This window comes from Pseudomonas sp. ERMR1:02 (genome assembly GCF_002277815.1).
Taxonomy (GTDB): domain Bacteria; phylum Pseudomonadota; class Gammaproteobacteria; order Pseudomonadales; family Pseudomonadaceae; genus Aquipseudomonas.
Window position 1 is genome coordinate 57672 of sequence record NZ_NKJI01000012.1, and the last position, 115343, is coordinate 173014.

Consider the following 115343-nt stretch of genomic DNA (forward strand, 5'->3'; position numbering starts at 1 on the left):
CAAGACCAAGGCAATCTGGCGCGGATTCTTCCAGCCGGTTTGGTGGCCACACATCGCAGCGGGCCTAAGAATGATCGCAACGATGCGCTGGCGATTCTGCGGGCTGGTCGCGATGAAAAGATCTGCGCAGTGCCGGTCAAAAGCGTTGCGGCGCTGGCAATGCAGGCGTTGCATCGCGCCCGCCAAGGCTATGTGCGTCGACGCACGGCGGTGAGTAATCAGATGCGCGGCCTGCTGCTCGAGCACGGCGTGGCCTTGGCGCAGGGCGATGTGGCGATCAGTCAGAAAATTCCGCGGGTACTGGAAGATGCCACCCAGCCGGTGCCGGGCCTGCTGCGTGAACTGATCGACGAACTGTTGGCCGAGTGGCGCCATTTGGGCGAACGCATCAGCGTGCTGACGGGGCGCCTGGAAGTGGCCGCCAACGCCGACATGACGGCGAAGCGACTGATGACTGTGCGCGGCATCGGCCCAGTCACTGCCACGGCACTGGTGGCCAAGGAAACCAAGCCTGAGCGATTTCCCAATGCCCGCAAGTTTGCCGCGTACTTTGGCATGGTGCCTGACCAGTACAGCAGCGGGCAAACGGTCCGGCTGGGGGACATGACCAAGCGAGGCGATGTGTATTTACGCAGCCTGATGATCCAGGGAGCCCATGCGGTGCTGCAACAACTACGACCTGATTCCCAGCAACCCGATGACCGCCGCTTGTTGCGCTGGATGAGCCGGCTGGGTCGTAAGGAGGCTGCGGTCAGGCTAGCCAACCGCAACCTGCGAATCGTCTGGGTGCTTCTCCAGAATGACCAGACTTATCGTCGCCAGGCTGGTGATGGCCAGCAAGCGACGATGAGCCACTGAGCGACAGAGTTCTGCCACCGAGGTACTAACTGTCCGGCCCTTTGCTGAAAAAAAATTGACCCCAGGTAAGACCGGCGTGGATTGATGCCTTAGCTCCTACTGGCCTTCGAGGCCTGACTGTAATCGGCATACCACGAGCTCTTCCAATTTTGGCCAGAAGCCGAAGACGGCTTCCTCGAATAGGCCTAATACATAGATGCAACGGGGCGGCGGTTTTTCAAAAGCGGGTAGACAGTGGGGCGAGTCCATACATAGGAGCTGGCTTGCCAGCGATGGATTTGAATTCACCGCGTTTTCCCGGTGAGCACGCGTCATCGTTTACGACCATCGCTGGCAAGCCAGCTCCTACAAAAGCCCGCGTTGCCTGAGAAGGTAGAGCGGGCTTTTTTGTTTCTGGTGTTTACACCTTCGCCGGAATGACTTCAAGGATTCGGATCGAATCCGGCGTCGGATAGTGCCAACGCACATCCAGATCCCAGAATTGCGCGCCATATTCCCGTTCGGGCGCCGGTGTCTGGTATGCCGGGCGTGGATCTTGCGCCAGACATTGCTCGATCAACTCGACCAAGGGTTCTGCAAGGCGTTGAGCGTGCCCGTGAGCCTGTTGCAGGGCGCTATCGGTCCACTGCACAGGAATCAGTTGCGGCGCGGCGCTGGCGATGCTGTTGGAGGCGTTATCGACGATATCGGCATAGGGCACGTAGGGTTTTATGTCGAGAATCGGCGTGCCGTCCAGCAGGTCAATGCCGGATATCCACAGGCGATCGGCCTCCACCTTGTCCAGTTTGACCACTGACTGGCCAATGCCGTTGGGGCGGTGGGTGGCGCGGGTGGCAAACACGCCCATGGACTTGTTGCCACCCAGGCGCGGTGGGCGGACTTTCAGTCGTGGCTTTTCTTCCAGGGCTTGATGAAACAGGAACAGCAACCAGACATGGCTGACCTGCTCCAGGCCCTGCACCGCATCGCCTTGATCGAAGGGCGCCACCAGTTCCAGTACACCGCGCGCGGCCGGAGCCAGTTGCGGTTGGCGCGGGATGGCGAACTTCTCCTTGAAACAGGAGCGTACGAAGCCGATGGGGGAGACGCTGTAGGTCATGGTTTGGGTCGAGGCGGGGAAGAGGCGGGCATGATAACCCGATCGACCTGTGTTCAGTGGTGCCTATGACGGCCCTTTCGCGAGCAAGCCCGCTCCCACATTTGATCTTCAGCGAACACAATCTTGTGTCCGACAAAGATTAAGTGTGGGAGCGGGCTTGCTCGCGAAGGCGTCACCGCCGATCTCAGAGGCTAAAGCCACCATCCAACGGAATGATATTCCCGGTCATGTACGCCACGGCCGTGCTCGCCAGACTGATCGCCAATGCCGCCATTTCCTCCTCGCGGCCCCAGCGCTTCATCGGAATCAATGCCGTATCCTGCGCCAACGCCTGCTCATCCTTGCCGATGTGCTGCGTCATCTTGCTCGGAAAGCGCCCGGGCGCGATCACATTGACGTTGATGTGCTGGCTCATCAGTTCCCGCGCCAGAATCCGCGAAAGCTGATGCAGCGCCGCTTTGCTTGGTCCGTAGGCGTGCTGGCAGGCTTCGGCGTCACGGGCGCAGACGTACACGGTGGCACCAGCCTCGACATAGGCCTTGGCGATCATTTTGCCGATACCACGGGTGCCGCCAGTCACTAGAGCGGTGCGGTCTCGCAGGGAAAAATAGGGATGCATGGCGAATCCTGAGAACTGAGGGTCTTTACACCCTAGTCGTCAGCCGCCGGAAGCGTAACCACTATTTTTGCGCGCAATGGGGGCTATGCAGCCTTGAACTGCTACCGCCCCTGTAGGAGCACAGCTTGCTGGCGATGGCGTTTTGAAGATCGCCTTCGCCAGCAAGCTGTGCTCCTACAGGGGCGGTGGCAGCTCAAGATTCGGGGGCGATTTACTGCGGGCGTACGCGCAGGGTCAGGCCCTTGAGGAAGTTGCGCAGCAACTGGTCGCCGCACGGGCGGTAGTTGGTGTGGCCAAACTTGCGGAACAGTGCGCTCAGCTCAGGCTTGGACACCGGGAACTCGGCGGCCTTGAGGATCGCGTGCATGTCGTCTTCTTTCAGTTCGAAGGCCACGCGCAGTTTTTTCAGGATGATGTTATTGGTCACCGGCACTTCGATGGGCATTGGCGGACGACTTTCGTCCTTGCCACGTTTGAAGGTCACCAGACCATCGAGGAAGTGCGCCATGACCTCGTCCGGGCAACGAACGAAGCCTTCCTCGTCTTCCTCTTTCTTGTCGAGGTACGTCAAAAGGTCTGCCAGGCTCACGTCCATGCCGCCGAGCTTGATGATCTCGATGACTTTCTTGTCGCTGATGTCGAGCATGTAGCGCACGCTGCGCAGTACGTCGTTATGAATCATGTGAGCAGTCCTGATATTCAGCAGTGGGCGCCGCACAACAGCGGCGCCGAAATATGTGGCGACGTGAAAAGTCTTAGAACTTCTCTTTGCCGGACAGGTAGCGCCATTGCCCCAGGGGCACTTTGCCGATGGACACGCCGCCGATACGAATGCGGCGGATGGCCACGACCTTAAGGCCGACGGCTTGGCAGAACAGGGCGATCACCCCCGGTTGCGGGTTCTTCATGGCGAAGCGCAGACGGTTTTCGTTCTGCCAGCTGGCCTTGACCGGTGGCAGTTCCTTGCCTTTGTAGGTCAGGCCGTGCTGCAAACGGTTGAGGCCATGCTCGACCATGTTGCCTTCGACCTCGACCACGTACTCCTGCTCGATCTTGCTGGCATCGGCGGTGAGCTTGCGCAAGATCTTCCAGTCCTGAGTGAATACCAGCAAACCGCTGGCATTGGCCTGCAGGTCGGTGCTGGCGGTCAGGCGCTGGAAGTGGCCCTTGAGTGGGCGTTTGCCGTAGCGGTGTTCTTCGCTCAGGGTCTCGGCGCTGAGGGTTGCCATGGCGCTGTCCGCGTCCATGCCGGCGGGCACGTTGAGCAGGATGGTCACCGGTTCCGGCGCGGTCGCCTTGGCGTCCTTGTCGAGTTCGACTTTCTGGGTGCCGACCTTGAACTGCGGCTCATCGATGACTTCGCCGTCGACGGTGACCCAGCCGCCCTCGATGAACAGCTCAGCCTCTCGACGGGAGCAGCCGACGAGTTCGATGAGGCGTTTGGAGAGTCGAATCGGGTCAGTCATGACAGGGCCGTAACGAAAAAAGGGGTGGGCATTGTACCTGCCTGGCGCCGGTTAATCCCGGAACCTTTTGCGCCGCGTGGCAATTCGTGTAGGAGCTGGCTTGCCAGCGAGCAGGCCTGAGAGTCTTGCAGCGATCAACCGGCCGCCTTCGCTGGCAAGCCAGCTCCTACAGTTATTCTGTGTTGTGTCAGCCATGTTGGGAATTTTGCCGGTTTTGACGCAGGCGCATATGCAGCAACGGATACGGCTGGCCCATACCATCGACTTCCGAGCGACCGATCACCTCGAACCCCTGTTTGAAGTAAAACCCCAGGGCTTGCGGGTTCTGTTCGTTGACGTCCAGCTCGTCGGCATTCAGGTGTTCCATGGCATAGCGCAACAACTGCTTGCCCAGGCCCTGGCCGCGATGCGCCGGGTCGATGAAGAGCATTTCGATTTTGCCCGCTGCGACGCCGGCGAACCCGGTGATGCGCTGGCGTGAGTCTTTTGTGCAGATCAGCATCACCGCGTCGAGATAGCGGGTCAGCACCAGGTTCTTCAGTAGTTCGATGTAGCTCTCTGGCAGAAAGTCATGGGTAGCGCGCACTGACGCTTCCCAGACACGTGTCAGTTCCTCGTAGTCGCTGAGTTTCGGTGTGTGGATGACCGAATGTTGGCGCATGGCCGGCTGCTCCCTATGTTAATCGCCGTCGCTCTCAAGTTTGCGAGTTCCTTCTCCCACAAAACGATAGCCGTAAAAAAGCCCGCATCTCGTCAAGAGAGCGGGGCTTTTCATGTTTTTTTTGTTTAGATCTGTTCGGCCCAGAGATCGTATTCGTCAGCGTCGGTCACTTTGCACCAGACCTTGTCGCCTGGCTTGAGGTTGCTGGCGTTGTCGATGAACACGTTGCCGTCGATTTCCGGGGCATCGAAGAAGCAACGGCCGACCGCGCCTTGCTCGTCGACTTCATCGACCAGCACTTCGATTTCGCGGCCGATGCGCATTTGCAGGCGCGCCGAGCTGATGGCCTGCTGGTGCGCCATGAAGCGCTCCCAACGGTCCTGCTTGACGTCATCGGGTACTACTTCCAGATCCAGATCATTGGCGGGTGCGCCTTCAACCGGCGAGTACTGGAAGCAGCCGACGCGGTCGAGCTGGGCTTCGGTCAGCCAGTTCAGCAGGTACTGGAAGTCTTCTTCGGTTTCGCCGGGGAAACCGACGATGAAGGTCGAACGAATGATCAGGTCCGGGCAGATCTCGCGCCAGTTCTTGATGCGCGCCAGGGTCTTGTCTTCGAACGCAGGGCGTTTCATCGACTTCAGCACTTTCGGGCTGGCGTGCTGGAACGGGATGTCCAGGTACGGCAGGATCTTGCCGGCGGCCATCAGCGGGATCAGCTCGTCGACGTGCGGGTATGGGTAAACGTAGTGCAGGCGCACCCAGACACCAAGGGTGCTCAGGGCCTCACAGAGTTCCGTCATGCGGGTTTTTACCGGCGCGCCGTTCCAGAAGCCTGTGCGGTATTTCACGTCGACACCGTAGGCGCTGGTGTCCTGGGAGATCACCAACAGCTCCTTGACGCCGGACTTGACCAGGCGCTGGGCCTCGTCGAGCACATCGCCCACCGGACGGCTGACCAGTTTGCCGCGCATCGACGGGATGATGCAGAAGCTGCAGCTGTGGTTGCAGCCTTCGGAAATCTTCAGGTAGGCGTAGTGGCGCGGGGTCAACTTGATCCCTTGCGGCGGCACCAGGTCAATCAGCGGGTTGTGATCCTGACGCGGCGGCACGACTTCGTGCACGGCGTTGACCACTTGCTCGTATTGCTGCGGGCCGGTAACGGCCAGTACGCTTGGGTGCACTTTGCGGATGTTGCCTTCTTCGACGCCCATGCAGCCGGTCACGATGACCTTGCCGTTTTCCTTGATGGCTTCGCCGATCACTTCCAGGGACTCGGCCTTGGCCGAATCGATGAAGCCGCAAGTGTTGACCACCACGACATCGGCGTCCTGATAAGTGGACACAACGTCATAGCCCTCCATACGCAGCTGGGTCAGGATTCGCTCGGAGTCGACCAGTGCTTTGGGGCAACCCAGGGATACGAAGCCAACCTTTGGATTGGCCGGCGCAGGAGTGGTGGACATGTCTAACCTCGGTATTTGTGACGCCTCCAGCCGACAACGGCAAGGCGACAGACGGACGCTTATTTGCGTCTCTGATCAAAAAGTGCGCAATTCTAGCGATGAGACGTTCACTTGACCAGCTTTATGCAGGGAAATACGACGAGTGCTGCGCTATGCTTCGCGCCGTTGGGCTTTACCAATTTTTTACAGTCAATAAAACGTCTGTAACAACAGGTAAAACAGCGCATGCTGCATCACAAAGCATAGTGCTTCGTTCGAAGAAGCCGGTCTGGGAATCAGGAGTGTTGGATGGGTCAGGCAAGTAGTCATGCGGCGGGCGCCGGGCATTCGACGGCAAAGCCGATCGGCATGCTGGTCGCGGCGGTCGGGGTGGTTTATGGCGATATCGGCACGAGCCCGTTGTACACCCTCAAAGAAGTGTTCTCCGGTGGCTATGGCGTGCCGGTGAACCATGACGGCGTGTTGGGGATTCTGGCGCTGATCTTCTGGTCACTGATCTGGGTCGTGTCGATCAAGTACATGATGTTCGTGCTGCGCGCCGACAACCAGGGCGAAGGCGGGATCATGGCTTTGACCGCGCTGGCCCGGCGGGCGGCGGCGGGTCATGCCAGGTTGCGCACCTTTCTGGTGGTTTGCGGGTTGATCGGGGCGGCGCTGTTCTATGGCGACAGCATGATCACCCCGGCGATTTCCGTGCTGTCGGCCATTGAAGGTCTGGGGCTGGCATTCGATGGCATCGACCATTGGGTGGTGCCGATATCTCTGGTGGTGCTGGTCGCCCTGTTTCTGATCCAGAGTCATGGTACCGCGCGTATCGGCATCCTGTTCGGACCGATCATGGTGACCTGGTTTCTGGTGCTCGGGGCGCTGGGCGTCTACGGCATCATGCAGCATCCGGAAGTGTTGCAAGCGGTGAATCCGGTTTGGGGCGTGCGCTTCTTCATCGTGCATCCGGGCATGGGCGTGGCGATCCTTGGCGCAGTGGTGCTGGCATTGACCGGTGCCGAAGCGCTGTATGCCGACATGGGGCACTTCGGCCGTAAGCCGATTGCCCGTGCGTGGTTCATCCTGGTGCTGCCGGCGCTGGTGCTGAACTACTTCGGCCAGGGCGCACTGTTGCTTGGTGACCCGAGGCAGCTCGCAACCCGTTTTATCTGCTGGCGCCAAACTGGGCTTTGATTCCGCTGGTCGGCCTGTCGACCATGGCCACGGTGATTGCTTCGCAAGCAGTGATTTCCGGGGCGTTCTCTTTGACCCGTCAGGCGATCCAGCTGGGTTACATCCCGCGCATGCACATCCGCCACACCTCCAGTGCCGAGCAGGGTCAGATCTACATTGGTGCAGTGAACTGGGCGTTGATGGTCGGCGTGATTTTGCTGGTGATCGGGTTCGAATCTTCAAATGCCCTGGCTTCGGCCTACGGCGTGGCGGTGACTGGCACGATGCTGATGACCACCATTCTTGTGGCGGCAGTGGTATTGCTGTTGTGGAAGTGGCCACCGATCCTGGCGGTGCCGCTGTTGTTTGGTTTCCTTTTGGTCGATGGTTTGTATTTCGCCGCCAACGTGCCGAAAATCGTGCAGGGCGGGGCATTTCCGGTAATCGCCGGTCTTGCATTATTTGTGCTGATGACCACCTGGAAGCGCGGCAAGCAATTGCTCGTGGATCGTTTGGACGAGGGTGGACTGCCGCTGCCGATTTTCATCAGCAGTATCGCTGTGCAACCGCCGCATCGAGTACAGGGCACGGCCGTGTTCCTGACCGCGCGACCGGACGCGGTGCCTCACGCGCTGTTGCATAACCTGCTGCATAACCAGGTGCTGCACGAGCAGGTAGTGCTGTTGACGGTTGTGTACGAAGACATCCCGCGGGTGCCGCCTAATCGGCGCTTCGAGGTCGATTCCTACGGCGAAGGTTTCTTCCGGGTGATCCTGCATTTCGGCTTCACCGACGAGCCGGACGTGCCGCAGGCGCTGAAACTGTGTCATCTCGATGAGCTGAATTTCAGCCCGATGCGCACCACGTACTTCCTCAGTCGCGAGACGGTCATCGCCTCCAAACTCGAAGGCATGTCCCGCTGGCGCGAGGCGCTGTTCGCCTTCATGTTGCAGAACGCCAACGGCAATCTGCGCTTCTTCAATCTGCCGCTGAACCGGGTGATTGAGTTGGGGACGCAGGTGGAGATGTAATTCTCGTCAAAAAGCCCCCGGTATCTTTTGGTAGCGGGGGCTTTTTATTGCCTGGCAATTGATCCCCATCCGATGAAGATCCCTGTGGGAGCGGGCTTGCCCGCGATGACGGCGGCAGATCCGACATTGATGTGGCAGACATACCGCTATCGCGGGCAAGCCCGCTCCCACAGGAATTTGCGGCGTGTGGATTACTTGAGTACAAATGAAAAAGCCCCGCAACCAAAAGGCTGCGGGGGCTTTTTTCGAGCGAGGCTCAAATCACTCTTGAGCGTCCGTCTCTTTGGCTTGACGCTTCTCGATCACATCCACCAACCGCTGGGCCAGTTTCGGGTAGTTCTCGTCGAAGTGGTGACCGCCAGGCAATTTGATGGCTTCGCCCACGGCGCTCTTGTCGGTGCAGCCGCTTTCGTCGACTTCTTCTTCGCCGTAGATGCACACCACTTTTGCGGCCGGCAGCTTGGCCATCTCCGGGCCGGTGGCGGCTTCCTTGCCGGCGTTGCCGAGCCAGCCTTCGACTTCGATTTCGAAGCTGCCGGTGCGGGCGAAGGCCAGCAGGATGATTGCGTCGACGCGTTGCTGTTCCGATTCGGCCAGGCGGTTGTAGATCGCCGGCAGGACGTCGGCGCCGAACGAGTAACCGGTCAGGATGAAGCGCTTGGTGCCCCATTTCTGCCGGTAGTGCTGCATCAGCTCAGCCAGGTCCAGTGCGCTTTGTTCAGGGCTCTTGTGCTGCCAGTAGTAGCGCAGGGTGTCGATACCGACCACCGGATAGCCGATCTTGGCCATTTCGCCCGCAACATCGCGATCCAGGTCGCGCCAGCCGCCATCACCGGACAGGAACAGCGTGACGGTGTCCTTGGCCTGGCCCGCTGGCACTTCGACCACCGGAATCTGCAGGCCGCCCGCGGCTTTGTCGCCACCGACAAGGATCTTGCGCAGTTCATTGTTCAGCACTTGCGGCAGGTTGATGTCGTAGTCGCTGATGCTGGTTTCGGCATTGGGTTGGTCGCGGACGAACCCGGCACTGGTGTCGTCCGGGTTATCGTTCCACGCCACCAGCCAGTGGCCGTGGGCGGCGCTTTTCGGCAGCAGGTGGGTGCAGCCGGGTTTTTCCAGGGCCAGGTCGACCGAAACGGCGTGGGACTTGTCATCTTTCTGCTCGGACAACCAGCGCCACGCCAGCACGGCGCCCGGGCCGATGCCGCTGACCAGGGTCGCCGGGCCTTTGAGTTCTCTCAGGCCCGATTGCAGGGCACGGCTTTGCAGCAGGCAGTCCTTGGGCAGGATCACCTGAACGATCTGCGCCGAACCGCTGCGACTCAGCGTCAGCAATTGCTTATCACTGAGTTTCTGGTCTTCGTTGACCGCCACCAGGACCTGGGCGCGTGGCGTGTTGCCGGGAATGACGCGGGTCATCGCGGCGCCGTCGGCCGGGGTCAGCTGTACGAGGGTCGGTTCCGGAGCCGGGCGTTTCAGGTACCAGTAGCCACCACCGAGAATCAGGGCCAGCACAACCAGCGTGCCTAGTACGTAGCGCAAGGAGCGTTGAATCATCAGCGTTTCACCAATCCAGTCAAGCCGCCCGCAATCAGGGCAGCAGTATCGGCCAGGGCAACCAGCGGATCGAGTCCGGCGGGCACGGCCATATAACGGGGTTCCCAGTCAGGCTGGAATTTGTCTTTGAAGCGGCGCAAGCCTTGGAAGTTGTAGAGCTGCTCACCACGGCGGAACACCATCGAGCCCAGGCGCTGGGTTAGTGGTGCGCCGCGACGGGGTTGCAACCCCGACAATGGCACCATGCCCAGGCTGAAGCGCGCGTACCCATGATTTTTATAATGTTGAATCAGGCCGACCATCATGAACTCCATGGTCAGCTTGGGGGCGTCCGGGTGCGCGCGCATCAGGTCGAGGCTGGCCAGATCATGGCTGTAGGTCTCGAGCAGGTTGGCGAATGCCACTGGACGCCCTTCGAAACGGATTACCGCAATGCGGAAATGCTTGAGGTAGTCATCACTGAAGCGGCCGAGGGAGAAGCCTTTCTCGCGCACATTCTTGCCGGTCAGCCAGGCGTCGGAAATCACCTTGAGCTCATCCATCGGCGCCTGGCCGGGCTCGAAGATCTCAAGCGACAAGCCATCGCGGGTACCACGGTTCCAGGTGTAGCGCAGGTCTTTCATCTCTTTGCCCTTGGCTTCGAGATCAAAGCGCATGAGATCGACCCGGGCTTCTTCACCCAGCTTGATCGCGGTCAGGCCGATGTCCATGTAGTACGGCAGATTCTCCGCGCGTACCTGATAGAACACGGGGCGGGCGTGATGGATGTCGCACAGGTCACGGAACTGCCAGATCATTTCCGCCCGTTGCTGGCCCGGACCGATCGGGTCATACAGCGCCACGAGACTGCGACCACGGCGGGCGTACATCAGGAACGCCTCATCGTTGGGGTGAAACAGCAGCGCCTTGTCACCGGTCAGGGCAAGGCCGCCATCCGGTTGCGCCGAAGCCATGAGGATCCTGCTCGCGCGCTCCAGTTCATCGGGTGTCGGCAGGTGGATCACCGGGCGCGCGGTACGCAGCAGCCAGGTCAGGGATACCACCACCAGCAGCACCGCAGCACCCAGTAACGAACGCAAGCCACGGGGGGCATCGGCGTCGAGGGTGAACTGCCACCAGAGCTGATGGCTGTAAGGAACATCCTGATAGGCGAACAGCAGCAACCACATCGAAGCACCCAGTACGCACAGGCTGGCTACCAGGTACAGCGGCGAAAACGGCAGTTCGGTCAGGCGGCTGGGGCGATAGAACGAGCGGCGGAAAACCCCAGCAGGCTTGCGGTCAGGACCATCAGGCTGGCTTCCTCCCAGTCGAAGCCCTTGAGCAAGGAGAGCAGGGCGCCGACCAGCAACAGAATGGTGGTCAGCATCCACGCCGCCGACAGTCGGCGACGCAGGCCCTGGGCCAGCAGCAGGCACAGCACGCCGATCAGGCTGGCACCAAAGTGCGAGGCATCGACCAGTCGGTGCGGGATCAGAAAGCCGATGTGTTCAAGACGGGTGTCGATTTCCGGTGTTGCCCCGAGAACAACAGCACCACACCGGACAGGAACACCAGCACCGACAGTATCGGACCGGCCAGGCCGGAGGCTGCACGCAAGGTCTGGCGCGTCTGAAACAGGCGCTGACCTTCGTTGATCAGCAGCAGCAAGCACGCCACCAACAACGGCAGGACCACGTAGATCAAACGATAGAGCAGAAGTGCAGCGGCCAGTGGCGCGGCGCCGAGGGTGTCGGAGAACGCAGCGAGCAAAATCGCTTCGAACACCCCGACACCGCCCGGTACATGGCTTAGCACGCCCGCGGCCAGGGCCAGCAGATAAACCAGGAGAAATGCACCGAAGGGTGGCGCTTCCGGCAACAACAGATAGAGCACGGTTGCGGCGGCAGCCACGTCCAGCGCGGTGATCACCAGTTGCAGGAAAGTCAGGCGGCGCCCTGGCAGGCGCAAAGTGCGACGACCGACTTTGACCAGCAAGTTGTCGACATAAGGTTGTTCCGGCAGGCGACGGCGATAGATGCCTACAGCCAGCACGGCAAACAGCAACAGCACGGCGGCTGCGATAGCGCCCAGCAACGTTTCGGAGAGCCCCAGGGCAGCAGAGGCGCCAGGCAGGTTGCTGAGCGTTGCCAGCGCGGCGAGCGGCGGCAGGGCACAGCCCAGCGAGAGGCTGGCGAACAGCGTCATATGGGCGACCTCAGCGGCCCCCAGACCGTGACGTGCATATAGACGGTAGCGAACCGAGCCACCCGACAGCATCGAAAGACCGATGGCATTTCCAATGGCGAAAGCGGTGAAGCCGCCCAGCGCCAGGGTTCGCGGAGCCAGGTTCACTCCGGCGTAGCGACTGGCTGACCATTCGTAACCCAGCAAAATGATGAAACCTGCCACGGTCGCGCCCAGCGCACCGAGCAAAGCAGGTTTGGGAACCTCAAGGATCGAATCGTGCAGCGCATCCAGATCGAGTTCGCTCAGTAGATGGCGACAGGCAATCAGCGCGATCGCAAACAGCAGCAGCGTGACCGCCAGGCCTATGGGCTGACGGTATTTGCTGACGCGATCAAGCAAGCGCAACCGCTCAGCCTTGATCGGTTGTGTTGCTGTAACGGTGTCTTGAGAGTCAGACGAGTTGGCGCGCATCAATCACCTCTTGCATTGTGCGCGACAGGATGGAGGTATCCAGCCAAGTTACCAATCCCTGTAGAAAAAAATAATCACAAATAATAACGCCTGCCACTGTAAGTCGGCGACGGGGTGTCCTCAGTCGTAGAGGGCTGGGTCTGCGATTGAGCATAGTCTGAACTCGGCGCGTTGGTGACCCCCAACGGCTCACCACACAGTGACAGATCATTGTTGCGAAAGGGCTTTTTCTACAGATACAAAAAAGGCCACTCTTTCGAGTAGCCTTTTTTGATGTTTGGTTGCGGGAGCCGGATTTGAACCGACGACCTTCGGGTTATGAGCCCGACGAGCTACCAGACTGCTCCATCCCGCGTCTGTGTGGCGGCATTCTATAGAGTATCACCGGCGTGTCAACCGTTAATCTCGAACCAGGTCAAATAAATGTAAAAGCGCAGCAAACGGGTCGTAGTATTGGTTTAAGTTTCGGAATCTGAACGAATTCTCATTCCAGCACCGTTCAGATGAACGGCTGTCTTTGCAAAAAAAAAACAAGCGCGCACAAAAAAGGCCACTCTTTCGAGTAGCCTTTTTTGATGTTTGGTTGCGGGAGCCGGATTTGAACCGACGACCTTCGGGTTATGAGCCCGACGAGCTACCAGACTGCTCCATCCCGCGTCTGTGTGTCGGCATTCTACAGAGGATCGACAGGGTGTCAACCGCAAATATCGATAAAACCTCTTCAGGTTCAATTGCTTAGCTTGCTAGCGCGAATGCTGGTTGGCCTGAGAGGCAGGCGTGGCAAGGCTCTAAGCTCTATTGGCGAGTGACTTTTGATTGAGAAAATAAATTCCCCCGCCGCTTTCCTACAGCCGTCCAAGAATATTCATACTACTGGTGCTATATACAGGTGTCGGTGAGATACTGATTATCCGACACGGCAAGCCGCCATTTTTTCACATGAACACCGCGTTGATATGACCCAGCGAAAAATCATCCACGTCGATTGTGACTGCTTCTACGCTGCCATCGAGATGCGTGACGACCCGCGTCTGGCCGCGAAGCCCCTGGCAGTAGGTGGGGCGGCGGACCGGCGTGGAGTGATCGCTACCTGCAATTATGAGGCTCGGGCGTATGGGGTGCGTTCGGCGATGTCTTCCGGACATGCGTTGAAGCTGTGCCCGGACCTGATCATCGTCAAGCCGCGTATGGATGCTTATAGAGAAGCGTCAAAGGAAATTCATACGATCTTTCGCGATTACACCGACATCATCGAGCCCCTTTCCCTCGACGAGGCCTACCTTGATGTGTCGGACAGTGCGCATTTCGGCGGCAGCGCCACGCGCATCGCCCAGGACATCCGCCGGCGGGTGTCGAATCAGTTGCATATCACCGTCTCGGCAGGCGTAGCGCCGAATAAGTTTCTCGCCAAGATCGCCAGCGACTGGAAAAAACCCAACGGCTTGTTCGTCATTACGCCGGATCAGGTGGAGGACTTTGTCAGTGGCCTGCCGGTGAGCAAGCTGCACGGGGTAGGCAAAGTTACCGCCGACAAATTGGGCAAGCTCGGCATCGTTGATTGCGCGCAATTACGCGAGTGGGACAAATTGGCCCTGGTGCGCGAATTCGGCAGCTTTGGCGAGCGACTCTGGAGTCTGGCCCGTGGGATTGATGATCGTCAGGTGCATAACGACAATCGCCGGCAGTCGATCAGTGTCGAAAACACTTACGACGTCGACCTGCCGGACCTGGTGAGCTGCCTGGATAAATTACCCGAGCTGCTGGAAACCCTGGCCGGGCGCATGGCGCGAATCGACAGTAGCTACAGGCCGGGAAAGCCGTTCGTTAAAGTGAAGTTTCATGATTTCACCCAGACCACGCTGGAGCAGGCCGGGGCAGGGCGGGATTTGGGCAGTTATCAGTTGTTGCTGACCCAGGCCTTCAATCGAGGCGGCAAACCGGTACGGCTGTTGGGCGTGGGAGTGAGGTTGGAGGATTTGCGGGGCGGGTTTGAGCAGATGGAGTTGTTTGAGCGGTAGAGGTTTAGTGATGCAGTGGTGAATGTCAGATCGTCTTCGCGGGCAAGCCTCGCTCCTACTGGTGTTGTAGGAGCGAGGCTTGCCCGCGAAGCTTTTAATTCGGCCCCGGATCCGCCACCAACCGCCCGGCATCCTTGGTCAAGGATTTGAGGAATTCGGTTTGCAGTTCCGGATCGTTGCGGGTCAGTTCGATCAGACTTTGTTCCAGTTCGCTGGCTTCTTCTTCAAGACCCAGTTCCGACAGCCGTTTGACCCGGTGTACCCACTGGCTCACTTCATCGTCTTCGAGGTCGTCGTAAATCAGGCCGTGGGCTTCAAGCAGCTTGCCGCGCAAGGTGTTGCTCAGCGCCAGGGACGAGTCGGTGTGAACATCATCCTTGGCGTCCTCGACACTGATCTCCAGTTTGCCCAGATGGCTCAGGTCGTGTTCAGCAAACGGGCTGTCCAACAGATTCAGGCGCAAGACGCCGTTTTTGTCGGTGCTCAGCTCGAAGGTTTCCTTGCCAGCCTTGACCTCTACCGGACGCTCGCTCCACGGCAGGCTCGAGTATTCAGTGCGTTTGTCGCGCTGGACTTCCTCAATTCCGGCCAGGTTCTGCTGTGCACGACCGTGAGATTGCACGTTCATGAATGGGTTGAGCCCGGCAAAACCATAGCTGAACCAGTCTTTAGTCACGCTGTCTGGCAGGTTGCCCAAGGCGAAGATGTTGACCACATTGGCGCCGATACCGGCCACCACCGCCACCGCGCCCAGCGGGATCTCGTAGATCTCCCGCCAGGGTTGATACGGCGTGTAGCGATCATAATTACGCGTGACTTCGAACTCGGTGACCTCGAAAGTCTTCTGCTCGTGGATTTTCACCCGGCGTTGCGGCAGCTCAAGCACCTTGGGCTCACCAACATCGATCTGCAGGTGGTGAGCGAGCAATTTGCGCTCGACACGTTCCTCGTGCTCGCTGCGTTGTGACATGTGATTGGCACAGCCGCTGACCAGCAGGGTACCGCACAGGGCGGCACCACCGAGGCCTAAGGTGTTTCGCTTGAACATGACGTCTCTATCTGGTTTCAGCGGCGGATACGGGCCTGAAGGAACGACAGTACTTCGGCGACCGGCAGCGCTTGCGGCTCGGCCTCGGTACGGCTCTTGTATTCCAGGTTGCCATCGGCAAGGCCGCGGTCACTGACCACGATCCGGTGAGGAATGCCGATCAGCTCCATGTCCGCGAACTTGATGCCCGGGCTGGTTTTCTTGTCGCGGTCGTCCAGCAGTACTTCGAAACCGGCAGCAGTCAGTTCTGCATACAGCTTGTCGGTGGCTTCGCGAACCAGGTCGGTTTCGTAGCGCAGTGGTACCAGGGCGATCTGGAATGGCGCCAGGGTGTCACTCCAGATAATCCCTTTCTCGTCGTTGTTCTGCTCGATGGCGGCCGCGACCACGCGGGAAACGCCGATGCCGTAGCAGCCCATCTCCAGGGTGACCGGCTTACCGTTCTCGCCCAGCACTTCGCACTTCATCGCCTTGCTGTACTTGTTGCCCAGCTGGAAGATGTGCCCGACTTCGATACCACGCTTGATTTCCAGGGTGCCCTTGCCATCCGGGCTTGGGTCGCCGCTGACCACGTTACGCAGGTCGGCAACGGTCGGAACCGGCAGATCGCGTTCCCAGTTCACGCCGAAGTAGTGCTTGTCGTCGATGTTGGCACCGATACCGAAGTCGCTCATCAGTTCGACGGAGCGGTCGATGATGATCGGCAGTGGCAGGTTCAGCGGGCCGAGGGAGCCGGCGCCGGCGCCAATGGCATCGCGCAGTTCGGCTTCCGAAGCCATGACCAGCGGGCTGGCGACGCCAGGCTGGTTGGCGGCCTTGATTTCGTTCAGCTCGTGGTCGCCACGGATGATCAGGGCAATCAGTTTGCCTGCCTCTTCAGCGTGAACCACCAGAGTCTTGATGGTCTTCTCGATCGGCAGGTTGAAGCCTTCGACCAGTTGCGCGATGGTCTTGGCGTTCGGTGTGTCGATCAGGCGCAGCTCTTCAGTTGGCGCGGCGCGGGAGGTTTCGCGCGGCACGGCTTCGGCTTTCTCGATGTTCGCGGCGTAGTCGGAACCGTTGCTGAAGACGATATCGTCTTCGCCGGATTCGGCCAGTACGTGGAACTCGTGGGAACCGGCGCCGCCAATGGAACCGTTGTCGGCTTCAACCGGGCGGAACTTCAGGCCCAGGCGGGTGAACACGTTGCAGTACGCCTGGTGCATGCGGTCGTAAGTGACCTGCAGCGAAGGCTGATCAGCGTGGAACGAATAGGCGTCCTTCATGATGAATTCGCGGCCGCGCATCAAGCCGAAGCGTGGACGGATTTCATCACGGAATTTGGTCTGGATCTGGTACAGGCTGATCGGCAGCTGTTTGTAGCTGCTCAGCTCGTTGCGCATCAGATCGGTGATGACTTCTTCGTGGGTTGGGCCGGCGCAGAAATCGCGACCGTGGCGATCCTTGAAGCGCAGCAATTCAGGGCCGTACTCTTCCCAGCGACCGGACTCCTGCCACAGCTCAGCCGGTTGAGTGCTCGGCATCAACACCTCGAGCGAGCCGGCGGCGTTCATTTCTTCGCGAACGACGGCTTCGACCTTGCGCATGACTCGCAAGCCCATCGGCAGCCAGGTGTACAGGCCCGAGGCGAGTTTGCGGATCATGCCAGCGCGCAGCATCAGCTGATGGCTGATCACGACCGCGTCGGAAGGCGTTTCTTTCTGTGTGGCGAGCAAAAATTGACTGGTGCGCATGGTTGGCCGTTATCGATTGCTGATGACGAGAAATGACGGAGCATTGTACGGGCGAGATCCGCTGTCGTACAGGCGTGCGGTCGGTGGTGTGGCACGAGGGCGGGAATCGTTCGGCCCTCATGCAAATGTTTCCTACGATTCTTCCGCGACCTGGGTCGGTACAGGTTCCGGCGTTGGTGTCGGACCTTCGCGGCGGCTCTCCTGGAACCAGTGCAAGGCGATCAGCAGCAAGGTCGGAACGCCCAGCAGGGCAGTGATCAGGAAGAAGTTGTGATAGCCAAATTTTTCCACCATCACCCCGGAATAACCGCCAATCAGGCGCGGCAGCAAAAGCATGATCGAGCTGAGCAGGGCGTATTGGGTGGCGGAAAACTTGAGGTTGGTCAGGCTAGACAGGTAAGCAACGAATGCCGAGGTCGCCATGCCCGAACTGAAGTTATCCAGTGAGATGGTAACAATCAGCATCTTCAGGTTGGGGCCCATGTCCGCCAGCATCAGGAACAGCAGGTTGGTGGCTGCCGATGCAACGCCGCCTATGAAAAGGATTGGCAGGATGCCGAAACGCACAATCAGCAGACCACCCATGCCGGCGCCGACCAGGGTCATGATCAAGCCAAAGATTTTGCTGACGCTGGCGATCTGGTCCTTGGTGAAGCCCTGGTCGATGTAGAACACGTTGGCCATAACGCCCATGACCGTATCGGACATCCGATAGGTGGCGATCAGCCCGAGCAGCAACAGCGCTTGCCAGCGATAACGCAGAATGAAGTCATTGACCGGTGTCAGCACCGGTGCCAGGCCGCGACGGCCGATGGCCGACAGGCACAGGGCGGTGAGCGTGGTGTAGAGGATCGCCCGCAGGAACGCGCGGTCTTCCAGCAGCAGATCAAGCAAGCTCACGCCCTGGAACAGCACGCTGGCGAAGTCGGTGTTGTAGAGCTGGGTGAACATGGCCGGTACGGAAACCAGCAGCACGATCAGTACGAACACTGACGCCAGCTGATGCACGAAGCTGTAGCGTCCGGCCTGCAGTTGTGTGCGCAGCGGAACCGGCGGTTCGCGCATGAACAGGCTGGTCAGAAGCACTGGGACCATCAGCACTCCGAACAATATGTAAGTGCCGGCCCATGCAGAATGTTGGTAGTTAAACCCGGTAGAGCCGAAACCTTCAGCAAAATACAGAGCGCCAGCAGTCGCCAGCAGCGCAGCGATTCGATAGCCGGACATGTAACTGGCGGCCAGGGCTGCCTGTCGATTGTCTTCGGCAATTTCCAGGCGGTAGGCGTCTACCGCAATATCCTGCGTTGCCGAAGCGAAAGCGACGATCACAGCAATGGCGATCAGCCAGGACAGATGCTTTTGCGGATCGCAGAAGCCCATCCCGATCAGGCCGAGGATCACCAGTGCCTGGGACAGTACCAGCCAGGAGCGTCGGCGGCCCAGCTTGCCGAGCAACGGCAGGCGCCATTGGTCGAGCAGCGGTGACCAGACCCATTTGAAGGCATAGGCCAGACCGATCAGGCTTGCATAGCCAATGGTTTCGCGAGCCACACCGGCTTCGCGCAACCAGACCGAAAGTGTCGAGAACACCAGCATGTAGGGAAGGCCGGCGGCGAAACCCAGCAGCAACAGTACAAGCGTCGAAGGGCTGGCATAGGCAGCAAGCGCGGCGCGCCAGGTTTTACGGGGCATGGGCTGGAGTCTGCCTCAAGAAATACGGAAACAAAGCGCGCACTCTAACCGCTGTGCTCTACCGGGCGCCAGCCATGGCGCCGAATATCAACACAATTGTTCAGGATACTGATCCCCTCCATGCGCAATCGCGCGCGTTGTTCGTCCCCGGATGGGCTGCCCTCGGGCAGGCTGATACGTCCGCCGGCACCCAGTACGCGGTGCCAAGGTAATTTACTGTCGCCGGGCAGTTGGCTCAATGTTCGTCCAACCCAGCGGGCGGCGCGGCCCAGGCCGGCAAGCTCGGCCAATTGGCCGTAACTCACTACCTTGCCCTCGGGTACTTGCGCGAGGGTCAAGTAGAGCGCCGTGCGTCGGATTTGTGCCGCACTGTCGGAATCAGCGGGGGGGTCGTTCACGTCCGGGTGTTCCTGGGAAAATGTTCCTGAAAAAATCACAGTACCGTCTGTAGAGTAATCCTGGATGGCGCGTTGAGAAATGAACTCGTTAGAAATAGTCATGTCAGTCCTTGCTAGGGCCTTATTCCTACGGATAATGCCGACTTTTTTCGCAAACTTGAGTCTGTTTTGCTTATGTTGTCCAGAACTCTGCTGTGCCTCGCTGTCGTCAGTGTCTCCTCTCCCTTGCTTGCCGATACCGTTTGGTTGAAGAACGGCGACAAGCTGAGTGGCAAAATTATCCTGTTCGATGGTGGCAAGTTGCTGGTCCAAACCGAGTATGCCGGTGCGGTGCCGATAGACTGGAAGCAGGTCAAAACCCTGGAGAGCGATCAGGAGTTGCTGGTCAAGCAAGATGCCTATACCGGCGAGAAGGCCAAGTCGCTGCACGCCGCAGAAGACGGCAAGGTTATCCTGGCCAATGGCGAGGCACCCAAGACTGTTGAGTTGGCGAGTGTCCAGCAGATCCTCAAGCCAAAACCGGTGATCGAGGACCTGGTGTGGAAGGGTAATATTGACGCTGCTCTGGACTACCAGCGGGCCGACAAAGATACCGATGATTACGACATCCACTTCAAGACCACTGCGCGTCATGGTCGCTGGCGGCATACTGCGGAAGGTGAATACAACCGCGAGTTCCAGGATGACGTGGTCACCACGGACAATTGGCGGGCAGAGTACTCCCTCGACCGCTTCCTGACTGATAAATGGTTCTGGCAAGGTCGTCTGGTCTACAAACGCGACAAGGTTGAAGACCTGTCCCGTCAGCGTACTGTGGGTACGGGCCCTGGTTACCAGTTCTGGGATGACGAACTGGGTGCTTTTTCCCTTGGTTCGCTGGTCAACCGCACGGACTATGAATTTGCCGATGGCGGCAAGGAAAACTTCTATTCGGTGGCGATTAAGTGGGATTACAACCGCTACCTGATTGGCAAGAAAGTCGAGTTCTTCACCAACGGCGAGGTGGGTAAGCCACTGTCGGGCGTCGCCGAATATGCGCTGGATTCAGAGATAGGCTTGCGCTACAAGGTGACCGACTGGGCTTCGCTGAATCTCAAGGCCGAGCGCGACATCATCAGTGGCACCGACGATGCCGATCTGGACAAGACCCGATACACCGCCGGTTTCGGCGTGACCTGGTAATTCTCGTTCTTGAAAAAGATCGCCTTCGCGGGCAAGCCTCGCTCCTACATGGAATTCTTGATTCTGTAGGAGCGAGGCTTGCCCGCGAAGGCGTCAGTGCTATCAAAAGCGATCTTTCGGCAAAAACACACAGGCACAAAAAAGCCCCGCTTTTGAGGGCGGGGCTTTTTACTAAAGCAAGTGCAAGTTAGATAACTTGAACTTCTTCAGCTTGCATGCCTTTCTGACCGCGGGTAGCGATGAAAGAAACCTGTTGGCCTTCTTTCAGGCTTTTGAAGCCGTCGGATTGGATAGCTTTGAAGTGAACGAACAGGTCGTCACCGGATTGTGGAGTGATGAAGCCGAAGCCTTTTTCATCGTTGAACCACTTAACGGTACCGGTTTGGCGATTAGACATGGTGTAACTCCTTGAACAAAGATAACTGCGACTCAGGAAGAACCCTGGCCGAGACTGAGTGCAAAGAGCAGGAAAAATTCTTGTAGATGGTTGGATCGAAATTCAACATATCGTGTAGAGATTCTCAGTGACACAAGCAACACAGTGACGCCACCTTAACCCTTTTTCCGGGACGTGCCAATGCTTCTTGCGAAGGTTTCTCGGATTTCGTGATCGACGGTGCACCCGTATTGTTTCGAAGGTCCGTAAATATCGCCGGGTCGTCGAGAATTGTGCCCAGCGCTTTGAACCCGGCGGCGCGCCCCGGTAAGATGCCGGACAGTTTTTTCCACCTCGCTATTCAGGACACCCGCCATGAGCATCAAATCGGACAAGTGGATTCGCCGCATGGCGCAGGAACACGGCATGATCGAGCCGTTCGTCGAGCGCCAAGTGCGCGGCAGCGACGATAGCCGTGTAATCTCCTACGGCGTGTCGAGTTACGGCTACGACGTTCGTTGCACTAATCATTTCAAGGTGTTCACCAACATCAATTCGGCCATCGTCGACCCGAAAAATTTCGATGCCGGCAGCTTCGTCGACATCCACAGCGACGTCTGCATCATCCCGCCGAACTCCTTCGCCCTGGCCAGCACCGTTGAATACTTCCGTATACCGCGCAACGTATTGACCATCTGCCTGGGCAAGAGCACCTACGCCCGCTGTGGCATCATCGTCAACGTCACCCCGCTTGAGCCAGAGTGGGAGGGTCACGTGACCCTGGAGTTCTCGAACACCACCAACCTGCCGGCAAAAATCTACGCTAACGAAGGCGTGGCGCAGATGCTGTTCCTTGAGTCCGATGAAGAATGCGAAGTTTCCTACAAAGACCGTGGTGGCAAGTACCAGGGCCAGCGTGGCGTGACCCTGCCGCGGACCTGAGTCAATCCGTCTGACAAACCGTGGGAATTCCTGAGCGAGCGTACACTCTATGGAGTGTACTGCTTCGATCCGCGCAAAGCGGATCGGGCCATCGCTCAGGAGTGCTGTATGAAGATCGACCCGCGAATAAGTGCCGAACTGGCAAGGCTTGAGCCAAATCAGGTTGGCGTCCTGGCCTGGTCCTTGTTGGCACACCCACCGATCAGCACGGCAGGGGGCATCCCCGGTCAGCCTGATCCCGACACCCCCAACGAACAACCCACCGAGCCCGGTGAGCCCACCCTGCCGGATGAGCCGCCTCCCGCACCTGTGGTCTGATCTAACTGTAGGAGCGAGCTCTGCTCGCGATGGACGCAAGGGCAAGGCGGTTTATCCAGATAGCCCTTTTCATCGTTAACGTTTTTCGCGAGCAGAGCTCGCTCCTACACGTTGATTGGCCATATTTCATTGTCGCCGATGACAAAAATCCGACAGCTCTCATCCCGTTCGACCTGATAGCCGCCAGTAAATGCGCCGAAAGCCGGTAGCAGACTGACGTCAGTCCCCAGCCTGAAGCACGCCAACCGCAAACTCTGTCGACCTCTGCCATGCAGCCGATAGACCGGATGCACATGGCCGGCCAGGACGTGGCGAGTGGGATGCGGGTCGGGTTCATGCTGCAAGGCAAACGGTCCGAGCAACAATGGCTCAGGTAGCACACGAATATGCAGCGTGGATGGCGGATCGCCGGCACGTTTGTCGTGGTTGCCGCGGATCAAGGTCATGGGCAAATCACGGTGTCGCACTCGCCATTCGGTCAATGCGTCCAGCGTGGCCATAGCGTGGGAGCCCGGCCCGTGGAGAAAGTCGCCGAGGAAAATCAGCTGGCGGCAAGGCAGGGCCGCCAATATTGCATCCAGCACGGCAATGTTTCGTGAAGTGGTGCCTTGAGGCACCGGCTGACCAAGCCTGCGATAAGCGGCGGCCTTGCCGAAATGCACGTCTGCGATCAACACCGCTTGTAGCGCCGGCCAATAGATGGCTTTTTCCGGCAACAACCAGAGTTCCTCTCCCGCCAGACTTACCGGGTAGGCCGTGCTCATCAGGCTTTCCCCGTTCGGCGGTTTTCTCCAGGTCGCTGACCATGCGTCTGATGCGGTCGGCGAGTTTTTCCGAACTCATGCTCTCTCGCATGCGTTCCACCAAAAGCGGAAATCCGAGTGGCGTAGGACGTTTGATCGGATGCAGGTCCAGTTTCATCCGGTGGATCCGCTCCAGCGTCTGCTCCAGGCGATGAATATCCAGCTCTTCGCGCAGGACTTCTTCCCCGGCCTGAGCCAGCAACAGGTTGTCGGCGTCATATTGTTTGAATACTTCGAAGAACAGACCGCTGGAGGCCTGAACCTGACGGGCGCTTTTTGGCGCGCCGGGGTAGCCGGCGAAGACCAGCCCGGCGATCCGGGCGATTTCCCGGAAACGGCGCAAAGCGAGTTCTCCTGCATTAAGGCTGGCCAGCACGTCCTTTAAAAGATGATCGGGGCTAAGTAACGCGGTATCGAGTTGCTGCGCCCAATCGACAGGTGTGGCGCTGAGCAATTCCAAACCGTAATCGTTTACCGCAATCGAGAATGTCACGGGCAGTCGCTGACTGACTCGCCAGGCCAGCAGGCTGGCCAGCCCCAGATGTACCTGACGTCCGGCGAAGGGATAGAGGAAAAGGTGCCAGCCTTCGCGGGATTTCAGCGTTTCGGCCAGCAGACTGTGCTCGGTCGGCAATCCGGACCACGCTCGCTGCAGCTCCAGCAGCGGACGCAATGCTTGCATTTCCGGGCCGGCGAACTGGCCTTCTGCGGCCGCGGAGAACCGCGCGACGACCGCCTCGGCCAGTTCATTCGAAAGCGGCATGCGCCCGCCATTCCAGCGTGGCACCGCGGCTTTTTTCACGGTGCTGCGTTTGACATAGGCGGTCATGTTTTCGACCCGCACCAGCTCCAGCAATCGGCCGGCGAACAGAAAACCGTCACCAGGCTTGAGGCGCGCGATAAAGCCTTCCTCGACACTGCCCAATTGCTTGCCGCCTCCGCCCTTGCTCCAGAATTTCAACTGGATGCTCGCATCGCTGACGATGGTGCCGATGCTCATGCGATGCCGCCGAGCCAGTCGTGCGTCAGGTACCCGCCACACGCCTTGATCATCAGGTTCGACACGGCGGTAATCCGGATAGGCCGTCAGAGAAAGCCCGCCGTGGCGTACGAAAGCCAGCACCCAAGTCCAGTCGGCGGCACTCAGGTCTCGGTAAGCCCAAGCTCCGCGCACTTCTTCGTACAGCTCATCGGGCACAAACCCACCTCCCAGCGCGATGCTTACCAAGTGCTGCACCAATACATCCAATGGTTTGCCGGGCGATACGCGCGGTTCGATCCGGCGTTGCGCCACGGCGTCCTGTGCTGCTGCGGCCTCGATCAATTCAAGGCTGTGAGTGGGAACCAGCGTGACTCGCGACACACGGCCCGGAGCGTGCCCGGAGCGCCCGGCACGCTGCATCAGCCGCGCCACACCCTTGGCCGAACCAATTTGCAGCACGCGTTCCACGGGCAGAAAGTCGACACCCAGGTCAAGGCTGGAGGTACATACCACCGCTTTGAGTTGGCCTTCCTTAAGCGCGCGTTCGACCCAGTCACGGGTGTCGCGGGACAACGAACTGTGGTGCAACGCTATCAGTGCGGCCCAATCCGGCCGGGCATCGAGCAAGGCCTGATACCAGATCTCCGATTGGGCGCGAGTGTTGGTGAATATCAGGCTGCCGGGGCTTGATTCAATCTCGGCGACGACCTGCGGCAGCATCTTTAATCCGATGTGCCCGGCCCATGGAAAACGTTCGGTGGTGGGCGGTAGTAGCGTGTCGACCAGCAACTCCTTGGTGGTCTGGCCTTGAACGCTGATGCCGCCACCCTGTGGGATCAACACTTGCTCGGCGTGGGATTGATTACCCAACGTCGCGGAAACGCCCCAGACGATCAGTTCGCGGTGCCAACGGCGCAAGCGTGCAAGGGCCAGCTGCAATTGCACGCCACGCTTGTTGCCCAGCAGTTCGTGCCATTCATCGACAACCACCATGCGCAAGGTCGAAAGCGCCGTTTGCGCGTCGGCACGGGCGAGCATCAGGGTCAGGCTTTCCGGTGTGGTGATGAGGGTCGTCGGCAAGCGGCGGCGTTGTCGCGCCCGTTCACTGCTGCTGGTATCGCCGGTGCGCAGGCTGACACTCCACGGGATCTGCAAGTCATGCAACGGCGCTTCCAGTGCGCGAGCAGTGTCAGCGGCCAAGGCACGCATCGGGGTTATCCACAATACGGTCAGCGTTTCGGCAACAGGTTTGCGTTTGCGTGGTGTTTCAACAGGAGGGGAGTAGCGGGCGAAGCGATTGAGCGCAGCAAACCAGACCGCGTAGGTTTTACCAGCCCCGGTGCTGGCGTGCAGCAATCCGGACTGCCCCTGTTTTACCGCGGCCCACACCTGTTTCTGAAAGGCGAACGGCTTCCAGCCGCGAGCGGTGAACCATTGTTTTGCGTAGTCGGGGGAGCTTCCCATGCTAGCGGTGTGCGCTCTGAAAGTGTTCTTTCAGTGACCGCGGCGCAGAGGGACAAGTTTAATCGCGTTGCCTTATGTGTCTTGATCAACACCGAACACTGTAGGAGCGAAGCTAGCTCGCGAAGGTAGGTCAGGCACCGTTGTGTCGACTGACACACCTTCGCGAGCAAGCTTCGCTCCTACAGGGGTTTGGCGATTACTTGAGGTTGCCGCTCAGGAATTGCTTGAGCCGTTCACTCTTCGGATTGCCCAGCACGGCTTCCGGCGCGCCTTCTTCCTCTACCAGGCCCTGGTGCAGAAACAACACCTGGCTCGACACTTTGCGTGCGAAGCTCATTTCGTGGGTGACCATGATCATTGTCCGGCCTTCTTCGGCCAGGCCCTGGATCACTTTAAGCACTTCGCCTACCAACTCAGGGTCCAGCGCCGAGGTCGGTTCGTCGAACAGCATGACTTCCGGCTCCATGGCCAATGCCCGGGCAATCGCCACGCGCTGCTGCTGGCCGCCGGAAAGGAACGCCGGGTACTGATCGGCCACTCGCGCAGGCAGGCCAACCTTGTCCAGGTAGCGGCGGGCACGGTCTTCGGCTTCCTGCTTGCTGCAGCCCAGCACCCGGCGTGGCGCCATGGTGATGTTTTCCAGCACGGTCATGTGGCTCCACAGGTTGAAGTGCTGGAACACCATGGCCAGGCGGGTGCGGATCCGTTGCAATTCGTCGGGATCGGCGACGTGCATGCCGTGGCGATCCTTGACCATGCGGATTGCCTGGCCGTCAAGGCTCATGCCACCGTCGTTGGGTTGTTCGAGAAAGTTGATGCAACGCAGAAAGGTACTTTTGCCCGAGCCGCTGGCGCCGATCAGGCTGATAACGTCGCCGGTGTTGGCCTTGAGCGAAACGCCTTTGAGCACCTCATGATCGCCATAGCTTTTATGCAGGCCTTCAATGGTCAGTTTGTACATGGAACAAGCATCCTCAAGGCGAAGTAGGTAGCCGCTGCGATAGGCTTCGGCGCCCGCGACGTGGGCGATCACCATGCCGGCGGTGGCCATGCGGCGCAGCGAGCGGGCGTACATCAGTCCGGCGACGGTGCAATGGACCGGGGTGACGCGGTCAGAAATGGGATCGATGATTTCGGCGATCAGTTGCCCGGCTTCCAGGTATTCCCCGGCAGAGCGGTGAACACCAGCAACCCACCGACTGGTGTGGCCACAGGTTCGACGCCGGCCAGCGGCGTGGCCGGGTAGGGCAGATCAGGCAAGGACGCCGGTTCGCCTGCAATCGCGCCGAAGTGAATCAGGTAGTCGATCAACGCCTGGCTGTCGAGGCTGGCCAGAGGGTGATTGACGTCGCCCTGACCACGCAGTTCGACGGTAACCGAAAAGCTCCCCAACGGAATATCGAACTGTTCGCCGAAGCGCTCCTTCAATTGCCACCACAGCAGTGTGCAACATTCGTCAAACGACTGACCGCCGGAATCGGTGGCCAGCAGGCTGGCTTCGGAACCGATATAGCGGGCCAGCGGTTCGACCTGCGGCCAGGCCTCAGGCGTTGTGTACAGGTGCGCGACCGCTTCGAAATCGCAATGCAGGTCCAGCACCATGTCAGCATCGCAAGCGAGCCGTTGCAGGGTCAGGCGTTGGGATTGCAGCTGGGTGCTGGCGGTTTGCCGCGCCAAGGCGTTGCGCAGGCTGTTGCGGATCAGGTGCAGGTTGCGTTGTGGGTCGTCGCCAAGTTGACCTTCGATTTCGTTGCCGACCTCTTCGCTCAAATCGACGAACCAGCGATTGAAATTCTGCCCGCTCTCCAGCTCGTAGCGGCCCAGTGGTACATCCATCAGCACTTGCTCCAGGCCGACCGGGTTGGCAACCGGGACCAGGACGATTTCACTGCGCAGGCGGCCAGCGGCTTCCAGCTCCGCCAGGCGTTGCTTGAGGTGCCAGGCCACCAGCATGCCGGGCATTTCATCGGCGTGAAGGGACGACTGGATGTAGATCTTGCCTCGGGCGCTTGTAGCGGTAGGCGCCGATGCAGGCCCGAAGTGGAAGCTGTGAATCTGTCGTGCTGTCCCCGGCAGCGGGGCCAGCAGGTCATGTATCTGGTGGCGCATTCTTTGTTCCCTGAAACAGAAAAGTCCTAGTGGGTCGGCCCGAGGAAGGCCAGCCATCGGCGTTCGGCGAGGCGGAACAGGCCGACCAGTGCAAAGGTGACGGTCAGGTAGATCAGCGCGGCGATGCCGAACGACTGGAAAGTCAGGAAGGTCGCCGAGTTGGCGTCCCGAGCCACTTTCAGGATGTCCGGGATGGTCGCGGTGAACGCCACGGTGGTCGAGTGCAGCATCAGAATCACTTCGTTGCTGTAATACGGCAACGAGCGACGCAAGGCCGAAGGCATGATCACGTAGGCATACAGCTTCCAGCCTGTCAGACCGTAGGCCTTGGCTGCTTCGACTTCACCGTGGGCCATGCTGCGAATCGCCCCGGCGAAATCTCCGTGGTATAGGCGCAAGTGTTCAGGGCGAACGCGAGGATGGTGCAATTCATCGCATCGCGGAAGAAGCTGTCGAGCAGTGGTTGTGCGCGCACGGCAGCCAGGCTGTAGATCCCGGTGTAGCAGATCAGCAGCTGGATATACAGTGGCGTGCCGCGGAACAGGTAGGTGTAGAACTGCACCGGCCAGCGAATATAAAAGTGTGGAGAAACCCGGGCGATGGACAGCGGAATCGATACGATGAAACCGAATAAAATCGAAGCGCTGAGCAGCCACATGGTCATGGCCAGACCGGTGATGTTCTGACCGTCGGTGTAAAGGAAGGCTCTCCAGTATTCCTGCAGGAGTTCGATCATCGTACAGCCTCCCGTGTGCCGGCGGCGTAGCGGCGTTCAAGCCAGCGCAGAACGAAGTTCGAGGCACTGGTGATCAGCAGGTAGATCAAGGCGGCGACTACCAGGAAATAAAACAGTTGATAACTGCTTTTACCCGCGTCCTGGGCAGCCTTGACCAGGTCGGCGAGGCCGATGATCGACACCAGTGCGGTAGCCTTGAGCATCACCATCCAGTTGTTGCCGATACCCGGCAGGGCAAAGCGCATCATCTGCGGGAACACTACGATCCGGAAACGCTGGCCGCGTTTGAGACCGTAGGCGGTGGCGGCTTCGACTTGGCCGCGAGGCACGGCTAGGATGGCGCCGCGGAAGGTTTCGGTGAAGTACGCGCCGTAAATGAAGCCCAGGGTGATTACGCCGGCGCTGAACGGGTTAATCTCGATGTATTCCCATTCCATGTAGTCGGTGAGCGACGTAAGCCAGGTTTGCAGGCTGTAGAAGATCAACAGCATCAGCACCAGATCCGGCACCCCGCGGATCAGCGTGGTGTAACACTGGGCCGGCAGGCGCAGCAGTTTGAGTTTCGACAGCTTGGCACTGGCGCCGAGCAGGCCGAGCAACACGGCCACCAGCAGCGACATCGCCGATAATTTGATGGTCATCCAGGTGCCTTCCATCAGCAGCGGACCGAAGCCCTTGAGGCTGAAGGCTGAGAGCCCCAGATGTTGCAAGAGGTTTTCGAACATAAATCAGCAACCTGATCGGAAGAAAAAAGCGCCCATCGCGAGATGGGCGCCGGGCATTATTTGCCGCTGTACAGATTCAGATCGCCAAAGTGTTTCTTCTGAATGGTGGCGTAGGTGCCATCATCGTGTAACGCTTTGATACCTTTATCCAAAAGCGCTTTCAGCTCGGTGTTACCTTTCTTAATGCCGACTGCAGTTTTGGCTGGCAACAGAGGGTCATCAACCGGCTTGCTGACTTCGAAATTGGCACCCTGTGGCGACTTCAGGAAACCCAGTTCGGCTTGCAGCATGTCCTGGATGCCCGCGTCGAGACGACCGGAAGTCAGGTCGGCGTAAACCTGGTCCTGGTTGGCGTAGGCCTGGGTTTTCACGCCGGCCTTGTCCAGAATGGCCTTTGCGTAGGCTTCCTGAATGGTGCCTTGTTCGTAACCGACGGTCTTGCCTTTGAGGGACGCGGTGTCGGTCGTGATGCCGGAGCCTTTCTTGTACACGAGAGCGGTCGGGCCGGAGAACAGTTCGCTGGAGAAGTCGATGACCTTCTGGCGAGCTTCGGTGACTGTCATCGAAGAGATCACACCGTCGAATTTATTGGCCTTGAGGCCAGGAATCATGCCGTCGAAATCACTTTCGACCCATTTGCACTTGACCTTCAGCTCGGCGCAGATTGCGTTGCCCAGATCGATGTCGAAACCCACCAGGCTACCGTCGGCCGCTTTCGATTCGAACGGTGCGTAGGAAGGGTCAACGCCGAAACGCAGTTCCTTGTATTCCTTTGCCAGCGCAGAGCCAGCAGCTACGCACAATGCCAGTGCAGACAGGGTCAGCAATGCTTTTTTCATTATTCAATCCCTAAGAACCAATATGAGCGCTTGTGGCGCAGAATTATTGTTACTGGTAAGCGTAAGACTTAATGAAAGTAGCAATTTCCGAACCAGAGTGCCGAACAAGCGTTTAAAAGGTATTCAGGAAATTGCCGGATGGGATTAGTGCACGAAAATGGGCGGCATGGAAAGCCTGCACTGTTTCGGTTCGCGATGAATTGTTGCAAGAAGGGGGCCTGACCGGTAGGAGCCGGCTTGCTGGCGAAAGCGTGGGTCACCCACTAGCAATGTTGATTGATGCGCCGCCATTGCCAGCAAGCCGGCTCCTACAGGTGGGGGGACCGTGTTAACCAAGCAAATCCTGCAGCGTGCCGAGATGGTCGGCCTCCTCGACGGTTTTGTCCTGCCGCCAGCGCAGCATCCGTGGAAAACGCACCGCAATTCCACTCTTGTGCCGTTTGGACAGGGCGATCCCTTCGAACCCCAACTCAAACACCAGGCTCGGTTTGACACTGATCACCGGGCCGAATTTTTCCACCGTGGTCTTACGCACGATATTGTCAACCTTGCGCATTTCTTCATCGGTCAGCCCCGAGTAAGCCTTGGCAAACGGTACCAGCGCACGCTCGCTGGCGTCGGGCGGACCGTCCCAGACCGCGAAGGTGTAGTCGCTGTAAAGACTGGCCCGGCGCCCGTGACCGCGTTGCGCGTAAATGAGCACCGCGTCGACGCTGAACGGGTCGACTTTCCATTTCCACCAGACCCCCACGTCCTTGGTTCGGCCAACACCGTACATGGCATCCCGAGCCTTGAGCATCATGCCTTCGACTCCCCGCTGGCGAGACGCTTCCCGCTGTCGGGCGAGGTCGAACCAGTCTTCGCCGGTCAGTAACGGCGAGGCGAGCAACACCGCGTGATTGCTATGGGCAATGACTTGCTCCAGTTGCGTGCGACGCAGCGCTTGCGGCTGGTTGCGCCAGTCTTCGCCTGCCCATTCCAGCAAGTCGTACGCCAGAATGACCACCGGTACGTCACCGAGAATTTTTTTGCTCAGGGTTTTGCGGCCGATCCGCTGTTGCAGCAGGGCGAAAGGTTGCACCGCGGGCGATGCCGCTGATTGAGGGTTGAAGGCGTCCTGGGTTTGCGGTTGATCGGCTCTCCAGGCAACGATTTCTCCGTCGATCACCGTACCGTCAGGCAAGCAGTGAATCAGGTTCTCCAATTCGGGAAAGCGCTCGGTAACCAGCTCTTCGCCCCGCGACCAGATCCACAGTCGCCCCTCGCGCTTGACCACTTGGGCACGGATGCCATCCCATTTCCATTCCACCTGCCAATTACTGGCGGGGCCGAGCAGTGCTTCGAATTGTTCGACCGGTTGCGCCAGTGCGTGGGCGAGAAAAAACGGATACGGCTGACCACCGCGCTGCGCATGCTCGTCGCACGATTCAGCGGCGATCAATTTCAAGTAACTGGCCGCATTTGGGCGGTTGGACAGGTCGGTGTAGCCCACCAGGCGCTGGGCCACGCGCTTGCTGTCCAGGTGAGCCATGGACGCGAGCGCACGGGTCACCAGCAATTTGGAGACACCTACGCGAAAACTGCCAGTGATCAATTTGATGCAAAGCATCAGGCTGACGCGATCCAGTTGCGACCAGAGTCTGGGCAGTTGTTCGGCAAGCACTTGCGGGGACTCACCGCGCAACGGCAGCAACTTGTTTTCGATCCATACCGCCAGTCCGTCAGTGGACGAGTAGGGGGTTTCGGGCAGCACCAGCGAAATGGTTTCCGCCAGATCGCCCACGGCGAGATAACTCTCTTCAAACAACCATATCGACAGGCCTGAATACGCCACCGCCAGTTCACGCAGGACCCGCACGGGGACAAGTTGTCTGGGCCGTCCTCCGGACAAAAAGTACACCGCCCAAGCGGCGTCTTCCGGTGCGGCTTGAGTAAAGTAGCGTTGCATCGCTGCCAGTTTGGCGTTGCTCGACGTGGTGGCCTCAAGCTCGGCGTACAACTCGGCGAACGCCTTCATGGCAGCGCCTCGGCCTGTTCCGGTTCATCCGGCGACGGTTCTTCTTCATCGTCGCCGTACTCGGTATCGAAGCCCCGGGCATCCAGGCCTTGTTCTCGCAGGTGGCGCACCAATACAGCGACAGAACCATGGGTGACCATCACCCGTTCGGCACCGGTCTGTTCAATGGCCCAGAGCAGACCCGGCCAGTCCGCGTGATCGGACAACACGAAGCCGCGATCCACACCGCGCCGCCGACGGGTACCACGCAGACGCATCCAGCCGCTGGCGAAACCGTCGCTGTAGTCGCCGAAACGGCGCATCCAGGTGCTGCCACCCGCCGAAGGCGGTGCGATGACCAGGGCCTTGCGCATCATCGGGTCGCTCTTCTTGACTTCGCCGGCATAAATCGTCGGCGGTATGTAGACGCTGCTATCGCGATAAACACGGTTCAGCGGCTCAACCGCTCCATGGGTCAGAATCGGGCCGAGGCTGGCGTCGATGCCATGGAGAATGCGCTGGGCCTTGCCGAAGGAATAACAGAACAGCACGCTGGCCTTGTCTTCGGCGGCGTTGGCTTGCCACCACTGATTGATCTCGGCAAACACCTGCGTCTGGGGTTGCCAGCGATAGATCGGCAGGCCGAACGTCGACTCGGTAATGAAGGTATGGCAGCGCACCGGATCAAAGGGCGCGCAGGTGCCATCGGGTTCGATTTTGTAGTCGCCGGAAGCGACCCAGACTTCGCCGCCGTATTCCAGGCGCACCTGAGCCGAGCCGAGCACGTGGCCGGCGGGGTGAAAACTCAAGGTGACGCCGTGATGCAGCAACCGCTCGCCATACGCCAGTGTTTGCAGGTTGATGTCCTGGCCCAATCGCCAGCGCAGAATCCCTTCACCGGACGCCGCCGCAAGATACTGTTGGTTGCCGGTGCGCGCATGGTCGCCATGGGCGTGTGTGATGACCGCTCGCTCCACCGGGCGCCATGGATCGATGTAGAAATCGCCGGCGGGACAGTACAGGCCTTCGGGACGTGCGATGACAAGATCCACGTTGTTACTCAAGTGGAGGGACTTGTTAGGTGAGAGGTTGGCGCAGGGGAGAAGTTCTATCGGGATTTAGCAGTTAATGACATTCCAATGTGGGAGCGGGCTTGCTCGCGAAAGCGGTGTGTCAGTCAACATAAGCGTTGAATGTTAAGCCGTCTTCGCGAGCAAGCCCGCTCCCACTTTTTGGCCGGCGTTACTTGCCGGGTATCAGGGTCAGCCGCTTGGTTCCGTATACCTTGTCGAAGTTCTGCGGCTGCATTGGCAAACTCATGTATTGCCCCTTGAGCCACGGTTCAATGCTGTTCAGGTAGTTCGGGCTGGCCGGGTTGCCAGACTGGCCGGTGGCGAGCTGGCCTGTCAGCGGTTCAGCCTGGCCGAAGTCGACGATAAAGCGCATGGCCGGCACCAGCGTCGTGTTGAAATCCTGGCCCCAGGCGAACGCGGCAGTATTGAGCGTGGTGTGATCGCCGCCGGCCGGCAGCGGTCCGCGAACAGTCTGGCCGCTGCTGTTCTTCCATTCATAACGGTGCAGTTTGCCCCACTGCCAGGCGTTGTGAGCGCCACCCAACTGACTGTCGCCGGCGCTGATCGCTGCAGCGAGGCTGCGTGCGAGGATGGCTGGTTTGTCTTCTTTCTGCGCGGTGCGCACGTCATCCCAGAACGGACTGTCTTCGCGGCCCAGCAGATGATCGGCTTGTGCGGCGTAGGACAACTTGCCGTTGGCAATGAAGGCTTTCCACGCAGGGCTGCTCTCTGGCCCCAGTTCATCGAGGAAAATCTGTTTGGTGCTTTCTTGCAGGAACAGCTCGTAGATCGCTGCGTCGGCAGATGTCGGGCTGAGTTTGCCGTCGAACGCCATCAAGCGGGTAAGCGCCTCGCGCGCCTTGTCGCGATCGGCAACCGGCAGGGCTTCAATGGCCTGTTTGAGCGGTTGAGCCATGCCCGGCGCTGCGAACATTTTCTTCAGTTTTGCAGCGAAGGTGGTGGCCTGGTCGTATTGCATGGCAATCAGGCTGCGGGTGTCATGTTTGCCCACACCAGCCAGTTCGGCCATGCGCTCGCCGCGCTCCGGTGCCGACCAGGAATTGGACAGTTGCATGCCGTAGCCATGGGGAATGACCCGCTGGTTGGCGGTGCCGAGCCAGCCTTGCGCCGGGTCCTGATCGTAGGGGTGCAACATCGGGTCGGCGTAACCGTCCCAATCGTAGCGACTGTCCCAGCCCGGCGAGGGCAGCAGGCCTTCACCTTCACGGCGGTTCGGGTAGCGGCCGGTGACCTGCCAGCCGATATTGCTGGCATCGGCAAACACCAGGTTCAAGGCGATGGCGCGGATCTCTCGGCTGGCATCCGACGCCTTCTCGACGGTCTGCGCACGGGACAGGTCAAAAAACGCGTCCAGGGTTTTGTCGTCGGTGAAGCTCGGTGTCTGTAAGGCAAGACCGAAGCCGCTGCCTTGGGCCAGACTCTGGGCGCTGTTGAGCAATGGGCCATGACGGGTTTCGTACACCGCTTCGCGAATCGGCCGCTGGCCTTTGACGAAGTAGGTTTCGTTGCGCACGATCGCAGGCTGCCATTTGCCATTGGATTCGTAGGTGAGGCCATTGCCCTGGCGTTTGATTTTTTCCAGGAACAGGTCCTGGTTGTCGCCCATGACGGTGGTCATGCTCCACGCCACTTTGCCGTTGAACCCGCCCAACACCATCGGCAAACCGGCGATGGTCACGCCGGACGCCTGATACTTGGTGGTACGAATCTGCACGTAGCTGTACAACGACGGCACGCCCATCGGGCCATGGCTGTCGCTGGCCAGCAGGCTTTTGCCGCTGCGGCTGCGTTGTGGGGCGATGGCCCAGTTGTTCGAGGAAGTCGCACCCAGCAGATTCAGGTCAGAGAGTTGCGCTGTGGCTTTGCTGATGTCCGCCAGCCCCGGCACTTGTCCATTGAGCTTGATGCCTTGCAGCTTTTCACTTTCGCCCAGCGGCAGTTTTTCGTCAGGGGCGGAAGGTGTCAGCCACGGCAGTTTGTCGGTGGTGACTGTTTGGGCCAGCACCAGCGAGGAAATTTCTTCGGGCAGGTTGGCCGACTGGCTGAAGTTCAGCAGACAGAAAATCAGCGCCGAATCTTCCGGCTGCCAGTATTCAGGCTTGTAACCGCTGGCGGCGAGGTCGGCCGGCAGTTTGTCGCGGTAGCGGAACAGGTAGGCGTTGACCCCGCGGGCGTAGACTTCGAAGAAGCGCTTGAGGCGTGGCGAAGACGCCTTGTACAACTCGCCGGCACTTTTCTTCAGATTGACTGCACGCATGTAGCGGTCGGCGTCGAGTAAGTCGGCACCGTGCATCTCGGCCAGACGTCCCTGAGCCAGCAAACGCAGGGTGACCATTTGCGTGATGCGGTCACTGGCGTGCACGTAGCCGAGGGTAAACAGCGCGTCGTGGAACGTGCTGCTTTCGATCAACGGCATGCCCATGGGGTTACGGCGCACCGAAACGTTCTGCGCCAGCCCCTTGAGCGGCTGTACGCCGGAAACGGGCGGGAGGGTGTCCTGGGCATTGAAGCTCTGACAACCGGTCAGGCTCAAAACCCCCGCCACTGCTGCGGCAACGCCGAACCGGGGTAGAAAATGTGTAAGGGCTGGCGAGGCCATGGCAAAGCTCCTGCGGGGGTGGTAGCGCAATAAAGTCGCTACGTTAGTGAGCAGGAGGGGGCTGCGCAAGCGGGGGACGAGGTTATTTCAGGATTTGTCCGAGAATCCAAAAAGATCGCTGCCTTCGGCAGCTCCTACATTAGATTGGCGTACATCTTGTAGGAGCTGCCGAAGGCTGCGATCTTTTCGACTTTCAAACAATGGTGGTGGAGAAACGCTGGCATGGAGCTCAAGACAAACGCAGCACTGATCATCATCGATCAACAGAAAGGCATTCTGCATCCCCGGCTCGGACCCCGGAATAATCCGCAGGCCGAGGAGCGCATCCTTGAATTGTTGGAACATTGGCGCCGCACCGGGCGGCCGATTGTGCATGTACAGCACCTGTCCCGTTCAGAGGATTCGGTGTTCTGGCCGCAGCAGTCAGGGGTGGAATTTCAGGCGCGTTTTCGGCCATTGCCTGGCGAGCAACTGATTCAGAAGCAGGTGCCGGATGCATTTTGTTCGACGGCGCTGGAGGCACATTTGCGCGAGGCGGGGATCGAGCAGCTGATTATCGTCGGCGTGGCAACCCACAACTCGGTGGAGTCCACGGCGCGAACGGCGGGTAACCTGGGCTTTGATACGTGGGTTGTAGAGGATGCGTGCTTTACCTTCGACAAGGCTGATTTCTTTGGAAATGCCCGTTCAGCCGAGGAGGTGCATGGAATGTCGCTGGGGAATTTGCATGGCGAATATGCGACGGTGGTCAGTGCCGCGCAGATTCTGGCGACTGCTTGAAACCTTGTAGGAGCGAGGCTTGCCCGCGAAGAAGGCTACTCGGTCAACCAGGAATACCGTGTCATCGTTCTTCGCGGGCAAGCCTCGCTCCTACAGGGTTTTGAGTCGTTCACAAAACCAATGTGGGAGCGGGCTTGCTCGCGAAAGCGATTCAACGGGCGAAGAAGATCTCCACCCGAAGCATCAAGCGCCGTGGCACTTCTTGAATTTCTTGCCGTTGCCGCATGGGCAAGGGTCGTTGCGGCCGACATCTTTCAGGGCGTTGCGCACCGGTTCCTGGTGGGCGTGGCCGCAGTTCGGGCCGTGGACATGACCATGGTCGTGATCATGGTGGTCATGATCGTGGTTGCAGTCAGGGCCATGGACATGGGGTTGCTGGGTCATCGGGGTTACTCCGGAATTAGATCGGCGGGGATTATTACGCCATTACGCGCCAGGTGCACGTAGTGAGCGATGAATAAACCAGTTTCCATCTCTCCTTCCAGACGATAGGGAATGCCCCGCCCCGGGTTTTTAAGCTGTTTGACCAGGTCTTTGACCTTGGGCCACAGGTTGGTGCGGATCGGCACCTTGTAAAAGCGGCTGCCCTTGGGGCTGACAGTAATCCAGTGCTCATGCTCGCCTTCGGCCAGCAAGATGCCTCCCAAGTGAATTCGGTACTCCAGACCGCGCACGGTCAGGTCGCTGTCGTTGCGGTTGTCGATGCGAAAGTGCAGCACAAACCGCTGCTCCAACAGCTTGGCCCGCACGACTTCAACCCTGACCAGATGGACCTCCGGGTCCGGTTCATCGCTGCTGAACCAGGACGCACAACCGCCGAGCCCCAGACAAAGGGTCAGCGTGAGCAGATAGAGCGTGAGTCGCCGGTTAATCATGGTCATGGTTCTCCCTGAACCCCAGTCTAGCTATAAAAGATCGCAGCCTTCGGCAGCTCCTACAGATGACAAAAGCAGGAGCTGCCGAAGGCTGTGGTCTTTTGATCTTGCCTCAACTGCCGAAATACCCCGAACAGCACTTCTTGAATTTCTGCCCGCTGGCGCAAGGGCAGGCATCGTTACGCCCGATGTCGAGTTGAACGGTGGGGTCGATGAAATACCAGCGGCCCGCGGTCTGCACGAACGAGGAGCGCTCGCGGTGACTGTGTTCGCCGCTGCCGTCATGCCAGCGCGCAGTGAAGGTAACGAAGGCGTGCTCCGGTTGTCCGCCGAGGACTTCGGAGCTTTCCACTTCAAGACCCAACCAGGTGCTTTGGGCGCTCCAGTCACTGATCGATTGCCGATCGAGGCCGGCCTGCTGGGCGGGGAGGGTGGTCGCTACCAAATAATCGATCAGGCCGAGCACGTAAGCGCTGTAGCGCGAACGCATCAAGGCATCGGCGCAAGGGGCCGGGTGGCCCGCATGGTAATGACCGCAGCAGGCATCGAGCAGGGTGCCGCTACCGCAAGGGCAAATAGATGTACTCATTGCGTTACCACCAGTATTTCCCGAAATTTTCCGGATTGGCCCAGAACCGCGAGTTGAGCCAGTCGGGCACCTGTTTGTAGTCAAGCAGATCATAGGTGAACAGCGTCAGCACCTGGTCGTCGCGCTGGAAGCGTTCACTGGCTTGGAGGGCCAGGGAGAAAAAGTCCGTCTCCTGCCAGCCGCTGGCCGGCAAATCGGCCAGAACCGCAATGCGGCTGGCGTTGAGGTTGCGGATGCCACCCAGCAAATTCAGGCCGTCGCGCTTGGGCAAGTGTTCGAGGCAATCGACCACCAGCGCCAGATCAAACCTTCGTGCCGCCAGTTCGGCAGGCAACGGCCCCGGTGCTGCGTGCGCAACACTGCTGTCCGGGTGCGCGAGCTTGAATGCTTCAAGCGCGGGGAACTCGCTGGCGCCAATCAGCAACAGGCGCGAAGGGGCGTAAAGGTCCAGCAAAGCGGCTAGCGCCTGTTGCGGCGTGCGCGAAGAAATACCTGCAATCATTGAAGATCCTCACTCAGATCTGCCAAGACTAGCCTGCCCGCAAGTTCGATCCTAGAGCGGGTTTGCCGCAAAAGTGACGATCTCCCGTGAATACAGGACAAAACAGCAATGGCCTATTGCTGGCGGAGACTAAAACTCCGGTCTTTACTACCTGAATCGGTTCTAAGCCGATCCTTCAGGAGAAAACTAGATGAGCATAGTTCGGACAGCGTTACCCCTGGTTCTGCTAACCAGTGTGTTGACTGGTTGCGCAGGGTTGCAGAAAACCGACTGGCCGACCTGTGCGGCGGTCGGTGGTGTCGTGGGTGCGGGCATCGGTGCAACCGAAAGTTCGTCCTGGGCAGGGTATGGTGCGCTGCTTGTCGGTGGTACGGCGGCGGCCTATTGCTGGGTTCACGGTGATGGCGACGAAGACGGCGATGGTGTGCCTGATAGCCGCGACAAGTGCCCGGGCACGCCTCGAGGCGTGAGGGTCGATGCCGACGGTTGCCCACCACAAGCACCTGCTCCTGTGGTTGAGGAAGCCGTGGTGGTCAAGGAAGAAACCATCGTCATCCGCGATGTTCACTTCCAATTCGACAAAGCAACACTCACTGCGTCTGACAAACAGGTGCTCGATAAGATTGCCACTCGTTTGAAAGCGGAAGCCCCTACTGCCCGGATGAGCGTAACCGGTCATACCGACAGCGTGGGCAGCGATACCTACAACCAGAAACTGTCGGATAAACGCGCTCACTCGGTGGTTGAGTACCTCATCCAGCAAGGCGTGCCACGCAGTAACTTCGTGTCTGTCACTGGTGCGGGTGAAAGCCAGCCGGTTGCCGACAACAAAACAGCTGACGGTCGCGCGCAAAACCGTCGCACGGAGATCAAAATCCAGCGCTAGCGCCCCTCGCATCTGTGCCTTGTGCAGTCGCGGATGCGCGTCTTTACTCCTGTGTAACCGGCATTGGCCGGTGACACAGGAGCTTTAAAAATGACCAATCTCACACGGACCGTCTTGCCGGTTCTGCTGCTTGGCAGCCTGTTGACCGGTTGCGCTACTCACAGTGATGGCACTGCCCCCCTCAATCAACGTACCTGGCCGATCTGCAGCGTCATTGGCGGACTGGTCGGCGGAGGCCTGGGCGCTCTGGAAAGTGGCGGTTGGGCGGCCGGTGGAGCGGCGCTCGGGATCTTGACCGGTGGTTTGATCTGTTACGCCCAAGACGGTGACGAAGACGGCGATGGCGTTTTCGACCGACGTGATCGCTGCCCTGACACCCCGGCCAATACCCCTGTGGAACATCACGGTTGCCCGCTGCCGCAATATCCGGCCAGCGTGAAACCTGCGGAGCCCGCACAGCCTGAAATCATCACGTTGAGCAATGACGTGTTTTTTGGCTTCAATCAATCCGACCTGACACCAGCTGCGCAGAGCCAGCTCGATTCGATCATGGAAAAACTGCTGGACGCCAGTGTGGTGAGCATCAAGGTGGTCGGGCATACCGACAGCGTCGGGGCCGATGCCTACAATCAGGCGCTGTCGGAGCGACGTGCCAGCAGCGTTGCGCAGTACCTGTTGAGCCAGGGCGTGGCGCCGGGCAAGCTCACCAGCGAAGGCAAAGGAGAAAGCCAGCCGGTGGCCGATAATGAAACAGAAGAAGGCCGTACGAAAAACCGTCGCGTGGAGCTGCACATAAATCGCTGAGCCGCGCAGTAGAGCCGTCGAGTGAGGATTTTCTTCACTGCGACGGCCATTCGGCGGCCTACATGAAGAATTTTCGTTTGCCCTCTGGCTTATCCCGCTTGGAAGCCGTTACTGTGCGCGCAAAGAATAATTCTCAGCGGGGGGCGTATGAAGGTGCTATGGGGGCTGGGGAAGCTGTTGACCCTGCTGTTCTGGTTGGTGGTGCTGGTCAATCTGCTCACGCCGTTCATCTATCCGCTGCACCTGCTGGTCAACCTGGCCGGCAGCCTGTTGGCGGGCCTGCATCTTCTTGAAGCGCTGTTGTGCTATCGCAGCCTCAGAGGTCGCGTGCATCCCTGGCGTGATCGCCTGAAGATCGTTATTTTCGGCGTTTTTCACCTGCAAACCATTCCTGCTCCCACCGCACCGAAGGCCTCCCATGCGTAAACTCTGCCTGCTCGCCGTATTCATCAGCCCATTGGCCTGCGCCCAGGTGGTGAGCGTCGAAACCAACTCATTGATGCGCCTGCCCAATACCGCCAGCACCCTACAACTGGAACGCCTGGAAGTGGCCGACTACGGCACCTTGCTGATTCCATCGAACGTGACTGAAGTTACAGTCGGAGAGCTGCGCCTGGGGCGTGATGCGCGGATTGCGATCGTGCCGGGTGAGCAGGCGCTGGAACTGAAGGTCATCCGTGCCCAGTTGTCCGAGGGTAGCCAGATCACTGCTCGCGGTGCACCAGGCACTTACCAGAAGGCCGCCCGTTCCGGGCGTAATCTGAATTTGCAGATCAAGGCTCTGAACGCGCCGAAATTGCTGGTGGACGCCCGCGGTGGCGCAGGTGCCCCGGGGTTTGTCGGCCTCGACGGGGCCAATGGTCAGGCGCCGGGCTGCACGTGGGGACAGGCGGGTCGCGGTGCCGATGGCAGCGACGGCACTGACGGTCAACCAGGGGCGCCGGGGGCGTTGGTCAAGTTGGCAGTGCCGCGCGACTACCCGGCAGAACAGATCAAGGTTCAGGTGGCCGGCGGGGCCGGTGGCCTGGCCGGGCCTGGCGGCAAGCCGGGAGCGGGCGGTAAGGCCAAGGGCTGCATTATCTATAAAGCCGATGGCGGCAAGAGCGGCAAACCTGGTGCCGACGGGCAAGCGGGGTCTGCGGGAGCGGCGGGTTCGGTGACGGTGCAGCGGTTGTAAGCATTATCTGAATGGTGTGTCGCCTGATCGAATGTCTTCGCGGGCAAGCCTCGCTCCTACCGTTTTCGAGTCGTTGAGACTGTCAGAAATTTTGTGTTCGGGCATAACATGTTGAAAAGGAGCATGTATGCCGACCAAGAAGAAAACGGCCTCGGAGGCCAAACCCGAGCTTCCTTCGATCCCGAAGGAGCTGATTGATCAGTTCGTCAAAGGTCCAATGAGCGCCGAGGCGATTCAGGACGCCGCGATGGCGTTCAAAAAGGCGCTGATTGAACGAGCCCTTGGCGCCGAACTGGGTCACCACCTTGGCTATCTTCAGGGCGCACAGCGCCCTGAAGAGACGAGTAACCAGCGCAACGGCACAAGCGGCAAGACCGTGTTGACCGACGATGGCCCGCTGCGGCTGGACATCCCGAGGGATCGCGACGGCAGCTTTGCGCCGATCCTGATTCCCAAACACGAGCGTCGTTTTACGGGTTTCGATGACAAGATCATTGCCATGTACGCCCGTGGCATGACCGTTCGCGAGATCCGGGCATTCCTTTCGGAGCAGTACGGGACTGACGTTTCCCATGATTTCATCAGCTCGGTCACCGACGCGGTCTTAGAGGAAGTTGCTGCCTGGCAGCAACGCCCACTTGAGCCGATGTATCCGGTGATTTTCTTCGATGCTCTGCGGGTCAAAATCCGTGAGGAAGGGCTGGTTCGCAACAAGGCCATTTACCTGGCGTTAGGGGTACTGCCAGACGGCACCCGAGATATCTTGGGCATTTGGATTGAGAACACTGAGGGGGCCAAGTTCTGGATGAAGGTCTTCAACGACCTCAAAACCCGAGGCGTCGAAGATGTGCTAATCGCGGTGACCGATGGCCTCAAAGGCATGCCAGAAGCCTTGAGCGCGGTGTATCCGACAGCGACCTTGCAGACCTGCATTGTGCATCTGATCCGCAACAGTCTTGATTACGCCGCCTGGGACAAGCGCCGTGAATTGGCCAAAGCCCTCAAGCCGATTTACCAAGCGCTTAATGTAGAAGCTGCCGAGCAAGCGCTGGACGCATTCGAAACCGGGCCTTGGGGCAAGCAGTACCCCACAGTCGTAGCCGCTTGGAGACGCGCCTGGGATCGAGTCATCCCGTTTTTCGTCTTCCCGCCTGGCATCAGAAAAGTGATCTACACCACCAATGCCATCGAGAGCATCAATGCTCAGCTGCGCAAGATCATCAAGACAAGAGGCCACTTCCCGACTGACGATGCGGCAACAAAGCTGATTTGGCTGGCACTGCAAAACATCACTGCCAATTGGGGCAGCGCGGCGCACGACTGGAAGACAGCCATGAATCAATTTGCGATTCTTTATGGAGATCGATTTACCAGGTCAAACTGGTGAAATGAGGGCTTGCCTGACGGCAGGCCGTTACCGGCCCGCACACAAATATCTGACACTCCCGAGTCGTTCGCGTATACCGTGAACGACAGAGGATCCGTAGGAGCGAGGCTTGCCCGCGAAGCTTTTAGAGCATCGGCCGAGCCGAGGCGATCACTACCACCACCAACCCGACAATCAAATTGATCCCCACCACCCTGCGAATCCGCGCCAACACCGCAGCCCCCGCCGGCCAATCCTGCGCATCCACCGCAATGCGCAACTCCGGCAGCATCAACGCCTGAATCCGGATAAACAGCGCAGTCATCACCACATACAACCCCATCATCACCTCCACATAACGCGGCGCGTGTTCAAAACCGGTGAAGTGGAGGTTCAGCATGACCACACCGCTGACGGGCAAAAGCACCACGGCCCCCCATACCCAGCGGAAAAAACCTTGAAACACTTCTAGCCACAGCTTCAGCCGGGGGGACCTTCCAGCGCCTTGAACGCCGCGGGGCGCAAGACCATCCAGGCGAAAAACATGCCGCCCACCCACACCAGAGCGGCGAGGACATGCAGGCTATAAACAAGGCTAAAAGCGGTCATTGAGGTACTCCGTTCTGCGCGGGATTAATTAGCGGGGTATGATAGCGGCCGAACCGAACCACTGAAAATTTATCCAGCGTTTTTGCGCCCGACAATCCATGATCAGTACTGAACTCAAAACCACGATTCAGGGCGCCTATTCGCGTTTTCTTGAAGCCAAGAGCCTCAAGCCGCGCTACGGCCAACGCCTGATGATCGCCGAAATTGCCAAGGTCCTCGGTGACATCGACACCGACGATGAAGGCCGGCGCAGTGGCGACCCCGCGATTGTCGCGGTGGAAGCCGGCACCGGTACTGGCAAGACCGTGGCCTATAGCCTGGCGGCAATCCCGACCGCGAAGGCTGCCGGCAAACGCCTGGTGATCGCCACGGCTACCGTCGCTCTGCAAGAACAGATCGTCTACAAGGATTTGCCCGACCTGATGCGCAACAGCGGGCTGAATTTCAGCTTCGCCCTGGCCAAGGGGCGAGGGCGCTACATGTGCCTGTCCAAGCTCGATATGTTGCTCCAGGAAGGCCACGCGCAAACCGCCACGGCGCAACTGTTCGAAGAAGAGGGCTTCAAGATCGAGGTCGATGAGGCCAGCCAGAAGCTGTTTACCAGCATGATTGAGAAATTGGCCGGCAATAAGTGGGACGGCGACCGCGACAGCTGGTCCACCGCCCTGGAAGACGCCGACTGGGCGCGTCTGACCACTGATCACAGCCAGTGCACCAACCGTCATTGCCCGAACTTTGGCCAGTGCGCCTTCTACAAGGCCCGCGAAGGCATGGGCAAGGTCGATGTGATCGTCACCAACCACGACATGGTGCTGGCCGACCTGGCCCTGGGCGGCGGTGCCGTGCTGCCGGACCCGCGCGATACCATCTACGTATTCGACGAAGGCCATCACCTGCCAGACAAGGCCATCGGCCACTTTGCTCATTACACGCGCCTGCGCTCCACCGCCGACTGGCTGGAAACCACCGCCAAGAATCTAACCAAACTGCTGGCCCAGCACCCGCTGCCGGGGGATCTGGGCAAGATGATCGAGCAGGTGCCGGAGCTGGCGCGGGAGATCAAGACCCAGCAGCAGTTCATGTTTACTGCTTGTGAGCAGATCGCCGATTTCAAACCCGGTGAAGACGTCGAGGGCCGCGAACGGCCGCGTCACCGTTTCGTCGGCGGTGTGATCCCCGAGCACATGCGCGAGATGGGTATCGAACTGAAGAAAGGCTTTTCCCGACTGACCGACCTGTTTACCCGTCTGACCGACCTGCTCAAGGAAGGTATGGACGGCGAGGTCAACATCGGTATCGCCAGCAATCAGGCCGAGGAGTGGTATCCGCTGTTCGGCAGTCTGTTGTCGCGGAGTTCGGGCAACTGGGAGTTATGGACCGCGTTCACCGTCGAAGACCCGGAAGACAACCCGCCCATGGCCCGCTGGCTGACTTTGGCCGAAAGCGGTTCGTTGTTCGACATCGAGGTCAACGCCAGCCCGATCCTTGCGGCGGAAATGCTCCGGCGCAATCTGTGGAACGTCGCGTATGGCTGTCTGGTGACCTCGGCGACATTGACCGCCCTCGGCACGTTTGACCGCTTCCGCATGCGCGCCGGCCTGCCCAAAAAAGCCGTCACCGCCGTGGTGCCGAGCCCGTTCCATCATGCCGACGCCGGTGTGCTGCGGGTGCCGAACCTCAACGCCGACCCGCGTGATGCGCCAGCGCATACCGCAGCGATCATCCGCGATCTGCCCGGACTGGTCGAAGGCTCGCGGGGCACGCTGGTGTTGTTCTCTTCGCGTAAACAGATGCAGGACGTGTTCGATGGCCTCGACCGCGACTGGCGCAAGCAAGTGTTCATTCAAGGCAACCTGTCGAAACAGGAAACCCTGAACAAGCACAAGGCGCGGGTCGATGGCGGGGATTCGAGCGTGTTGTTCGGTCTGGCGAGTTTCGCCGAAGGGGTCGACTTGCCCGGTGCGTATTGCGAGCACGTGGTCATCGCCAAGATTCCGTTCTCGGTGCCTGATGATCCTGTCGAAGCGGCGCTGGCCGAGTGGATCGAAGCCCGGGGCGGCAATCCGTTCATGGAAATCTCCGTGCCGGACGCCTCACTGAAACTGGTCCAGGCCTGCGGTCGTTTGCTGCGTACCGAAGAAGACCGCGGCACCATCACCTTGCTCGACCGGCGCCTGGTCACCCAGCGCTATGGCAAGGCGATCCTCAATGCGTTACCTCCCTTCCGCCGTGAAATTTCCTGATACACCGGTGGGCAAATCTGCCCACCGCGTTGTCTATCTCTCTGTCATCGCTTTTTCACTGGCCCATCGAGGTCGTTAGGGAGAATTTCGTTCTCATGATTCGCCGTTCGCTGCGCCGTTCGTTACCTTCTGTTTTTACCCTGTTGTTCGCGACGCCCTTGCTGGCCGCCCCCGCAGCCCAGCAGACGCTGTTCAACTTTGTGCGCCCCGCCGACGTGGTCCAGGTGGCGACTCAGGACGCGAGCCTGCCGCAATCCAACGCCGAGCAAACCCCTGAGGGGGAAGTGTTGCGTCGAGTGACGTTCAACCCGGTCGCCCGGCCGACCCTGCGCCTGACCCCGCAGACCGGGGCCTGGGACTGGTCGCAAGCGGGCTTCATGAATCTGCGGATCCAGAGCGCCATGAACTGGGCCGTGACCTTGTACGTGACGATCCAGAGCAACGATGGCAAGACGCTGGTCAGCCGTGTCGATCTTCCGGCCGGCCCGGCGCAAACCCTGCTGGTGCCGCTGCAACCGACGTCGCCGCTGAGTCTGGGCATGAAGGCAGGACCGCCAATGCCGATGACAGTTGATGGTCAGCGCATCCTGCTGGTCAGCAGCGCCGGTGAGCTCGACCGCGGCCAGGTGGTGTCGGTGAGCGTGTCGATGGATCAGCCGAAAGTGGCCCAGAGCATTCTGCTGGAACGATTCGGCGTGCAGGACAGCGAGGACGTGACCCATGCCGTTTACGGCGGGTTGGTAGATGCCTACGGGCAATCGACCCGGGCCAAATGGCCGGAAAAAGTCAGCAACGATGAACAATTGAAATCCGCCGCCGCCAAGGAGCAGCAACAGCTGAAAACCTGGCTGGCCGAGCGCAAGAAGTCGTCGCTGGACACGTTCGGTGGCTGGACCCAAGGCGCGACGTTCAAGGCCAGCGGGTTTTTCCGCACCGAAAAACGCGATGGCCGCTGGTATCTGGTAACGCCGCAAGGGCATCCGTTTTATTCGCTGGGAATCAACACCGTCGCTGCAGACGTCAACCAGACCTACATCGGCGGTCGTGAATGGATGTTCGAGTCCCTACCCAAGACTGATGATCCGCTGGCCAATCACTTCGGTGAAGGCGACAACCGTGGCGGCAACGGTGTCGACCAGGGCAGGGGCTCCAATTCCGGGCGCTGGTACGATTTCTATGGTGCCAATCTGCAGCGTCTGTACGGAGACCCTTGTGCGCTGGGCAGCGATACCAAGGCCGGTGTTGCCGCAGCGGCCAGGACCGAGGCAGTAGAGGCAACGGCAGAGAAGGCTGCCGAGCAACCGGTTGTGCCTTCGACTGCCGAATCCGGTGTCGCCGAAGCCGCCAAGGCTGATGCCGTGGAAGCAACAGCGGCGAAGGTGACCGAGCCAGTACCGGCCGAACCCTGCAAGGCGGTTTTCGACGAAAAGCGCTGGGCCAGCCAGACCCTTGATCGCCTACAAGCCTGGGGTTTCAACACCCTCGGCAACTGGAGCGCGCCAGCACTGGATGACGCTGCACGCGTGCCGTACACCTTGCCGCTGTCGATCGTCGGCGATTACACCAGCATCAGCACCGGTAACGACTGGTGGGGTGGCATGCCCGATCCGTTTGACCCGCGTTTCGCCATGGCCACCGAGCGAGCCGTGGCCATCGCCGCCCGCGACCATCGCGACGATCCATGGCTGATCGGTTACTTCGCCGACAACGAGCTGGCCTGGGCCGGCCCCGGCGACGATCCGAAGGCCCGCTACGCGCTGGCCTACGGCACCTTGAAAATGACCACCGACGTACCGGCCAAACGCGCGTTCCTCAAGCAATTGCGTGACAAGTACCGTAATCAGGCTGGATTGTCGAAAGCCTGGGGTATTGATCTGCCTGCCTGGGAGTTGATCGAAGACCCCGGTTTCGTACCGCCGCTGCCAAGCGCTGAACACCCGGAAATCGAGGCCGACTTCAAATACTTCCAGAAGGTCTTCGCCGACACCTACTTCAAAACCATTTCGGACTCGCTCAAGTGGCACGCGCCCAACCAGATGTTGCTCGGTGGCCGCTTTGCCATCAGCACGCCGGAAGCCGTTGAATCCTGCGCCCAGTATTGCGACGTGTTGAGCTTTAACATGTACACCCTGCAACCCCAGGATGGTTATGACTTCACCAAACTGCATAGCCTCGACAAACCGGTGCTGATCACCGAGTTCAACTTCGGCTCGACCGATCGCGGCCCGTTCTGGGGCGGCGTGACGCAACTGGCGAAGGAAGAAGATCGTGGCCCGGCCTACGCGAATTTCCTCAAACAAGCGCTGAGTGAACCGTCGATTGTCGGTGTGCACTGGTTCCAATACCTCGACCAACCCGTGACCGGGCGCCTGCTGGATGGCGAAAACGGTCACTTCGGTCTGGTGGGCATTACCGATCTGCCATTCCAGGGTTTTGTCGACAGCGTGCGCAAGAGCAACCTTGCGGCGGTCGATCAGTTGGGCAAGGAAGCGCAGAAAGCTAGCGCCGAAGCCGGTAAGGCCAGCCACGACGCCGAAGGTGGTCGCAAAGCTGAAGCAGGCAAGGGCCCGGGGAAGGGCGCCGGGCATGCGGGTGGGCATTCGGGTAATGGCCAATGAGTAAGTCCTGAAACCGAGTCATCGTTCTTCGCGGGCAAGCCTCGCTCCTACAGGTTCGGTGGTGCTCTTGTAGGAGCGAGGCTTGCCCGCGAAGGCGTCCGTACAGGCGCTACAAATTTCTGATCACTTCCATGAGTGATTTACCACCCGGCCCGCCCCTGTTCCCAAAACCCTCAAGGGCTGGAACAATGCGGGCCACTTTGTAGAGCGTTTATCCGGGGAGTTGCGGGTGCAGATTCAGGGTCATTACGAGCTTAAGTTCGAGGCAGTGCGTGAAGCGTTCGCGGCGTTGTTCGACGATCCTCAGGAGCGTGGCGCAGCGTTGTGCATCCGCATCGGCGGTGAAACCGTGCTCGATCTTTGGTCCGGCACCGCTGACAAGGACGGTGCCGAAGCCTGGCACAGCGATACCATCGCCAACCTGTTCTCCTGCACCAAAACCTTTACCGCCGTCACCGCCCTGCAACTGGTGGCCGAAGGCAAGTTGCAACTGGATGCACCGGTTGCCCGCTACTGGCCGGAGTTCGCCGCGGCCGGAAAAGAATCCATAACCCTGCGCCAACTGCTTTGCCATCAGGCCGGTTTACCGGCGTTGCGCGAGTTGCTGGCGCCTGAAGCGCTTTACGACTGGCAAACCATGGTCGACGCCTTGGCTGCCGAAGCACCCTGGTGGACGCCGGGCGAAGGACACGGCTATGCGGCGATCACCTATGGCTGGCTGATAGGCGAATTGCTACGCCGGGCCGACGGTCGCGGGCCGGGTGAATCCATTGTGGCCAGGGTGGCCAAGCCGTTGGGGCTGGATTTTCACGTCGGCCTGGCCGATGAAGAGTTCCATCGCGTGGCGCACATCGCCCGCGGCAAGGGTAATGTCGGTGATGCCGCGGCCCAGCGCTTGCTGCAAGTGACCATGCGTGAACCGACTGCCATGACCACCCGTGCCTTCACCAATCCGCCGTCGGTGCTGACCAGCACCAACAAGCCGGAGTGGCGGCGCATGCAGCAACCGGCGGCCAATGGTCACGGCAACGCCCGCAGCCTGGCCGGTTTTTACGCCGGTTTGCTCGATGGCAGCCTGCTGGAAAGCGAAATGCTCGACGAGTTGACCCGCGAACATAGCCTCGGCGAGGACAAGACCTTGCTGACCCGGACCCGTTTCGGCCTGGGGTGCATGCTCGATCAGCCGGATGTGCCCAACGCCACATTCGGCCTTGGCCCGCGAGCGTTCGGGCACCCGGGTGCGGGTGGTTCCATCGGTTTTGCTGACCCGGAGCACGATGTGGCTTTCGGTTTTGTGACAAATACACTGGGGCCGTACGTCTTGATGGATCCGCGCGCACAAAAGCTTGTGCGGGTACTGGCCACTTGTCTGTAAATCCCGCTCAAAGGTCCCAGGTCCGGAACCCGGAAGCCTTTTCAGTTTCAAACCGTTTGTTTATATGGGCCGAAACGGCCTGATTTTTTTGACTTCATTTTTGTGGATATCCAATGTCAACCAAACCAACCCTCGCCTTGGCACTGTGTTTCGCTATTACCGGTTGCGCACAGAATCCGAAAAGTGATGCGGACGGCGGCAGCTGGTGGCCGTTCGGTTCCTCCGACAAAGTTGCCACCAAAGAGCCAGCTCCGGCACCCTTGAAGCCGGCGGCAACCGCCCCGGTGGCCAAGGCTGATGCCGAGTCTGGCGGCAAGTGGTGGTGGCCGTTCGGCGGCAAAGAACAAAGCACTGCCAAAGCCGTACCGATGCCGGATCCGAAAGTCACTCAGGCCTGGCTCGATGACTACGAACCGCGTCTGCGCACAGCGATCAAGGACAGCAACCTGCAACTCGAACGCCGCGAAAACGTGCTGGTGGTAATCGCGCCGGTCGAAGGCTCGTTCAATCCGGACCGCCCGGCGATGCTGCTGCCAGTAACCCTCGGCCCGTTCACCCGTGTGGCGAAAATCCTCGAAGCCGACCCTGCAACTGCCGTGCTGGTGCTCGGCCATAGCGATACCGCGGGCGCCGCACCGGCCAACGTGAAGTTGAGCCAGGAGCGTGCACAAGCCGTGGCGGCGATCTTCCGTCTCAGCGGCCTGCAGCGTGATCGTCTGATGCTGCGCGGTATGGGTGGTGAAGCCCCGCGTGCCGCCAACGACAGCGTTGAAGGGCGCGCATTGAACCGTCGCGTCGAACTGCTGGTGACTCCGCAAAACACCATGATCGCCTTGTTGAGTAAGTACAACATGCCGGCCCCGGCGCCTGTGCGCGTGGTCGCTGCCCAGGACGTCAAGCCGGTTGCCAAGCCTGTGACTCCAGCGCCAGCCGATGCGAAGAAAGCGGCTGCACCAGTGGCGAAAAAAGCACCAGCGAAGAAAGCCGCCAAGGCCCCAGCCAAGAAGGCACCGGCCAAGACTGCAACCCCGGCGAAAAAGACAGCACCCGCCAAGGCCGCCGCGGATGACAAGAACGTCGCCACCGATACCACAAAGAAGTGATTCGTTAACCAAAAGGAATGCGCCATGACCAAGGCCCTGGCTGATATGCGCCGCGATTACACCCGTGACGGCCTGACTGAGGCGCAAGCCCCGGTCGAGCCGTTCGCGCTGTTCCACCAATGGTTCGCCGATGCGGTGAAAACCGAGCAGGCACCGGTGGAAGCAAACGCCATGACCTTGGCCACTGTCGATCAGGACGGTCGACCGCATTGCCGCATCCTGCTGCTCAAGGGGCTCGACGAGCAGGGCTTTACCTTCTTCACCAACTACGACAGTGCCAAAGGCCAGCACCTGGTTGCGAACCCGTTCGCGGCCATGACCTTTTTCTGGCCGACCCTGGAGCGCCAGGTGCGCATCGAAGGTCGGGTGGTAAAGGTCACGCCTGAAGAATCCGACGCTTACTTCCAGGTTCGCCCGCTGGGCAGCCGACTCGGTGCCTGGGCTTCGCCGCAAAGCCGGGTGATTGCCGATCGTAGCGAGTTGGAAGCGTTGCTCAAGAATACCGAGCAGCGTTTCAGCGACAGCCAGCCTCACTGTCCGGAACATTGGGGTGGTTATCGTTTGCTACCGGAGCGCATCGAGTTCTGGCAGGGTCGTTCGAGCCGCCTGCACGATCGCCTCAACTATCGCTCACAGGGCGCCAACTGGATTCTTGAACGTCTGGCACCCTGAGCCGTCTACCGCTCGGGATAGCCTGCTGCAGCGGCTTCCAGCCATTGCGGCAGGTCTCGACGCTTGATCTTCTGCGCTTGAGCATTTGCCAGTTGCTGGAGCATGAACGCTTTTTTACGTTCGTCGCTGCCCGCCAGCGCTAACGCCAGATCTCGGTCCATCCAGCGTTTGATCCTCACGTACAGCCACCAGTGGAAATACAGGCCGGCAACAGTAGTGACGACAATGATAAAGTAATCCATGTAATTCCTATGCCAGCAGCGCAAATCGCGGAATTTGCCGCTACCGTGTGATGAATTCGTGAAGGTGCCTGTACTTGGCCTGAATCAAACCAATTTTATCCGGGCGATGCCGTGACAGGCGTCAAGCTGCGGAGTTTAATGATTACCTGTCCTTTGGAGTTGATGCTATGCGTAAGTCTGTTCTGCTGGTTGCTTCCTTTTCCACGATGGCGATGTTGCTCACCGGCTGCCAATCGAGCCTGACCGGTGACTCCTACTCCCGTGACGAGGCGCGTCGCGTGCAGACCGTTCGCATGGGCACTATCGAAGCATTGCGTCCGGTGAAAATCGAAGGCACCAAAACCCCGATCGGCGGCGCCGCAGGTGCTGTTGTCGGTGGTGTCGGCGGTAGCGCCATCGGTGGCGGTAAAGGCAGCATCGTCGCAGCGGTCATCGGCGCAGTCGCCGGCGGCCTGGTAGGCTCGGCGGCCGAAGAAGGCCTGACCCGTACCCAGGGCGTGGAAATCACCGTACGCGAAGACGACGGCAGCATGCGCGCCTACGTGCAGCAGGTTCAGCAGAACGAAGTGTTCCGCGTTGGCGAGCGCGTGCGCATTGCCACGGTTGATGGGACTAGCCGCGTTTCGCACTAAGCGAGAACACGGGTAAAAGAAACCCCGATCAGGTGACTGGTCGGGGTTTTTTGTGTCTGTAGCTTTCAGTTTTGTCTGAGTGTCCGTGAAGTCAGCCACTGATTGTCCTTTCGTGTTCGTCCATCGGCAGCCCTTTGAAAGAGCTGCGCGACGTTAACGAACGGGACGATTTGTGGCTGTAGGATGGGTCGCTAAAGACCCTGAGAGTTTCTCTGATGCTCAGGATGGCAGGGCAGTGTTCTTGCGACTTGCTGCCGCCGTCACCGCATAACCGATCAATGCCGCCAGTATCGAACCGGTCAATATACCCATCCGGTCCATTCCGGCGTATTCGCTGGCGCCCGGTACGAAGGCCAGGGAACCGACGAACAGGCTCATGGTGAAACCGATGCCGCAGAGGATCGCCACGCCCAGCACCTGGCCCCAGTTGGCGCCTTGGGGCAGAGCGGCGATGCCCGTTTTCACCGCCAGCCAGGTCAGGCCGAACACGCCGACGGTCTTGCCCAGCAGCAGGCCCACCGCGATGCCCATCGGCACATGGTGGGTGAAACTTTCGGCAGTAACGCCGCTCAGGGAAAGGCCGGCGTTGGCGAAAGCAAACAACGGCAGGATGCCGTAGGCCACCCATGGATGCAGGGCGTGTTCCAGAGTCAGCAGTGGCGACGGTTCGGCGTTTTTCGTGCGCAGGGGAATGCAGAAGGCCAGGGTCACGCCCGCCAGTGTGGCGTGCACACCGCTCTTGAGTACGCAGACCCAGAGGATCAAGCCGATGATCATGTACGGCCCGAGTTTGACTACACCGAACCGGTTCATGCCGATCAGCGCCGCGATACACGCTGCGGCCAACGCCAGGGACAGGGTCGACAGCGCACCGGAATAGAAGATCGCAATGATGATGATCGCGCCGAGGTCGTCGATGATCGCCAGGGTCATCAGGAACAGCTTCAACGACACCGGAACCCGTTTGCCCAGCAGCGCCAGTACGCCAAGGGCGAAGGCGATGTCGGTGGCAGTCGGGATTGCCCAGCCGCCAAGGGCTGGCGGGTTGTCACGGTTGAGGAACCAGTAGATCAGCGCCGGCACCACCATGCCACCAATGGCGGCCGCACCGGGCAGGACGATTTGCGAGGGTTTGGACAGTTGTCCGTCGAGGACTTCGCGCTTCACTTCCAGGCCGATCAGAAGGAAAAACAGGGCCATCAGGCCGTCGTTGATCCACAGCAACAGCGGCTTGGCGATTTTAGAGCGCCGATCTGGGCCACGACCGGCGTGTCCAGCAGGCCGTTGTACAGCCACGACAGCGAGGAATTATTGATGATCAAAGCCAGAATGGCCGCGGCGATCAATAACAGACCGCTGGCAGCTTCCAACTGAAAGAAACGCGTGAAAGTGCTACGCAGAGGCAAAGTCGCTCTCCATCGATGAATTAAAAGGTGGGACACCCTAACCTGTCCCCTTAGTCGATAAAACAAAAGTTATATTCTTTTTGTTATATGCCGTTACAGGCCCATTTTCCGTACGGACCTGAGCCTAGCAGTTGCCAAGCGTATTGGACCCCAGCTGTACCTGTGCGCGATGTAGGATTTTTCCTAAGCTTGATGGCTGAGCCTTGCAAAAAGGCCGACACCTGCCCGATTCAACGAGATCATCACCATGAGCGACAACCGACAGTGGGCCCGCGAAGCCATCCGGATCATCGAAGCTGACTTCCAGCGTAGCGCCGACACCCACCTGATCCCCTTGCCGCTGCCGGGTTTCCCAGGCATCGAGTTGTACTTCAAGGACGAGTCCAGCCATCCCACCGGCAGCCTCAAGCATCGCTTGGCCCGTTCTTTGTTTCTGTATGCGTTGTGTAACGGCTGGCTCAAACCCGGTGCGCCAGTGATCGAAGCATCCAGCGGTTCGACGGCGATTTCCGAAGCGTATTTCGCCCGTTTACTGGGGTGCCGTTCATTGCTGTGGTGCCGGCCAGCACCTCCAAGGAGAAAATTGCGCAGATCGCTTTCTACGGTGGCCAGACTCATCTGGTTGACGATCCGACGCAGATTTACGCCGAATCCGAGCGCCTGGCGCGGGAGCATGACGGGCACTACATCGACCAGTTCACCTACGCCGAGCGCGCCACCGACTGGCGGGCGAACAACAACATTGCCGAATCGATCTTCCAGCAGATGCGTTTCGAAAAGCATCCGGAGCCAAGCTGGCTGATCTCCAGCCCAGGCACCGGCGGCACCACGGCCACTCTGGGGCGTTACGTGCGCTATCGCCAGTATTGCACTCGCGTACTGTGTGCCGATGCCGAGCGTTCGGTGTTTTTCGATTACTACCAGACCGGCGATGCCAGCCTGCGCCTGGATCACGGTTCGCGAATCGAAGGCATTGGTCGGCCACGGGTGGAAGCGTCGTTCCTGCCCAAGGTAATCGACGCAATGGTCAAGGTGCCGGACGCGTTGTCGCTGGCGGCCATGCATTACCTGGCTGAGCGTTTGGGGCGGCATGTTGGTGGGTCGAGCGGGACCAACCTGATCGGCGCACTGATGGCGGCGCAGCAAATGGCAGCAGCGGGGGAGACGGGCTCGATCGTGGCGATCTTGTGCGACAGCGGCGAGCGCTATGCCACGACTTACTACGACCAGAAATGGCTCAAGGCCGAGGGGTATGAGTTGAGCGGGTTGATGGCGGTGGTGGCGGCGAGTGTCGAACAGGGCGTAGCGCTGCCGGCCAGCGTGTTGCGCGCCAATATCTAGAACAGATACCGCCTCTGTAGGAGCGAGGCTTGCCCGCGAAGAAGTTGACGCGGTCTGTCTGAAAGACCGCGTTATCGTTCTTCGCGGGCGAGCCTCGCTCCTACAGGGAGGCTGCGTTGTTTCAGGTGGTGCGCATCAGGCCTCTAGGCCGAGGATGTCTCGGGCAACGGCTTCTGCAATGCGAATCCCATCGACACCCGCCGACAAAATCCCCCCGCATAACCCGCGCCTTCACCGGCCGGGAACAAGCCCTTCACGTTAAGACTCTGCATCGATTCGTTGCGGGTGATCCGCAGTGGCGACGAGGTGCGGGTCTCGATCCCGGTCAACACGGCATCGTGCAGTGAGTAACCGCGAATCTGCTTCTCGAATGCTGGCAGCGCTTCGCGAATCGCTTCAATGGCGAAGGCCGGCAAGGCCAGTGCCAGGTCACCCAGCGCAACGCCTGGTTTGTAGGACGGTTCAACGCTGCCCAACTCGGTAGAAGGCTTGCCGGCGATAAAGTCGCCGACCAGTTGCGCCGGTGCTTCGTAGTTGCTGCCGCCCAACACAAACGCGTGGGATTCCAGACGTTCCTGCAACTCGATGCCGGCCAGCGGGCCGCCCGGATAGTCGACTTCAGGGGTAATCCCGACGACGATTCCGGAGTTGGCGTTACGTTCGTTACGCGAGTACTGGCTCATGCCGTTGGTGACCACGCGGTTCGGCTCGGACGTCGCCGCCACTACAGTGCCGCCCGGACACATGCAGAAGCTGTAGACCGAACGACCGTTCTTGGCGTGGTGCACCAGTTTGTAATCAGCGGCCCCCAATTTCGGGTGGCCGGCATATTTGCCCAGGCGCGCGCGGTCGATCAGCGACTGCGGGTGCTCGATACGGAAACCCACCGAGAACGGCTTGGCCTCCATGAATACGCCACGGCCGTGCAGCATGCGGAAGGTATCCCGGGCACTGTGGCCGAGGGCCAGAATCACGTGTTTCGAGTGGATCTGCTCGCCGCCGTTGAGTTCGACGCCGACCAGTTGCCCGTCTTCGATCAGCACGTCGGTGACCCGCTGCTGGAAGCGCACTTCACCGCCGAGGGCGCGAATCTGCTCACGCATGTTTTCCACAACGCCGGTCAGACGGAACGTACCGATATGCGGTTTGCTGACGTAGAGGATTTCTTCCGGCGCACCGGCCTTGACGAACTCGTGCAGGACCTTGCGGCCGATGAATTTCGGATCCTTGATCTGGCTGTAGAGCTTGCCGTCGGAGAATGTCCCCGCGCCGCCTTCGCCGAACTGCACGTTCGACTCGGGGTTGAGCACACTCTTGCGCCACAGGCCCCAGGTGTCCTTGGTGCGCTGGCGCACCTCGGTGCCGCGTTCGAGGATGATCGGCTTGAAACCCATCTGCGCCAGCAGCAGCCCGGCGAAAATCCCGCACGGCCCGAAGCCCACGACAACCGGACGCGCGCTCAGATCGGCCGGCGCCTGGCCGACCATTTTGTAGCTGACATCCGGTGCCACGTTGACGTTACGGTCATCGGCGAACTTGTGCAGCACCGCGGCCTCATCGCGAACGTTGAGGTCGATGGTGTAGATGAAGCACAGTTCGGAGGATTTTTTGCGCGCATCGTAGCTGCGCTTGAACAAGGTGAAGTCGAGCAGATCATCGCTGGCGATGCCCAGGCGCTGCACGATGGCAGGGCGCAGGTCTTCTTCGGGATGGTCGATCGGCAGCTTGAGTTCAGTGATTCGTAACATGACGGGATCCGGTTCGCGGGGCGCACAACTGCGCCAGGGCGTTTGAAACCGGTGATTATAAGCCCCAAAGACCCGGTCCGTGAGGCTTAAACGATCAGTCGTCGCGCGAACCGCCAAAATACCCGCACCCGCGTTGCACCTGGCCGTTGATACGCAGTTCGGCATTCATGTGCTGGATGCTGCCGGTGCTGCTGTCAACGCAGCGTTGCGGCGCGACCCACAGTTCGATGTGCTGATTGTTGGCTTCGGTGCCGAGATTGAAGCGGCCATCGCCCAGTTGTTCTTCGACATAGGGCACGGCCAAGGGTGGCTGGCCAGCGCGGTCGATGATCATGCCTTTGCCGCTGACTCTGACGCTCCACTCGGGAGCATGGCCGCTGGCGCGAAGGATAAGCAGCTTGAAATCGGGATCGCTGCAGGCATTGCCCGAGCGCTCGACGCGGTACAGCTGCTCAAGGTCGAGCTGCCCTTCGCCGGAGCCGGAAAGAATCCGCCCGCGCACATCGGCAAACAGTTTGCCCTGGGCATCGGCCAGGCTCGCGGCCTGTTGCAGGATGCTGGTGCCACCCGTGTCGTTGACCACATAACGATGCTGATCGCCGCATGGCTGGAACAACAGCTTGCCGTCGGTTGCGCTCAACTGACCCTGCATGCGGGTCTGCCCCACGTGGGAGGCGCTTTCACGCGAGGCGTCGAACAACTGACAAGCAGCGAACAGGGGGAGCAGGGCAACAAGGACTAGGGAACGGGCAACACGCATCTTAGGGTCTCCTGACAAGTGTCGCCACGTTACTCAGACTGACCGTTCATCACAACCTGCGGCGCCGCATGCCGAGTCTTTTCATCCCACGTGAAAGGTCTGACCTGTCTGCAAGCCTTCAACGCTTTTGGCGTAAGCCAATGCCACATCGGCCGCCGGAACCGGTTTGAAGCCGCGGAAGTACGGAGCGTATTTGCCCATGGCTTCGACCAGTACGTTCGGGCTGATCGAGTTGACCCGCAGGCCGCGCGGCAGCTCGATGGCCGCGGCACGGACGAAGCTGTCCAGCGCACCGTTGACCAGCGCTGCCGAGGCGCCGCTGTAGATCGGGTCGTGGCTGAGTACGCCGGTGGTGAAGGTGAACGATGCTCCGTCATTGGCGAATTCGCGGCCGATCAGTAGTAGGTTGACCTGGCCCATCAGCTTGTCTTTCAAACCCAGGGCGAAGCTGTCTTCCGTCATTTCGGCCAATGGGGCGAAGGTCACGTTACCGGCGGCGCTGATCAGCGCATCGAACTTGCCGGTTTGCTCGAACAGTTTGCGAATCGAGGCACTGTCGCTGATATCCACCTGAAAATCACCGCTGTTGCGGCCGATGCGCACGATGTCGTGGCGTTGGGACAGTTCCTTGTCGATTGCCGAACCGATGGTGCCGCTAGCGCCGATCAAAAGAATTTTCATGCTGCCGTTCCTCCACTGGGTTGAATGTGGATTCAGTTTAGAGTGGTTTTTTCCACTGATAAGCGCGCTAATAGGCAACCTTTGGTTTTCAAACGGAAACAATCCATGAGTGAAATGGATGATCTGGCGGCGTTCGCTGTGTTGGTCGAGGCAGGCAGTTTTACCCTGGCGGCGCAGCAACTCGGTTGCAGCAAGGGGCAACTGTCCAAGCGCATCAGCCAACTGGAAACGCAGTTTTCCGTGGTTTTGCTGCAACGCACCACACGACGCTTGAGTCTGACCGCAGCCGGCGCGGCGTTGTTGCCGCAAGCTCAGGCGCTCGTAGTACAAGTGGAGAGGGCGCGTCAGGCCTTGGCACGGTTGAAGGACGACATGGCCGGTCCGGTACGTATGACGGTTCCGGTTTCGCTGGGGGAAACCTTCTTCGATGGCTTGTTGTTGGAGTTTTCAAGCAAGTACCCAGCGGTGCAGATCGAGTTGGACCTGAGCAACAACTATCGCGATTTGTCCCGTGATGGCTTTGATCTCGCAATCCGCTCTGACGTTGCCATTGACCAGCGACTGGTGGCGCGTCCGCTGTTGGCCTGGCACGAAATGACCTGCGCCAGCCCGGCCTATCTGGAGCAATACGGTGAACCGCAGACACCTCAGGCGTTGGTCGAGCACCGATGCCTGCTCAACAGCCATTACAGCGGTCGCGAGGAATGGTTGTATCACCAGCAACACGAATTATTGCGAGTGCGGGTCTCCGGGCCGTTTGCCAGCAATCATTACAACCTGCTGAAAAAAGCCGCACTGGCCGGCGCCGGCATTGCCCGCTTGCCGTCCTACTTGTTGCCGGCGGAATTGGCTGACGGACGTTTGCGCTGGCTCCTGCGTGATTATCAGACTCGCAGTATGCCGATGTACCTGGTGCATCCGTACCAGGGTGGATTGCCGAAACGCACGCAGGTGCTGGCGGATTATTTGATGGGGTGGTTCAAGCGCAGTGGTGAGGCGCTGGATCGGTTGTAGTTCATTGCATCGGTGATCGTTCCCACGCTCTGCGTGGGAATGCCTCAACGGACGCTCCGCGTCCGCTTTTGGGACGCGGAGCGTCCCTGGCTGCATTCCCACGCGGAGCGTGGGAACGATCAACAGGGGTTTTGGCACGCATAAAAAAACGGCCCGAAGGCCGTTTTCTGTTTACCGCAAAGGCTTAGCCGCCGAGGTACGCTTCGCGCACTTTCGGGTCGGTCAGCAGTGCTTCACCAGTGCCTTGCATCACCACACGGCCGTTCTCCAGCACGTAGGCACGGTCAGCGATTTTCAGCGCCTGGTTGGCGTTCTGCTCAACCAGGAACACCGTCACACCGTCCTTGCGCAGCTGTTCGATGATATCGAAGATCTGCTGGATGATGATCGGTGCCAGGCCCAGCGAGGGTTCGTCGAGCAGCAACAGCTTGGGTTTGCTCATCAGCGCACGGCCGATGGCGAGCATTTGCTGTTCGCCGCCGGACATGGTGCCGCCGCGTTGGTTGAAGCGCTCTTTCAGGCGTGGGAAAAGTCCGAGGACCTTGTCCATCTGTTCCTGATAGTCGCCTTTCGCGGTGAAGAAACCGCCCATGGAGAGGTTTTCTTCCACGGTCAGTCGGGCAAACACCCGACGACCTTCCGGGACCACGGCGATGCTCTTGCGCATGATCTGCGAGGAGTCCTGGCCGACCAGTTCCTCACCCATGTAGCGGATGCTGCCGCTGTGGGCCCGAGGCGAGCCGCACAGGGTCATCAACAGCGTGGACTTGCCGGCACCGTTGGCGCCGATCAGCGTCACGATTTCGCCCTGCCGGACTTCAACGTTGACGCTGTGCAGGGCCTGGATCTTGCCGTAGAAGGTGGAAACGTTTTCGAACTGCAGCATTTACGCTTCCCCCAGATAGGCTTTGATCACTTCAGGATTGTCGCGGATCTGTTCCGGCGTACCGTCGGCCAGAGGTGTGCCCTGGTTGATCACGACGATGTGGTCGGAAATGCTCATGACCAGTTTCATGTCGTGTTCGATCAGCAGCACAGTGACGTTGTGCTCTTCACGCAACATGCTGATCAGCGCCTTCAGGTCTTCGGTTTCCTTCGGGTTCAGGCCGGCGGCCGGTTCGTCGAGCATGAGGATCCGCGGGCGGGTCATCATGCAGCGGGCGATTTCCAGGCGACGCTGCTGACCGTAGGCCAGGGTACCGGCCGGACGGTTGGCGAACTCCTTCAGATGAACCTTTTCCAGCCAGTACTCGGCGTAGTCCATGGCCTCGCGTTCGCTTTTGCGGAACCCGGGAGTCTTGAACAGGCCGGCCAGGAAGTTGGTGTTCAGATGACGATGCTGGGCGATCAAGAGGTTCTCGACCGCGGTCATGTCCTTGAACAGCCGCACGTTCTGGAAGGTGCGTACCACGCCTTTGAGGGCGATCTTGTGGCCGGGCAGGCCTTCGATCGGCTCGCCGTCCAGCAGGATGCTGCCGCCGCTCGGCTTGTAGAAGCCGGTCAGGCAATTGAACACCGTGGTCTTGCCGGCGCCGTTGGGGCCGATCAATGCCACGACTTGTTTCTCTTTCACGCTCAGGGCTACGCCGTTGACCGCTAGCAAGCCGCCGAAGCGCATGCTCAGATTGTCTACTTTAAGGATCTCGCGGCTCATTTGCGCAGCTCCATGTGAGGGCGTTGCATGGGCAGCAGACCTTGAGGACGCCAGATCATCATCAGCACCATCAAGGCGCCGAACATCAACATGCGATATTCACTGAATTCACGCATCATTTCCGGCAACAGGATCATCACCGTGGCGGCGAGTACGACGCCCAGTTGTGAACCCATGCCACCGAGTACCACGATGGCGAGAATGGTCGCCGACTCGATGAAGGTGAACGATTCCGGTGTCACCAGCCCTTGGCGCGCAGCGAAGAAGCTGCCGGCGAAACCGGCGAAGCAGGCACCGAGGGTGAAGGCCGAGAGCTTGATGATGGTCGGGTTCAGACCCAGCGCACGGCAGGCGATTTCGTCTTCTCGCAGCGCTTCCCAGGCGCGGCCTAGTGGCATGCGCAGCAAGCGGTTGATGACGAACAGGGCGAACAGCGCAAGCAACAACGCAACCAGGTAAAGGAAGATCACCTTGTTGATCGAGTTGTATTCCAGGCCGAAGTACTCGTGGAAGGTCTGCAGGCCTTCAGCGGCTTTACGTTCGAAGGTCAGGCCGAAGAACGTTGGTTTCTCGATGTTGCTGATGCCGTTCGGACCACCCGTGAGGCCGGTCAGGTTACGCAGGAACAGACGGATGATTTCACCGAAGCCCAGGGTAACGATCGCCAGGTAGTCACCGCGTAGACGCAGTACCGGGAAGCCGAGCAGGAAGCCGAAAGTGGCCGCCATCATCCCGGCAATTGGAAGGCAGATCCAGAAGCTCAGACCGTAGTAGTGGGACAGCAGCGCATAACTGTAGGCGCCGACGGCATAGAAGCCGACGTAACCGAGGTCGAGCAGACCGGCCAGACCGACCACGATGTTCAAACCCAGGCCGAGCATCACATAGATCAGCACCAGCGTAGCGATATCCACCGCACCACGGGAGCCGAAGAACGGCCAGACCAGTGCACCGATGATCAACGCAATGATGATCCAGCGCTGCGTGGTTGGCAGGGTCAGGAAGTTACTGGCCTTGGCAGGCATTACCGGCATGTTGGGCGAGGATTTCCAGGCCGCGCTGATCTGCTGGTCGAACAGCACCCGCAGGAACATCAGCACCGAGCACACGGCGATGGTAATCAGCGTTGCAGTGCTGGTGCCATGGACTTCGAGGTTGATACCGACGATGGTCAGCTTCAGACCCAGTACCGGATACGCCACCGCCCAAACCAATAGCGCGCTGAACAACGCCTGTTTAAGATTCCTAGTCATACTTTCTCAACCTCCGGACGGCCCAGCAGGCCGGTTGGCCGGAACAACAACACCAGAACCAGTAGACCGAACGCCACGACGTCCTTGTACTGGTCGCCGAAGATATCGGCACCAAAGGCTTCCGCCACCCCAAGCACGATCCCGCCGAGCATGGCGCCCGGAATGCTGCCGATACCGCCAAGTACCGCTGCGGTGAAGGCCTTGAGGCCGACCAGGAAACCGGCGTTCGGGTTGATCACGCCGTATTGCATGCTCAGCAGCACGGCAGCGATCGCGGCCAGCGCGGCACCGACGACGAAGGTCAGGGCGATGATGTTGTTGGTGTTGATACCCAGCAGGTTGGCCATCTTGATGTCTTCGGCACAGGCGCGGCAGGCGCGACCCAGGCGGGAGCGGGAGATGAACATTGTCAGGCCAAGCATGGCAACCAGGGTCACCACGAACACCACGATTTGCATGTAGGAAATCAGCACTTCATGTGCGCCACCTGGCCCGATGGAGAAATTTCCGGGGATCAGGTTGGGAATGGATTTGTCCTTGGAGTCTTGCGCCAGCAGAACCGTGTTCTGCAGGAAGATCGACATGCCGATGGCGGAAATCAGTGGAATCAGACGGTTGCTGCCGCGCAAGGGGCGGTAGGCAATCCGTTCGATACTGTAGCCGTAGGCACTGGTTACGACGATGGTCGCGAGAAAAGCGGCGGTCATCAACAGCGGAACACTGTCGAGTCCCAGCATGGACAGGCCCGCAATGGCGATGAACGCCACGTAGGAGCCAATCATGTACACCTCGCCGTGGGCGAAGTTGATCATTCCAATGATGCCGTAAACCATCGTATAGCCGATGGCGATCAGGGCATACGTGCTGCCAATGGTCAGACCATTAACCAGCTGTTGGAAGAAGTGATAGATGTCAGGCATTACAGCGCTCCTAAAAACCTGATACGCATTTCACTGGTGGAGTCATTTTCCCGCCCGAGCCCCGCGGATCTGCATCCACTTCGAATTCGGGGTTTGCCAGCGAACCGCTGATGACGGTTTTGAGATTTTCAGGTGGGGAGACTAGCGGATCACGCCAGCGCGGCCCAATACGTTCGTAAAACAAAGCCCACGGCACGCCGTGGGCTTTGTTGGCAGTCAGTCAGGCAAGGCCTTACTGAGGCGAAGCTTCAGTTTTAGGTTTGCCGAAGTGCCACTCGTAAACCACAAATTTGAAGTCTTTCAGGTCGCCCTTGGCGTCGAAGCTCAGGTCGCCAGTTGGAGTCTTGAAGGTGCCTTTGTGGATGGCTTCAGCCACTTTGGCAGGGTCTTCGCTCTTGGCGGCAGTGATACCACCGGCAATGACTTCCACAGCCGAATAGGCCGGGAACACGAACGGACCGCTTGGATCTTCTTTCTTGGCCTTGAACGCGTCAGCCAGGGCGACGTTGGCCGGATCCTGGTCGAAGGATTTCGGCAGGGTCACCAGCAGGCCTTCGGAAGCGTCCTTGGCGATCTGCGAAATGGAGTCGTTACCCACGCCTTCCGGACCCATGAACTTGGCTTTCAGGCCTTTTTCCTGGGATTGACGCAGGATCAGACCCAGCTCCGGGTGGTAGCCGCCGTAGTAGACGAAGTCGACATTGGCTTGCTTGAGCTTGGAGATCATCGAAGAGAAGTCTTTGTCGCCGGCGTTGATGCCTTCGAACACGGCAACCTTGACGCCTTTGCCTTCCAAAGTTTTCTTCACGGCGGTGGCGATGCCTTCACCGTATTGCTGTTTGTCGTGCAGTACAGCAACGATTTTCGGTTTTACGTGATCGGCAATGTAGTTACCGGCGGCAGGGCCTTGGGCGCTGTCCAGACCGATGGTGCGGAACACCATTTTGTAACCACGATTGGTGATGTCCGGGCTGGTTGCAGCCGGGGTGATCATGATCACGCCTTCGTCTTCGTAGATGTCCGAAGCCGGTTGAGTGGAGCTGGAGCACAGGTGACCGACCACGAATTTCACGCCGTCGTTGACGACTTTGTTCGCGACCGCTACCGCTTGTTTTGGATCACAGGCGTCATCGTATTCAACGGCTTCGAGTTTCTTGCCGTCTACGCCGCCTTTGGCGTTGATCTGTTCGATGGCCATTTTGGCGCCACTGAACTGCATGTCGCCGTACTGGGCTACAGGACCGGTTTTAGGGCCGGCGATGCCGATCTTGATGGTGTCAGCTGCGAACGAATGGCTGGCAACCCCGGCCAGAACCATAGCGGCAAACAGTTTGGAAATCTGCTTAGTAGCCTTAGTCATAGTGCTCCACTCTTACTGTTGTAGTTTTTATAGTCCTGGCGCCGTCGGCAGCAGAACCGGGTCAGTATCTACGACATTCCCCGGAAAAGCCCCTCGGCAACTGTACCGGTACAGTGTAGAGCGCCGATTGTCAGCCTGGGAAGCTGGCGCCAGGGGGCAAAACTTGGGGGTGTCGCTTTTTTGAAAGAAAAAGACAGAATTGCGGCGGGTGGTGACGGGCTTATAGCCAGATTCCGTGCATTCCTTGGCTTTCCTGCTCTTTTCATTCAGTGACTCAATTTGCATCTGGGTTTTCTACCAGACCACCGACGTTATCATTGCGTCGATTTCTTTTCCGGACCGGACCCATGACTGAAGAACCTAGCACCCTCTATGCCAAGCTGCTTGGTGAAACCGCATCTATTACCTGGAAGGAGTTGGAGCCGTTCTTCGCCAAGGGTGCCCTATTGTGGGTCGACCCTGGCCTGGATTTGATCGCCGCCGCCGAGGCCGTAGCTACCGACGAAGGCCAGAAAGTGGCTGCCTGGTTGGCCGCCGACAAGGTCGCCAAGCTGTCTGAAACGCGGGCGCTAGATCTTTTGAGCGTGATCCGGAGTTATGGGCGGTGGTCGTTTCGCCCTGGATTCTGATCCAGGAAAGGGCAAAGGCCTGAATGTGCGCACCTCTTTGGTGCGCGTCGTTGCCGTCTAAAAGTGTGTAGCCGAGTAGCGTGATGGCATGTTGCCGTAGAGAAAAGCCACAGCCTCACGGTGACGTAAACGTAACGGGAACAGTTGAGCGAGCAGCCTGAGGGCTGCTTAATTGTTTCTGGAGGTTGGTGTGTGATCGTTCCCATGCTCCGCGTGGGAATGCAGCCAGGGACGCTCTGCGTCCCAAAAAGCGGACGCGGAGCGTCCGGTGAGGCATTCCCACGCAGAGCGTGGGAACGATCAAGGGAGTGGCGCTTTTATTAGGCGGTCTTACCCGTATGGTTATTCAGCGAAATAACCTTGGTCTTGCCAATGCGATGACGGTAGATCTCGCGCAGGTACTTTATCGCTTTTTTCACGCAATCCCGGGATAGGCGGATGTCGTTGATCGAGACGAACTTGTCCTTGTCGTTGATCAGCTCGCGGTACTTTTTCTCGTACATCGGTTTGATCGCGTACCAGTTGGTATCGAGGATCTTCGCCGGGTTCTCGAACTCGTTGAGCAGGTCGTCGATCCGCTCTTCGTCGAATTCTTCATTGATGATGAAGTCCAGCATCGAGTTGTCCAGGGTTTCGTCGAAGCGGTACGGACTGCGCGCGAAGCAACGTTTGATGAAAGCCACGATCAGCGTCAGGAAGTCGTCCGACAGGCACGGGCTTTTGGCGATCAGGGTGGTCAGCGACAGGTTGGCCGAGGCGCCGATCACCAGCGCATAGCGCTTGAGTGTGGTATTGGGGAACAGGTTGTTGAGGTGAGTCTTCAACCGGTTCAAGTCCATGTAGGACAGCTTGTAGTCTTTGGGCAAGGAAACGATCGACACCACCGACGAGCAGTTCTTGAAGAAATGCAGGTCGTGCAGGGCCGCCGCGTCATAGCCAGAGTTCTTGTACTGCTCCAGCGCGGCGCGATAGCGCTTGGACTCGATCGGCAGCAGGCTGATGCCTTCGATGGCCTGGGTGACCTTGTTGAAGTGCGGCAGGTCGATGGAACGGAAGAACAGATCGTCGATGTTCAGGCGCTGCGGCTCCTTCTCGAACACCTTGAACTTGTCGCTGGTAGGCACCGGGGTTTCCGGAACTACCGACTCGGCGTAGGCAATCGCCACCGGCCCGGCCAGGCTCATGAACAGGTCGTTGGCATCCAGGCGAATGGTTTCGCCGATGTCGATGCCGGCACGACGGAAATAGTTCTGGTCGTAGTCGGTGGTCACCGCCTGCGCCGTCAGAATGTTGAAGATCTGCTGCGAGATGTATTGGTTGGCATGCTTTTCCATGGCATTGACATCAATGTTCTGGATGTTGCCATCGTCGCTTTCTTCGGCGTAACGCATGATGTCGTTGGAGATCAGCATCATCGCGTTCCACGGGCGGATACGGCCCATGACACTGGCTTCGCTGCTGTCTTCGTTGGCGAAGTTGTAGGAGAAGTCCCACTCTTCCGACAGGTATTTGCACAGCAGACGACCGGCGTTGATGTGCAGCGCTTCGGACATTTCACTGCGGTGATCGGAAATGTTCGGCAGCACGCAAATGCCGCTGGTGAAGATCGGTTCGAAGACGAAGGAGTGACCGCTCTTGCTGTCGTGCTCGTCGATCGGCTTGGTGTCGAACGTCTTGTTCATGTACGAGTGCTGCTGGGCCAGGCCGAATTCCGAGGCCATGCCTGAACCTGTACCGCCGCCGGCGCTGAAGATCGAGAAGTACAGGCGCGACTGGTTGGCCTTGATGCCGCAGCTGTCGATCAGGTACGAGTGAATCATCTTCCAGTCAGGGCTGGAGAAACGCTGGGTGTCCTTGTTCAGGATGATCTTGGCCAGGTATTGGCCGAGAATCGGTGCGTTACCGGCGCCACCGGCGTGGACTTCCGACAAGTCCATGATTTTCATTTTGCTGTAGTCGCGCAGGAAGCCGCTTTTTTCGCCCTTGCGTGAGAAACGGATGCGACCGGCGATATCTTTGTCGAGGTCACCGAGCATCACCAGCGGTTCTACCAGGAACACCGGTTTGGTGGCTTTGTTGGGCATCAGGCGCAGGTTGTTGCGAATCCACTGTGCCGGGCTGTAGCCTTTTCGGCGAAGCGCTTGTCCGGCGACAGGCGATCCTCGTTGTTGAATTCATTGAGGTAGAACTTGCGGGCGTTGTACACCAGCTCCGCGACATCCAGCGCAATATTCGAACCGCAGCGACCCAGGCCGATCAGGCACACCGACGGAAATTCCTGATTGTTGTGCTGCTCGTTGTCGCCGTCCAGGTGCGGAGGACGCGGGAATACCATGTCGCGCAGTCCGTCGAGGTTATCGAGGATACGGTCAGTATTGGTTTCGGTGAAGTACAGGTATTGCTGAGTCGCCAGCGGGCGTGACGGGAGCAATGGCTTCGACGGGACAGGGCTGTTCGCCGCAGGCTCAAGGTCAGGTCGGATACCGCAGTGGCCGGGTTATTTTTAGAAGTCATTGTTCGCCATGTACCTGGGCTGGTTTGGTCGGGCGACACGCTGTCGTCGAACCGTCACGGAATGAGAACTCGCATCTTTTATCAGCGCGTATTTGGCCCAAGCGTCAGAGCCGTGGCCTGAGCATCGCTCGGGGGAATCCTTTCCTGAGTCATGATGAATCGGCCAATATTCAGTGATCTTTAATCAAAAGGAGGCAAAATGATGTCAACGCTACCTTCGTTGGGGTTTGCCGGAATAGGTCTGATGGGGTTGCCGATGTGCAGACGCCTGCTAGCGGCGGGATATCCGCTGACGGTATGGAACCGTAATCCGGCCAAATGCGCGCCGTTGGTCGAGGCCGGTGCGCGTCAGGTCCTAACGCCGGCAGAGTTGTGCCGGCACGCTGATGTGTTGATGTTGTGCCTGGCGGACACAGCAGTGGTACGTGAGGTGGTGTTTGGTGCGGCCGGGGTGGCCGAAGGGGCGAAAAGCGGCCAGTTGCTGGTGGATTTTTCCAGCCTGGAACCCACGGCAACGCGGGAAATGGCGGCAGAGCTTGTCAGCAAAACCGGGATGGGCTGGCTCGATGCACCGGTATCCGGCGGCGTGGTCGGTGCCGAGGTGGGCAGCCTGGCGATCATGGTCGGTGGCGATGCGGCGGATCTTGCGCGAATAAAACCGGTGTTGCTGAGTCTTGGCCAGCGCGTGACGCACATGGGCGCTGTCGGGGCGGGGCAGGTGACCAAGGCCTGCAATCAGATGATTGTGGCCTGCAATGCCCTGGTGATTGCCGAAGTGGTGGCGCTGGCGGAGCGTTCCGGGGTTGATGCGAGCCTGATTGCCGAGGCGTTGGCCGGTGGTTTTGCCGATTCAAAACCCTTGCAGATCCTCGCCCCGCAAATGGCCGAGAGCCGGTTCGAACCGGTGAAATGGCACGTGCGGACCTTGCTCAAGGACCTCGACACGGCGGTGAAGTTTCCCGCGAGCAGGGTTCGGCGACTCCGATCAGCGGTCTGGCAGCACAACTGATGCGACTGCACGCAGCCCAGGGATTTCTGGAAAAAGACCCGTCTACATTAGTGCAGATGTACCGTGAACCAGATTCAACGACGTAAGGGTGTACGCGTGTTTGCGCTGGTTGATTTCGTTCAGCACCGGACGTAGTTAAGCCAGTGGCACCGGCGGGCTGAGCAGGTAACCCTGAACGAGGTCGCAGTTGTGGCATTCCGCACGGGCCGCGGCGGGGTCCATGGGCGGGTATCAGCTTTACGAATGATTACAGACAGCGCGGGCGGGCCTGACTAGATTGCAGGTTCCGGGCTCGGATGCTCTGGCAGTGAAGCCCCATAACAATAAAAGAGACGGACCCATGCAGAACTCGACCCAAGCGGCGAATGCCTGGCGCATTCTGTTCCTGCTGTTCCTGGCTAATCTGTTCAACTTTTTCGACCGCACCATCCCGGCCATCATCATCGAACCGATCCGCATGGAATGGCATCTCAGCGATTTTCAGCTGGGGATCATCGGTACGGCATTCACTATTGTCTACGCGATCGCCGGCCTGCCCCTGGGGCGGATGGCGGATACCGGCTCGCGCAGCAAGTTGATGGGCTGGGGCCTGGCAGCCTGGAGTGGGCTGACCGCGGTCAACGGAATGGTCGGCAGTTCTGGAGCTTCCTGATCGTGCGCATGGGTATCGGCATCGGGGAAGCCAGTTACGCGCCAGCCGCAAACTCGTTGATCGGCGACCTGTTTCCCGCGCATCGCCGGGCGCGGGCCATGGGGATTTTCATGCTTGGGCTGCCGTTGGGGCTGTTGCTGGCGTTCTTCACCATCGGTGCGATGGTCAAGGCGTTCGACAGCTGGCGCGCGCCGTTCTTCATCGCCGCAGTGCCGGGGTTGATCCTGGCGGTCTTCATGTTCTTCATCAAGGAGCCCAAACGCGGTGCCGCTGAAAGCGTGCAAGTGTCGCAGGAGAAGGTTGACCGGCCGATCCGCCGTATCCTGGCGGTGCCGACCTTCCTGTGGCTGGTGCTGGCCGGGCTGTGCTTCAACTTTGCCACTTATGCCTGTAACTCGTTTCTGGTGCCGATGCTGCAGCGTTATTTCCTGATGCCATTGCAGGAAGCGGCGGTGGCGACCGGGATAATCGTCGGCGTGACCGGGTTGGTCGGGCTCACTCTGGGTGGTTGGGTCGCGGACAAGATCCACCAGCGTATCGCCAATGGTCGCCTGCTGTTTGCCGCGTTCAGCCTGATCATTTCCACCTTGTGCACGGCGTGGGCGCTGCATTCAGGAAGGATCGAGATCGGTGTGTTCGTCGCCGTGTTCAGTGTGGGCTGGCTGTTTGCCTATAACTTCTACACCTGCGTTTACACGGCGATCCAGGATGTGGTCGAGCCGCGTCTGCGGGCGACGGCCATGGCGCTGTTCTTCGCCGGGCTGTATCTGTTGGGTGGTGGCCTGGGGCCGGTCGTGGTGGGTGCCTTGTCCGATCACTTTGCGCATACGGCCATGTTATCGGCGGGTGCCGAGCAGATGACCGAGGCGTTCAAGGCGGTCGGTCTGCATGATGCGATGTACCTGATCCCGGTGGCGTTGTTTTTCACGATGGTGTTTCTGGTGTTGGCTTCGCGGTGTTTTGTGAAGGATGCCAAGCGGATGAAGGAGGGTTTGGTGGCGGTGGTTGAGCCTGAGGGGGCTGCGGCGACTGCATAATCGCTTTCGCGAGCAAGCCCGCTCCCACATTGGACCGAGGCGTACACGGATCAAATGTGGGAGCGGGCTTGCCCGCGAAGAGGCCTTCTGCAGCAATACAAAACTCAAGTAAACAAAAAGGCCTGCATCACTGCAGGCCTTCTTTTTTACCGGTAAAGCAGGGGGTGATTAACCCGCCACCAGCACCCGAATCGCTTCCAGTCGCAGCGCAGCCTTGTCGAGCATGGCCAGACCCTGCTCACGCTGTTTACGCAAGGCAACCAATTCGCTGTCACGCACGGTCGGGTTGACCGCTTGCAACGCGGTCAGGCGCGCCAGTTCTTCATCGGTATCGGCCGCCAGGCGACGTTGCGCTTGCGTTACACGTTCGGCGTGACGCGGATAGATCTTGTCTTCGCCAGCGTTGATCCGTGGCGTCAACTGATCGCGCTGGGCCTGGATGAACTTGTTGGCGCTGGCGCGCGGCACGCTTTCGAGTTGATCGTTCAAGGTCTCGAAGGCAACACGGGCCGACAGGTCATTGCCATTGGCGTCCAGCAGGCAGCGCAGGGCGGCCGGCGGCAGGTAACGGCCCAGTTGCAGCGAGCGCGGGGCAACCACTTCACTGACGTAGAGCAGTTCCAGCAACACGGTGCCGGGTTTCAGCGCCTTGTTCTTGATCAACGCCACGGCAGTGTTGCCCATGGAACCGGACAGCACCAGATCCATGCCGCCCTGCACCATCGGGTGTTCCCAGGTGATGAACTGCATGTCTTCACGCGACAGCGCCTGGTTGCGGTCGTAAGTGATGGTCACGCCTTCGTCGTCGCCCAGCGGGAAGCTGGCGTCGAGCATTTTTTCGCTCGGCTTGAGAATCAGGGCGTTTTCCGAATGGTCTTCGCTGTCGATGCCGAACGCATCGAACAGGGTTTCCATGTAGATCGGCAGGGCGAACTGGTCGTCTTGCTCGAGGATGTCCTCGACCAGCGCTTCACCTTCGCCGGCACCGCCGGAGTTGAGCTCCAGCAAACGGTCGCGGCCGGTGTGCAGTTCGGCTTCCAGGCGCTCACGCTCGGCACGGGCTTCGTCGATCAGCGCTTGCCACTCGCCATCGTCGGCTTCTTCCAGCAACGGCAGCAGGCGTGGACCGAACTGGTGCTGCAAGGCGTTGCCGGTCGGGCAGGTGTTGAGGAATGCATTCAGCGCTTCGTGATACCACTGGAACAGCCGTTGTTGCGGGCTGGTTTCCAGGTACGGCACATGCAGCTCGATGATGTGCTTCTGGCCGATCCGGTCCAGACGACCGATACGTTGTTCCAGCAAGTCCGGGTGGGACGGCAGGTCGAACAGCACCAGGTGGTGGGAGAACTGGAAGTTGCGACCTTCACTGCCGATTTCCGAGCAGATCAGCACTTGTGCGCCAAATTCTTCGTCGGCGAAGTAGGCGGCGGCGCGGTCACGCTCAAGGATGTTCATGCCTTCGTGGAACACCGTGGCCGGGATGCCGGAGCGCACGCGCAGGGCGTCTTCCAGGTCCATGGCGGTTTCGGCGTGGGCGCAGATCACCAGCACTTTAGTGCGCTTGAGCATTTTCAGCTGGTCGATCAGCCACTCGACGCGCGGGTCGAATTTCCACCAACGTTCTTCTTCGCTGGCGTCCGGCTGGGCCTGGAAGCTGACTTCCGGGTACAACTCGGCGTGATCGCCCAACGGCAGTTCGAGGTACTCGTCCGGGCACGGCAGCGGATACGGGTGCAGTTTGCGCTCCGGGAAACCCTGCACGGCGGCACGGGTGTTACGGAACAGCACGCGGCCGGTGCCGTGGCGGTCCAGCAGTTCGCGCACCAGACGGGCGCTGGCCTCGGTGTCGCCATCGTTGACCGCGGCCAGCAGGGCTTCGCCTTCGTTGCCGAGGAAACCGTGGATGGTCTCGTGCGCTTGCGGTGACAAGCGCCCTTTTTCCAGCAGCTCCTGAACGGCCTCGGCCACCGGACGATAGTTTTCACTCTCGGCGCGGAAGGCGTGCAGGTCATGGAAACGATTCGGATCGAGCAGGCGCAGGCGGGCGAAGTGGCTGTCCTGGCCCAGTTGTTCCGGGGTTGCGGTCAACAGCAGCACGCCAGGAATGGTTTCGGCGAGTTGCTCGACCAGCGAGTACTCAGGGCTGGCCTGATCTTCGTGCCACACCAGGTGGTGAGCTTCGTCGACCACCAGCAAGTCCCAACCGGCCGCGAACAGCGCGTCCTGGGCTTTTTCATCATCCACCAGCCATTCAAGTGCAACCAGCGCGAGCTGGGTGTCTTCGAACGGGTTGGAAGCATCGCTTTCGATGAAGCGTTCTTCGTCGAACAGCGCGACTTGCAGGTTGAAACGGCGGCGCATCTCCACCAGCCACTGGTGCTGCAGGTTTTCCGGCACCAGGATCAGCACGCGATTGGCGCGACCCGAAAGCAGTTGGCGATGGATCACCAGGCCAGCTTCGATGGTTTTACCCAAACCTACTTCGTCCGCCAGCAGAACCCGTGGCGCGATACGGTCTGCGACTTCGCGGGCGATGTGCAACTGGTGCGCGATCGGTTGCGCACGCACGCCACCCAGGCCCCACAACGAGGACTGCAACTGACGGCTGGTGTGTTCCAGGGTGTGGTAGCGCAGGGAGAACCAGGCCAGCGGGTCGATCTGGCCGGCGAATAGACGGTCGCTGGCGAGACGGAACTGGATAAAGTTCGACAGTTGGGTTTCTGGCAGAGTGACCGCTTCGTTCTGAGCGTTGAGGCCGTGGTAGACCATCAGGCCATTGACGTCGTCGACTTCGCGAACGGTTAGTTTCCAGCCTTCGAAGTGAGTGATGGTGTCACCCGGCGAAAATCGTACGCGGGTGAGGGGCGCATTCCGTAACGCGTACTGGCGGGTGTCGCCAGTGGCCGGATAGAGCACGGTCAACAAGCGGCCGTCCTGTGCCAGAACGGTGCCCAAACCCAGCTCGGCTTCGCTGTCACTGATCCAGCGTTGCCCCGGTTGATACTGCTGCGCCATGCTGCCTGACTCCCACCTTGAAAAAGCGGGCTATCTTAACGGAATGAGCCTTCGGGGCCAAAGGATTACTCGTATAGGCGCTGCCGAAGATTCGGGTCGCGCTCGGACGATCTTTCGAACTTTGGGAAGGCTGTGGTTTTGTGTTGTCCGACAAAGATCGTAGTCTGCACCCGCTCATAGTGCCAACCGGGTCACAGATTACGACCGATGGCTCAAGTCGCCATCCCCGCAGCCGACAGCCTGCTGACAGGAGACTGATAAATATGCTGCCACCGATGCTCCCCTTGAGTGCCGTGCCCATCACTTCCCAGCACGACCCGGTCCGCCCGCGCCCGGACATCGCACCTGTGGTGCCGATGCAGGAGAGTTCCAGCGACAGCACCATCGACCTGAAAAATCGCGACCCCGAAGATGCTGTTCTGCTGTTGCGTGAGGAGCAGCGCCGACAGCAGGAACGCGAGCGTCGTCGCCGTGAGGCCGATAATGATCCCGAAGCGCACCTGGCGATTCCCGGTAACGAACTCAATGCCGACAACACCGTGCCTGTGGCACCGTTGATGGAAGACCAGCCCCGTCAGGGATTGTGGGTCGATATCGAGATTTGAGGTTGCGACTGGTCAGCGCCATCGCTAGACCGCATTATTGGTGCAATCCTGCCGAATGATGCGGCAGCTGACTTTCCTTTCAAGCGATGCACTGAACGCCATGAGCCAAGACGACAAGCTGATCGATCTCAACGCCGAACGCGCCAAGCGTGTCCATGACCTTAACGATAAACGCCTGAATGAAGTGCGCCAGGCGTTCGAACAGGCCATGCCGCTGGGTAAAGCGAAGAAAACCCCGAAAACCAAATCGAAGAACAAGCCGAAAAAGCGCTGAGTCCCCCTGCAACGACTGATGCAGGTCAGTTTTACCCCTCCTTATATGCCCGGTCCCCGGCAACATTGATCCCGGTCAATATTCTCTCCTGCCCGATTGGTTAACTTAGCCCCATCGCAACAGGGCAACTGCAGGAGATGCGTCATGTTTTTCGACAACGTGGTGATCGCCGGAGTGCTGACCGTCAGCCTCATGATTTTGTTTTTTGCAGGGTTCGGATTTTTATCTGGAAGGACTCGCACAAGCGGAAAAAACCGTAGGTCTTTCTTGAGGCAATGAGCACGCAAGGCATTTTGGGCAACTTCGGTTGCCCTTTTTTTCGCCTGCGATTTGAGGTTTTGATCGTTCCCACGCTCCGCGTGGGAATGCCGCCATGGACGCTCTGCGTCCACCTGTGACGCGGAGCGTCACGGGATTCATTCCCACGCAGAGCGTGGGAACGATCTAACGATCACGTTCATGCAATAAAAAAGGCGCGGTCCTTGCGGAGCGCGCCTTTTTATTCAGTTGCGTATCAGCTACCCAGCGCCTTCGAAGCCAACCAGAAAAGGCCGGCGGACAAAGCGACCGTAGCTGGCAGGGTCAGCACCCAGGCCAGCAGGATGGTTCTGACGGTACCGCCTTGCAGGCCGCTTTTGTTGGCGACCATAGTCCCGGCCACACCAGAAGACAGAACGTGGGTGGTGGACACCGGCAGGCTGAAAATGTTGGCCATGCCGATCAGACTGGCGGTGGTGATCTGTGCCGACATGCCCTGGGAGTAGGTCATGCCCTGCTTGCCGATCTTCTCGCCGATGGTCAGTACCACGCGTTTCCAGCCGACCATGGTGCCCAGGCCCAGAGCCAGCGCAACCGCCAGAATCACCCAGAACGGAGCGTATTCGGTGGTGGTGGTCAGATCTTTGCGTAGCTTGTCCAGGTCAGCCTTTTCGCGGGCGGCCAAGATTGGCAATTTGCTGACTTTCTTGGCTGTGTCGTCCAGGCACAGCAAGTAACGACGCACTTCGATGCGGCTTTCCGACGGCAGCGAGTGGTAGTCGGCTACACCCTTCAGGGTGTCCAGCAGAGCGGCGATGGTCGGTTCAGTCTGCTGCGGATTGCAGCGAAACTTCTCCGGAAGATCGCCTTCCACGCTTTTACCCAGGGCCAGGAACTCGCCCAAGGAGTCGGCATTGCGCTTGTAGAACTGGCTCAAGTGCAAGGTGGCGTCACGGGTACGCTCGATCTGATAAGTCGTGCTGTTCAGGTCAAGAACGAACTGCGCCGGTACGATACCGATCAGCACCAGCATGATCAGGCCGATACCTTTCTGACCATCGTTGGAACCGTGCACGAAGCTCACGGCCATGGCGGAGATCACCAGCACCAGGCGGTTCCAGAATGGCGGGTGTTTCTTGTCGTCGATCTTGCGGCGCTGTTCCGGCGTCTTGTGCATCTTCGACAGCGGACGCCACCATTTAAGGCCGATCAGTATCAGCGCAGCGATCAGGAAACCGGCCATTGGCGAGAACACCAGCGAAGCACCGATATCGATCGCCTTCTGCCAGTTCACCCCGTCGGCCAACGGAATATCGTTGATCAGGGCGTTGGCCAGACCCACACCGAGGATCGAACCGATCAGCGTATGGGAGCTGGAGGCGGGGATACCGAAGTACCAGGTGCCCAGGTTCCAGGTGATGGCTGCGGCGAGCAACGAGAAGACCATTGCCAGACCATGGCCGGTATTCACATTGATCAGCAGTTCTACCGGCAGCAGGTGGACAATGGCATACGCCACACCAACGCCGCCCAGCAACACGCCGAGGAAATTGAACACACCGGAAAAGAACACTGCCAGATGAGGCGGCATCGCTTTGGTGTAGATAACAGTGGCTACCGCGTTAGCGGTGTCATGAAATCCATTGATGAACTCGAAGGCGAGGACAAAAGCCAGGGCGAGCAAGAGGCTCACAAGCACCCAAGCATCCAGTCCGCTGAATAAATCGATCATGAAGGTTTTCTGACCCGGTCATAAGGGGGCGCGATTATGCCAGAAAAGACTATCAATCGATGCACTTGCTGCTCATCGGTAACATTCTTCAACGAATTATTTGCGACCGCACCCTCAGTCCCATCGATTTTTCGGGGTCTGCAAGTCATTGAATTTACTTGGAAACCCTGATGGTGCAAGGGTTGCACTCCCCTGAAGGAGCGGATTGAACTCTTGTATGAAATTTCTGAGAGGTGGGTCAGACATGAGCCTTTTACCCTGTCAGATAAGCAAGGTAGCCGCTGCCCGCTCTTGGCGGGCGCAAAAGGCAACATCAATACTTCCCGCTTTTAACGGGTGTAAATGCAGACCCCTGGAAATATTCACGCCGTGGCAGTCATGGCCCTTCGGCGTTGAGTTCCTTTTCCATTTTTTCCAGTTCTTGCTTGAAAACCTGATCCTGAACGGTGGCGCGTTTACGCCAGGGTTTGCGTTCCGGTTCGGGTTGGGCGGCGTAGGTGGTGACTTCCCCGCCATAAACTTCCTTGTAACGTTGTTCCTGGCGCTCAAGTTCCCCGCGCAGTTCGTCTTTCGTCACAGTGCTACCTGAATGAGTTGAGATAAATTCTGGTGAAACGCGCTGCGGTCAATGTATTGATCCCGCTCGTCGAAAGGACAAGGCCCATGAAGGCATCGTTTTTACGGCAGGGCGATCAGTACGTCCATGTTGCAGGCGGCCACGGCACCAGAGATAAATAGCTGACGTAGCATCAGATTCCTGTTTCGGCGAGCGCATTGGCGATGCAAATGCAGTCAGCGTCGGACGCTTGCCGGGGGCAGCGGCGATGGAACATCGCGCCACCGTGTAGCGGGATCGGCGAATAAAAAACCACCTGGCTACTGATTTGTATTATAGCGAGCGATTCAAAGAACACTATCGCCAAAGAGTTAAAAGTAGCGCGTGATGTCTGATTGTTTTTAACAGTATCTTTTACTGTCAACTAGCGTTTTGGCTGATATCGATCTGCAACGATGCCTTTCTGGCGCCATCAAGTCGAACAACTTGTGGCAACTACACCCACCCTGAGTCCACATTCGGGTCTGCACGAAAACATATAAGGAAAGGTTTCGTAACCCGGGCCATTGGCAGGCCGGAAGGTGGAGTGAGTCGATTGCGATTATCGGTCGATGGTTCGATAATCGCCCAATCTTGGTGGGCCGGGCTTGTTTGCCGGGTCCATGCCGCTTGTAATAGTCGCTGATACGTGTGGGAAAAGGACCTTATATGAACGATCAACTGCGCAATTCCTTCGCTTCAGTGGCACCGCCGATCGTCGCGTCGCCCGCCAAGCGGATTCAGGCCCTGACCGGTGACCCTGATTTCATGACTTCGCTGGCGCGTGGGCTGGCTGTCGTGCAAGCGTTTCAGGAGCGCAAGCGGCACCTGACCATCGCCCAGATCAGCCATCGCACGGAAATTCCCCGCGCAGCTGTAAGACGTTGCCTGCATACCCTGATCAAACTCGGCTATGCCACCACTGACGGACGCACCTATTCATTGCTGCCCAAAGTGCTGACTCTCGGCCATGCCTATGTATCCTCGACGCCGCTGGCGGTTTCAGCCCAGCCGTACCTGGACCGCATGAGCGAGCAACTACACGAGGCTTGCAACATGGCCACCCTGGAAGGTGATGACATCCTGTACATCGCTCGCTCGGCGACCACCCAGCGGCTGATTTCGGTCGACCTCTCGGTAGGCGGACGCTTGCCAGCCTATTGCACATCGATGGGCAGAATTCTGCTGGCCGCCCTGGATGACACGTCGCTGGGTGAATACCTAGATCATGCCGACCTGCAGGCCAAGACCAGTCGCACCCTGCATACCCCTGAAGCATTGCTCGAATGCCTGCAGGAGGTGCGGCAACAAGGTTGGTGCATCGTCGATCAGGAACTTGAGCAGGGGCTGCGCTCGATTGCCGTCCCGGTGTACGACGCTTCCGGCCAGGTGGTCGCGGCTCTGAATGTCAGTACCCATGCGGGACGGGTCAGCCGTAACGAGCTGGAACAGCGTTTCCTACCTGGTTTGTTAAGCGCCAGCCGTGACCTCAGCGCCCAGTTGTTTGCCTAAGCTGTTCGATAAACGCACAGAGTCGCGTTTGGTGAATTGACGCTGTTTGATGCGGATTATTACTGTCGCGGCTGCGCCAGCTTGGCTGGCAACTGTACGACTGTGTACTTCGCATGGAATAAAAATAATGAATCAGCCTCAGTCTGCTGTAGGAAACTGCCTCGACGTGCAGTCCTTCATCAATGCTCAACCCATTTCGCGCTACCAGTGGCGCGTAGTGATCCTGTGTTTCCTGATTGTCTTCCTCGATGGCCTCGACACCGCAGCCATGGGCTTCATTGCCCCCGCACTGTCCCAGGACTGGGGCATCGACCGCGCCAGCCTGGGTCCGGTGATGAGTGCGGCACTGATCGGCATGGTCTTCGGCGCACTGGGTTCCGGCCCGCTGGCTGACCGCTTCGGGCGAAAAATCGTACTGGTGGGCGCCGTGTTTTTGTTCGGTGTATTCAGCCTGGCCTCGGCTTACAGCACTAACGTCGACCAGTTGCTGGTGCTGCGGTTCCTCACCGGCCTTGGGCTGGGGGCGGGGATGCCGAATGCCACCACGCTGCTGTCGGAATACACCCCGGAGCGCAAGAAATCCTTGCTGGTGACCAGCATGTTCTGCGGTTTCAATCTCGGTATGGCCGGTGGCGGATTCATTTCGGCCAAGCTGATTCCAGCGTTCGGCTGGCACAGCCTGTTGCTGATCGGTGGGATTTTGCCGTTGATCCTTGCCGTCATTTTGCTGCTTTGGCTGCCGGAGTCGGCGCGCTATCTGGTAGTCCGTAACCGTGGCACCGACAAAGTGCGCAAGACGCTGGCGCCCATCGACCCCGCGGTGGTCGCCCAGGCCTCCAGCTTCAGCGTACCGGAGCAGAAAACCGTGCAGGCGCGTAACGTATTTGCAGTGATTTTCTCTGGCACCTACAGCGTCGGTACTTTGTTGCTTTGGCTGACCTACTTCATGGGCCTGGTGATCGTTTACCTGCTGACCAGTTGGCTGCCGACCCTGATGCGTGACAGTGGCGCGAGCATGGAGCAGGCCGCATTCATCGGCGCGCTGTTCCAGTTCGGCGGTGTGCTGAGCGCGGTGGGCGTAGGGTGGGCGATGGACCGGTTCAATCCACACAAGGTCATCGGCACTTTCTACTTGCTGGCCGGCGTGTTTGCCTACGCGGTTGGGCAGAGCCTGGGGAGTATCACGCTGCTGGCGACTCTGGTGCTGGTGGCCGGGATGTGTGTCAACGGCGCGCAATCGGCGATGCCATCGCTGGCTGCGCGGTTTTATCCGACCCAGGGACGCGCCACTGGTGTGTCGTGGATGCTCGGCATTGGTCGCTTCGGCGCGATTCTCGGGGCCTGGATGGGCGCCACGCTGCTGGGCCTGGGCTGGAACTTTGAGCAAGTGCTGACGGCGCTGGTGATTCCGGCGGCGCTGGCGACGACGGCGGTGGTGATCAAGGGCATGGTCAGTCATGCGGATGCGACCTGACAGGCTGATCCAGAATCTCTAATGGTTTTGATGGCGTCTTCGCGGGCAAGCCTCGCTCCTACAGGTATAGCGTGATCTCTGTAGGAGCGAGGCTTGCCCGCGAAGCTTTTGGGATCGGTAGTAACGCAACAATGTGTTCGATAATCGAACACTCAGTCGATTATCGGATTGTTTGGCGTTTTTCACGGGCTTACTCTTCAGTGACTGCGGCGCTGCGCATCGGCGCCTTCTTCCACTGTCGGTTAATAACAAATGGGAGCCTGCCCCAATGGCTGAAATTCTTTCGCTGCACGACGCGGTGAAGCAATTCGTGAACGACGGCGATACCGTCGCACTCGAAGGCTTTACTCACCTGATCCCGACGGCGGCGGGTCACGAAATCATTCGCCAGGGCAAGAAGGACCTGACCCTGGTGCGGATGACCCCTGACCTGATCTACGACCAGTTGATCGGTGCCGGTTGTGCCCGCAAGCTAATTTTCTCCTGGGGCGGCAACCCGGGTGTGGGTTCGCTGCACCGTCTGCGCGACGCAGTCGAGAAGCAGTGGCCGCATGCGCTGGAAATTGAGGAACACAGCCACGCCGACTTGGCCAATGCCTACGTCGCCGGTGCTTCCGGCCTACCGTTTGCGGTGCTGCGTGCCTACGCCGGTTCCGACTTGCCGAAGGTCAACCCGTTGATCAAGTCCGTAACCTGCCCGTTCACCGGCGAAGTGCTGGCGGCGGTGCCTTCGGTGCGCCCGGACATCACCGTGATTCACGCGCAGAAAGCCGACCGCAAAGGCAATGTGCTGTTGTGGGGCATTCTCGGCGTGCAGAAAGAAGCGGCGCTGGCGGCCAAGCGCTGCATCGTTACCGTTGAAGAAATCGTCGACGACCTCAATGCGCCAATGAACTCATGTGTTCTGCCGACCTGGGCCTTGAGCGCTGTGTGCCATGTGCCTGGTGGTGCGCATCCGTCCTACGCCCACGGTTACAACGAGCGCGACAACCGCTTCTACCAGGCCTGGGACCCGATTGCCCGCGACCGTGAAACCTTCACCGCGTGGATCAACGAGTACATCCATGGCAGCGCTGACTTCAGCGAGTTCCAGGCCAAACTGGCCGCCGCTTCGGAGGCGAAGTAATGACTTACACCACCAATGAAATGATGACCGTTGCCGCTGCCCGTCGCCTGAAGAACGGTTCGGTGTGCTTCGTGGGCATCGGCCTGCCGTCGAAAGCGGCCAACCTGGCGCGGCTGACTTCCTCGCCGGATGTAGTCCTGATCTACGAATCGGGTCCGATCGGTGCCAAGCCGAGCGTACTGCCGCTGTCGATCGGTGACGGTGAGCTGGCGGAAACCGCCGACACTGTGGTCCCGACCGGTGAGATTTTTCGCTACTGGCTGCAGGGTGGTCGCATTGACGTCGGTTTCCTCGGCGCTGCTCAGGTCGACCGTTTCGGCAACATCAACACCACGGTGGTTGGCGACTATCACGCACCGAAAGTCCGTCTGCCGGGTGCCGGCGGCGCACCGGAGATTGCCGGTTCCGCCAAGAGCGTGCTGATCATCCTCAAGCAGTCGGCACGTTCGTTTGTCGACAAGCTCGACTTCATTACCTCGGTCGGCCACGGCGAGGGCGGTGATTCTCGCAAGCGTCTCGGTCTGCCGGGCGCAGGTCCAGTCGGCATCATTACCGACCTGTGCACCATGGAACCGGAAGCTGGCACCCACGAATTCGTGGTCACTTCTTTGCACCCAGGCGTGACCCGTGAGCAAGTGGTCGCCGCCACCGGTTGGCCGATCCGTTTTGCCGACAGTGTGGACGTCAACGCCGAGCCGACTGAAGTCGAACTGACAGCGCTGCGTGATCTGGAAGCCCGTACCGCGGCGGCCCACGGCCAAGCACCTGGAGAAGCGTGATGCGTGAGGTTTATATCTGCGACGCGATTCGCACCCCCATCGGCCGTTTCGGCGGTGGCCTGTCGACGGTTCGCGCCGACGACCTGGCCGCCGTGCCGATCAAGGCGCTGATGGCGCGCAACCCTTCGGTGGACTGGACGGCAGTGGACGAGGTGTTCCTCGGTTGCGCCAACCAGGCTGGCGAAGACAACCGTAACGTGGCGCGCATGGCGTTGCTGCTGGCCGGGCTGCCGGAAACCATTCCAGGCGTCACCCTCAATCGCCTCTGCGCGTCGGGCATGGATGCCATTGGCACCGCGTTCCGCGCCATCGCCAGTGGTGAGATGGAGCTGGCGATTGCCGGTGGTGTCGAGTCGATGTCCCGCGCACCGTTCGTGATGGGCAAAGCCGACGCAGCGTTCTCGCGCAACATGAAACTCGAAGACACCACCATCGGCTGGCGCTTCATCAACCCGTTGATGAAAGCCCAGTACGGTGTGGATGCGATGCCGCAGACCGCCGACAACGTCGCCGACGATTACGAAATTTCCCGCGAGGATCAGGACGCTTTCGCCCTGCGCAGTCAGCAACGTACGGCCGCCGCGCAAGCCGCAGGTTTTTTCGCCGAAGAAATCGTCGAAGTGCGGATTGCCCACAAGAAGGGTGAAACGGTTGTCAGCCAGGATGAGCATCCTCGTGCCGACACCTCCCTGGAAACCCTGGCCAAACTTAAACCGGTCAACGGTCCCGATAAAACCGTCACCGCGGGCAACGCTTCTGGCGTGAACGATGGCGCCGCGGCGTTGATCCTGGCCTCGGCCGAAGCAGTGAAAAAGCACGGTCTGACCGCTCGCGCCAAAGTGCTGGGCATGTCCAGCGCCGGTGTTGCTCCGCGAGTGATGGGCATCGGCCCGGTACCGGCGGTACGCAAATTGACCGAGCGTCTGGGTGTGGCAGTCAGCGATTTCGATGTGATCGAGCTCAACGAAGCCTTCGCCAGCCAAGGTTTGGCGGTGCTGCGTGAACTGGGGCTGGCGGACGACGCGGCCCAGGTCAACCCGAACGGTGGCGCCATTGCCTTGGGCCATCCATTGGGCATGAGCGGTGCGCGGTTGGTACTGACGGCTTTGCATCAGCTGGAAAAAACTGGCGGCAAGAAAGGTCTGGCGACGATGTGCGTCGGCGTCGGTCAGGGTCTGGCCCTGGCGATCGAACGCGTCTGACGCTCAGCTTCAATAACAAAGCGTCGACTAATAAGAACTGAGGAATGTTTCATGACTGACAAGCCTGGTTACCGTCGCCCGCAGGAAGGCACTCAGCCTGCGTACCTGCACCCGACCTACCAATCCACCAACCTGCGCTCGCCGTCCAAGCCGTTGGTGTTCTTGCCGCATTCATTGTCGGAAATCACCGGGCCGACCATTGGCGCCGAGCGCGTCAGCGAGACCGACAACGACCTGACTGCCCAGCACCAGGGCGAGCCTCTGGGTGAGCGCATCATCATCCACGGCCGCGTGCTGGATGAGAACGGCCTGCCGGTGCCGGGGATTCTAGTGGAGATCTGGCAGGCCAACGCCGCCGGTCGCTACAACCATGCTCGCGACCTGCACGACGCACCGCTGGACCCGAACTTCACAGGCACCGGTCGCACCGTGACCGACGCCGATGGCTGGTACCAGTTCCAGACCATCAAGCCCGGCGCCTATCCGTGGGGTAACCACCACAACGCCTGGCGCCCGGCGCACATCCATTTCTCGCTGTTCGGGCCGAGCATCCTGACGCGCCTGGTCACACAGATGTATTTCCCGGGCGATCCGTTGCTGGCCTACGACCCGATCTACAACTGCGTGCCCGATACCAGCGCCAAAGAGCGCCTGATCGCCAGTTTTGACCTGGAAAAAACCATCCCTTCCTATGCCCTCGGTTATCGCTGGGACATCGTTTTGCGCGGCCGCGATGCCACGCCGATGGAGAAATAAGATGACGCTGACTGCGACCACGTCCCACACCGTCGGGCCGTACTACCACATCGGGTTGACCTGGCTGAACCGCGAAAACCTGACCGTCGAACAAACCCTGGGCGAGCGCGTCGCGATCACCGGGCAAGTGGTCGATGGCAACGGCGATGTCGTCAACGACGCGATGCTGGAAGTCTGGCAGGCCAACGCCGCAGGCAAATATGACCACCCGGAAGACGATCAGGACAAACCCCTGGACCCGAACTTCGAAGGTTTTGGCCGGGTGCCGGTGGATGCCGAGGGGCGTTTCCGTTTCACCACGATCAAACCGGGCACGGTAGAAGGCCTAAAGGGCACGACCCAGGCGCCGCATCTCGTGGTACTGGTGTTTGCCCGTGGCCTGGTCAAGCACTTGCTGACGCGGATTTACTTCGAAGGCGATGCGGCCAACGTGTCGGACCCGCTGCTGGAATGCGTGCCGGCCGAGCGTCGCCCCACCTTGCTGGCGAAGCAGGATGCGTTCGGTGTTTACCAGTGGAATGTGATTCTGCAGGGTACGGACGCCGAGACGGTGTTCTTCGATTATTGAGTGAGCATCGAAATCCTTCATGATCGTTCCCACGCTCTGCGTGGGAATGCCGCCATGGACGCTCCGCGTCCACTGTGACGCGGAGCGTCACGGGATGCATTCCCACGGGGACCGTGGGAACGATCGAATCGCGTTGCTGATGCATCTGTGGGACGGGACTGTTGCAAAGTATGTCTAGACTCTCACTGTCCCCATTGAGTGAAAAACAATGACAACGCCAACCGCTTCACCCGCGCTATACACCGGCGAAGAGCGTAGCAAACGGATCTTTGCCATTGTCGGCGCGTCATCCGGCAACCTGGTCGAATGGTTCGACTTCTATGTCTATGCCTTCAGTGCGCTCTACTTCGCGCCCGCTTTTTTCCCCTCCGACAACCCCACGGTGCAGCTGGTAAATACAGCGGGCGTGTTTGCCGCCGGGTTCCTGATGCGTCCGATTGGCGGCTGGATCTTCGGTCGTCTCGCGGACAAGCACGGGCGAAAGAATTCGATGTTGATCTCGATTCTGATGATGTGTTTCGGCTCTTTGCTTATTGCGTGTCTGCCGACCTACAGCAGCATCGGGGTCTGGGCACCCATCCTGCTGCTGTTCGCCCGTTTGCTCCAGGGCCTGTCGGTGGGCGGTGAGTACGGCACCACCGCCACCTACATGAGTGAAGTCGCCCTCAAGGGGCAGCGTGGTTTCTTCGCTTCGTTCCAGTACGTGACACTGATTGGTGGACAGTTGCTGGCGGTACTGCTGGTGGTAATTCTGCAGCAGTTCCTCACCGAGGATGACTTACGTGCCTATGGCTGGCGGATTCCGTTTGTGGTCGGTGCCATGGCGGCGCTGGTTTCGTTGTACTTGCGTCGTTCGCTCAAAGAAACCACCAGCAAGGAAATGCGCGAGAACAAGGACGCCGGCAGCATCCGCGCGTTGTTCCGCGACCATAAAGCCGCGTTTATCACCGTGCTCGGTTACACCGCCGGTGGCTCGCTGATTTTCTACACCTTCACCACGTATATGCAGAAGTACCTGGTAAACACCGCCGGCATGCCGGCCAAGACGGCCAGCTACATCATGACCGGCGCGCTCTTTCTTTATATGTGCATGCAGCCGCTGTTCGGCATGCTCGCTGACAAGATCGGCCGACGTAATTCGATGCTGTGGTTCGGTGCTTTGGGGACGCTGTTCACCGTACCGATTCTGCTGAGCCTGAAAACTGTCGGCAGTCCGTTCCTGGCCTTTGTACTGATCACAGTGGCGCTGGCGATCGTCAGTTTCTACACCTCGATCAGCGGCCTGGTAAAAGCCGAGATGTTCCCGCCGCAAGTGCGTGCACTGGGGGTGGGCCTGGCGTATGCGGTAGCGAATGCGATCTTCGGTGGTTCGGCGGAGTATGTTGCCCTGAGCCTCAAGGCCGCCGGCATGGAAAACTCCTTCTACTGGTACGTGACGGTGATGATGGCGGTGGCGTTCCTGTTCAGCCTGCGTCTGCCGAAACAGGCCGCGTATTTGCACCACGACCTTTGATCTTTACGCGGGCCTGACCGGCCCGCGCCTCCAGGGACTGTTTATGAATCAGCGACCGAGCAATCAATTGTTCGATGCCTATTTCACTGCCCGCGATATGCGCGAAGTGTTCTGCGATCAAGGCCGGGTCCAGGCCATGCTCGATTTCGAAGCGGCGCTGGCCCGGGCGCAAGCGAGGGTCGGTTTGATCCCGCACTCTGCCGTGGCGCCGATCGAAGCCGCGTGCCAGGCCGGGCATTTCGACTTTGCCGCCCTCGGCGAAGCGATTGCCACCGCCGGCAACTCGGCCATTCCGTTGGTCAAGGCGTTGGGCAAACAGATTACGGGGCAGGATGCCGAAGCCGAACGTTATGTGCATTTGGGCGCGACCAGTCAGGATGTGATGGACAGCGGTCTGGTGCTACAACTGCGCCGGGCGCTGGAGCTGATCGATAGCGATCTGGCGCAACTGGGGCAAACCCTCGCCACACAAGCCCAGCGTTATGCGGCCACACCGCTGGCCGGGCGCACCTGGCTGCAACATGCGACGCCGGTCACCCTCGGCATGAAGATCGCCGGATGGCTGGGGGCGGTGACCCGCAACCGTCAGCGTTTGCGAGAGCTCAAGCCGCGTCTGCTGGTGCTGCAATTCGGCGGCGCCTCCGGCACTCTCGCGGCGCTCGGTGAGAAAGCGATACCGGTTGCCCAGGCGCTGGCCGAGGAGCTGCAACTGAGCTTGCCCGATCAGCCCTGGCACACCCAGCGTGATCGCCTGGTGGAGTTCGGCTCGGTACTCGGGTTGGTCGCCGGCAGCCTCGGCAAGCTTGGACGCGACATCAGCCTGTTGATGCAGACTGAAGCGGGCGAAGTATTCGAGCCCTCGGCGCCGGGCAAGGGCGGTTCCTCGACTATGCCGCACAAACGCAACCCGGTGGGCGCGGCGGTGCTGATCGGCGCGGCCACCCGGGTCCCCGGTTTGCTCTCGACATTGTTCAGCGCCATGCCTCAAGAGCACGAGCGCAGCCTGGGTTTGTGGCATGCCGAATGGGAAACCCTGCCGGAGATTTGCTGCCTGGTATCCGGCAGCCTGAAACAAGCGTTGTTGGTCACTGGCGGATTGGAAGTGGACGCCGAACGCATGGCGCGCAACCTGGACTTGACCCAAGGCCTGGTGCTCGCTGAAGCAGTGAGCATTGTCCTGGCGCAACGGGTGGGGCGCGATACCGCGCACCACCTGTTGGAGCAATGCTGCAAACGCGCCGTGGCCGAACAACGTCATCTGCGCGCGGTGCTCGGCGACGAGCCGCAAGTGACTGCCGAGCTGTCGGCTGAAGAACTCGATCATCTGCTGGACCCCGCCCATTACCTCGGTCAGGCCCGTACCTGGGTCGAGCGAGCGGTGGCTGAACATTCTGCATTGACTGCCTGAAGGAGACTGCTGTGGCTTTCGTTCAACTCGCCGATGGCGAACTGCACTACCAAATTCAAGGGCCGCAAATCGATGGGCCGGTGGATGCGCCGGTACTGGTGCTGTCCAACTCTTTGGGCACCGACCTGCATATGTGGGACGCGCAAATGGCGGCGTTCACCGAGCATTTCCGTGTGCTGCGTTTCGACACCCGTGGTCACGGCAAGTCGCTGGTGACAGCGGGGCCTTACACCATCGAGCAACTGGGCCATGACGTGCTGGCGCTGCTGGATGCCTTGCATATCGAACGGGCGCATTTCTGCGGACTGTCCATGGGCGGGCTGATCGGCCAGTGGCTGGGTATCAACGCTGGCGAACGCCTCAACAAGTTGATCGTGTGCAACACCGCGGCGAAAATCGGCGATCCGTCGGTGTGGAACCCGCGTATCGAAACCGTGCTGCGTGACGGTGCGGCGGCCATGGTGGCGCTGCGCGATGCATCGATTGCACGCTGGTTCACTCCGGACTTCTCCGAAGCCAATCCAGCTGCGGCCAAGCAGATTACCGACATGCTGGCGGCTACGTCGCCGCAAGGCTATGCGGCTAATTGCGCAGCGGTACGCGATGCTGATTTCCGTGATCAGTTGTCTTCGATCAAGGCGCCGCTGCTGGTAATCGCCGGCACTCAGGATGCGGTCACGCCGCCGTCCGGCGGGCACTTCATTCAGGAGCATGTGCCGGGGGCCGAGTACGCCGAGTTCTATGCCGCGCACCTGTCCAACGTTCAGGCCGGCGCTGATTTCAGCGAACGCGTACTGGCATTTCTGCAGGCTCGTTGAGGGAAAATCCGTGGACGAGAAACAACGTTACGACGAGGGTCTGAAAGTCCGTCGCGAGGTACTTAGCGATGCTCATGTCGACCGAAGCCTGAATGCACTGACCGAGTTCAACTCGGAGTTTCAGGAAATGATCACCCGCCACGCCTGGGGTGACATCTGGACCCGTCCGGGCCTGCCGCGCCACACCCGCAGTCTGATCACCATCGCCATGCTGATCGGCATGAACCGCGAAGGTGAGCTCAAACTGCACCTGCGCGCCGCCGCCAACAATGGCGTTAGCCGTGGCGAGATCAAGGAAGTGATCATGCAGAGCGCGATCTACTGCGGCATTCCGGCGGCCAACGCGACGTTCCACCTGGCTGAGTCGGTGTGGGATGAGTTGGGGATTGAATCGCGCGAGTAGTTTCGGCGTTTGATCGTTCCCACGCTCTGCGTGGGAATGCCTCAACGGACGCTCCGCGTTCGGCTCTTGATGGGACGCGGAGCGTCCCGGGCTGCATTCCCACGCAGAGCGTGGGAACGATCGAATAACCAGGTTTCGGCGGTAAATGGTTACAACAGGCTGATCGGGTAGCTGATGATCACGCGGTTTTCGTCGAACTCATTGTTGCTGTAGTCGCGGCGCATGGTCGAGTTGCGCCATTTCACGTTCAGGTCTTTTAGCGCGCCGCTCTGCACGGTGTAGCCCAGTTCACTTTCGCGCCCCCATTCCTTGCCGTCGGTGATGCTGCCGGTGTGCACGTTGTCGCCGCTGATGTAGCGGTTCATCAGGGTCAGGCCCGGTACGCCGAGGGCGACAAAGTTGTAGTCGTGACGCACTTGCCAGGATTTTTCCCGGGCATTGTCGTAGCTGGAGTTGTAGCTGTCGTTGGCCAGCGTACCGCCGCTGGTGCCGTTGACCCGCATCCATGGGCTGTCGCCAGTGAGTTTTTGCAGGCCGACGTAGAAGGTGTTTCCGCCGTACTTGGCCGAAAACAGGCCATACATGGTTTTGTTGTCCAGATCGCCGGCGCGGGCGCTGCCGTCATCCTTGCCGTAGAAGAACCCGAGGTTGGCGCCCAGGGTCCAGTTGCCGATGGGCTGGCTGTGGGTCACGTTGATGAATTGCTGGCTATAGATGTCCTTGAGTTCAGCGTTCCACAAAGCGATCTGGGTACGTTTTTCGTTGAACAGTACTCGCCGCCCTCGAAGTTGAAACGGTCCGAGGTGAACGCGGCTTTGCCGGTCATCGACATGTCGCTCATGCTGCTGTCGTCGCGCGGGCTGTTCTGGCGGAACTGACCGCCGTAGAGCGTCAGACCATTGATTTCCTTCGAGGTGATCTGGCCACCACGGAAGGTTTGCGGCAAGGATCGACCGTCGTCCGAGCGCAGGATCGGCAGGACCGGCATCCAATCGCCGACTTTCACTTCGGTCTGCGACAGTTTGGCCTTGAGCGCCACGTTCGCGCGACCGTAGTTGTCAGCCGGACGACCGTCGCTATCGAGCGGCAACAGTTGCGTACCCCGGTGCCTTTGCCGCCATCGAGTTTCACCGAGTACAGCCCAGCACATCCATGCCGAACCCGACGGTGCCCTGGGTGAACCCTGACTTGGCATCGAGAATGAAGCTCTGTGTCCACTCTTCGGCCTTGCCTTGGGCCTTGGTCGGGTTGGTGAAGTTGCGATTGATGTAGAAGTTGCGCAGGTTCAGGTTGACCTTGGCGCCTTCGACAAAGCCTGATTCCTCGGCCTGGGCGGGCAGGGCTGCGCTGACCAGGGCCAAGGCGATCAGGCTGGGAACGAAATACTGCGTGGTGGAAGGCGTCATGGGCTCGGGTCTCTCTAATTTTTGGGGATGAAACGGGTAGTGTCGCAACCGGGAAGGGTGCAGACGTCAAGTCGACATTTTTGGGTAAAGCCTGGGGATCAGCCGGAGAGGGCAGGGCGCGGGGGCATGGTGTCGAACCTGGTGTTATTGGTCTTGTGGGCCGAATGGTGCGGGGAATGTACTGGATGGTTCAATCTGTGAGAGCGGGTTTTGGGCGATTATCGAACGTAAGATTGGCCGGGGGTTTTGGGGTGTATGTGCGGGCCTCATCGCGGGCAAGCCCGCTCCCACAGTTGACCGAGTTTTTCCAGAAAAAAATACGGTCGAATGTGGGAGCGGGCTTGCTCGCGAAGAGGCCCGTCCTGGCACCACAGTTTTCTGGCAGCCAACAAAAAGCCCACCAAAAGGTGGGCTCATTGTTTTCACAGCGCTATCAGAACATCCGCATCTTCGGCGCTTCTTCTTTCAACGGCTCGTTCTTCGCCGTCTGTTCGTTCCAGCCACCGCCCAAAGCCTTGTATAGATTGACCTGGCTGACCAATTGCGCCAAGCGATCAGTGATCAATGCCTGTTGGGCACTGAACAGCTGACGCTGGGCATCGAGGAAGGTCAGGTTGCTGTCGACACCGATGCGGTAACGACGCTCGGCCAGGCGGTAGTACTGCTGGTTCGCGGAGACGAAATCACGCTGTGCCTGCAACTGATCGGTGTAGGTCTCGCGGGCAGCCAGGCCATCGGCGACTTCCTGGAAAGCCGTTTGAATGGACTTTTCGTAGTTCGCCACGCCAATGTCTTTCTGGATCTTCGAGTAATCCAGGCTGGCGCGCAGGCTGCCGGCGTTGAAGATCGGCAGGTTGATCTGCGGCTGGAACAGCCAGGTGCCCGAACCGCCCTTGAACAAGCCGGACAGGTCCGGGCTCAGGGTACCGGCATTGGCCGTCAGGCTGATGCTCGGGAAGAACGCAGCCCGCGCCGCACCGATGTTGGCGTTGGCGGCCTTCAGGTTGTATTCGGCTTGCAGGATGTCCGGACGACGCTGCAGCAAGTCCGATGGCAAACCGGGCGGTACTTCGCTTAGCAAGTCATCGTTAAGCGGTTTGGCCGCTTGCAGGTTGGCCGGGATACCAGTGCCGAGCAGCAACACCAAGCTGTTTTCATCCTGGGCGACCTGACGGGTGTAACGAGCCAGTTGCGCGCGGGCGTTTTCCACCGAGGTGCGCGACTGCGCCAGGTCCAGGGCCGAGGCGACTCCCACTTCGTTGCTGCGGGAGGTGAGCTTGTAGCTCTCCTCGAACGCGGCGAGGGTGTCCTGGGTCAGCTTGTACAGTTCCTTGTCGGCCTGCCAGGTCAGGTAGGCGTTGGCAACGCTGGCCACCAGACTGATCTGAGTACTGCGCCGGCCTTCTTCGGTGGCGAAGTACTTCTGCAGGGCTTCTTCGCTCAGGCTGCGAACCCGACCGAACAGGTCCAGTTCATAAGCGCTGATGCCGACGGTAGCGGAGTAGGAACTGTTGATGCCGCCCTGTCCTGTTTGCGTGGCATTGGCCGGTACATGCTGACGGCTGCCGGAGCCATTGGCCGAAACGGCCGGGTACAGGTCGGCGCGCTGGATACGGTATTGAGCCGCAAAAGCGTCGATGTTCAGGGCCGCGACACGCAGGTCACGGTTGTTTTCCAGGGCGACCTGGATCAGCTGTTGCAGCGCAGGGTCATGGAAAAACTGCTTCCAGCCTTGCTCCGCAGCCGCTTGAGCGGGCGCCTGGGCCGGCGAGTACGCCGGGCCCTGTGGGTATTGACCTGCCACCGGAGCTTGCGGCTGCTGATAATCAGGTATCAACGAGCAGCCACCGAGCACAAAGGCGGCGACTGCCAGGGAGAGTAGCGACTTGCTCATTAGCCAGCCTCTTTAGAAGGTTCGATTGCATCATCCTGGTCGGCGATTTTGCGCTGGCCCATGGACGATACGGTGACGAAGAACAGCGGGACCCAGAAGATCGCCAGTACGGTGGCGGTGATCATACCGCCGATCACACCGGTACCGATTGCATGCTGGCTACCCGAGCCTGCGCCCGTGGATATAGCCAGTGGTACCACACCAAGGACGAATGCGAGCGAGGTCATGATGATCGGTCGCAGACGCATGCGGCAGGCTTCGATCGCCGCATCGCGCAGGCTGCGCCCTTGCTCGTGCAGTTCCTTGGCGAATTCGACGATCAGAATGGCGTTTTTCGCCGCCAGACCGATGGTCGTCAACAAGCCCACCTGGAAGTACACGTCATTGGACAGACCGCGCAGGCTGGTGGCCATTAACGCACCGATGATCCCCAGCGGTACCACCAACATGACCGCGATCGGAATCGACCAGCTTTCATACAACGCCGCCAGACACAGGAACACCATCAGCAGCGACAGGGCGTACAACGCGGGTGCCTGGGAGCCGGACAGACGTTCCTCATAGGACAGACCGGTCCAGGAAATACCGACACCTGCCGGAAGCTTCTGGGCCAAGGCTTCGACTTCGGCCATGGCTTCACCGGTGGAATAACCTGGGGCCGGGGCACCGAGGATCTCCATTGCTTCCACGCCGTTGTAACGGGCCAGTTTTGGCGAACCGTAAATCCACTCGCCCTTGGCGAACGCCGAGAACGGAACCATGGTGCCTTCACGGTTGCGCACGTACCACTTTTGCAGGTCTTCAGGGCTCATGCGCGCACCTGGCTGGCCTTGTACGTAAACCTTCTTCACCCGACCACGGTCGATGAAGTCGTTGACGTAGCTACTGCCCAGGGCAATCGACAAGGTGTTGTTGATGTCGGCGATAGTAATGCCCAGGGCACTGGCCTTCTCGTCGTCAATTTCCAGTTGATATTGCGGTTCATCGTTCAGGCCGTTGGGACGCACTTGCGACAGCACTTTGCTCTGCGCGGCCATGCCCAGGAACTGGTTACGGGCTTCCATCAGCTTGTTGTGACCGATACCGGCGCGGTCTTGCAGGAACACGTCGAAACCGGTGGCGTTACCCAGTTCCAGAACCGCCGGTGGTGCAAAAGCGAACACCATTGCATCACGGAAGGTGAAGAAGTGCTGTTGGGCACGGGCCGCCACCTTGAACACGCTGTTGTCGGCGTTACGGTCGTGCCATGGTCTGAGCATGATGAACGCCATACCCGAACTCTGGCCACGGCCGGCGAAGTTGAAGCCGGTCACGGTAAACACCGAGTTCACCGCGTCGCCTTCACCGCCATCCTTGCCTGGACGCAGCAGGAACTCACGCATCTCGTCCACGACAACCTGGGTGCGCTGGGCCGTCGAACCGGCCGGGGTCTGCACCTGGGCGAACAGTACGCCCTGGTCTTCTTCCGGCAGGAACGCCGTCGGAATACGGGTGAACAGCCAGATCATGCCGACCACGATGAGGATGTATGCCAGCAGGTACGGGGCCTTGCGCGTCAGCATGTTGCCCACGCCTCGCTCGTAGCTGCGTACGCCACGGTCGAAGTTACGGTTGAACCAGCCGAAGAACCCGCGTTTGGGCGTGCCATGCTCGCCTTTGGGAATCGGCTTGAGCATGGTGGCGCACAGCGCCGGGGTGAAGATCAATGCAACCAGTACCGACAGGGCCATGGCCGAGACGATGGTGATCGAGAACTGCTTGTAGATCACACCGGTGGAACCGCTGAAGAACGCCATCGGCAACAGTACCGCCGAGAGCACCAGGGCGATACCGACCAGTGCGCCCTGGATCTGCCCCATGGATTTTTTGGTGGCTTCCTTAGGTGACAGGCCTTCTTCGCTCATCACCCGTTCGACGTTTTCCACCACGACGATGGCATCGTCCACCAGCAAGCCGATGGCCAGCACCATACCGAACATGGTCAGGGTGTTGATGCTGAAACCGGCTGCCGCGAGGATGCCGAACGTGCCGAGCAACACCACCGGCACGGTCATCGTGGTGATCACGGTGGCGCGGAAGTTCTGCAGGAACAGGAACATCACCAGGAACACCAGCACGATCGCTTCGACCAGGGTTTCAACCACGCCCTTGATCGACTCGGTCACCACTGGAGTGGTGTCGTACGGGAACACCACTTCCATCCCTTGCGGGAAGAACGGTTTGAGGTTGTCGATGGTCTTGCGCAGGGCTTTTGCAGTGTCAAGGGCGTTGGCACCGTTGGCCAGTTTCACCGCCAGGCCGGAAGCCGGGGCGCCGTTGAACTGGGCGTTGATGCTGTAGTTCTCGCCGCCCAGACCGACACTGGCAACGTCTTTGAGGCGAACCTGAGAGCCGTCCTTGTTCACTTTGAGCAGGATTCTGTTGAATTGCTCAGCGGTCTGCAGGCGGGTCTTGCCGATGATCGTCGCGTTCAGCTGTGTGCCGGGCAGGGCCGGCAGGCCGCCGAGCTGGCCGGACGAGATCTGCACGTTTTGTGCGGCGATGGCAGTTTTGACGTCGATCGGTGTCAGGTTGTAATTGTTCAACTTGGCCGGGTCGAGCCATATACGCATGGCGTACTGGGAACCGAAGACCTGGAAGTCACCCACACCGGCTGTCCGCGAGATCGGGTCCTGCATGTTGGACACGATGTAGTTGGACAGGTCGTCCTTGGTCATGCTGCCGTCACGCGAGACCACGCCGATCACCAGCAGGAAGTTCTTCACCGCCTTGGTCACGCGGATACCTTGCTGCTGTACTTCTTGCGGCAGCAGCGGGGTGGCCAGGTTCAGCTTGTTCTGTACCTGAACCTGCGCGGTATCGGAGTTGGTGCCTTGCTCGAAGGTCGCGGTGATGGTCATGGTGCCGTCGGAGTTACTTTCCGAAGAGACATAACGCAGGTTGTCGATACCGTTGAGCTGTTGCTCGATCACTTGCACCACGGTGTCCTGCACGGTCTGCGCGGACGCACCCGGATAGGCCACGGAGATGGCGATCGCCGGAGGCGCAATGCTCGGGTATTGGTTGATCGGCAATTTGAGGATCGATAGTGCCCCGACCAGCATGATCACCAAGGCAATTACCCAGGCGAAAATCGGACGGTCGATGAAAAATTTCGACATGGTTTACTCCCCTTTGCCGCTGGAAGCCTGTTCAGCTGCCTTGGCGGGGGCCGGGTTCTTTGCGCCAACGTTGGTCGCCTCGCTGGCCTTGACTTCAACACCAGGTTTGACGAATTGCAGCCCTTCGGTGATCAGGCGGTCGCCGGCCTTCAGGCCGTCTTCGATCAGCCATTGGTTGCCGACGGTGCGGCTGGCCTTGAGTTGACGCAGTTCGACCTTGTTGTCGGGACCGACGACCAGCGCGGTCGGGGAGCCTTTGAGGTCACGGGTCACGCCTTGCTGCGGGGCCAGAATCGCCGCGCTGTTCACACCGGCCTGCAACTGGGCGTGGACGAACATGCCCGGCAGCAGCGTGTGATCAGGGTTGGGGAACACGGCACGAAGGGTCACGGAGCCGGTGGTCTGGTCAACAGAGACCTCGGAGAACTCGAGTTTGCCTTCCTGTTTGTACTGGCTGCCGTCCTCAAGGGTCAGCTTGACCGCTGCGGTGTTGTCGCCGGCCTTTTGCAGGCGGCCGCTTTCCAGTTCCCGGCGCAGTTGCAGCAGCTCGACCGAGGACTGGGTGACGTCGACGTAGATCGGGTCAAGTTGCTGAATGACCGCCATCGCTTCGGTCTGACCGTTGCTCACCAGCGCGCCTTCGGTCACCGAAGAGCGGCCGATACGACCGGTCAGTGGCGCATAAACCTTGGTGTAGCGCACATTGATCTGCGCCGATTGCAGCGAGGCTTCCGATTGCAGGCGGTTGGCCACGGCGGTGTCGTATTCCTGACGGCTGACAGCCTGCTCGTTTACCAATTGCTGGTAGCGGTCGGAGATCGATTTGGTCGAGCGCAGGTTGGCTTCGGCGCTTTTCAGGGTCGCTTCATAGACCGCAGGATCGATCTGGTACAGCTGCTGGCCGGCTTTGACATCGCCGCCTTCCTTGAACAGACGCTTGAGAATGATGCCGTTGACCTGTGGGCGCACTTCGGCAATGCGGTACGCACTGGTACGGCCCGGGAGCTCGGAGGTCAGGGTGAAGGATTGCGTTTGCAGGGTGACGACGCCGACCTGAGGCGGTGCTGCGGCGGGTGCCGCTTCTTCCTTTTTACATCCGCTGAGTAGTGATGCGAGGGCGACGGCGGCGACCAGAGCGGTAACAGCTGGCTTGAGTTGCATGAAAATCCTCGGGTCAGGCGCGCATGAAACGCACAAGAAAAGATGGAAGGTTTAAAAATTGGGTGCCGGGTGGATAAGTAGCTTGCTAAGGAATATACTTACATTCACGGTTGTTTGTAAATACCTTGGCTGTGTATCCTCGCCGTTACAGAGGCCGTCGCAAGGTTGGAATTGTAGGCCCGGGGACGATACCCAAGAGCGCTCGCCCCACTTTTATTCAGCTGATACTCAGACATCGCTGAAGCATCCTGATTGAGGTTGTACTGCCATGGTCCGTCGCACCAAAGAGGAAGCCCAGGAAACCCGCAACAAGATTCTCGAAGCGGCAGAAAAAGCCTTTTTCGAGCGAGGCGTGGCCCGTACTACGCTGGCGGACATCGCGACCCTGGCCGGCGTCACCCGTGGTGCCATTTACTGGCATTTCAGCAACAAGGCCGATCTGCTGCAGGCCATGCTCGATACCTTGCAAGAGCCCCTTGATGAGCTGGCCAAGGCCGCGGAAAGTGAAGACGAGCTCGACCCGCTGGGCTGCATGCGCAGGCTGCTGATTCATTTGTTTCATGAAGTTGCGCTGGATCCCAAGACCCGGCGCATCAACGAGATTCTGTTTCATAAGTGCGAATTCACCGATGAAATGTGTGATCTGCGCCAGCAGCGCCAAACGGCCAGCCTCGAGTGCAACATGCGCATTGGCCTGACCCTGCGTAATGCCGTGAATCGTGGCCAGTTGCCGGAAAATCTCGACACCGCCCGTGCGGCCATTAGCATTCATGCCTATATCAATGGCCTGCTTTACCAGTGGTTACTCGCGCCGGACAGCTTTGAACTGCACACTGAGGCCGAGCGTTGGGTCGATATAGCGCTGGACATGCTGCGTTTGAGTCCCAGCCTGCGTAAATGAAACAAATGCGTAATTGGCTTCTCACGTGTCAACCGTTGAGACCGTAGATGAACAGTTCTTCACGGCTCCATTGCAGTGGGATGCTTTTATATACTTACGTTTGACAGGTTGACAGGTAGCAAGCTCAGTATTTTGTAGGGATTTTGTGTCGACCTTGTGAGAAAGGGTGAGTCTCGGACGTCCGTCCTCCCTGTAGGAGCGAGGCTTGCCCGCGAAGGCGGCCTTACAGCCGACCTGGTTTTTGCAGATGCACTCAATCCCCTGTGGGAGCTGGCTTGCCAGCGATGGCGGCCTGCCAGCCGACCTTTTTCTCGCGGATGTACCAATCCCTTGTGGGAGATTCTATGTTGCCCGGCAACCCTGAATTCTCTTGCTGACCGAGTACATATCCATTCCTGCGGTAACGGCCACCTATGGTTTCGCCCTGACGGCCGACTCCCTTTGGCAAACGCCCCAAAGGAAGCAAAGGTCTCGCCCCGGCGTCCGGCCCCTCGCCAGGGCTCGGCGTTCCTTCGCTCCGGCATTCATCCGGGGACACCGCCCTCCGGTTTGCTTCGCTGCACCTACATGCAGCGAGTTCGACTGCGTCGAACGGCGCTGCGCGCCACTCCCCGGATAAACGCCTCCACTCAGCCTCCCGATGGGCGGGTGGATCAAAATCCAAAGCAAGCGAGGCGAGCTGACACTCGACCTTTTTGCTGTATTCCGTGCCTGTGTAGGAGCTGCCGAAGGCTGCAATCTTTTGACCTAGGCGGCCTGGCAGCCGACCTGACCTTTGTGGATGTACCCAAACCCCTGTGGGAGCTGGCTTGTCGGGTCGCCGCATCGCAGCGATGACGGCCTGCCAGCCGCCCCGATTCCCCGAATGTACTCAGTCCCTGTAGGAGCGAGCCTGCTCGCGAAAAACGTCCCGACAACCCGGTCATCCATACAGGGCGCGTTATCGTTCACGCCCATCGCGAGCAAGCTTGCTCCTACAAAAGCAAAAAGCCCCGGATCTTTCGATTCCAGGGCTTTTGTGTTCATGAGCTATCGCTATTGCGCGGCGTCTTTGCGCTTGCGATCAACCCCTCGTTCCAGCACCTTCGTCACATCATCAATCACGGCTTTACTCATCGCTGTCAGGTAATGCGCCGCCCAGGCATGGCGGTCGGTGTCTTTGGCATAGGCGGCATCCACGGTGAGCTCCTTGGCGAGGAACAACAGATTGGAGGCTTGAGCCAGGGCGTCGGCGATTGGGACGTCTCGGCAGACATGGAACAGAGGTTGGTTTGAGAGATATAGAAAGGGGTGAAGCCGACGGTTTTGAGTTCTGACTGTGAGGGTGAATCTGTTTTGGTCATGCTGAAGCTCCTAATTTGAGGTGCTGTCATATTCGTTTCCAAGCGAATGGGTGACAGCTGTGCGCAGGTTGGAAAACCGGGAAATTAGGAAACCGGCACGCCCGAAAGCGTCCCGCACACAGCCGCCATAACTCGTTGGGCATACTGTTGCGCTAATTTCGTCGGGTTTCCAAGCCCGATCACTGCATGTGGCAGCGACAACCGGAGACTATCCCGTCAAAGAAATGCGCAACAAGGCATCAGAGTGCCCAAAAGCGAGATTCGGAGTTTGCCTACAAGGTCCTTCAGCGTCATCCGATATTTCGGCTTCGCAATTAAACGAAACTAAACGTTGTCGAATCAGATACCCCGCGGCGCACTTGGGTTTTTCGCGAGCAGGCTCGCTCCTACAGAGGGACGCAACAAGCTAAAAAAGCCCCGGCTCTTCCGAGTCCGGGGCTTTTGCGTTCACGGGGTGACGATTACAGCGTCGGGTAATCGATGTAGCCGACCGGCCCCTTGCCGTAGAACAACTCCGGCCGCGCCTCATTCAGCGGTGCATCGGCTTTCAAGCGAGCCGGCAAATCCGGGTTGGCAATGAACGGCACGCCGAAGGCCACCGCATCGGCCTTGCCGGCGGCCAGCCAGGCATTGGCACTGTCCTTGGTGAAGCGTTCATTGATGATGTACGGACCGCCAAAGGCTTCCTTGATTTGCGGGCCGAGGCTGTCGGCGCCTTCTTTTTCGCGAGAGCAGATGAACGCGATGCCACGTTTGCCCAGTTCGCGAGCTACATAGGTGAAGGTTTCGGCGAGGTTGTCGTCGCCCATGTCATGGGAGTCGGCACGCGGTGACAAGTGCACGCCGACGCGGCCAGCACCCCAGACTTCGATCGCGGCATCGGTCACTTCCAGCAACAGGCGCGCACGGTTTTCCAGGGAGCCGCCGTAGATGTCGGTGCGCTGATTGGTGCTGCTTTGCAGGAACTGGTCAAGCAGGTAACCGTTGGCGCCGTGGATTTCCACGCCATCGAAACCGGCCGCCTTGGCGTTTTCGGCGCCAACGCGGTAGGCATCGACGATGTCGGCGATTTCAGCGGTTTCCAGGGCGCGCGGGGTTGGAAAGTCGGCCAATGGACGAACCAGGCTGACGTGACCTTTGGGCTGGATGGCGCTCGGTGCGACCGGCGTTTCACCATTCAGGTACGACTCATGGGAGATCCGGCCGACGTGCCACAATTGCAGGAAGATCTTGCCGCCCGCGCCGTGGATCGCTTTGGTGACATTGGTCCAGCCGCGTACCTGATCGTTGGACCAGATGCCCGGGGTGTCCGGATAGCCGACGCCCATCGGGGTGACGGAAGTGGCTTCGCTGAGGATCAGGCCCGCTGATGCGCGTTGTACGTAGTACTCGGCCATCAGCGCGTTGGGCACACGACCTTCGTCGGCGCGGCAACGGGTCAGCGGGGCCATAATGATGCGGTTGGCCAGTTCGAGGTCGCCCAGTTTGATCGGATCGAAAATAGTCGTCATGAAATACAACCCTCGTGAGGTATCAGTTAGTAGCAGGAGCCAGTTCGGGATTACCGCTCTGACGGAAAGTGATCAGGGTTACCAGCAATGCGAGTACCGCCAGTGCGGCTGCCGCGAGTGGCACGCAGGTCAAGCCGAAACCGTGGGCGATGACACTGCCGCCGACCCAGGCGCCCAAGGCGTTGCCAACGTTGAACGCGCCGATGTTCAGGGTTGAGACCAGGTTCGGTGCAGCCTTGCCGTAGGTCACCACGTTGACTTGCAGGGCAGGCACAGCGGCAAAACACGCGGTGGCCCAGAGGAACAGGGTGATTTCGGTCGGGATCAGCGCAACGCTGGTCCAGGTCAGCACTGTGGAAACCACGGCCATCGAGATAAAGACACCGATCAGCGTCGCGGCCATGCCTTTATCAGCCAGTTTGCCGCCGATGATGTTGCCGACGGTCAGGCCCAGGCCGATGAGCATCAGGGTCCAGGTCACACCACGCGGCGAGACGCCGGTGACTTCGCCCAGCAGCGGCGCGACATAGGTGAACAGGGTGAACACCGAGGCGGCGAACAACGCGGTCATGCTCAGGGACAACCAGATACCGGCGCCTTTGAGGGCACGCAGTTCGGCGCGCATGTCGAGTTTTTCTTCATCGCGCTTGGCCGGCAGGAAGCGAATCAGGCCGATCAGCGCAATGACGCCGATCACGGTCACCGCCCAGAAGGTCGAGCGCCAGCCGGCTTGCTGACCGAGTGCGGTGCCCAGCGGTACGCCGAGGACGTTGGCCAGGGTCAGGCCGGTGAACATCAGGGCCACGGCGGATGCGCGTTTGTTCGCCGGCACCAGGCCTGCCGCCACCACCGAGCCGATGCCGAAGAAAGCGCCGTGGCACAGGGCAGTAACGACCCGGGCGAACATCAGTACGTCGTAGTCGGTGGCCAAGGCACAGAGCAGGTTGCCGATGATGAAAATGCCCATCAACGCCACCAATGCGGCCTTGCGCGGCAGCCGGGCGGTGGCCAGCGCCATGAACGGCGCGCCAATGGCCACGCCCAGGGCGTAACCGGTCACCAGCCAACCGGCGCCGGGGATCGATACACCGAGGTCGGCCGCCACATCGGGCAGCAAGCCCATGATGACGAACTCGGTGGTGCCGATGGCGAAGGCGCTCAAAGCCAGAATGAGTAGCGAGAGGGGCATTGTTTAATTCCTTTTGGCCTGCTGACGTGGGGGGCGTTCTCATTTGGTTTTCCCGGCGCCGCGTGAAAACCAATTGAGAACGCCCCCACAGGGTCAGAGCTCTTTACTGAAGGTGCGGAGGAATTCCTGAATGGTTTCCTCATTGCGTTTGAAGAAGTGCCACTGGCCGACTTTACGGCTGCTGATCAGGCCAGCGCGTTGCAAGGTCGCCAGGTGTGCGGACACCGTGGACTGAGACAGGCCGCAACGCTGATCGATCTGCCCGGCGCAAACGCCGTGCTCGTTGCTGTGGGACTGATCGGGAAATTCGACGGTCGGGTCTTTGAGCCACTGCAGGATTTCTCGCCGTACCGGGTGCGCCAGGGCTTTTATTATTTCGTCGAGGTTGATGCTCATGGTGTTGGGCTCGTGATGAATAAAACGCTATATCGCGATGAGGCGAACTTTAAATCGGTATTTCGCGATATACAAATATGATTTGGCTCTGACCAACTCATAATTCGGTATATCGAGTTATAACGATATATTGGCTGTAAAGATTCAAGGGGGCGGTGCTAAGCTGCGCCCATGAACTATCTCGCACATCTTCACCTCGGTGGCCAGCGTCCCGGTCAATTGCTCGGCAGTCTGTATGGCGATTTCGTCAAGGGACGGCTGCAAGGGCAATTCGATCCGGAGATTGAAGCGGCCATCCAGCTGCATCGCAGCATCGACGTGTTCACTGATCGCCACCCGTTGGTGGATGCCTCGTTGTCGCGCTTTTCCCTGACGCGGCGACGCTACGCCGGGATCGTCCTCGACGTGTTTTTCGACCACTGTCTGGCGCGGGACTGGCCGATGTACGCGGACCGCCCGTTGGAGCTGTTCACCTCGGACGTGTACCGGGTGCTGTCGAGTCAGTCGCAACTGCCGGAGCGCTTGGCGAAGATCGCGCCGCACATGATGGCCAATGACTGGTTGGGTTCTTATCAGGAGTTTGAAGTGCTGGAGCAGGTGCTGCGGGGGATTTCGCGGCGCTTGACCCGGCCGGAGGAGCTGGCTTCAGCGATGCAGGAATTGCGGGTGCTGTATGAGCCGTTGAGCGAGGACTTTCGGTTGTTCTATCCGCAGTTGCAGGCATTCGCCCAAAACCGCTGATACCAGCCCTGCACGAACCCTGTAGGAGCGAGGCTTGCCCGCGAAGCTTTTGGCGGTCTCAAAGACCCCTTCGCGGGCAAGCCTCGCTCCTACAGGATGCGGGGTTACGCGGCGATCAGTTCGCCGGCACGCCGTGGTTCTGCAGGTTTCGTCACTTCACCAAACAACGCCTTCTGCACCGCCTGCTGCGCCTCGAACGCCAGCGCGGCACGTTCGCGGCCTTCGCAAGCGATTGGCTTGAGCAGATGAATTTCCACATCGCCGCGATCATTGGCAAACAACCGCATCAGGTGCGAGAGCAGATCGTCGTCACCCACGAATGGCGCCAGGCTATCGACGTTCCCGTCACGCAGATAACGAATCGCCACCGGTTGCAGCTTCACCTGCGAATCAATCGCCGCCGACAGCAAACGACCATGAAAAGTGCGCAGCGAACGCCCATCGGTGGTGGTGCCTTCGGGGAACATCAGCAGCGCATGTTCTTGTTGCAGGTGGCGGGTCATTTGTTTGCGGATCAACTGACTGTCGCCTGAACCGCGACGGATAAACAGGCTGCCGGCCTTGGCCGCCAACCAGCCTGCCACCGGCCAGGTGCGCACTTCAGCCTTGGACAAAAACGACAACGGCGTGAGCATCCCCAGCAGCGGGATGTCGGTCCAGGACACGTGATTGCTGACCCACAGCATCGGCGTCTTCGGCAGTTCGCCGTGCACGGTTACGCCGAAGGGCAGGGCATTGCTCAGACGCGCCATGAAAAACCGCGACCAGCGCTGCCGGCGCACCATTGAATGGGCCAGGCCCAGGCGTTCGAACACACCGAACACACTGGCCATGGTCAGGCCGAGCGCCACTACTAGCAGCACTCGCGCGACTCGCGCGTACACGCGCAAGCGGCGCATTACACAGCCGCCTTGAAGTGTTTGGCGTAGCGCGGGCAGAGTTCGTCGCGCTTGAGCAGGATGAACACGTCGGCGACCTGGAAGTCTTCGTCCCAGCACGGCTCGCCACAGATTTTCGCTCCGAGACGCATATACGCCTTGAGCAGTGGCGGCATTTCCGCAATCACGTTCGATGGAATATCCAGCGTCGGCAGGGGCTTTTTCGGCTCGGCCCGCAGGTGTTCGGTGCACAGGTAACGTTCGCGCAGACGCTGCATGATGGCGTGGGCCTGGATGCCACCGTCCTGCATCGGAATGCTCGCGCAACCCATCAGATAGCTGTAGCCGCCCTGGTTCAGCACTTCGGCCAGTTCGCCCCAGAGCACGGCAATGGTCCCGCCATTGCGGTAGGCCGGATCGACGCAGGTGCGGCCGATTTCGAGGATCGGGCCTTGCAGATGGACCAGGCCATGCAGGCTGAATTCTTCTTCGCTGTAGAACTTGCCCAGGCTGCTGGCGGCCGTGTGGTCGAGCAGTCGGGTGGTCGCCACCAGGCGCCCGGTGTTCAAGTCACGCACGCCGATGTGAGCGCAGTGAACATCGTAGTCGTCCATGTCCAGACCCTGCTCCGCGCCTTTCAGCTTGGCATTGAACTCGCCGCTGAACACGTTGAAACGCAGAGCCTGGGCTTCCTGCAAAGCCTCGGCGCCTATCAGACGTTCGGCTTGCAGGCGGCGTTCGTTGCCGGTGTCGCTGATGCGGGCGATCTGAGTCATGGCGATTCTCCGTGCGGGCTGCTCACCCGTCTTTGGGTTACAGCGGATCGACTTTCTTTATCCAGCCTTGTTGTGCAAAGTCAGGCTATGTAGCCCCGGTGTCATCGCCATTAAGCTTTGGTGATGCTTATATGACAGCCCTCAAGGAGCCTCTTATGCCCTGGCAAATCCTGTTGAATCGCCGTGATCGCTTGCCCGCCAACCCGGACCTGGAAGAAGGCTTTGCGACCCTGCTGCATCAGATGGGCGCGGTCACTCCATTCGAGTTGGCAGTGGTGGGCGCAAGAATGATGGCGACGCCGGGGCTGGCGTTTCTGGTGGGCTATCAGGCGGCGCTGCGCATGCTCTGGCCCAGCGCGCCCCCGAGCCTGGGCGCAATGTGCGCCACCGAGCAACGCAGCCTGCGACCGGCCGACATGCAAACCCGGCTAAGCGGTTTGCGCTTGAGCGGGCGCAAGGATTTCGTCACCGCGGGCGACGCCGCCGACTGGCTGTTGATTGCCGCCCGCAGCGAACAACCCGGTGAAGAGCCGCGCCTGAGCCTGGCGGTGGTCTATCCCGGTGAACCGGGCGTGCGGGTGGAAAAACTTCCCTCGATGACGTTGATGCCGGACATCAGCCTCGGCCGGTTGTTTCTGGATAACGCTCAGTGTGAATTGCTGGCCGGGGATGGTTGGGATGCTTACGTCAAACCATTTCGTACTCTGGAAGATATCTGTGTGCTCAGTGCCATGACCGCTTGGCTGTATGGTGTCGCTCAGGACAGTGACTGGCCGCAGACCCTGCAACTGCGGTTACTGGCGCTATTGGCCGGTTGCGCGGAAGTCAGTCGTCAGGCACCGAGTAGTCCGGCGGGGCATGTGTTGCTGGGTGGGTTGTTTGCGCAATTCGAGGGGCTCAAAGGTGAGATCAATGAAGCGCTGGACGAGGGGCCGCCGCAGTGGGCGGCGATGTGGCAGCGCGATCAGGCTGTGATGGATTTGGCGGCGGGTGCGCGGGGCAAGCGGTTGGCCAAGGCGTTGGCGGGATTGTCGTCTGGCTGAAGGGCCTCTTCGCTGGCAAGCCAGCTCCCACAGGAGATGCGTCGTACACAAAATTTTTTTCACACCCGATATCCCTGTGGGAGCGGGCTTGCCCGCGATGAGGACCTGACTGGCGACACAACTTTCAAAACTGTCATCATCCTCGACTAGGCTCACCAGGTTCATCCCCATGAGCCCCCACCATGTTCAAAGGCCTGTCCCTGTTTTTCACGCTGCTGCTCAGCCTTGTGGCCCACGCCGAAAACTGGCCCGCCGAGCAATGGCCGACCGGCCCGATCATCACCGGCCCGGCGCTTCAGGCGCTTGAGGCGTACGCCTTCCCACCTCGCGATGACACCACACGAAAAGGCATCCGCACCGACGCCTTGCTGGTGATCCGCGACGGCCGGTTGATTTACGAACGCTACGCCGGCCCCACCACTGCCGACACGCCGCACCTGATCTGGTCGATCAGCAAGAGCTTGATGGCCACGGTCCTCGGCGTGGCCTACGGCGAAGGTCGCTTCAAGCTTCGGGACCCGGCCGCCAAATTCTATCCGCCCCTGCAAAAACACCCGGAAATGACCATGGCCGACCTGCTGCACTGGGCTTCCGGCTTCGATTGGCAGGAGGATTATGAATACGCCCCGTTGAACTCCTCGGTGGTGGCCATGCTCTACACCCGTGGCCACACGGACATGGCCGCGTTCACCGCCGATCACGGCACCTATGCCGCATCGGGGCAGGCGTTTCGCTATTCCAGCGGTGACAGCGATCTGTTGTCCGCCGCGTTGAAAACCATAGTCGGCCCGGACCGCTATGCGGATTATCCCTGGACCGCATTGTTCGAGCCGCTGGGCATTCGTCATGCGGTCTGGGAGACCGACGCCACGGGCACTTTCGTCGCCTCGTCCTATGCCTACCTCACCGCGCGGGACCTGGCCCGCATCGGCCTGTTGATGGCCCGCGACGGTCGCTGGGGCGAGCGGCAATTGCTACCCAGCGACTGGGTCGCGTTCAACCGCGAGCCGTTCGCTCATTACCGGGCCAATCAGGATGATGAGGTGCCCGGCGGCCATTGGTGGCTCAATCGTGCAGCGGACGGGGCCGCCCAACCCTGGCCCGATGCCCCTGTCGATACCTTCGCCGCACTGGGGCATTGGGGGCAGGCGATGTACGTGATCCCCAGCGAAAACCTGGTGATCGTCCGCTACGGCGATGATCGCGATGGCAGCTACCGGCACAACGAATTGCTCAAACTCGCGCTCAAGGCCTTTGGCGGGAAGGTGCAGCCATGAACCGTCGCAGCTTTGTGCGTCGCCGGCCTTTCAGCACGTTGCTATTGATCCTGCTGGTCGCCTTGTTCGGCTGGATCTGGCAGGAGCGGGTGGCGCTGTGGGCATTCCCGGACATCATCAGCGCCTACACCGCCAAGGAATATTGCTCGTGCCGTTATGTGATGAGTAACGACGCCGGGTATTGCCACAGTTACGTGAAACAGTGGCTGCCCATCAGCGGGTTTACCGATGACACCGCCAGCAAGCGCATCACCGTCAGCGGCATGGGGCGAAGTAACAGCGCGCAGTGGATAGGCGAGCGCCAAGGCTGCCGCTTACAGCCCTGAACACCGCCCGCCTGTAGGAGCAAGCTTGCTCGCGATGGTCGTTAACGATAACGCGGGGTAGCAGGATAAGCGCGGTGATCTTGACTGCATCGCGAGCGAGCTCGCTCCTACAGGGGGAAAGCGTCGCCCGTGGCAACAAGTTTGCAATTGGCTCGCGGCCAGTTAAGGTTCAGCACAGGTTTATCTCCCCCACGAGTCTTTATGTTCAAGCGGTCTGTCACCCAAACCCTCGCCATTGTGCTGCTGACCGGTGCCACCCTATCGGCCCATGCCGATTGGTATCTGGACGGTGAGTCTTCACGGCTGTCGTTCGTCAGCACCAAAAACGCCAACATCTCTGAAGTGCAGCGCTTTCTGGTACTGCACGGCAAGGTCGATCCCAAGGGGCTGGCGCAGATAGAAGTCGAGCTCGATTCGATCAACAGCGGCATTCCATTGCGCGATGAACGCATGCGCAAGGAGCTGTTCGAGATCCAGAGCTTTGCCGAGGCACTGATCACCACGCAGATCGATCTGCGCCCGATCAACGACCTGGCCCCCGGTGCGCAACTGGAACTACGCCTGCCGCTGACCGTCGATCTGCATGGCAAACAACACACGTATAACGCCGAACTGCTGGCCACGCGTCTGGATGACCGACGTTTCCAGGTGGTGACCCTGGAGCCGCTGGTGATCAATGCCGAAGACTTCGACCTTGCGCCGGGTCTGGAAGCGTTGCGCAAGGTCGCCGGCCTATCTGCCATTAGCACGGCGGTGCCGGTGGGTGCGGTCCTGATCTTCACGGCGCGCTGACATGGCCGGCGCAATTTTCCCGTGGCGTGAAGGCAACAGCTTCGAACTGCTGATCGACGGCCCGCAGTTCTTCCCGCGCATGTTGGTGGCAATTGCCCGCGCCGAAGAACAGGTCGAACTGGAGCTTTACCTGGTGGAGGCGGGCGCCTGCGCCGAGGCCATGGTGCAGGCGCTGGTCCAGGCCGCCGAGCGCGGTGTGCGGGTGCGCTGCCTGTTCGACGATTACGGCAGCCTCGCTTTCACACTGACGTTGCGCCAGCGCCTGATGGCTGCCGGGGTCGAGCTGCGTTTCTACAATCGCCTGAGCTGGCGGCGCTGGGTCGGCAACTTCTATCGCGATCACCGAAAGTTGTTGCTGGTGGACCAGAGTCTGGCGGTGGTCGGCGGTACAGGGGTCACCGATGAGTTCTGGACGCCGGGCGAAGAGGTCAGCGAATGGCATGAGGTGATGGTGGAAATCACCGGCCCGCTGGTGATCGACTGGCAACTGCTGTTCGACCGCCAATGGATCGCCAACCGTCATCGTCGCGCGTGGAAACCCGCCGCACATTTCGGTCTGCCGCGTCTGCCCCGCTTGCCATCCACGGGCGAGGGTATGGGCCGCGTTGCTTATGCCGACGCCCGCCAGCACCGTGACATTCTGCAATCGCTGATTCGTGCGCTGAACAGTGGCCAACGGCGCATCTGGTTGGCCACGCCGTATTTTCTGCCGACCTGGAAGGTCCGTCGCTCCCTGCGCCGTGCGGCCTCCCGTGGTGTCGATGTGCGGCTGCTACTGACGGGACCACGCACCGATCACCCTTCGGTGCGCTACGCCGGGCATCGCTACTACCCGCGTTTGCTCAAGGCGGGGTGAAGATTTTTGAGTACCAGCCGTGTTTCCTGCACCTGAAAATGGTGCTGATTGATGACTGGGTGAGCATCGGCTCGTGCAATTTCGATCACTGGAATCTGCGCTTCAACCTCGAAGCCAATCTCGAAGCACTGGACCCTGGACTGACCCGGGCGGTGGCGGGGAGTTTCGAGAAGGACTTTACCCTGAGCCAGGAAGTCAGCCTGGAGGCATGGCAACGCCGGCCGCTGTGGCGACGGGTGAAGCAGCGGTGTGGGGATGGGTGGATCGGGTGGTGGTGAATCTGCTGGATCGACGGGGATAGTCGTCGTAGAGATCGTTCCCACGCTCTGCGTGGGAATGCCTCTAGGGACGCTCCGCGTCCAGTGACGCGGAGCGTCACGGGCTGCATTCCCACGCGGAGCGTGGAACGATCAGTCCGAAAGGGGATTACAGCAACTCAAAGCTCTGCTGCGTCACGTCCCTGGAATCCAGGCCGATCTGCACGTTGAACTTGCCCGGTTCGGCGGCGTATTTAAGCTGGGCGTTGTAGAACTTCAGGTCGTCCTCGGTGATGGTGAAGTGCACGACCTTCTGTTCACCGGCCTTGAGCATCACTTTCTGGAAGTTCTTCAGTTCCTTGAGCGGACGGATCATCGAGCCGGTCACGTCCTGGATGTACAGCTGGACCACTGTTTCGCCGTCACGCTTGCCGGTGTTTTGCACGGTAACGCTGGCGTCGAGCTTGCCGGTCTTGTTTAGCGTGGTCGATGACAGGGCCATGTTGCTCAGGCTGAAATCGGTGTAGCTCAGGCCGTAGCCGAACGGGAACAGGGGACCGGTGGTGTCATCGAAATACTGCGAGGTGTAGTTGCCCGGTTTGCCCGGTGTGAACGGCCGGCCGATGCTCAGGTGGTTGTAGTAGGTCGGAATCTGCCCCACCGAACGCGGGAAGGTGATCGGCAGTTTGCCCGACGGGTTGTAGTCGCCGAACAGCACATCGGCGATGGCGTTGCCGCCTTCGGTGCCGGTGAACCAGGTTTCCAGGATCGCGTCAGCTTGTTCGTTCTCTTCGAGAATCGACAGCGGACGGCCGTTCATCAGCACCAGCACCAGTGGTTTGCCGGTGGCTTTCAGGGCACGGATCAGCTCGCGCTGGTTTGCGGGATGTTCAGGTCGGTGCGGCTTGACGATTCGTGGGACATGCCGCGCGATTCACCCACCGCCGCGACCACCACATCAGCTTCCTTGGCGGCTTTCACCGCCTCGTCGATCAACACGTTCGCCGGACGCGGATCATCGACGACTTCCGGTGCATCGAAGTTGAGGAAGTTCAGGTAATCCAGCACCTTTTTGTCGCTGGTGATGTTGGCGCCACGGGCGTAGATCAGCGTCGATTGCGCGCCCAGAGCGTTGGTCATGCCGTCGAACAGGGTCACCGATTGTGCCGGTTTACCGGCGGCAGCCCAACTGCCCATCATGTCGATCGGGGCCTTGGCCAGCGGGCCGACCAAGGCGATTTTCGCGCTCTTGTTCAGCGGCAGGGTTTCGTTGCGGTTTTTCAGCAACACCTGGCTGCGACGTGCCACGTCACGAGCCTCGGCGCGGTGCAGGCGGCTGTCGGCGTAGGTATCGGCCGGATCATCCTCGGCTTTGCCGATGCGCAGGTACGGGTCTTTGAACAGGCCCATGTCGTATTTGGCATCGAGCACCGCACGCACGGCATTGTCGATGTCGCTTTGCTTGATCTCACCGGATTTCAACAGCCCTGGCAGCTCCTTGCCGTACAGGGTGTCGTTCATGCTCATGTGGATGCCGGCCTTGATCGCCAGCTTCGCCGCTTCGCGACCGTCAGCGGCGACGCCGTGCTTGATCAACTCGAAGATCGCCCCGTGGTCGCTGACGGCCAGACCCTTGAAGCCCCATTCCTTGCGCAACAGGTCGTTCATCAGCCAGGTGTTGGCGGTGGCCGGCACGCCGTTGATCGAGTTCAGCGCGACCATCACCCCGCCGGCGCCGGCGTCAATCGCAGCGCGATACGGTGGCAGGTAGTCCTGGTACATCTTGACCGGGCTCATGTCGACGACGTTGTAGTCGCGACCACCCTCGACTGCGCCGTACAGGGCGAAGTGCTTGACGCTGGCCATGATGCTGTCGGCGGCGTTGGCGCCAGTGCCCTGGAACGCCTTGACCATCACGCCGGCAATGCGCGACACCAGGTAGGTGTCTTCGCCGAAACCTTCGGACGTACGGCCCCATCGCGGATCGCGGGATATGTCGACCATTGGTGCGAAGGTGAGGTCGAGGCTGTCGGACGCGGCTTCCTTGGCGGCGATGCGCCCGGACAGGCCGATGGCGTCCATGTCCCAGCTCGAAGCCAGGGCCAGCGGAATCGGGAAAATCGTGCGGTGGCCGTGGATAACGTCATAGGCGAAGAACATCGGGATCTTCAACCGGCTGCGCATGGCCGCGTCCTGCATTGGACGGTTTTCCGGGCGGGTGATCGAGTTGAACGTACCGCCGATGTTGCCGGCTGCGATTTCCTTACGGATCAGCTCCCGGGGCATTTCCGGGCCGATGCTGATCAGGCGCAACTGGCCGATTTTTTCATCGAGGGTCATTTGCTTCATCAGGTTGCTGACGAACGCGTCCTTGTTCTCCAGAGGTGCGGGCGTCGTGGCGGCCAATACGTTATGACTGGCCAGGCTGACGAACAGGCCCAGCAAACACAGCTTATTCATGAATTTTTTCTCAAGGGCCCAAACGGCGATGGTCACGCCGGCCTGCCAAAAATTAGGGAACGTCTATTGTTGTTCGGGTGCTGACTCAAAAAACGACAGCCAAAAAATGGCAGTCAAAAAACGACAGCCGGATGCCGGATGCAATCCAGTGGCGCGGGCGATTATGCCCCAAGAGCCGGCCGAGAGTGTTGCAGGTTGTTTTTTCCATGAAATGTGAAGGGAGTATCACCCTGATGAATGTTCCACAGTCCTACCGGTCGCGGCTGCAAGTCGCCACATTGCTGGTGCTGGCCACGTTGCTGACCGCCTGCGGCATCAACAATATCCCGACCCTCGATGAGCAGGCCAAGGCCGCCTGGGGTCAGGTTCAGAACCAGTATCAACGCCGCGCCGACCTGATTCCCAACCTGGTGGAAACCGTCAAGGGCTATGCCGCCCATGAAAAAGAAACCCTGACCGCCGTCATTGAGGCCCGGGCCAAGGCCACCTCGATCCAGGTTGACGCTTCCACCCTGGACAACCCGGAAAAGCTCAAGCAGTACCAACAGGCTCAGGATCAACTCAGCGGCGCCTTGAGCCGCTTGATGGTGGTGTCTGAACGCTATCCGGATCTGAAGGCCAATCAAAACTTCCTCGCCCTGCAATCACAACTTGAGGGCACCGAGAACCGGATCAGTGTTGCGCGGCGCGACTTCGTTCTGGCGGTGCAGAAGTACAACACCGAGATCCGCACGTTCCCCGGTCGCCTGTGGCACAGCGTGATGTACAGCAACCTGCCGGTTCGCGAGACCTTCGAGGCTACGCCAGGTTCGGAGAAACCACCTGAGGTCAAATTCTGATCTGGATGAATAACGCTGTAGGAGCCGGCTTGCTGGCGATGATGTCTCAGTGACAATGGTGTTGACTGACACTCCATCGCCAGCAAGCCGGCTCCTACAGGGTGCATAAATGAGGTTGCCCATGCGCATGTTGAGAGCTGGCCTGGTGCTGTTGTTGTGGGTGTTTGCCCTTGCGGTCCAGGCCGAATTGAAGTTCCCGGAACTCACCGGTCGGGTGGTGGACAACGCTCAGATGATCGAGCCACCGGTGCGCGAGCAGCTGACGCAACAACTTCAGGCCCACGAGAAAGTCACCGGTGAGCAGCTTGTGATAGTGACGTTGCCGGACTTGCAGGGCACCGACATTGCCGACTTCGGCTATCAACTGGGCCGCTACTGGGGGATCGGCCAGAAAGACAAAAACAATGGCGCGTTGCTGATAGTCGCCCGTGATGAGCGCAAACTGCGCATTGAAGTTGGCTATGGCCTGGAAGATCGCCTGACCGACGCCCAGAGTTCGGTGATCATTAATCAGGTGATTACTCCGGCATTCAAGGCCGGCAATTACAGCAAAGGCATTAGCGACGGGGTGGCGGCGATGCTGGTGGTGCTGGGCGGCAATCCCCTGGACGAGCCATCGACCGTGTATGAATCCGGCGGCGATCCGAGTGACGATTTCGTTTCGCGGCATCCGGGGTTGTTCGTGTTTTTGGTGTTGTTGTTCATCCTGACTGTTTTTATCTGCCAGATGCTCGGTATCCTTCCCGCCGGCCGCGGCGGTTCGGGCGGCTCGGGGGCGGTTTCGGCGGTGGAGGTTTTGGCGGCGGGGGTGGAGGCGGCGGCTTCAGCGGCGGCGGGGGCAGTTTCGGGGGTGGCGGTTCGTCGGGCGGCTGGTGAGAAAACTGCAGGTAAAAACAATAACGATCAGGCATTCAACGACATGGCATTACTGACTGAACACGAACAACGCAAAGTCGCCGAGGCAATTGCCCGGGTCGAGCGCGACACCGACGCGGAACTGGTGACGGTGCTCGCGGCCCGTGCCGACGACTATGCGTACATCCCGCTGCTCTGGGCCAGCCTGCTGGCGCTGGTGGTGCCGGGTATCGTGCATTACCTGACAGGCTGGTTGACCCTGCACAGCCTGTTGCTGGTGCAATGGATCAGCTTCATCGTCCTGTGTTTGCTGTTCCGGGTGCCGAAAATCACCACCCACCTGATCCCGCGTTCGGTGCGTCACTGGCGCGCCTCGAACCTGGCGCGTCGCCAGTTCCTGGAGCAAAACCTGCACCACACCGTGGGCAGCACCGGCGTGTTGATTTTTGTGTCCGAAGCCGAGCGGTATGTGGAGATTCTGGTAGATGAAGGCATCTCCAGTCGTCTCGACAACAAGAACTGGGATGCGATCGTCGCGGCGTTCACCCAGCAAGTGCGGCAGGGGCAGACATTGCAGGGCTTTGTCAGCTGCATCGAAGCGTGTGGTGAGTTACTCAAGGTTCATGTGCCGGTAACCCATGTGCGCAATGAATTGCCGAACCGGTTGATAGTCTTGGGCTGATTCTTTGTAGGAGCGAGCCTGCTCGCGATGGTGGTCAACGATAACGCGGGCTTGCAGGATAAACGCGGTGCTCTTGTGTCCATCGCGAGCACGCTCGCTCCTACAGGGGAGCCGTTCGTAAATAACTGCGTGTCCTGAACGACCATCCCCCCTAAAATACCCGCCATTCCCCGATCCGCACCGCCCTGAGGCCGTTTTTTCCATGTCTGTCACTGCCACTCCCGCCAGCCTTGCGCCGGATCATCACGCCCAGTTTATCGACCTGCTGCAAACCAGCCTCGATCAAAACGCCTTTATCAAACTGGTGCTGGCCAAGTACGTCGGCGATGAGGCGGACCTGCAACGGATCATCATCAAACCGGTGTCGGTCAAGGCGCAGCCTTGCCTGTCCTTTGTCTACCGCTACAAAACCCGCGATATCACCAAGAACCTGCCACTTGCCGAAGGCGTAGCGACGATTGGCGGGCTGTTGCCGGCGGAATTCAAAAATGCGCATTTGTTGTCGCTGACCGACGAAGCCCAGCTCGAATACAGCAAAAAGGGCAAGAGCTCGCTATTCAAGAGCAAACCCCAGCAACTTCGCGAAGTGCCGTCCGTCGAGCACAACCGCGAGAAAAACCGCTTTCTCGATCTGAGCCGGCCGTTTCTCGCCGATCTTGGCGTGACCAACAAGCAGCATGAGCTGATCCCGGCGATGTCGCGCAAATGGAAGCAGATCAACAAATTCATCGAAGTCTTCAGCCATGCGCTGACGTCATCGCCGCTGGCGCTGGATAAACCGGTGCGCGTGGCGGACTTCGGATCGGGCAAGGGCTACCTGACCTTCGCTATACACGACTACCTGCGCAATACCTTGAAGGCCGAAGGCGAAGTCACCGGTGTCGAGTTGCGTGAAGACATGGTTACCCTGTGCAACACGGCGGCGGCAAAGCTTGAGCATCCGGGCTAGTGTTCAAGTGCGGCGACGTGCGCAGTGTGGCGCCGAGCGAACTGGACGTGATGATCGCGCTGCACGCCTGCGACATCGCCACCGACTATGCGATTCACACCGGCATTCGTTCCGGGGCTTCGATCATCATGTGTTCCCCGTGCTGCCACAAACAGATCCGCCTGCAAATCCAGAGCCCGGCGCTGCTCAAGCCGATGCTGCAGTACGGGTTGCATCTGGGCCAGCAGGCGGAAATGGTCACCGACAGTTTGCGTGCGCTGTTCCTCGAAGCCTGTGGCTACGAGACCAAGGTGTTCGAGTTCATCTCACTGGAGCACACCAACAAGAACAAGATGATCCTGGCAGTCAAACGCGCTGAGCCGGTTGATCCAGCCCGGCTTTTGGCGAAGATCCAGGAATTGAAGGATTTTATCACATCAGCGAACATTGCCTGGAAACCTTGTTGCGTTCCGACGGCTATCTCTGAACCCACTCTGTAGGAGCCGGCTTGCTGGCGATGGCGCCCTCAAGATCGCCTTCGCCAGCAAGCCGGCTCCTACAGGCCGATGACGTTCTTGAGGACGCCTTCGCCGGCAAGCCTGGCTCCTACAGGGTTAGGCGGTGGCAGCCTGCGCCGGTTTGATCGCCGTCTTGCGCCCGAGCATAACGGTCACGATCACACCGGCAGCGAACAGCCAGGTGATCGGCTCGACATGTTCACCGAAGAACAGCGCTGAAAAAGCGATGGTGAAGAAGATCTGCAGCAACTGGATCTGACTGACCCGGGCAATGCCACCCATGGCCAGCCCGGCATACCAGGCGAAGAAGCCGATGAACTGCGAAAACAGCGAGACGTACGCGAAGGCCCACCAGGTTTTGCTCGAAATTTCACCCTGATGCTGCAGCGCCAGGTACGTCACCGGGCCGATCAGCAATGGCGTCGACAAGACCAATGCCCAGCAGATCACCTGCCAGCCGCCCATCTCCTTGGCCAACCGGCCGCCTTCGGCATAGCCCAAACCGCCCACCGCAATGGCCCCGAGCATCAGCAAGTCACCAGCCTGAATGCTGCCGGCACCGCTGATCAGTGCATAACCGAGCACCAGCGCACTGCCCAGCGCGGCACAGGCCCAGAAGGCTTTCGATGGGCGTTCATGGGACAGCCACGCGGCGTACAGCGCCACGCATAGCGGTTGCAGGCCATTGACCAGAGCGCCGTGGGACGCCGGCAAGGTTTGCATCGCCCAGGCCGACAAAACCGGAAACCCGAGGATCACCCCGGCAATCACCAGGGTCAGGCCTTTGACTTGCTTCCAGGTGGGCCATTTTTCACGGCGCCACAGCAACAGCAATGCCGCCGGCACCGCCGCGAACAACGCCCGGCCCAGGCCGTTGAGCAGGGGATGAAGTTCCTGCACGACGATCCGCGTGAAGGGCAGGGTGAGGCTGAAAATGACGACGCCGAGCAGGCCCAGGGCCATGCCGGTGTTTTCGCGGGAGGACATGTTGGCAACCAGAATCGTGGGTGAGGGGAGGTGTCTTCATCTAGCCATAAACCCGAGGTGAATCGCTGTTA

The 115343-nt window shown here is 59.6% G+C and carries 83 protein-coding genes, 2 tRNA genes and 20 pseudogenes (1 of these 105 only partly in view); 48 read left to right on the forward strand and 57 right to left on the reverse strand.

Annotation, left to right across the window (positions count from 1 at the left end; translation table 11 throughout):
- Positions 1-858 carry the 3' portion of an IS110 family transposase gene (locus tag CES87_RS20550; protein ID WP_128605370.1) on the forward strand. Its footprint begins 201 nt before the window's first position, so only the last 858 of its 1059 coding nucleotides appear in the window; its start codon lies beyond the left edge, outside the window; its stop codon occupies positions 856-858.
- Between the two features lie 400 nt (positions 859-1258).
- Here the strand turns inward: CES87_RS20550 and tsaA are convergent, their stop codons facing one another.
- The 6 genes from tsaA to rimO all read right to left on the reverse strand — a co-directional run bounded on the left by tsaA (position 1259) and on the right by rimO (position 6166).
- The gene (gene tsaA / locus CES87_RS20555) at positions 1259-1957 is read right to left on the reverse strand and encodes a tRNA (N6-threonylcarbamoyladenosine(37)-N6)-methyltransferase TrmO (protein WP_128607550.1); all 699 of its coding nucleotides are present in this window, start codon (positions 1955-1957) and stop codon (positions 1259-1261) included.
- Positions 1958-2141: 184 nt separating this feature from the next.
- Complete coding sequence (locus tag CES87_RS20560; RefSeq protein WP_128607551.1) at positions 2142-2576, reverse strand: SDR family oxidoreductase; 435 nt, start codon at positions 2574-2576, stop codon at positions 2142-2144.
- Between the two features lie 211 nt (positions 2577-2787).
- Positions 2788-3258 carry a DUF1456 family protein gene (locus tag CES87_RS20565; protein WP_128607552.1) on the reverse strand — a complete coding sequence of 157 codons (471 nt, stop codon included), beginning with the start codon at positions 3256-3258 and terminating at the stop codon, positions 2788-2790.
- 73 nt (positions 3259-3331) lie between these two features.
- The gene (locus CES87_RS20570) at positions 3332-4042 is read right to left on the reverse strand and encodes an rRNA pseudouridine synthase (RefSeq protein WP_128607553.1); all 711 of its coding nucleotides are present in this window, start codon (positions 4040-4042) and stop codon (positions 3332-3334) included.
- 187 nt (positions 4043-4229) lie between these two features.
- Positions 4230-4703 carry a GNAT family N-acetyltransferase gene (locus CES87_RS20575; protein ID WP_128607554.1) on the reverse strand — a complete coding sequence of 158 codons (474 nt, stop codon included), beginning with the start codon at positions 4701-4703 and terminating at the stop codon, positions 4230-4232.
- Between the two features lie 125 nt (positions 4704-4828).
- A complete protein-coding gene (gene rimO, locus CES87_RS20580; protein WP_128607555.1) occupies positions 4829-6166 on the reverse strand; it encodes a 30S ribosomal protein S12 methylthiotransferase RimO in 1338 nt (445 codons plus the stop codon).
- A 288-nt stretch (positions 6167-6454) separates the two neighbouring features.
- Here rimO and CES87_RS20590 point away from each other — a divergent pair.
- Positions 6455-8355, forward strand: a pseudogene (locus CES87_RS20590) (potassium transporter Kup).
- A 261-nt stretch (positions 8356-8616) separates the two neighbouring features.
- Here the strand turns inward: CES87_RS20590 and CES87_RS20595 are convergent.
- The 4 genes and pseudogenes from CES87_RS20595 to CES87_RS20610 form a co-directional block, all read right to left on the reverse strand.
- The gene (locus CES87_RS20595; RefSeq protein ID WP_128607557.1) at positions 8617-9912 is read right to left on the reverse strand and encodes a virulence factor family protein; all 1296 of its coding nucleotides are present in this window, start codon (positions 9910-9912) and stop codon (positions 8617-8619) included.
- Positions 9912-12552, reverse strand: a pseudogene (gene mprF / locus CES87_RS20600) (bifunctional lysylphosphatidylglycerol flippase/synthetase MprF). The gene CES87_RS20595 and the pseudogene mprF overlap by 1 nt, the downstream one beginning before the upstream one ends.
- A 278-nt stretch (positions 12553-12830) precedes the next feature.
- Positions 12831-12907 (reverse strand) — tRNA-Met (locus CES87_RS20605).
- A 225-nt stretch (positions 12908-13132) separates the two neighbouring features.
- Positions 13133-13209 (reverse strand) — tRNA-Met (locus CES87_RS20610).
- 299 nt (positions 13210-13508) lie between these two features.
- Between CES87_RS20610 and dinB the strand changes: the two genes are divergently transcribed.
- Complete coding sequence (gene dinB, locus CES87_RS20615; protein WP_128607558.1) at positions 13509-14570, forward strand: DNA polymerase IV; 1062 nt, start codon at positions 13509-13511, stop codon at positions 14568-14570.
- Positions 14571-14664: 94 nt separating this feature from the next.
- Here the strand turns inward: dinB and CES87_RS20620 are convergent, their stop codons facing one another.
- The 4 genes from CES87_RS20620 to CES87_RS20635 all read right to left on the reverse strand — a co-directional run bounded on the left by CES87_RS20620 (position 14665) and on the right by CES87_RS20635 (position 19441).
- Positions 14665-15618, reverse strand: a complete 954-nt coding sequence (locus CES87_RS20620) for a hypothetical protein (protein ID WP_128607559.1) — start codon at positions 15616-15618, stop codon at positions 14665-14667.
- 17 nt (positions 15619-15635) lie between these two features.
- Entirely contained in the window at positions 15636-17351 is a 1716-nt protein-coding gene (locus tag CES87_RS20625; RefSeq protein WP_128607560.1) for a proline--tRNA ligase, read from the reverse strand.
- A gap of 132 nt (positions 17352-17483) precedes the next feature.
- Positions 17484-19043 carry an AmpG family muropeptide MFS transporter gene (locus tag CES87_RS20630; protein ID WP_128607561.1) on the reverse strand — a complete coding sequence of 520 codons (1560 nt, stop codon included), beginning with the start codon at positions 19041-19043 and terminating at the stop codon, positions 17484-17486.
- 44 nt (positions 19044-19087) lie between these two features.
- A complete protein-coding gene (locus CES87_RS20635; RefSeq protein ID WP_128607562.1) occupies positions 19088-19441 on the reverse strand; it encodes an MGMT family protein in 354 nt (117 codons plus the stop codon).
- A 174-nt stretch (positions 19442-19615) separates the two neighbouring features.
- Between CES87_RS20635 and CES87_RS20640 the strand changes: the two genes are divergently transcribed.
- Positions 19616-20623: a DUF481 domain-containing protein gene (locus CES87_RS20640; protein WP_128607563.1), complete on the forward strand. Its 1008-nt coding sequence runs from the start codon at positions 19616-19618 to the stop codon at positions 20621-20623.
- Between the two features lie 187 nt (positions 20624-20810).
- Here the strand turns inward: CES87_RS20640 and CES87_RS20645 are convergent, their stop codons facing one another.
- Positions 20811-21020 carry a cold-shock protein gene (locus tag CES87_RS20645; protein ID WP_002554837.1) on the reverse strand — a complete coding sequence of 70 codons (210 nt, stop codon included), beginning with the start codon at positions 21018-21020 and terminating at the stop codon, positions 20811-20813.
- 354 nt (positions 21021-21374) lie between these two features.
- On the opposite strand from CES87_RS20645, the gene dcd reads away from it, so the two are divergent.
- Together dcd and CES87_RS20655 are read left to right on the forward strand one after the other, a co-directional pair.
- Positions 21375-21941 (forward strand): dCTP deaminase, encoded by a 567-nt coding sequence (gene dcd, locus CES87_RS20650; RefSeq protein WP_007904652.1) that lies wholly within the window; start codon positions 21375-21377, stop codon positions 21939-21941.
- A gap of 108 nt (positions 21942-22049) precedes the next feature.
- On the forward strand, positions 22050-22259 hold the full coding sequence (locus tag CES87_RS20655) for a hypothetical protein (protein WP_046046259.1): 210 nt from the start codon (positions 22050-22052) through the stop codon (positions 22257-22259).
- 104 nt (positions 22260-22363) lie between these two features.
- Here the strand turns inward: CES87_RS20655 and pdeM are convergent, their stop codons facing one another.
- The 10 genes and pseudogenes from pdeM to CES87_RS20705 form a co-directional block, all read right to left on the reverse strand.
- On the reverse strand, positions 22364-23023 hold the full coding sequence (gene pdeM, locus CES87_RS20660; protein ID WP_128607564.1) for a ligase-associated DNA damage response endonuclease PdeM: 660 nt from the start codon (positions 23021-23023) through the stop codon (positions 22364-22366).
- A gap of 4 nt (positions 23024-23027) precedes the next feature.
- Positions 23028-25508: pseudogene (locus tag CES87_RS20665) on the reverse strand (ligase-associated DNA damage response DEXH box helicase); the annotation flags it as partial.
- Positions 25509-25704: 196 nt separating this feature from the next.
- Positions 25705-26469 (reverse strand): ABC transporter ATP-binding protein, encoded by a 765-nt coding sequence (locus tag CES87_RS20670; RefSeq protein WP_128607633.1) that lies wholly within the window; start codon positions 26467-26469, stop codon positions 25705-25707.
- A 21-nt stretch (positions 26470-26490) separates the two neighbouring features.
- Positions 26491-27617, reverse strand: a pseudogene (locus CES87_RS20675) (succinylglutamate desuccinylase/aspartoacylase family protein); the annotation flags it as partial.
- Between the two features lie 26 nt (positions 27618-27643).
- A pseudogene (locus CES87_RS20680) lies at positions 27644-28353 on the reverse strand (ABC transporter permease).
- Entirely contained in the window at positions 28350-29078 is a 729-nt protein-coding gene (locus CES87_RS20685) for an ABC transporter permease (RefSeq protein ID WP_128607565.1), read from the reverse strand. The pseudogene CES87_RS20680 and the gene CES87_RS20685 overlap by 4 nt, the downstream one beginning before the upstream one ends.
- Before the next feature lie 56 nt (positions 29079-29134).
- Positions 29135-29917 (reverse strand): transporter substrate-binding domain-containing protein, encoded by a 783-nt coding sequence (locus CES87_RS20690; RefSeq protein ID WP_128607566.1) that lies wholly within the window; start codon positions 29915-29917, stop codon positions 29135-29137.
- 328 nt (positions 29918-30245) lie between these two features.
- Entirely contained in the window at positions 30246-31934 is a 1689-nt protein-coding gene (locus CES87_RS20695; protein WP_128607567.1) for an ATP-dependent DNA ligase, read from the reverse strand.
- On the reverse strand, positions 31931-32965 hold the full coding sequence (locus CES87_RS20700) for a ligase-associated DNA damage response exonuclease (protein WP_128607568.1): 1035 nt from the start codon (positions 32963-32965) through the stop codon (positions 31931-31933). The genes CES87_RS20695 and CES87_RS20700 overlap by 4 nt, the downstream gene beginning before the upstream one ends.
- Before the next feature lie 190 nt (positions 32966-33155).
- Positions 33156-35606, reverse strand: coding sequence for a penicillin acylase family protein (locus CES87_RS20705; RefSeq protein ID WP_128607569.1), 2451 nt, complete (start codon positions 35604-35606; stop codon positions 33156-33158).
- A 222-nt stretch (positions 35607-35828) separates the two neighbouring features.
- Between CES87_RS20705 and CES87_RS20710 the strand changes: the two genes are divergently transcribed.
- The gene (locus tag CES87_RS20710) at positions 35829-36386 is read left to right on the forward strand and encodes a cysteine hydrolase family protein (protein WP_128607570.1); all 558 of its coding nucleotides are present in this window, start codon (positions 35829-35831) and stop codon (positions 36384-36386) included.
- Positions 36387-36569: 183 nt separating this feature from the next.
- Here CES87_RS20710 and CES87_RS20715 read toward each other — a convergent pair whose 3' ends face one another.
- The 4 genes from CES87_RS20715 to CES87_RS20730 all read right to left on the reverse strand — a co-directional run bounded on the left by CES87_RS20715 (position 36570) and on the right by CES87_RS20730 (position 38352).
- The gene (locus CES87_RS20715) at positions 36570-36770 is read right to left on the reverse strand and encodes an SEC-C metal-binding domain-containing protein (protein WP_034146774.1); all 201 of its coding nucleotides are present in this window, start codon (positions 36768-36770) and stop codon (positions 36570-36572) included.
- A 5-nt stretch (positions 36771-36775) separates the two neighbouring features.
- Positions 36776-37261: an LEA type 2 family protein gene (locus tag CES87_RS20720; RefSeq protein ID WP_128607634.1), complete on the reverse strand. Its 486-nt coding sequence runs from the start codon at positions 37259-37261 to the stop codon at positions 36776-36778.
- Between the two features lie 112 nt (positions 37262-37373).
- The gene (locus CES87_RS20725) at positions 37374-37850 is read right to left on the reverse strand and encodes a YchJ family protein (protein ID WP_128607571.1); all 477 of its coding nucleotides are present in this window, start codon (positions 37848-37850) and stop codon (positions 37374-37376) included.
- A 4-nt stretch (positions 37851-37854) separates the two neighbouring features.
- Positions 37855-38352 carry a DUF6231 family protein gene (locus tag CES87_RS20730; RefSeq protein WP_128607572.1) on the reverse strand — a complete coding sequence of 166 codons (498 nt, stop codon included), beginning with the start codon at positions 38350-38352 and terminating at the stop codon, positions 37855-37857.
- A 190-nt stretch (positions 38353-38542) separates the two neighbouring features.
- Here CES87_RS20730 and CES87_RS20735 point away from each other — a divergent pair, with 190 nt between their 5' ends.
- The 5 genes from CES87_RS20735 (at position 38543) to CES87_RS20755 (ending at position 42606) form a co-directional block, all read left to right on the forward strand.
- Complete coding sequence (locus CES87_RS20735; protein ID WP_128607573.1) at positions 38543-39238, forward strand: OmpA family protein; 696 nt, start codon at positions 38543-38545, stop codon at positions 39236-39238.
- 90 nt (positions 39239-39328) lie between these two features.
- Entirely contained in the window at positions 39329-40042 is a 714-nt protein-coding gene (locus tag CES87_RS20740; RefSeq protein WP_128607574.1) for an OmpA family protein, read from the forward strand.
- A 147-nt stretch (positions 40043-40189) separates the two neighbouring features.
- The gene (locus CES87_RS20745; RefSeq protein WP_128607575.1) at positions 40190-40468 is read left to right on the forward strand and encodes a DUF1145 domain-containing protein; all 279 of its coding nucleotides are present in this window, start codon (positions 40190-40192) and stop codon (positions 40466-40468) included.
- Entirely contained in the window at positions 40461-41219 is a 759-nt protein-coding gene (locus CES87_RS20750) for a collagen-like protein (protein ID WP_128607576.1), read from the forward strand. The genes CES87_RS20745 and CES87_RS20750 overlap by 8 nt, the downstream gene beginning before the upstream one ends.
- 127 nt (positions 41220-41346) lie before the next feature.
- The gene (locus CES87_RS20755) at positions 41347-42606 is read left to right on the forward strand and encodes an IS256 family transposase (RefSeq protein WP_128606128.1); all 1260 of its coding nucleotides are present in this window, start codon (positions 41347-41349) and stop codon (positions 42604-42606) included.
- A gap of 124 nt (positions 42607-42730) precedes the next feature.
- On the opposite strand, the pseudogene CES87_RS20760 reads toward CES87_RS20755, so the two are convergent.
- Positions 42731-43194, reverse strand: a pseudogene (locus tag CES87_RS20760) (CopD family protein).
- A gap of 98 nt (positions 43195-43292) precedes the next feature.
- On the opposite strand from CES87_RS20760, the gene dinG reads away from it, so the two are divergent.
- The 5 genes from dinG to pdxH all read left to right on the forward strand — a co-directional run bounded on the left by dinG (position 43293) and on the right by pdxH (position 51205).
- Positions 43293-45437, forward strand: coding sequence for an ATP-dependent DNA helicase DinG (gene dinG, locus CES87_RS20765; RefSeq protein ID WP_128607577.1), 2145 nt, complete (start codon positions 43293-43295; stop codon positions 45435-45437).
- A gap of 95 nt (positions 45438-45532) precedes the next feature.
- Positions 45533-48055, forward strand: coding sequence for a beta-galactosidase (locus CES87_RS20770; protein ID WP_128607578.1), 2523 nt, complete (start codon positions 45533-45535; stop codon positions 48053-48055).
- A gap of 229 nt (positions 48056-48284) precedes the next feature.
- Positions 48285-49430 carry a serine hydrolase domain-containing protein gene (locus tag CES87_RS20775; RefSeq protein ID WP_128607579.1) on the forward strand — a complete coding sequence of 382 codons (1146 nt, stop codon included), beginning with the start codon at positions 48285-48287 and terminating at the stop codon, positions 49428-49430.
- A 113-nt stretch (positions 49431-49543) separates the two neighbouring features.
- Entirely contained in the window at positions 49544-50533 is a 990-nt protein-coding gene (locus CES87_RS20780) for an OmpA family protein (RefSeq protein WP_128607580.1), read from the forward strand.
- A 24-nt stretch (positions 50534-50557) separates the two neighbouring features.
- Positions 50558-51205: a pyridoxamine 5'-phosphate oxidase gene (gene pdxH, locus CES87_RS20785; RefSeq protein ID WP_128607581.1), complete on the forward strand. Its 648-nt coding sequence runs from the start codon at positions 50558-50560 to the stop codon at positions 51203-51205.
- A gap of 5 nt (positions 51206-51210) precedes the next feature.
- On the opposite strand, the gene CES87_RS20790 is transcribed toward pdxH, so the two are convergent.
- Positions 51211-51447, reverse strand: a complete 237-nt coding sequence (locus CES87_RS20790) for a hypothetical protein (RefSeq protein WP_128607582.1) — start codon at positions 51445-51447, stop codon at positions 51211-51213.
- A 167-nt stretch (positions 51448-51614) separates the two neighbouring features.
- Here CES87_RS20790 and CES87_RS20795 point away from each other — a divergent pair, with 167 nt between their 5' ends.
- A complete protein-coding gene (locus tag CES87_RS20795) occupies positions 51615-52079 on the forward strand; it encodes a glycine zipper 2TM domain-containing protein (protein ID WP_128607583.1) in 465 nt (154 codons plus the stop codon).
- Between the two features lie 219 nt (positions 52080-52298).
- On the opposite strand, the pseudogene nhaA reads toward CES87_RS20795, so the two are convergent.
- Positions 52299-53485: pseudogene (nhaA, locus tag CES87_RS20800) on the reverse strand (Na+/H+ antiporter NhaA).
- Between the two features lie 247 nt (positions 53486-53732).
- On the opposite strand from nhaA, the pseudogene CES87_RS20805 reads away from it, so the two are divergent.
- Positions 53733-54826 (forward strand): annotated as a pseudogene (locus tag CES87_RS20805) (PLP-dependent cysteine synthase family protein).
- 135 nt (positions 54827-54961) lie between these two features.
- Here CES87_RS20805 and CES87_RS20815 read toward each other — a convergent pair.
- The 3 genes and pseudogenes from CES87_RS20815 to CES87_RS20825 all read right to left on the reverse strand — a co-directional run bounded on the left by CES87_RS20815 (position 54962) and on the right by CES87_RS20825 (position 58015).
- Positions 54962-56574: pseudogene (locus CES87_RS20815) on the reverse strand (NAD(P)/FAD-dependent oxidoreductase).
- A 94-nt stretch (positions 56575-56668) separates the two neighbouring features.
- Positions 56669-57334, reverse strand: a complete 666-nt coding sequence (locus CES87_RS20820; protein WP_128607584.1) for a COG3650 family protein — start codon at positions 57332-57334, stop codon at positions 56669-56671.
- Positions 57335-57415: 81 nt separating this feature from the next.
- Positions 57416-58015: a short chain dehydrogenase gene (locus CES87_RS20825; RefSeq protein WP_128607585.1), complete on the reverse strand. Its 600-nt coding sequence runs from the start codon at positions 58013-58015 to the stop codon at positions 57416-57418.
- Between the two features lie 105 nt (positions 58016-58120).
- Between CES87_RS20825 and CES87_RS20830 the strand changes: the two genes are divergently transcribed.
- Positions 58121-59029, forward strand: coding sequence for a LysR family transcriptional regulator (locus tag CES87_RS20830; RefSeq protein WP_128607586.1), 909 nt, complete (start codon positions 58121-58123; stop codon positions 59027-59029).
- A gap of 184 nt (positions 59030-59213) precedes the next feature.
- On the opposite strand, the gene CES87_RS20835 is transcribed toward CES87_RS20830, so the two are convergent.
- From CES87_RS20835 to CES87_RS20855, 5 genes are all read right to left on the reverse strand, one after another.
- Complete coding sequence (locus CES87_RS20835) at positions 59214-59915, reverse strand: ABC transporter ATP-binding protein (RefSeq protein ID WP_128607587.1); 702 nt, start codon at positions 59913-59915, stop codon at positions 59214-59216.
- Positions 59916-60683: a high-affinity branched-chain amino acid ABC transporter ATP-binding protein LivG gene (gene livG / locus CES87_RS20840; protein WP_128607588.1), complete on the reverse strand. Its 768-nt coding sequence runs from the start codon at positions 60681-60683 to the stop codon at positions 59916-59918. It lies immediately after the preceding gene.
- Positions 60680-61936 carry a high-affinity branched-chain amino acid ABC transporter permease LivM gene (locus CES87_RS20845; RefSeq protein WP_128607589.1) on the reverse strand — a complete coding sequence of 419 codons (1257 nt, stop codon included), beginning with the start codon at positions 61934-61936 and terminating at the stop codon, positions 60680-60682. The genes livG and CES87_RS20845 overlap by 4 nt, the downstream gene beginning before the upstream one ends.
- Positions 61933-62856 carry a high-affinity branched-chain amino acid ABC transporter permease LivH gene (gene livH / locus CES87_RS20850; RefSeq protein ID WP_128607590.1) on the reverse strand — a complete coding sequence of 308 codons (924 nt, stop codon included), beginning with the start codon at positions 62854-62856 and terminating at the stop codon, positions 61933-61935. Before livH ends, CES87_RS20845 begins: the two co-directional genes overlap by 4 nt.
- A gap of 232 nt (positions 62857-63088) precedes the next feature.
- A complete protein-coding gene (locus CES87_RS20855; protein ID WP_128607591.1) occupies positions 63089-64216 on the reverse strand; it encodes a branched-chain amino acid ABC transporter substrate-binding protein in 1128 nt (375 codons plus the stop codon).
- A gap of 347 nt (positions 64217-64563) precedes the next feature.
- On the opposite strand from CES87_RS20855, the pseudogene CES87_RS20860 reads away from it, so the two are divergent.
- Positions 64564-64868, forward strand: a pseudogene (locus CES87_RS20860) (DUF2288 domain-containing protein).
- A gap of 297 nt (positions 64869-65165) precedes the next feature.
- Here the strand turns inward: CES87_RS20860 and CES87_RS20865 are convergent.
- Positions 65166-67359: pseudogene (locus CES87_RS20865) on the reverse strand (hypothetical protein).
- Positions 67360-67558: 199 nt separating this feature from the next.
- Here CES87_RS20865 and CES87_RS20870 point away from each other — a divergent pair.
- Positions 67559-68454 (forward strand): annotated as a pseudogene (locus tag CES87_RS20870) (NAD(P)-dependent oxidoreductase).
- Between the two features lie 254 nt (positions 68455-68708).
- Positions 68709-70057 (forward strand): annotated as a pseudogene (locus CES87_RS20875) (spinster family MFS transporter).
- Between the two features lie 168 nt (positions 70058-70225).
- Here CES87_RS20875 and rapA read toward each other — a convergent pair.
- Positions 70226-73072 (reverse strand): RNA polymerase-associated protein RapA, encoded by a 2847-nt coding sequence (gene rapA / locus CES87_RS20880; protein WP_128607592.1) that lies wholly within the window; start codon positions 73070-73072, stop codon positions 70226-70228.
- A gap of 263 nt (positions 73073-73335) precedes the next feature.
- On the opposite strand from rapA, the gene CES87_RS20885 reads away from it, so the two are divergent.
- The 3 genes and pseudogenes from CES87_RS20885 to ccoM all read left to right on the forward strand — a co-directional run bounded on the left by CES87_RS20885 (position 73336) and on the right by ccoM (position 74211).
- Complete coding sequence (locus CES87_RS20885) at positions 73336-73677, forward strand: aspartate-semialdehyde dehydrogenase (RefSeq protein ID WP_128607593.1); 342 nt, start codon at positions 73336-73338, stop codon at positions 73675-73677.
- 100 nt (positions 73678-73777) lie between these two features.
- A complete protein-coding gene (locus tag CES87_RS32410) occupies positions 73778-73951 on the forward strand; it encodes a hypothetical protein (RefSeq protein WP_178081459.1) in 174 nt (57 codons plus the stop codon).
- Between the two features lie 144 nt (positions 73952-74095).
- Positions 74096-74211: pseudogene (gene ccoM, locus CES87_RS34075) on the forward strand (cytochrome c oxidase subunit CcoM).
- Positions 74212-74465: 254 nt separating this feature from the next.
- Here ccoM and CES87_RS20890 read toward each other — a convergent pair.
- Complete coding sequence (locus tag CES87_RS20890; protein WP_128607594.1) at positions 74466-75941, reverse strand: inorganic phosphate transporter; 1476 nt, start codon at positions 75939-75941, stop codon at positions 74466-74468.
- A gap of 376 nt (positions 75942-76317) precedes the next feature.
- Complete coding sequence (locus tag CES87_RS20895; protein ID WP_128607595.1) at positions 76318-76518, reverse strand: hypothetical protein; 201 nt, start codon at positions 76516-76518, stop codon at positions 76318-76320.
- A 687-nt stretch (positions 76519-77205) separates the two neighbouring features.
- Between CES87_RS20895 and pcaR the strand changes: the two genes are divergently transcribed.
- The 11 genes from pcaR to pcaC all read left to right on the forward strand — a co-directional run bounded on the left by pcaR (position 77206) and on the right by pcaC (position 88095).
- On the forward strand, positions 77206-78048 hold the full coding sequence (gene pcaR, locus CES87_RS20900) for a pca regulon transcriptional regulator PcaR (protein WP_128607596.1): 843 nt from the start codon (positions 77206-77208) through the stop codon (positions 78046-78048).
- Between the two features lie 127 nt (positions 78049-78175).
- Entirely contained in the window at positions 78176-79522 is a 1347-nt protein-coding gene (locus CES87_RS20905; RefSeq protein ID WP_128607597.1) for an MFS transporter, read from the forward strand.
- Positions 79523-79790: 268 nt separating this feature from the next.
- On the forward strand, positions 79791-80648 hold the full coding sequence (locus tag CES87_RS20915; protein WP_008054173.1) for a CoA transferase subunit A: 858 nt from the start codon (positions 79791-79793) through the stop codon (positions 80646-80648).
- Entirely contained in the window at positions 80648-81427 is a 780-nt protein-coding gene (locus CES87_RS20920) for a CoA-transferase subunit beta (RefSeq protein ID WP_128607599.1), read from the forward strand. The genes CES87_RS20915 and CES87_RS20920 overlap by 1 nt, the downstream gene beginning before the upstream one ends.
- Entirely contained in the window at positions 81424-82629 is a 1206-nt protein-coding gene (gene pcaF, locus CES87_RS20925; protein ID WP_178081460.1) for a 3-oxoadipyl-CoA thiolase, read from the forward strand. The genes CES87_RS20920 and pcaF overlap by 4 nt, the downstream gene beginning before the upstream one ends.
- A gap of 51 nt (positions 82630-82680) precedes the next feature.
- Positions 82681-83385: a protocatechuate 3,4-dioxygenase subunit beta gene (gene pcaH / locus CES87_RS20930; RefSeq protein WP_128607601.1), complete on the forward strand. Its 705-nt coding sequence runs from the start codon at positions 82681-82683 to the stop codon at positions 83383-83385.
- A gap of 1 nt (position 83386) precedes the next feature.
- Entirely contained in the window at positions 83387-83953 is a 567-nt protein-coding gene (gene pcaG, locus CES87_RS20935; protein WP_128607602.1) for a protocatechuate 3,4-dioxygenase subunit alpha, read from the forward strand.
- A 208-nt stretch (positions 83954-84161) separates the two neighbouring features.
- The gene (locus CES87_RS20940; RefSeq protein WP_128607603.1) at positions 84162-85466 is read left to right on the forward strand and encodes an MFS family transporter; all 1305 of its coding nucleotides are present in this window, start codon (positions 84162-84164) and stop codon (positions 85464-85466) included.
- Between the two features lie 43 nt (positions 85467-85509).
- Positions 85510-86874 (forward strand): 3-carboxy-cis,cis-muconate cycloisomerase, encoded by a 1365-nt coding sequence (locus tag CES87_RS20945; RefSeq protein WP_128607604.1) that lies wholly within the window; start codon positions 85510-85512, stop codon positions 86872-86874.
- An 11-nt stretch (positions 86875-86885) separates the two neighbouring features.
- Positions 86886-87692: a 3-oxoadipate enol-lactonase gene (gene pcaD / locus CES87_RS20950; RefSeq protein ID WP_128607605.1), complete on the forward strand. Its 807-nt coding sequence runs from the start codon at positions 86886-86888 to the stop codon at positions 87690-87692.
- 10 nt (positions 87693-87702) lie between these two features.
- Positions 87703-88095 carry a 4-carboxymuconolactone decarboxylase gene (pcaC, locus tag CES87_RS20955; protein ID WP_128607606.1) on the forward strand — a complete coding sequence of 131 codons (393 nt, stop codon included), beginning with the start codon at positions 87703-87705 and terminating at the stop codon, positions 88093-88095.
- Between the two features lie 149 nt (positions 88096-88244).
- Here the strand turns inward: pcaC and CES87_RS20960 are convergent.
- The 5 genes and pseudogenes from CES87_RS20960 to emhA all read right to left on the reverse strand — a co-directional run bounded on the left by CES87_RS20960 (position 88245) and on the right by emhA (position 95717).
- A pseudogene (locus tag CES87_RS20960) lies at positions 88245-89290 on the reverse strand (OprD family porin).
- Complete coding sequence (locus CES87_RS34460) at positions 89223-89501, reverse strand: OprD family outer membrane porin (protein ID WP_371858237.1); 279 nt, start codon at positions 89499-89501, stop codon at positions 89223-89225. The pseudogene CES87_RS20960 and the gene CES87_RS34460 overlap by 68 nt, the downstream one beginning before the upstream one ends.
- 433 nt (positions 89502-89934) lie before the next feature.
- Entirely contained in the window at positions 89935-91395 is a 1461-nt protein-coding gene (emhC, locus tag CES87_RS20965) for an efflux RND transporter outer membrane subunit EmhC (RefSeq protein WP_128607607.1), read from the reverse strand.
- Entirely contained in the window at positions 91395-94556 is a 3162-nt protein-coding gene (gene emhB, locus CES87_RS20970; RefSeq protein WP_128607608.1) for an efflux RND transporter permease subunit EmhB, read from the reverse strand. Before emhB ends, emhC begins: the two co-directional genes overlap by 1 nt.
- Positions 94557-94559: 3 nt before the next feature.
- On the reverse strand, positions 94560-95717 hold the full coding sequence (emhA, locus tag CES87_RS20975; RefSeq protein WP_128607609.1) for an efflux RND transporter periplasmic adaptor subunit EmhA: 1158 nt from the start codon (positions 95715-95717) through the stop codon (positions 94560-94562).
- Between the two features lie 268 nt (positions 95718-95985).
- On the opposite strand from emhA, the gene CES87_RS20980 reads away from it, so the two are divergent.
- The gene (locus CES87_RS20980; protein WP_128607610.1) at positions 95986-96618 is read left to right on the forward strand and encodes a TetR family transcriptional regulator; all 633 of its coding nucleotides are present in this window, start codon (positions 95986-95988) and stop codon (positions 96616-96618) included.
- Between the two features lie 1035 nt (positions 96619-97653).
- Here the strand turns inward: CES87_RS20980 and CES87_RS20990 are convergent.
- The 4 genes and pseudogenes from CES87_RS20990 to CES87_RS21005 all read right to left on the reverse strand — a co-directional run bounded on the left by CES87_RS20990 (position 97654) and on the right by CES87_RS21005 (position 101057).
- Positions 97654-97961: pseudogene (locus tag CES87_RS20990) on the reverse strand (DUF3077 domain-containing protein).
- Between the two features lie 461 nt (positions 97962-98422).
- Entirely contained in the window at positions 98423-99472 is a 1050-nt protein-coding gene (locus CES87_RS20995; protein ID WP_128607612.1) for an alkene reductase, read from the reverse strand.
- Positions 99473-99494: 22 nt separating this feature from the next.
- Entirely contained in the window at positions 99495-100661 is a 1167-nt protein-coding gene (locus CES87_RS21000) for an MFS transporter (protein WP_128607613.1), read from the reverse strand.
- 93 nt (positions 100662-100754) lie between these two features.
- Positions 100755-101057: a helix-turn-helix transcriptional regulator gene (locus CES87_RS21005; protein WP_128607614.1), complete on the reverse strand. Its 303-nt coding sequence runs from the start codon at positions 101055-101057 to the stop codon at positions 100755-100757.
- Between the two features lie 171 nt (positions 101058-101228).
- On the opposite strand from CES87_RS21005, the gene CES87_RS21010 reads away from it, so the two are divergent.
- Complete coding sequence (locus tag CES87_RS21010) at positions 101229-101798, forward strand: ACP phosphodiesterase (protein ID WP_128607615.1); 570 nt, start codon at positions 101229-101231, stop codon at positions 101796-101798.
- A gap of 104 nt (positions 101799-101902) precedes the next feature.
- Here CES87_RS21010 and CES87_RS21015 read toward each other — a convergent pair whose 3' ends face one another.
- Both CES87_RS21015 and olsB read right to left on the reverse strand, forming a co-directional pair.
- Positions 101903-102697: a lysophospholipid acyltransferase family protein gene (locus CES87_RS21015; protein ID WP_128607616.1), complete on the reverse strand. Its 795-nt coding sequence runs from the start codon at positions 102695-102697 to the stop codon at positions 101903-101905.
- The gene (gene olsB / locus CES87_RS21020) at positions 102697-103452 is read right to left on the reverse strand and encodes an L-ornithine N(alpha)-acyltransferase (protein WP_128607617.1); all 756 of its coding nucleotides are present in this window, start codon (positions 103450-103452) and stop codon (positions 102697-102699) included. Before olsB ends, CES87_RS21015 begins: the two co-directional genes overlap by 1 nt.
- Positions 103453-103607: 155 nt before the next feature.
- Here olsB and CES87_RS21025 point away from each other — a divergent pair, with 155 nt between their 5' ends.
- From CES87_RS21025 to CES87_RS21045, 5 genes and pseudogenes are all read left to right on the forward strand, one after another.
- Positions 103608-104495 carry an acyl-CoA dehydrogenase family protein gene (locus CES87_RS21025; RefSeq protein WP_128607618.1) on the forward strand — a complete coding sequence of 296 codons (888 nt, stop codon included), beginning with the start codon at positions 103608-103610 and terminating at the stop codon, positions 104493-104495.
- 182 nt (positions 104496-104677) lie between these two features.
- Entirely contained in the window at positions 104678-105772 is a 1095-nt protein-coding gene (locus tag CES87_RS21030; protein WP_128607619.1) for a serine hydrolase, read from the forward strand.
- Positions 105769-106098, forward strand: a complete 330-nt coding sequence (locus tag CES87_RS21035; protein WP_128607620.1) for an amidase — start codon at positions 105769-105771, stop codon at positions 106096-106098. The genes CES87_RS21030 and CES87_RS21035 overlap by 4 nt, the downstream gene beginning before the upstream one ends.
- A gap of 201 nt (positions 106099-106299) precedes the next feature.
- Positions 106300-106890, forward strand: a complete 591-nt coding sequence (locus CES87_RS21040) for a YceI family protein (RefSeq protein WP_128607621.1) — start codon at positions 106300-106302, stop codon at positions 106888-106890.
- 79 nt (positions 106891-106969) lie between these two features.
- Positions 106970-108024 (forward strand): annotated as a pseudogene (locus tag CES87_RS21045) (phosphatidylserine/phosphatidylglycerophosphate/cardiolipin synthase family protein).
- 148 nt (positions 108025-108172) lie between these two features.
- On the opposite strand, the pseudogene bglX reads toward CES87_RS21045, so the two are convergent.
- A pseudogene (gene bglX, locus CES87_RS21050) lies at positions 108173-110463 on the reverse strand (beta-glucosidase BglX).
- A gap of 233 nt (positions 110464-110696) precedes the next feature.
- Between bglX and CES87_RS21055 the strand changes: the two are divergent.
- The 4 genes and pseudogenes from CES87_RS21055 to CES87_RS21070 all read left to right on the forward strand — a co-directional run bounded on the left by CES87_RS21055 (position 110697) and on the right by CES87_RS21070 (position 114254).
- Positions 110697-111302 (forward strand): LemA family protein, encoded by a 606-nt coding sequence (locus tag CES87_RS21055; RefSeq protein ID WP_128607622.1) that lies wholly within the window; start codon positions 110697-110699, stop codon positions 111300-111302.
- A 121-nt stretch (positions 111303-111423) separates the two neighbouring features.
- Positions 111424-112178, forward strand: a pseudogene (locus CES87_RS34080) (YgcG family protein).
- Positions 112179-112221: 43 nt separating this feature from the next.
- Positions 112222-112839, forward strand: coding sequence for a TPM domain-containing protein (locus CES87_RS21065; protein WP_128607623.1), 618 nt, complete (start codon positions 112222-112224; stop codon positions 112837-112839).
- 202 nt (positions 112840-113041) lie between these two features.
- Positions 113042-114254: pseudogene (locus CES87_RS21070) on the forward strand (SAM-dependent methyltransferase).
- Between the two features lie 127 nt (positions 114255-114381).
- Here CES87_RS21070 and CES87_RS21075 read toward each other — a convergent pair.
- Positions 114382-115272 (reverse strand): DMT family transporter, encoded by an 891-nt coding sequence (locus CES87_RS21075; protein WP_128607624.1) that lies wholly within the window; start codon positions 115270-115272, stop codon positions 114382-114384.
- Between the last annotated feature and the right edge of the window lie 71 nt (positions 115273-115343).

Excerpts from the sequence above, each read along its gene's own strand:
- tsaA (WP_128607550.1), bottom strand. The coding sequence starts at position 1,957 with ATGACCTACAGCGTCTCCCCCATCGGCTTCGTACGCTCCTGTTTCAAG.
- CES87_RS20560 (WP_128607551.1), bottom strand. The coding sequence starts at position 2,576 with ATGCATCCCTATTTTTCCCTGCGAGACCGCACCGCTCTAGTGACTGGC.
- CES87_RS20565 (WP_128607552.1), bottom strand. The coding sequence starts at position 3,258 with ATGATTCATAACGACGTACTGCGCAGCGTGCGCTACATGCTCGACATC.
- CES87_RS20570 (WP_128607553.1), bottom strand. The coding sequence starts at position 4,042 with ATGACTGACCCGATTCGACTCTCCAAACGCCTCATCGAACTCGTCGGC.
- CES87_RS20575 (WP_128607554.1), bottom strand. The coding sequence starts at position 4,703 with ATGCGCCAACATTCGGTCATCCACACACCGAAACTCAGCGACTACGAG.
- rimO (WP_128607555.1), bottom strand. The coding sequence starts at position 6,166 with ATGTCCACCACTCCTGCGCCGGCCAATCCAAAGGTTGGCTTCGTATCC.
- CES87_RS20595 (WP_128607557.1), bottom strand. The coding sequence starts at position 9,912 with ATGATTCAACGCTCCTTGCGCTACGTACTAGGCACGCTGGTTGTGCTG.
- dinB (WP_128607558.1), top strand. The coding sequence starts at position 13,509 with ATGACCCAGCGAAAAATCATCCACGTCGATTGTGACTGCTTCTACGCT.
- CES87_RS20620 (WP_128607559.1), bottom strand. The coding sequence starts at position 15,618 with ATGTTCAAGCGAAACACCTTAGGCCTCGGTGGTGCCGCCCTGTGCGGT.
- CES87_RS20625 (WP_128607560.1), bottom strand. The coding sequence starts at position 17,351 with ATGCGCACCAGTCAATTTTTGCTCGCCACACAGAAAGAAACGCCTTCC.
- CES87_RS20630 (WP_128607561.1), bottom strand. The coding sequence starts at position 19,043 with ATGCCCCGTAAAACCTGGCGCGCCGCGCTTGCTGCCTATGCCAGCCCT.
- CES87_RS20640 (WP_128607563.1), top strand. The coding sequence starts at position 19,616 with ATGTTGTCCAGAACTCTGCTGTGCCTCGCTGTCGTCAGTGTCTCCTCT.
- CES87_RS20645 (WP_002554837.1), bottom strand. The coding sequence starts at position 21,020 with ATGTCTAATCGCCAAACCGGTACCGTTAAGTGGTTCAACGATGAAAAA.
- dcd (WP_007904652.1), top strand. The coding sequence starts at position 21,375 with ATGAGCATCAAATCGGACAAGTGGATTCGCCGCATGGCGCAGGAACAC.
- CES87_RS20655 (WP_046046259.1), top strand. The coding sequence starts at position 22,050 with ATGAAGATCGACCCGCGAATAAGTGCCGAACTGGCAAGGCTTGAGCCA.
- pdeM (WP_128607564.1), bottom strand. The coding sequence starts at position 23,023 with ATGAGCACGGCCTACCCGGTAAGTCTGGCGGGAGAGGAACTCTGGTTG.
- CES87_RS20670 (WP_128607633.1), bottom strand. The coding sequence starts at position 26,469 with ATGTACAAACTGACCATTGAAGGCCTGCATAAAAGCTATGGCGATCAT.
- CES87_RS20685 (WP_128607565.1), bottom strand. The coding sequence starts at position 29,078 with ATGTTCGAAAACCTCTTGCAACATCTGGGGCTCTCAGCCTTCAGCCTC.
- CES87_RS20690 (WP_128607566.1), bottom strand. The coding sequence starts at position 29,917 with ATGAAAAAAGCATTGCTGACCCTGTCTGCACTGGCATTGTGCGTAGCT.
- CES87_RS20695 (WP_128607567.1), bottom strand. The coding sequence starts at position 31,934 with ATGAAGGCGTTCGCCGAGTTGTACGCCGAGCTTGAGGCCACCACGTCG.
- CES87_RS20705 (WP_128607569.1), bottom strand. The coding sequence starts at position 35,606 with ATGGCCTCGCCAGCCCTTACACATTTTCTACCCCGGTTCGGCGTTGCC.
- CES87_RS20710 (WP_128607570.1), top strand. The coding sequence starts at position 35,829 with ATGGAGCTCAAGACAAACGCAGCACTGATCATCATCGATCAACAGAAA.
- CES87_RS20715 (WP_034146774.1), bottom strand. The coding sequence starts at position 36,770 with ATGACCCAGCAACCCCATGTCCATGGCCCTGACTGCAACCACGATCAT.
- CES87_RS20720 (WP_128607634.1), bottom strand. The coding sequence starts at position 37,261 with ATGATTAACCGGCGACTCACGCTCTATCTGCTCACGCTGACCCTTTGT.
- CES87_RS20725 (WP_128607571.1), bottom strand. The coding sequence starts at position 37,850 with ATGAGTACATCTATTTGCCCTTGCGGTAGCGGCACCCTGCTCGATGCC.
- CES87_RS20730 (WP_128607572.1), bottom strand. The coding sequence starts at position 38,352 with ATGATTGCAGGTATTTCTTCGCGCACGCCGCAACAGGCGCTAGCCGCT.
- CES87_RS20735 (WP_128607573.1), top strand. The coding sequence starts at position 38,543 with ATGAGCATAGTTCGGACAGCGTTACCCCTGGTTCTGCTAACCAGTGTG.
- CES87_RS20740 (WP_128607574.1), top strand. The coding sequence starts at position 39,329 with ATGACCAATCTCACACGGACCGTCTTGCCGGTTCTGCTGCTTGGCAGC.
- CES87_RS20745 (WP_128607575.1), top strand. The coding sequence starts at position 40,190 with ATGAAGGTGCTATGGGGGCTGGGGAAGCTGTTGACCCTGCTGTTCTGG.
- CES87_RS20750 (WP_128607576.1), top strand. The coding sequence starts at position 40,461 with ATGCGTAAACTCTGCCTGCTCGCCGTATTCATCAGCCCATTGGCCTGC.
- CES87_RS20755 (WP_128606128.1), top strand. The coding sequence starts at position 41,347 with ATGCCGACCAAGAAGAAAACGGCCTCGGAGGCCAAACCCGAGCTTCCT.
- dinG (WP_128607577.1), top strand. The coding sequence starts at position 43,293 with ATGATCAGTACTGAACTCAAAACCACGATTCAGGGCGCCTATTCGCGT.
- CES87_RS20770 (WP_128607578.1), top strand. The coding sequence starts at position 45,533 with ATGATTCGCCGTTCGCTGCGCCGTTCGTTACCTTCTGTTTTTACCCTG.
- CES87_RS20780 (WP_128607580.1), top strand. The coding sequence starts at position 49,544 with ATGTCAACCAAACCAACCCTCGCCTTGGCACTGTGTTTCGCTATTACC.
- pdxH (WP_128607581.1), top strand. The coding sequence starts at position 50,558 with ATGACCAAGGCCCTGGCTGATATGCGCCGCGATTACACCCGTGACGGC.
- CES87_RS20790 (WP_128607582.1), bottom strand. The coding sequence starts at position 51,447 with ATGGATTACTTTATCATTGTCGTCACTACTGTTGCCGGCCTGTATTTC.
- CES87_RS20795 (WP_128607583.1), top strand. The coding sequence starts at position 51,615 with ATGCGTAAGTCTGTTCTGCTGGTTGCTTCCTTTTCCACGATGGCGATG.
- CES87_RS20820 (WP_128607584.1), bottom strand. The coding sequence starts at position 57,334 with ATGCGTGTTGCCCGTTCCCTAGTCCTTGTTGCCCTGCTCCCCCTGTTC.
- CES87_RS20825 (WP_128607585.1), bottom strand. The coding sequence starts at position 58,015 with ATGAAAATTCTTTTGATCGGCGCTAGCGGCACCATCGGTTCGGCAATC.
- CES87_RS20830 (WP_128607586.1), top strand. The coding sequence starts at position 58,121 with ATGAGTGAAATGGATGATCTGGCGGCGTTCGCTGTGTTGGTCGAGGCA.
- CES87_RS20835 (WP_128607587.1), bottom strand. The coding sequence starts at position 59,915 with ATGCTGCAGTTCGAAAACGTTTCCACCTTCTACGGCAAGATCCAGGCC.
- livG (WP_128607588.1), bottom strand. The coding sequence starts at position 60,683 with ATGAGCCGCGAGATCCTTAAAGTAGACAATCTGAGCATGCGCTTCGGC.
- CES87_RS20845 (WP_128607589.1), bottom strand. The coding sequence starts at position 61,936 with ATGACTAGGAATCTTAAACAGGCGTTGTTCAGCGCGCTATTGGTTTGG.
- livH (WP_128607590.1), bottom strand. The coding sequence starts at position 62,856 with ATGCCTGACATCTATCACTTCTTCCAACAGCTGGTTAATGGTCTGACC.
- CES87_RS20855 (WP_128607591.1), bottom strand. The coding sequence starts at position 64,216 with ATGACTAAGGCTACTAAGCAGATTTCCAAACTGTTTGCCGCTATGGTT.
- rapA (WP_128607592.1), bottom strand. The coding sequence starts at position 73,072 with ATGGCGCAGCAGTATCAACCGGGGCAACGCTGGATCAGTGACAGCGAA.
- CES87_RS20885 (WP_128607593.1), top strand. The coding sequence starts at position 73,336 with ATGCTGCCACCGATGCTCCCCTTGAGTGCCGTGCCCATCACTTCCCAG.
- CES87_RS32410 (WP_178081459.1), top strand. The coding sequence starts at position 73,778 with ATGAGCCAAGACGACAAGCTGATCGATCTCAACGCCGAACGCGCCAAG.
- CES87_RS20890 (WP_128607594.1), bottom strand. The coding sequence starts at position 75,941 with ATGATCGATTTATTCAGCGGACTGGATGCTTGGGTGCTTGTGAGCCTC.
- pcaR (WP_128607596.1), top strand. The coding sequence starts at position 77,206 with ATGAACGATCAACTGCGCAATTCCTTCGCTTCAGTGGCACCGCCGATC.
- CES87_RS20905 (WP_128607597.1), top strand. The coding sequence starts at position 78,176 with ATGAATCAGCCTCAGTCTGCTGTAGGAAACTGCCTCGACGTGCAGTCC.
- CES87_RS20915 (WP_008054173.1), top strand. The coding sequence starts at position 79,791 with ATGGCTGAAATTCTTTCGCTGCACGACGCGGTGAAGCAATTCGTGAAC.
- CES87_RS20920 (WP_128607599.1), top strand. The coding sequence starts at position 80,648 with ATGACTTACACCACCAATGAAATGATGACCGTTGCCGCTGCCCGTCGC.
- pcaH (WP_128607601.1), top strand. The coding sequence starts at position 82,681 with ATGACTGACAAGCCTGGTTACCGTCGCCCGCAGGAAGGCACTCAGCCT.
- pcaG (WP_128607602.1), top strand. The coding sequence starts at position 83,387 with ATGACGCTGACTGCGACCACGTCCCACACCGTCGGGCCGTACTACCAC.
- CES87_RS20940 (WP_128607603.1), top strand. The coding sequence starts at position 84,162 with ATGACAACGCCAACCGCTTCACCCGCGCTATACACCGGCGAAGAGCGT.
- CES87_RS20945 (WP_128607604.1), top strand. The coding sequence starts at position 85,510 with ATGAATCAGCGACCGAGCAATCAATTGTTCGATGCCTATTTCACTGCC.
- CES87_RS34460 (WP_371858237.1), bottom strand. The coding sequence starts at position 89,501 with ATGACGCCTTCCACCACGCAGTATTTCGTTCCCAGCCTGATCGCCTTG.
- emhC (WP_128607607.1), bottom strand. The coding sequence starts at position 91,395 with ATGAGCAAGTCGCTACTCTCCCTGGCAGTCGCCGCCTTTGTGCTCGGT.
- emhB (WP_128607608.1), bottom strand. The coding sequence starts at position 94,556 with ATGTCGAAATTTTTCATCGACCGTCCGATTTTCGCCTGGGTAATTGCC.
- emhA (WP_128607609.1), bottom strand. The coding sequence starts at position 95,717 with ATGCAACTCAAGCCAGCTGTTACCGCTCTGGTCGCCGCCGTCGCCCTC.
- CES87_RS20980 (WP_128607610.1), top strand. The coding sequence starts at position 95,986 with ATGGTCCGTCGCACCAAAGAGGAAGCCCAGGAAACCCGCAACAAGATT.
- CES87_RS20995 (WP_128607612.1), bottom strand. The coding sequence starts at position 99,472 with ATGACGACTATTTTCGATCCGATCAAACTGGGCGACCTCGAACTGGCC.
- CES87_RS21000 (WP_128607613.1), bottom strand. The coding sequence starts at position 100,661 with ATGCCCCTCTCGCTACTCATTCTGGCTTTGAGCGCCTTCGCCATCGGC.
- CES87_RS21005 (WP_128607614.1), bottom strand. The coding sequence starts at position 101,057 with ATGAGCATCAACCTCGACGAAATAATAAAAGCCCTGGCGCACCCGGTA.
- CES87_RS21010 (WP_128607615.1), top strand. The coding sequence starts at position 101,229 with ATGAACTATCTCGCACATCTTCACCTCGGTGGCCAGCGTCCCGGTCAA.
- CES87_RS21015 (WP_128607616.1), bottom strand. The coding sequence starts at position 102,697 with ATGCGCCGCTTGCGCGTGTACGCGCGAGTCGCGCGAGTGCTGCTAGTA.
- olsB (WP_128607617.1), bottom strand. The coding sequence starts at position 103,452 with ATGACTCAGATCGCCCGCATCAGCGACACCGGCAACGAACGCCGCCTG.
- CES87_RS21025 (WP_128607618.1), top strand. The coding sequence starts at position 103,608 with ATGCCCTGGCAAATCCTGTTGAATCGCCGTGATCGCTTGCCCGCCAAC.
- CES87_RS21030 (WP_128607619.1), top strand. The coding sequence starts at position 104,678 with ATGTTCAAAGGCCTGTCCCTGTTTTTCACGCTGCTGCTCAGCCTTGTG.
- CES87_RS21035 (WP_128607620.1), top strand. The coding sequence starts at position 105,769 with ATGAACCGTCGCAGCTTTGTGCGTCGCCGGCCTTTCAGCACGTTGCTA.
- CES87_RS21040 (WP_128607621.1), top strand. The coding sequence starts at position 106,300 with ATGTTCAAGCGGTCTGTCACCCAAACCCTCGCCATTGTGCTGCTGACC.
- CES87_RS21055 (WP_128607622.1), top strand. The coding sequence starts at position 110,697 with ATGAATGTTCCACAGTCCTACCGGTCGCGGCTGCAAGTCGCCACATTG.
- CES87_RS21065 (WP_128607623.1), top strand. The coding sequence starts at position 112,222 with ATGGCATTACTGACTGAACACGAACAACGCAAAGTCGCCGAGGCAATT.
- CES87_RS21075 (WP_128607624.1), bottom strand. The coding sequence starts at position 115,272 with ATGTCCTCCCGCGAAAACACCGGCATGGCCCTGGGCCTGCTCGGCGTC.